Genomic DNA, 115,041 nt, shown 5'->3' with positions numbered 1-115,041 from the left:
GCCGGCATCGGTAAGCAGGTTCGTTGCACGGCAGAAGGAAGCGACCTGGGCCGCTGACAACAACGGGTTGTTGCAGTTGAGCGACGTCGTATTGCTGAAGTCGCCCGACGGTGCGATCTGCGCCACGGTGCGATCGTCCATGAACATGAATTCGGCATACGGCTTGAAAGCGCTGCTGACTTCGTAGTTCGCAAGGAAGCCGGCGGTGTACCGCTTGTCCGGACGCTGATAATAATTCAGCGGGTTGGCATTGTAGAGCGACGTCCCGGCGATCAGGTTGCCCGCGCTGTCCAGCGTCAGGTTGCGGGGCAGCCCGTCACGTGCACCGAGCGTAAAGTTGGCAGGGAATGCAGTTTGCGATCCGCCACAGACATACTCGTTGCCGGCAGCCGGCACGTTCAGTCCGCACGAGCTGTAATCGCGGTCGCCCTGGACGATCGCGCCGATCTTGCGATACCCCATATAGCCGACTACGTGGCCGCGGCCGTCGCTGGTAGCGGCGCCGATCTTGAGGTTGACGTCGAATTGGGTGCCGTCGAAGGCCTGCCCGCTCGGCGCCGGATACCCGCTCGCAGCCGACAGCGCCTGGAAGCGCTTGCTGCGGTTGTTGTGGTTGTAGATTCCGCCCGTCGTATCGAGGCTGACGCCTTCATACTGGTCGTCGAGGACGAAGTTGACCACGCCGCCGACTGCGTCCGAACCATAGACCGAGGAAGCACCACCCGTCAGTACGTCGACGCGCTTGATCAGCGACGCAGGGATCACGTTAAGATCTGCGGCCGAGCTGGTCGAGACGGGATCGCCCGGCATTAGGCGACGACCGTTCACCAGCACCAGCGTGCGCTGATCGCCGAGGTTGCGCAGGTTGGCGGTGGCGGTGCCGTTCGAACCGTTCGAAACAGACGAGCTCTGCGACGCGAAGGCCTGCGGCAGGCTGTTCAGCACATCCTCGATACGGCTGGAGCCGCGCAGCTTGATTTCTGCCGAGTTTACGACGGTGATCGGGCTCGCCGAGGTCAGGTTCGGGTTGGAGATACGCGAACCGGTAACGACGATGTCGGCACCGCCAGCCGTACCCGCAGCGGCCGGGTCCTGGCTCGGCGTGTTGGAGACGGCCGGGGTCGTCGCTGCAACGCTGTCGTCGCTGGTCGCGCCCTGCGGCGCGGGAGCCGGTGCCGGCGTGGTCTGCGCGAAAGCTGGCAGAGCGACGATCGCGCCTGCGATCATCGTCGACGCCATCAGGCAGTCGCGGAACATATGGTTGCGCATGGTTATCTTGATCCCTTTTGAATCGGCGAATGTTTCCGCCCGATACGATCCATTGTGCGACCGCGTGGTCGCCGCTGCGCGCGATGTCGCAAGACCGGACCCCGTTGTCCAAAAGAAAGTTACAAATGGGCCTAGATGCGTCGCATTGCGCGGCGGATGTCACCAAATAGCAACAACCCGCCCCGATGCTGCATTGCGTGCGACAGCGGGAGCGTCGGCGCGTCCTTGCCGCCCTCCCCGCGCCGGCCTATTCCGGGGCAGGCAAGGGGAACGAGTAGATATGCGGATCGCGGCGATTGTGGTGGCATCGGGACTGTTGGTCACGTCGGCTGGACCGGCAACGGCGGGAGCAAAGTCGCGCAAGACCGAGCGCGCGCCGCTGTTGGTGGCGGTAACGCAGTGTCGCGCTATTGCAGAATCCGCCGCGCGGCTGAAATGCTTCGACGCATCGGTCGCTGCGCTGGACGTTGCCGAGCGCAGCCAGACGGTCGTCGTGGTCGACCAGCAACAGGTCCGCGAGACGAAACGAAACCTGTTCGGGATCAGCCTTCCGAACCTCGGCCTGTTCGGCAGCGAAGACCTGCCGCAGATCGAAACGACGCTGACGAGCGCTGCGGTCGATGGCGCGGGGCATTGGACCTTCGTCATGGCGGATGGCGCGCGCTGGACGCAGACCGACGACAATATCATCGCCCGCCGCCCGCGCGCGAACGACAAGGTGATCATCAAGCGCGCCGCGCTTGGCAGCTTCCGGTTGAGCGTCGGCGGGCAGCCCGGCGTGAAGGCCAAGCGCCAGAACTAAGGGCGCATCGGACCTGTCGCCAGCATCGGCCCCGTTACCAGCATCGGGTCGAGCTTGGCGTCGTTCCAGCGTAGCGCCCAGTGGAGGTGCGGGCCGGTGGCGCGGCCGGTCATGCCGGAGGCGCCGATCGGTTGACCCTGCCGGACATGGTCGCCGGGCCTGACGTCGATCCGCGACAGATGCAGGAACGCGCTGTTGAGGCCCATGCCGTGGTCGAGCATCAGCAGATTGCCCTCCAGCGTGAACGGGTGATCGGCGGCGAGGATGACGACGCCGTCGGCGGGCGCGGTGACGATCGTGCCGGTCGGGATCGCGACGTCGGTGCCGGAATGATAGCTGCCGGGCTCGCCCTTGTAGACGCGTTGCGATCCGAACAGCCCGGAGATGCGGCCGGTCGCTGGCCAGATGAAGGACTGTCGCCAGCCTTGCGCATCGGTCGAGCGCGCGCGGGCGGCGACGATCTGGGCGAGTTCGGGCGGGCGGAGCTTGGCGAACACGGGGTCCGGTGCAGGGAATTTGGGGAGTGTATTCAGGCGCTCGATCCGCCACGCGCGCGGCGCGATCGTGAGACTTTGCGTAACGGTGCGACCATCGGCCAAGGTTGCCGTGAGTGACGCTTGTGGCCCCGCATCACGATCGAAGCCGACGACGAAGCGGCCGTCTGGGGCCAACGTGATCGGCTTGCCGTTCAGGGTGAGCGTGCGCGTACCGGGAGGGGCGGTGCCGAGGATGAGCCCGCCCTGGCTGAGCGTGCCGGTCCAGCGGAAGGCGGACTGGGACGCGGTATTCGAGGGCGGTGCTTGCTGGGCGGCGGCACCGGATGCAGCCAGCAGGACGAGCACCGCCGCACGGATCATCGTGGGGCCATCGCTTCGCTGGCGGCGGCGGCGGTGGCGTAGGCCTCCTGGCGCGCAACGCTCCAGTAGCGCAGGTCCTCGAGCGCGATGCGGTGGCCGGTGGCGGCGCAGGCGACGTGGTCGCCGGGGCTAAGCACGCGGAAACCGTTCGCCATATAGTGCAGCCGCGCGGCGCGATCGGAGTTGGACATCAGCATGGCGGGTCTTCTCTACAGCAGGGTCGGCTGGCGCGGCGCCGGATCGGGCGCGGGCTTGGCCTTGGGGGCAGCATAGGTTTTGGCGGCGGGGCGCTCAAGGCCGGTGTCCGTCACCGCGTCCACCACGCCATCGCGGAAATGGAGGGTGAGTGTGCCCGCGTCCCGCGCCGACATGGCCGAGGCGAGCGTTTCGCCGCCGGGGCGTGCGGTGACGCGGGCATAGCCGCGGTCGAGGATCGCGTCGGGGTTGAGCGACTGGACCAGCCGCCACGTCGCATCGAGCTGCGCGCGCTTGGCTTCGAGCTTGCGTTCGAGGGTGGCGGGACGGAGGGCCGCACCCGAGCGATCGAGACTGCCGCGCGCCAGGGTCAGACGGCGCTCAAGGCCGCGGTCCAGCCGCTGGCCAAAGTCGTCTGCGCGCTGGCGCTGCGGTCCGAGCAACTGGTCGCGCTTCGGCAGCAACCGCGCCAGCGCGTCTAGCCGCTCGCGACCACGCTCGACATGGCGCCGCGCGCACCGCTCGGTCCGGTTGCGGTGGCTGTCGATCGTCAGCCGCAGGTCGGCGAGCACCGGCACCGCGATCTCGGCCGCGGCAGTCGGCGTCGGCGCGCGCAGGTCGGCGGCGAAGTCGCACAAGGTGGTGTCGGTTTCGTGCCCGACTGCGGAGATGATCGGGATCGTGCAGGCGGCGACCGCGCGAACGACGACTTCCTCGTTGAACGACCACAGATCCTCGACCGAGCCACCGCCGCGCGCGACGATGACGAGGTCGGGGCGCGGCACCGGGCCACCTGGGGCGATCGCGTCGAACCCGCGGACGGCGGCGGCGATCTCGGCGGCGGAGCCCTCGCCCTGCACCTTCACCGGCCAGACGATGACGTGCGTCGGGCAGCGATCCTCCAGGCGGTGGAGGATGTCGCGGATCACCGCGCCGGTGCCCGAAGTGACGACGCCGATCACCTTCGGCATGAACGGCAGGCGCTTCTTCCGCGTGCCGTCGAACAGCCCCTCGCCCGCGAGCTTGGCCTTCAATTTCTCGAGCAGTGCCATCAGCGCGCCCGCGCCCGCCAGCTCCATCCGTTCGATGACGATCTGGTATTTCGAGCGGCCCGGATAGGTGGTGAGCTTGCCAGTCGCGATCACCTCGATGCCGTCCTGCGGGACGAAAGCAAGGCTCGACGCATTGCCCTTCCATATGACGCCGTCGATCACCGCCTGGTCGTCCTTGAGCGACATGTAGCAATGCCCGGAGGCGACGCGCTTCCAGCCCGAGATCTCGCCACGCAGGCGGACATGGCCGAATTCGCCCTCGACCATCCGCTTCAGCTTGAACGCGAGTTCGCCGACCGACATGGCGAGTGCGTTGTCGCCGGCGGCCGGCTCGGCTACCAGCCGGCCCATGTCATTTGACACGACGTCATCGGAAAAGGGATCGGGCATGAACGTCCTGCTGCTGGGCTCGGGAGGGCGCGAACATGCGCTCGCGTGGAAACTGGTGCAATCGAGAGGTCTCGATACGCTGTATGCCGCGCCGGGCAACCCCGGGATCGCGCGGCTTGCGACGCTCGTGCCGCTCGATGCGACGGATCACGCCGCGGTCGTCGCGTTCGTGCGCGAGCAGGGCGTCGGGCTGGTCGTGATCGGGCCGGAAGCGCCGCTGGTCGACGGGCTCGCGGACTCGTTACGCGCCGCGGACATTCCGGTGTTCGGACCTTCGAAGGCGGCCGCGCAACTGGAAGGGTCGAAGGGCTTCACCAAGGACTTGTGCCTTCGCGCCGGGATCCCGACCGCGGGCTATGTCCGTGTGCAGAGCCGCGAAGAGGCTGATATCGCGCTTGCCCGTACCTTCTCGCTGCCGGTGGTGATCAAGGCGGACGGCTTGGCCGCGGGCAAGGGCGTGGTGATCGCGTTCAGCACGGCGGAAGCCGAGGCCGCGCTCGACGCGCTGTTCGCCGACGGGGAAGCCGAGGCGGTGATCGAGGAATTCCTCGAAGGCGAGGAGGCGAGCCTTTTCGTGCTGACCGACGGGGTGTCGCTGATGCCGTTCGGCTCCGCGCAGGATCACAAGCGCGTCGGCGAGGGCGATACCGGCCCGAACACCGGCGGTATGGGCGCGTACAGCCCTGCCCTTGTCCTGACGCCCGCGCTGGAGAAGCGCGCGATCGACGAGATCGTCGCGCCGACCGTGGCGGCGATGGCGGCGGAGGGCATGCCGTTCAGCGGCGTCCTGTACGCCGGGCTGATGCTGACGCCGCAGGGGCCGAAGTTGATCGAGTACAACGCGCGGTTCGGGGATCCCGAGACGCAGGTGCTCATGATGCGCTTCCAGGGCGACCTGCTCGCGACGATGCTGGCGGTGGCGGAGGGGCGGCTCGGCGAGATGCAGCCGGCGCAGTTCAGCGACGAGACCGCCCTGACGGTGGTGATGGCGGCAGAGGGGTATCCGGGGACTCCCAAGGCCGGCGGATCGATCGTCGGGCTCGATTCCGCGCGGGCTGCGGGCGGCACGGTGTTCCACGCGGGCACCCGGCTGGAAGATGGCGGGCTGGTCGCATCGGGCGGGCGCGTACTGGCAGTGACAGCAACCGGCGACGACGTCGCAACCGCGCAGGGCAACGCCTACCGCGCGGTCGAGGCGATCGATTTCGCGGAAGGCTTCTACCGCCGCGACATCGGCTGGCGCGAGATCGCGCGCGGGGCCTGAGGGTAGAACGCTGATCAGCGAGACAGCGCTCCTACCCGTCATTCCCGCGCAGGCGGGAAGCCATACTGGCGAGCCTCACCCTAAGATCGCAAGATTCCGAGTATATGGATCCCCGCCTGCGCGGGAATGACGAAGAGTTGGGTGATCGAAGAAGAGAACCGGACAGGCTCGCTATCCGTCCGCCAATTAGGTCTCGCCGCCCTTCGCTCGCATCGCTACGGTATGGGAATGAACGAAACTTCCGCGACCTCCGCCTCGGGCCTGAGCCTGTTGCCCGATGGCATCGCCACGCTGACCGCGATCCACTTCACGATCATCGCCGTGGTGGCGATCCTCGTGGTGATCGGGCTGATCTGGGGCATCCGCGCCAAGCGCAGCCGCACCAAGGCGGCGCACGACGTGATCGCCAACGCCGAGGAGGCGGGCGTTCCCCCCGAACCCGTCTCGGCGCAACCTGCGGTCGAAGCGCGCGACGCCGAGCAATCGCAGAGGCAGGCGCAGACGCAGCCGATCGCGCCCGTTCGCGTTGCCCCGCCCCCCGCGCCGCCCGAACCGGCGGCGCCCGTACGTCGCGCCCCCGAGCCGCCCCCGGTCTCGCGCGCCGACGACCTGCCGAAGACGCCCGACCGTCCGGCCGCCGCCCCTATCCCCGCCTCGCCGCCGTTGGACGCGAGCCCGGCTGCGGAACCCGTGCCGGCGGCGGTGCTGCCGGTCGAAACGCGCGCATCGGCGTCAGCGCCCGTACAGTCCTATGGCGGCGATCCGGTGACGCAGCTGAAGGGCCTCGGCCCCAAGGTCGCGGCGCGGCTGGGCGAACTCGGCGTGTCCACGATCGACCAGATGGCGGCGTTGACCGAGAGCGAGGCGCAGTCGATCGACGCCCAGCTTGGCAACTTCACCGGCCGGATGCACCGCGATCGGTGGATCGAGCAGGCGCGCCTGCTCGCCGCGGGCGACAAGGCCGGGTTCGAGGCGAAGTTCGGCAAGCTCTGATCGCGCCGCCGCACCAGGCGCGCGCACCTCAGTCGAAGCGTAGGCGGTATCCGGGCGTCGACGGCGTGCGACGCCGATAGACCGCGACCCGCTTGCGCCCCAGCGGCACCTGCGCGGCCAATCGATAGTCGCGCGCTAGCCGGGCAACCGCGGCCGCGCGGATATCGGGTCGTTCGCCGTCATAAGTCGGCCCCATGACGACAATCTCGGGCGCGCGGGTGAAGATCCGGGCAAGTTCCGCTCCCTGGTCCACGCCGATCGCGCCGGTTTCGCGTATGCGCGTCAGGTGGCTGGGGAAGACGTAGCGCGAGACCGCGCATCGCCCCGTCGCGGGATACACCATGCTCGACGACGAATAGACATAGAGGCAGCCGGGTCCGCGACCGACTGCGCCGACGAGCGTGGCGAACTGGGCGGGCGTGCCGCGGCGCTGGCGATCGATCACCAAGGACGCCTGCCCCGCCACCGCGGCGATCAGGATGAGCACGATCCCGACGACGCGCCCGCGCAGGTGGGCGAGCAGCCCCGCCGCGATGACCGACGCGGGCAGCATCACGGGCAACGTATAATGATCGGTCCACGGCGGCAGCAGCGCGAACGCCAGCAGCGCGGCAAGCAGCCATCCGGTCAGGAAGATACGCGACCCGGCGATGCGCTCGACAGGCGCCGTCGGGGATTTCGCCGTCACAAGCCCTGCCGCCGCCATCGCCAGCAGCGGGAGCAGGATCGCGGCGGCTTTGGCGAGATTGCCTAGCTCAGCCGCGATCGGATCCGCCTTTCGGGCGAAGATCGATGCGAAGTTCGCGAAGGTGAAGGCGGCCCGCGCGCCAAGATGCGCATAGACAGCAACGGCGACGATCGTCGGCAACACCGCCAGACCTGCGAGCACTGCGCCGCGACCGAGAACGGCACCGATCTTTCGTACCCCAATCTTCGGCACGGGGGTCTCTCGCGTACGCCGCCAATCGTCGAGCATCAGCCAAAGCCCGAAATACAGCCCCTCGAGCGCCACGGTGTATTTGATCTGGATCGCCAGCCCGACGAGCAGCATGGCGACTGCCCCGCGCCAGAACGTCGCGCCGCGCCGATCGACGATCAGCCATGCTGCGAGCGCCATCGCCAGATTGTAGAAGACCGGCGTCTGCCCGCCCTGCCCCCCGGCGATCGTGATCCAGACGAGATAGGCGATCCCCGCGAGCGTCCCGCCGCGAGTCCAGCCCGCGATATCGGCGAGCCGCGCGACGATCACCGCGGTGGCGGCGGCGCAGGCGAGCGCCATCGCCTGGTACAGCCAGATCCCCGCGGCAAAAGGCAGAGCGCCCGGTACCGCGTAGAGCAGGAACACGCCGATCGGCTTGCGGTCCCAGATGTCGACGAACGGCAGCGCACCGTCGATCATCGCGCGGCCCGCGGCGAAGTAGAATTCCTCGTCGGTGTACAGGATCGGATTGCCGAGCGTGATCAGCCGAGTCGCGATCGCCACCGCGACGAGGATCGCGAGACGGTACCCCATCGCTGGCGCCCGCGTAGTTGCCGATAGCTCTGCCATGCCGGTACTCAAGGTTCGATCGCGCAGACGCCGCGGCCCGCCGACGGCGTTCGGGCGCGCCAACGGGTCAGGTCTGGCTCACCAACAACTTGTCGATGCGGCGGCCGTCGAGGTCGACGATCTCGAACTTCCAGCCCTGCTCGACGAAGCTCTCGCCCTCGCCCGGCAGGTGACGGAACACCGACAGCGCGAGCCCGGCGACGGTCGCATAGTCGCGGTCCTCGGGCAGGTCGATGCCGAGGCGGTCGGCAAGCGAATCCGCCGCCATCGTCCCCGCCACCAGCAACGAGCCGTCGTCGCGCACCACGACGGAGGGAGCATCGTCCGGATCCGAGTCCGACTTGAACTCGCCGGCGATCGCCGCAAGCAGATCGGCCGGCGTGACGATGCCTTCGAAATGGCCGTATTCGTCGTGGATCAGCGCCATCGGCACTTCGGCCTCGCGCAACGCCAACAGCGCGTCCATCGCGTCGATCTGGTCGATCACGACGGGCGCTTTCCGCATCAGCGCGCGCAGGTCGATCGGCTCGCCGCGGAACAGCGCCGCGGCAATGTCGCGCGCCTGGACGACGCCCTTGACCGCATCGATCGAGCCTTCGCCGACCGGCAGGCGGGTGTGCTGCGACGCGAGCAGCGTCTCGCGGATCTCGTCGGGCCCCCAGTCGCAGTCGAGCCAGTCGATCTCGGTGCGCGGCGTCATCACTTCGCGCACCGGGCGATCCGCGAGGCGGACGACGCCCGAGATGATCGAGCGCTCATGCTCCTCGATGATCCCCGACTTCGACGCCTCGGCGACGATCATGTGAAGCTCTTCGGCGGTGACGTGCTCCTCCGATTCGCGGTTCAGGCGCAGCGCGCGAAAGATCAGCGCACTGGTCGAATCGAGCACCAGCACGATCGGCGCGGTGCCGATCGCGAGCCAGCGCATTACGGGTGCCATGAACGACGCGATCGCCTCGGGCGCACGCAACGCGAACTGTTTCGGCACGAGTTCGCCGATGATCAGCGACGCGTAGGTGGTGAGGCCGATGACGATCGCGAAGCCTGCGGTCTCGGCGGTCGAGGCGGACAGGCCCCAGGCCTGCAACCGCGCGGCGGTCGGCATGCCGAGGCTAGAGCCCGAATACGCACCTGCGAGAATGCCGATCAGCGTGATGCCGATCTGTACGGTCGAGAGGAACTTGCCTGGGTCGGCGGCGAGCACGAGCGCGGCGCGCGCGCCCTTCTTGCCCGAGCGCGCCATTGCCTCGAGCCGCGCTTTCCGCGCGGAAACGATCGCGAGTTCGCTCATCGCGAACACGCCGTTCAACGCGACGAGCGCGAGGATGATCGCGACGTCGATCCAGGGGAAGGGGGGAAGCGGTGCCATTGGCTCACGCGCTCTTTGCAGGACAACGGTCCGTCGCACAACCGTCCTTGCGCATGCTCGACATTACGCGGCGAAGATGATCTGGCTCGGTTCGGTGCGCAGGCGGAACAATCGTCGCTACACCGGGTTATCGGGCGTACCGGGCACGAAGCCGTCATTCGTCATGTCTCAGGGAGATTATCTATGAAAACCAAGATGTTCGCAGGCGCTGCACTCGCGGCACTGATCGCCACCAGCGGCTGCACCACCGATCCGGAAACGGGTCGCCAGACGATCTCCAAGACCGCATTGGGCGGTATCGGCGGCGCGCTGGGCGGCTATCTGCTCGGCGACGTGGTCGGTGGACGGCATGACCGGACCGAGAAGCTGCTCGGCGCGGGTATCGGCGGTCTCGCGGGTGCGGGCATCGGCGCGTACATGGACAAGCAGGAGCGCGATCTGCGCGCGCGCACCGCGGGCACCGACGTGCAGGTGATCCGCCAGGGCGACGATCTGGTGCTCAACATCCCGTCGGGCATCACCTTCGCGTATGACAGCGCCAACGTGCAGCCGCAGTTCCAGCGGACGCTCGACCAGGTCGCCGATACGCTGGCGCAGTACAACCAGACCTATGTCGACGTGTACGGGCATACCGATTCGACGGGCAGCGATGCGTACAACCAGACGCTGTCGGAGCGTCGTGCGCGGTCGGTCGCGGATTATCTGTCGGGTCACGGCGTGCAGGCGGCACGTATCGGTACGCGTGGCTACGGCAAGACGCAGCCGATCGCGTCGAACGATACCGATGCGGGACGGGCAGCGAACCGTCGCGTCGAGGTGAAGATCGTGCCGATCTCGCAGAACGACATGCGCCAGTAAGGGCCTCGGTTGATCCTCCTCCGCCAGGGGGAGGTGTCGCCGAAGGCGACGGAGGGGGAGGACCCGGAACAGCCGTTTCGCGTTCCTCCCCCTCCGACTGGCAAGCGCCAGCCACCTCCCCCTGGCGGGGGAGGATTATTGTTTAGAACAGCCGGCCGCCGTTCGGGACCGGTCCGGTCGGCGAGATCAGCACGACCTTCCCATCCGCATCGGGGAAGCCGAGCGTCAGGACTTCGGACATCATCGGGCCGATCTGACGCGGCGGGAAGTTGACCACCGCGGCAACCTGGCGGCCAACCAGCGTCTCCGGCGTATAATGTTCGGTGATCTGCGCGGACGAGCGCTTCACGCCGATCTCGTCGCCGAAATCGATCCGCAGCTTGAGGGCGGGTTTGCGTGCCTCGGGAAAGGGTTCGGCCTCGACGATCGTGCCGACGCGGATGTCGACCTTCTCGAAGTCCGCGAACGTGGTCACCTCAGAAATCGACATTGTCGTAGTGCGCCGGGGGTGAGATCAGCTCCATCCGTTCGGACAGCAGCGGGCGGAAGCTCGGGCGGCTCTTGAAGCCGCGATACCAGCGTGCGGTCTGGTCGTGGCCCTTCCAGTCGATCCCGCCGAGATAATCGGTGACCGAGATCTGCGCGGCCGCCGCAAGATCGGCCAGGCTCATCGTCGCGCCGCCGAGCCAGTTCCGGTGATCGAGCAGGTAATCCATGTAATCGAGGTGCCCGACCGCGGCCTTCATCGCTTCCCGGAGCCCCTTGGCATCAGGTGCGGTACGGTGGGCGAGGCGCTTGACCATGCGTTCGTGGAGCAGCGGTCCGGTGACGTCGCGATAGAAATGCGTGTCGAACCACGTGACCAGCCGGCGGATCTCGGCGCGGTTGGTCGCGGTGCCGTTGATCATCGCCGCCTTCTCGACGGTTTCCTCGAAGAATTCGCAGATCGCCATCGAATCGATCAGTGGGGCCACACCGCGCGACGCGTCGACCATCACCGGGGTCTGACCGGCGGGGTTCATGTCCATGAACTCGTCGCGGCGGTCCCAGGGCGATTCGCGCACCAGTTCGTAGCCGACCCCCTTCTCGCCCAGCAGCAGACGCACCTTTCGCGAGAAGGGACACAGGGGGAATTGATAAAGCTGCCACATGCCATCCGTTTAGGCGGTGGGGGGCGGCTGTGTCACTAGCGCGGGTTGGCGCCGATAAGATTTGGTTCACGCGGAGGCGCGGAGACGCGGAGGTGTTGCGCTCGCCGCGAGCGGAGCTCCTTCATCACGGATCGTATTAGGAGAGATGCAGAGGGACTTTAGCTCCGCGTCTCCGCGCCTCCGCGTGAAACCCTCTAACTTGCACCACCCCGGCGGGCGCCAGGGTGGTGTCAGGGCTTGAGGTTATTCGGCCGCGACCAGTTCCGCGCTGTCGTCCAGTGGGTGCGACAGGCGCGTCAGCATTTCCTTCGGCACGATCTGCCAGAAATGCGGCGCCACCCGGTCCCAATCCTCAAGCAGGCCCTTCGACCATTTGCTGTCGGTGTGGTCGGCGTGATCGCGCACCAGGTCGAGCAGCACATCCGCCCAGTGGAGTGATTTCACGCGGTCCCAGGTGATGTTCTCCGGGTTGGCACGCTTCGCGAACACGCCGTCGGGATCGTAGACGAACGCCATCCCGCCGGTCATGCCCGCGCCGAAGTTCGCGCCGACCGCGCCGAGCACCACCGCGATGCCGTTGGTCATGTACTCGCACCCGTTCGCACCGCAGCCTTCGACGACCACGACCGCACCCGAGTTGCGGACCGCGAAGCGCTCGCCCGCCTGCCCCGCCGCGAACAGCCGGCCCGATGTCGCGCCGTAGAGCACGGTGTTGCCGATGATCGTGTTGTCCTGCGACGCCAGCGGCGAACTTACCGCCGGCCGCACGATAATCGTGCCGCCCGACAGCCCCTTGCCGACGTAATCGTTCGAATCGCCGAACACTTCCAAAGTGATGCCCTTGCACAGGAATGCGCCGAGCGACTGGCCCGCCGACCCACGCAGACGGATCGTGACGTGGTTGTCCGCCAGCGTGGACATCCCGAACTTCCGCGTGATCTCGCTCGACAGCCGGGTCCCCACCGCGCGGTGCGTGTTGCGCACCGAATAGGTCAGTTGCATCTTCTCGCCGCGCGAGAACACCGCGGACGCGTCCTTGATGATCTGCGCGTCGAGGCTGTCAGGGACTTCGTTGCGGAAGGTCGACAGGCTGAACCGGCGCTGCGAATCGTCGGCATCGACCTTCGCCAGGATCGGGTTCAGGTCGAGATCGTCGAGATGCTCCGCGCCGCGGCTGACCTGCCGCAACAGTTCAGTGCGGCCGATCACGTCGTCGAGGCTCTTCACGCCGAGCCGCGCGAGGATGTCGCGGACTTCCTCGGCGATGAAGGTCATCAGGTTGATCACCTTTTCGGGCGTGCCGACGAACTTCTGGCGAAGCGCGTCATTCTGCGTGCAAATGCCGACCGGGCACGTGTTCGAATGGCACTGGCGGACCATGATGCAGCCCATCGCGACCAGCGATAGCGTGCCGATCCCGAACTCTTCCGCGCCCAGAATCGCGGCGATGACGATGTCGCGACCGGTCTTCAGCCCGCCATCGGTGCGCAACCGCACGCGACCGCGCAAGCCGTTGAGCGTCAGCACCTGGTTGACCTCCGACAGGCCCATTTCCCACGGCGTGCCGGCATATTTGATCGACGTCTGGGGCGACGCGCCGGTGCCGCCGACATGGCCAGCGATCAGGATCACGTCGGCATGCGCCTTCGCCACGCCCGCGGCCACGGTGCCGATGCCGGCCGACGAGACGAGCTTCACGCACACCCGGGCGCGCGGGTTGATCTGCTTCAGGTCGTAGATGAGCTGGGCGAGATCCTCGATCGAGTAGATGTCGTGGTGCGGGGGTGGCGAGATCAGCGTCACGCCGGGCGTCGCATGGCGCAGCTTGGCGATGAACTCGGTAACCTTGAAGCCGGGCAGCTGGCCGCCCTCGCCGGGCTTGGCGCCCTGCGCGACCTTGACCTCGATCTCCTCGCACGCGTTCAGATATTCCGCCGTGACGCCGAAGCGGCCGGACGCGACCTGCTTGATCGACGAGTTGGCGTTGTCACCGTTCGCATACGGCACGAAGCGCGACTTGTCCTCGCCGCCCTCGCCCGAGACGGCCTTGGCGCCGATCCGGTTCATCGCGATCGCCAGCGTCTCGTGCGCCTCGGGCGACAACGCGCCGAGCGACATGCCGGGCGTCACGAAGCGCTTGCGGATTTCGGTGATCGCCTCGACCTGGTCGACCGGCACTCCCTCCGCGGGGAAGTTGAACTGGAGCAGATCGCGCAGATACACCGGCGGCAGATCGGACACGCCGCGCGAGAATTGCAGATAGCTCGTATAGCTGTCGGTCGCGACCGCGGTCTGGAGCAGGTGCATCAGCTGCGCGGAATAGGCGTGCGTTTCGCCGGTGTGGCGCTGGCGATAGAAGCCACCGATCGGCAGAGTCGCCACCGCCGGATCGAACGCCGCTTCGTGGCGGTCGGTCGCGTTGACGTGCAACGACGCATAACCCTCGCCGCTGATCTTGGCAGGCATGCCGGGGAACAGGTCGTTCACCAGGCTGCGCGAGAGCCCGACCGCCTCGAAATTATAGCCGCCGCGGTAGGACGAGATGACCGCGATGCCCATCTTCGACATGATCTTGAGCAGCCCCTCCTCGACCGCGACGCGGTGGCGGCGGAGACATTCGGCGAGGTCGAGATCGCCGAACAGCCCGCGCGACTGGCGATCGACGATCGCGGCCTCGGCAAGATACGCGTTCACGGTGGTCGCCCCGACACCGATCAGCACGGCGTAGTAATGCGTGTCGAGGCACTCGGCCGAGCGGACGTTGATCGACGCATAGGAGCGCAGGCCGCGGCGGACGAGGTGCGTGTGGACGGCCGCCACCGCGAGCACGCCGGCGATGCCGACGCGGTCCTCGGAGATGGCTTCGTCAGTGAGGAAGATCTCGCTCTTGCCCTGACGCACCGCCTGTTCGGCCTCGTTGCGGATCCGCTGGATCGCCGCACGCAGCTTCTCCGGCCCGCCGCCGACGTCGAACGTGCAGTCGATCTCGGCGACCGCGTTACCGAAATGCGCCTTCAGCCGCGACCAATGCTCGCCCGTCAGCACGGGGGAATCGAGTACCAACACACGTTCGCGCTGGTCACGCACGTCGAGGATGTTGGCGAGATTGCCGAACCGCGTCTTGAGCGACATCACGTGGCGCTCGCGCAACGGATCGATCGGCGGGTTGGTGACCTGCGAGAAGTTCTGGCGAAAGAACTGGCTGATCAACCGTGGCTTGTCCGAGATGACCGCGAGCGGCGTGTCGTCGCCCATCGAGCCGATCGCTTCCTTCGCGGATTCGACCATCGGCGACAGGATCAACTCCATGTCCTCCATCGTCTGGCCCGCCGCGACCTGGCGACGGGCTAGTTCGGCGCGGTCGTAGCGCACCACGGCGTCCTCGACCGAGGGCAGGTCGGCGAGCGTGTGGAACTCACCGATCATCGCGGCGTAATCCGCCTCACCCGAGATGCGATCCTTCACTTCGCGATCCTGGAGCAGGCGACCTTCGTCGAGGTCGACCGCGATCATCTCGCCCGGCCCAAGGCGGCCCTTTGCGACGATCGTCGATTCGGGAACGACGACCATGCCGCTCTCCGACCCGACGATCAGCAGGCCGTCCGAGGTCAGCGTATAGCGGAGCGGACGCAGCGCGTTGCGGTCCATGCCGGCGACCGCCCAGCGGCCATCGGTCATCGCCAGCGCGGCAGGGCCGTCCCACGGCTCCATGACGGACGCGAGATACTGATACATCGCGGTATGCTCGGGCGGCATGTCCGGGCTGGCGGCTTCGGGCACGAGCATCAGCTTGGCGGTCGGCGCATCGCGGCCCGAGCGACAGATCGCCTCGAACACCGCGTCCAATGCAGCGGTGTCGGATGCGCCGGCGGGGATCACCGGCTTGATGTCCTCCGAATTGTCGCCGAACGCGAGGCTCGCCATGCGGATCTCGTGGGAGAGCATCCAGTTCTTGTTGCCGCGGATCGTGTTGATCTCGCCGTTGTGCGCGAGGCAGCGGAACGGCTGCGCCAGCCACCATTGCGGGAAGGTGTTGGTCGAATAGCGCTGATGGAAGATCGCGACACGGCTCTCGAAGCGCTGGTCGCACAGGTCCGGATAGAAGACCGAGAGCGATTCGGCGAGGAACAGCCCCTTGTAGATGATCGAGCGGCACGACAGCGAACAGATGTAGAAGCCCTGGATCTGCGCCGCGATCACGCGCTTCTCGATCCGGCGACGGACGAGGTACAGCGTCTTCTCGAACTCGGTGGCGTCCTGCTCCTCGGGCAAGGGCCCGGCGATCATGATCTGCTCGATCTCGGGGCGCGTCGCCTGCGCCTTCTGGCCGATTACCGACACGTCGACGGGCACCTGCCGCCAGCCATAGATGGTGTAGCCCGCCTCGATGATCGCGCTCTCGACGATCGTCCGGCAATCCTCCTGCGCGCCGAGATCGGTGCGTGGCAGGAAGATCATGCCGACCGCGAGACGGTTCGGGCGCACCTTGTGGCCTGACGCGGCGACCGCGTCGTCGAAGAAGCGCAGCGGCAGGTCGATGTGCAGGCCTGCGCCGTCACCGGTCTTGCCGTCCGCATCGACCGCACCGCGGTGCCAAACGGCCTTCAAGGCATCGACCGCAGACTGCACGACACGCCGCGACGCGCGGCCGTCGGTGGCGGCGACGAGGCCCACGCCGCACGCGTCGCCCTCGAATTCCGGGCGGTACATGCCGTGCTCGGCGAGACGGGCGCGTTGATCGGTGATGAAATCGGTCATCGTCACTTCTTCTTCTCTTCGGGCGTGGCAGCCTGCTTGGCGAACTCGGCGACATCGGCCTGCATGTGCGCCATCGAGGATTGCATCATCGACCGCTGCCAGGCGGCGACGTCTGGGTCGGCCATGATCGTCAGCGATTGCTGCATGTACGCACGGCCGCTCGGCGTCGCGAAGAACGCCTTGATGTCGCGGCATTGAGCGACATCGAAGCGGCGCGCATAGGCGCGCGCCATCGCCTCGACCATGCTCGGCAATCCGTCGCGCATTAGCGTCATCGTGCGCGCCTGCTGCCGTTCCAGAAAGGTGGCAAACCGCGTCTGCATCTCCGGATGGTCCGCCATCGCACTGCTGAACATCGGGCTCTGCGCCATGCCCTGCTGCAGATTGCCGAGCATCGGGGCGATCATGCTTTCGATCATCCGTTCACGCGATTCGGGCGGCATCAGCACGTTAATCAGCTCGCGCGCCGCCGCGAGGCGGGCCGGATCGGGGGCCGTGACGGCGACAGGCGATGCCTGCGCATGCGACGCCGACGGCAACATTGCGCCCGCCAGCAACGCCGCGCTGAGAAACCCGTGGCTCATGCCGCGACCTTCGCGTTGGCCGCCTTCGTCTTCAGCCATTTGTGCATCGTCGCCGCGACATCACGACCGTCGCGGATCGCCCATACGACGAGGCTCGCGCCGCGGACGATGTCGCCGGCCGCGAACACGCCGTCGAGCGACGTCATCAGCGTCTTGCCGTCGACCAGCACGGTGCCCCAGCGGCTCACGCCGAGTTCCGGCGTTGCGAACAGCGTCGGCAGGTCCTCGGCGTCGAAGCCAAGCGCCTTGATGACGAGATCGGCGTTCACCGAATAGTCGCCGGCGGGATCGGGTTCGGGCGCACGGCGGCCGCTTGCATCGGGAGCGCCGAGACGCATCTTTCGGACCTTGACGCTCGACACCACGTCGCCGCCATCGAAGCTCTGCGGGCCGGAGAGCCAGACGAACTCGACGCCTTCTTCCTCGGCGTTGGCGACTTCGCGCTGCGAGCCGGGCATGTTGGCGCGGTCGCGGCGGTAGAGGCATTTCACCGACTTGGCGCCCTGGCGGATCGCGGTGCGGACGCAGTCCATCGCGGTGTCGCCGCCGCCGATCACGACGACGTCCTTGCCGTCGGCGTTGAGGCTGCCGTCGTCGAACGCCGGGACCGCGTCGCCGAAGCCCTTGCGGTTCGAGGCGACGAGGAAGTCGAGCGCGGCGACCACGCCGTTCGATCCGCCACCCGGCAGGTCCATCGCACGCGCCTTGTAGACGCCGGTCGCGATCAGGATCGCGTCGTGGCGCTGGCGGAGATCGTCGAGGCTCGCATCGTCGCCGACCGCGAAGCCTTCGTGGAAGACGATGCCGGCAGCCTTGAGGCGCTCGACGCGGCGCATGACGATCGGCTTTTCGAGCTTGAAGCCTGGGATGCCATAGGTGAGCAACCCGCCCGCCCGGTCGTAGCGATCATAGACGTGGACGTCGTAGCCGTGGCCGCGCAGATATTCCGCCGCGGTGAGCCCTGCCGGTCCCGCACCGATCACGCCGACCGACTGGCCGCGCGATTTGCCGGGGACCAGCGGTTCGACCCAGCCATTCTCCCAGGCGGTATCGGTGATGAACTTCTCGACCGAGCCGATCGTGACCGCGCCGTGCCCGGTGAATTCGATCACGCAATTGCCTTCGCACAGCCGGTCCTGCGGGCAGATCCGGCCGCAGATCTCGGGCATGGTCGAGGTCGCGTTGCTCAACTCGTACGCCTCGCGAAGCCGCCCCTCCGCGGTCAGCCGGAGCCAGTCAGGGATATGGTTGTGCAGCGGGCAGTGGACCGAACAATACGGCACGCCACACTGCGAACAGCGTCCGGCCTGCTCTTCAGCGGGCTCGACCGCATAGCGCTGCGCGATCTCGCGGAAATCGTCGGCCCGCTCGTCGGCGGTCCGCTTGTCGGGATAGGATTGCTCCCGGCCGACAAATTTGAGCATCGAATCGTTCGCCATGATAGCCTCCGACAGCCGCGTTATTGCGCGATTGGAGGCTTGTCACGACTAAATCGGCATATAAGGTAGCAATACTGCCGTATTAACGCGGACTTGAAGCTCCGTTTCGCGAGAGCCATTCTCAAGAAAGCTTATTAAGCCCGATTCGGTCTTACTTGCTGAGCAGCCAGATCAGCGCGGCCGACCCGGCGACGACGCGGTACAATGCGAACGGCACGAACCCGTGCTTGGTAACGATCCCGACGAACCACTTCACCACCAGCAACGCGACGACGAACGACACCGCCGCGCCGATCGCGATCGCGCCCAGCCCGACGCCCCCGCCGCTCGCGATCGCGTCACGATTCTTCAACAGTTCGAGCGCACTCGCGCCTAGCATCGTCGGGATCGCGAGGAAGAAGCTGAACTCCGCGGCGGTGCGCCGCTCGACGCCCAATGCCAGCGCGCCGAGGATGGTCGCGCCCGACCGGCTGACGCCCGGGATCATCGCCAAGCACTGGAGAAAGCCGATGCCGATCACCGTCTTCAGAGGGATATCCGCGACGCCGCTGATGTCGCTGCGCGGTGCGAACCGCTCCACCGCGAGGATCGCGAAGCCGCCGACGATGAGGGCGATCGCAACGACCTCTGCATTCCCGAGCAGCGCCTCGATATACTTATGCAGCGCGAGGCCGATCACCGCCGCCGGGATGAACGCGACCACCAGGTTGCGCAGGAACAGCCATGATTTCGGCTCGCGGCGGATCAGCCCCATGCCGACCGCCCAGAACGTCCGCCAGTACAGCACGACGATCGCGAGGATCGCGCCGAGCTGGATGACAACGTTGAACACCTCCCAGCGCCCCGCATCATAGCCGAGCAACCGCGTCGCGAGGATCAGGTGTCCGGTCGACGAGACGGGCAGGAATTCGGTGATCCCCTCGACGATGCCGAGCAGGATGACGGTGAGAAGTTCGGTCAAGCAGGCGCTCCGGCGTCGCGGGTTTCAGAAAGAGGCGCGGGTTTCAGGGCACGCTTAGCACGTGCAGCATTAGTCTGCGTGAACTTCCGCACGCGTTTCGGCGCGGCGACCGAACCGTCCAGCCTTGCGAAAGCGCACCAGCCAGCCCGGCGCGACCGTCGACAGTGGCGTCGCCTCGATCCCGAACGCGGCGAGGCCATCGGTGCCGGTGACGATATTGTCGCTCTGCAGCATCGTCCACTGGTCCTTGGTGATCGGCGCACCCGGCAGGAAGCCGCCCTTGGCGATCAGCGCGCCGGCAAAGTCCGGTAGCTCGACGATCGAGGGATTGCGGCCGATCGTCTTGGCGATCCAGCGGATCAAATTGCCCATCGTGATGATGTCGGGGCCGCCGAGTTCCAGCGTCTGGCCGCCGAACGTCTCGGGATCGGACGCCGCTGCCACCACCGCGTCGGCCACGTTGCCGACGAACACCGGCTGGAACTTCGCCCCGGCGCGTAGCACGGGAACGACCGGCGCCTTCGCGATCATCCCGGCGAAGCGGTTCACGAACTGGTCTTCCTGGCCGAACACGATCGACGGTCGCAGGATCGTCGCGGTCGGGAACGCCTCGAGCACGGCGGCCTCGCCCTGCCCCTTCGACTTGCCGTACGCCGACGCGGACTCCGGATCCGCGCCGATCGCCGAGACGTGCACGAGCGCGCCCACGCCGGCCTTCGCCGCAGCCTGTGCCACCGTCTGTGCGCCGAGAGCCTGGACGCGCTGGAAATCGCCCGCGAGCACGCCGACCAGGTTCACCACCACGTCCGAGCCGTGAACCGCATGCGCGATCGTCTCGGGCTTGGTGACGTCGGCACCGACGAACTGCGTCTGGCCGAGCCCGCCGAGCGGTTTCAGGAAGAACGCCTGCCGCGGATCGCGCTGTGCGATGCGGACGCGTGCGCCCGTCGCCAGCAGCGCCTGTGCGACATAGCGGCCGACGAAACCGCCGCCCCCGATCAACGTCACCAGTTTGTCGTTCATCGCGCGTCCGTCCACTTTGTTTTGCCTGCCAATCACGAATAACCCCTTGCCCCAGCAAGAGGCGTGTTGACAAGCATTGCGACCCTCCACTAGAGGCGCCCTCCTACCCCGTGCCCGGATGGCGGAATTGGTAGACGCACCAGCTTCAGGTGCTGGCGATCGCAAGGTCGTGGAGGTTCGAGTCCTCTTCCGGGCACCACACTACACAGGAAGCGCGTTCGGGCGAGGCGGATCTCAACATCCGCTCGCGACGCGCTTGACTTGTAGGATAATGTTGCTCAGATGTTCTCACCGCAATGACAAGCGGGGGATGGCATGGTCCAGACATCGGGCAGCGGCGAGCGGAACGCGTTTTCACGGTGGCTGCGAACGGGTAAGGTGCCATCGGCGCTGGGTCCTGACGGTCTCGAACTCAAATTCAATCCATGGCATGATCCGGCGGACGGCCGGTTTACCTTTGCAGGCGCGGGACGCCGTGAGGGATCGAGCGAGGCCCATACCACTAGCGCCAGGAACGATCGCGCTCCAAGCGTCGGGAATCGTGATACGTCGCGGACCTCGACACCGCCGAAAGCGGAAGTGCCGCGTGCCCCACCGTTCGCGGGCGACGACCGAAAGTCGGTAGAGCGCAGGTCGGCCAAGGCGCAATCCACGCGCATTCCGGGACTGCGGCCCGATGATCAGCCGAACCCCGTCGCCGAATTCGTCGGTGGCGTCGGCCAGGGACTGTACGACGTCGGGGAAGAAACGGCGGCGGGGGTCCGTGCTGCGCTGACGACAAATCCGGTCACCACCGTTCGGGACGCCGGCCGCGGGATAGCGGGGATGATCGATACGGCGATCGCTGCCGAGGATACGCCAGCTCGCGTACAGATTTCGCGTGCGGCAGACGCGGTCGCCAATGCCTCGGCGCGGGATATCGGTCGAGCAACGGGATCGGTCGCCGGGAACATAGCGCTGGCGGTCGCGCCTGGGGCGGCGCTCTCCAAGGTTTCGGCGCTGCGTAGCCTACGTATTGCGAGGCCACGCACAACTTATGATCCGCCGCAGATCGGCTGGGTGAAGGAAACTCTCAAACCCGACGAACCTTGGACAGCGTATAATGATTCGGCGACTGGCGCGCGCCCTGGGCAGGCGCCGACGCTAATGCGAACAATGCCGGACGGCTCGAAGCGACCGGTCAAGTTCGATGGCATACAAGGCGAATACGTTATCGATCGAAAGTGGGGCGTAAGGGATGCGCCGCATGCACGAGCCCAGCTATTACGACAATCGCAGGTGTTGGCGCAGCATCGGCTCATTGGAACATGGGAGGTTCCTACCCCTGTCCAGAAAGCCAAAGCAGTAAAGCTGCTGAAGAAGATGAAGGTCACCAACATCAAAGTCAGGGTGGTCAAGCCATGATCGCCATACCGGTCGCCCGCATCATCGCTCGCTTTGTAGTTTTTGCCGATTTGACAGGCGAAGACCTGCTGGATCCCGATGTCTCTGTCGAGATGATGGAAGTTCTGGGTGCCCAGCTTGAAGCTTTGGAAAAAGGGTTTCTTCGCGAACTGGTCGACGCCTTCGCGGTCATCGCTGCCGAATATAGTGGTGAAGCGCAGGAGGTGGTGCGCAATATCGCGCATAGCTTCTATCTCGAAGAAGCGCTTGCCGCCGACGATCCGGTGAGACTGGCCGAGTTGGAGGCGTTGCGCGACGCGAGAGATTGAAACCGGGCATGCCCGCGCACGAGCGACGTGAGGGTCACGAATCGCGGTATCGAAACCGTCCCGTCAGCGGATGATTTCTCCAACGGCCTGATTACCTAGCCATAGGCCTTTGTAGGGTACCATTGGAGGAACCCAGGGAAATGCCGAGTTTCCCGCGATCCTCCAGACGCCTTTTGCTGGCGTGGGATCCGCCGGTCGGTACTGCGATATCGACGGCCGCCGCGCCACGACCAGGCACCCGGTCGATACTTCGACAGCATGAACCGCCTGGGCACCGATCGGGGCAGTTCGGATTCGCCCATCGAGCGCGGCCCCAAACACCTACTCCAGACCGGAGCCGGCGCGGCGCCCTGTATTCGCGGCCAGTCGTGGCGTTTGCGCGTCGTCATTCTATCGACATGTGAGGTCGGTATCCGGCACGGTTCGAGCGTTTCACGCGTTCGCGATCGGAGAGCGATGTGCTGCCACCCTTACGAACAATGACCATCGCGACCAGCGGTGATGTGTCCGCCCGGCTCGACCGGCTGCCGGCCACGCGGACGGTATGGACGATCGTCGCGCTGCTCGGCCTGGCGTTCTTCTTCGAACTCTACGACATGCTGCTGTCGGGCTATATCGCACCCGGCCTGGTGAGCAGCGGCCTCTTCACTACGACGACCGCGGGTCTTTTCGGCACCCAGGGCATCGCGTCGTTCATCGCGGCGCTGTTCGCCGGACTGACGGTCGGTACGATGATCGCGGGCGCGTTCAACGATCGCTTCGGGCGACGTGCGGTCTTCACCTGGGCGTTGCTGGGCTATTCGGCCGCATCGGTGGCGATGGCGTTCCAGTCGAGCGCGATGGCGATCAACGCGCTGCGGTTCTGCGCAGGGATCGGGCTCGGCGTTGAGATGATCACGATCGACACCTTCATCTGCGAGCTCGTTCCCGGGCATGTCCGAGGCCGGGCGATCGCGCTCAGCCAGACGATCGGCTTCGTCGCGGTCCCGGTCGTCGCGCTGCTGTCCTGGATACTGGTCCCGCTGGCGCCGTTCGGACTGGAGGGCTGGCGCTGGGTCGTGCTGATCGGCGCGAGCAGCGCGGTCGCGGTGTGGTATATCCGCCGGCGCCTGCCCGAGAGCCCGCGCTGGCTGGTACAGCAAGGGCGGCTGGTCGAAGCCGAGGCGATCGTCGCCGCGCTCGAACGGCGCATCGAACAGGAGAGCGGCACATCGCTGCCTCCGCCCTCCGCCGAGCGCCCGGTGGTGCGGGACGGACGGTTCGGCGAGATGTTTCGTGCGCCCTATCGCCGCCGGACGATCATGATGATCGTCTTCAACGTCTTCCAGACGATCGGCTATTTCGGGTTCACCAACTGGGTTCCGACCTTGCTGATCGAGCACGGCATCCCGGTCACCAAGAGCATGGCGTATACCGCGATCATCGCGCTCGCCGCCCCGGTCGGGCCGATGCTCGGCCTCGCGATCGGCGATCGGTTCGAACGCAAGTGGATCATCGTTGCCGGCGCGGCGACGGTCGTCTCGGCGGGCGGGCTGTTCGCCGCCTCCGCCAGCCCGGCGCTGCTGATCCTGCTCGGTATCGTGCTGACTGTGGCCGGCAACACGATCTCGTTCGCGTATCACGCCTACCAGGCCGAGATCTTTCCGACGCGGATCCGCGCCAAGGCGATCGGCTTCGTCTATGCGTTCAGCCGGATCTCGGCGATGCTCAACGCGTTCCTGATCGCCTTCGTCCTGCGACAGGGCGGCGTCGCGGGTGTGTTCGGCTTCATCGCCGCCGCGTACATCGTCGTGATCGGGGCGATCGGCGTGTTCGGACCCGCCACGGCCAATCGCGCCCTGGAAGACATTGCCGCCTGAAAACGTCTCGGCTCGCCTTTCGCCGGCGCATCGTATTTTGTGGAGGATTGCATGATCGCCCCCGTATTCGCCCCAGTATTTGCCCCGACGCTCGCGTCGGTTGTTTCGACAGGCGGGAGTTCGTCAGGACAACCACGCTCGCACGTCTGGCCGGGCGACATCATCGGCCGGGCAGAAAGCCTCGCTGCGCTCCAGTCGCTTGAGATCCTGCTGCTCACGCGCGACAGTGCGACGCTGGTGCTTGACGACTGGTGTGCCGACCACCACCTCGCCGCACCGGGCAGCAAGATCGTCGCCGACCGCGACCCGACGATCACGAAGACGCCGACCGCAGAGCAACGCCGCCGCCTGGGCGTCAGCGACGACGAGCCGATCCGCTATCGGCGGGTGCGGCTGCGGTGTGGGGCGCATGTCCTGTCGGAAGCGGACAACTGGTACGTCCCGTCGCGACTGACCCCGCAGATGAATGCCGCGCTCGACGGCAGCGACACGCCGTTCGGTCGGGTGGTGCAACCGCTCCATTTCCGTCGCCAGACGGTGTCGGCGCGGCTGTTGTGGTCGCCGCTGCCGACCGGCTGGGATGCCGGTGTGCCGATCCCGCGCGAGGCGCCGGCGTTGGACATTCCCCCGCATGTCATCGAGAACCGCGCGCTACTGGTTACCGCCGCGGGAACGCCGATCAGCGAAGTGGTCGAAACCTACACGCGCGAGGTGCTCGCGTTCGCGCCGCCCGCCCGCCAGGATTGACCACCGAGACACGCTGACCTGAACGCGGTGCGCGCGATCACCCCACCGGCGCGCCCTGGATGCGCGCTCTGGCGGACATGAACGGTCCGACCGGCCGTCGCTCGGGCGCCTCCAGATCGCGCCAATATTGCCGGAAACGGAAGTGCATCGGGCTAAACATCATGCCCTCAAGCGCTACGATAGGCCAAGCGGCGCAACGCCAGGCTGATCTAAAGCAATCAAAATGGACTTATCTCGCCGTGCGACGACTTCCCATTTAGACTATCTTAGATTAAACGGCCCAATTACGTCCCATGTGGTTGAATACGTTGTCGAAGCTCGTTACGGGGGCAATAGACAATGGAGTGTAGCATGGCCGAAGATACCACCGACCTGAATGCTGTAGAGCTCGCGACCGAACTGACGATCGCGTGGCTGGGCAACCCGAACACGCGCAGCTCGGCCGAAGACGTTCCGGCTTTTCTGGGAAAGATGCACGAGACCGTCTCTACGCTGCTTGGTGGTACGACCGATACGACTCCGGTCGAAACCGCGACCGAATACACGCCGGCAGTAACCGCGCGCAAATCGCTCGCGTCGAAGGATCACATCATCTCGATGATCGACGGCAAGTCTTACAAGACGCTGCGTCGCCATCTTGCCACCCACGGCATGACGCCCGCCGAATATCGCGAGCGCTACGGCCTGAAGCCCGATTATCCGATGGTCGCCGAGAATTATTCGGAGAGCCGTCGCGCGATGGCGAAGAAGATCGGTCTCGGTCGCAAGCCCGGCGCCCGCAAGCCCGAAGCCGCGCCCGCCGCCCCGCGCAAGCGCAAATCGGAAACCGTCAGCGCCGAGTAACCGCGACGATCATCAGCGCTGGCATATAGCGTCGACCGACATGAAAAAGGCCCGGCATCACGCGATGCCGGGCCTTTTTCATGCCACGCCGCGCCTGTGCTTACTTGCCGAACACGCCGCGCCGGTAGAGCAACGTGATCGCAACGCGGCGGTTGCGCGGGTCGCTCGGATCCTTGACGATCAGCGGTTCGCGGTCGGCGACGCCTTCGATCCGCTCGAACCGCGCCTCGGGCGTACCGCCGATCAGCAGCCGGCGACGCGTCGCCTCGGCGCGGCCCGACGACAGCATCCAGTTGTTCATCGCGCGCGGGTCGCCATACGGCACGCTGTCGGTATGGCCGCGGATCATGATCGGGTTCTTCATCCCCTCGATCGTTTTCGCGATCATCCCGATCAGGTCGCCCGCCTGCGGATCGAGCGCGGTCGTGCCGAGCGCGAACATCGAATAATCCGCATCGTCGACCAGATCGATCCGCATGCCGTCCTGCGTCGGGACGAAGCGGACATGGCTCGCGAGCCGCGACAGCTTGGGCGAGGCGGCGATCTGGCTCAGTACCCGCTTGCGCATCGCTTCGAAGTTCTTGCGATCTTCGCTCGCGAGCGCCTGGCGGTTCTTGATCGTCCCCTGCTCACCGGTGCCGGTCGAGGCGCCGCCCTTGCCCGCATCGGGCACCGCGATCTGCGGCATGCTGGTCTGGCCCGCCTTGGGTCCGATCTTGTTCTTGTCGAGGATCGATTCGCCGCCGAACAGCGCGCCGCCGCCGATCCCGAGCGAGCGCGTATCGAGCAGCGTCGGCGCGAAGTAATCGGCAATGCCCTTGCGCTGCTTCTCGGTGGTCGCGCCGAGAATCCACAGCAGCAGGAAGAACGCCATCATCGCGGTCACGAAATCGGCATAGGCGACCTTCCAGGCGCCGCCGTGATGCCCGCCATGACCTTCGATATAGATCTTCTTGACGATAATTTTCGGCGGCTGGATGTTGCCGTGAGGGGCGCGGGCCATGTGTCTGTCGCCGCTCTACTTACCGCGAAGCCCGTCGAAGACTTCGGCGAAGCCCGGCTGGTTCTTGTGCGCGATCCCCGAGCGTGCGGCTTCGATCACCAGCGGCTGCGGATGGCCGTGGAGCGAGGCGATGATGATCTGCTTGACCACGCCGTAGATCGCGGCGTCGGCATCGAGCACCTGGCGCAACCGGTTGGCGAGCGGCGCGACCATGCCGTACGCCAGCAACACGCCCATGAACGTGCCGACCAGCGCCGAGCCGATCATCGAGCCGAGGATCGACGGCGGCTTGTCGATCGACCCCATCGTCTTCACCACGCCGAGCACCGCCGCGACGATGCCGAGCGCGGGCAGCGCGTCGGCAAGGCTGGTCAGAGTACCGTGAGCACTTTCCTCCTCGTGGTGATGCGTCTTGATCGACTGGTCCATCACCTCCTCGACCGCGTGGACGTCGAGCGTACCCGACGACACCACGACGAGGCGCAGCGTATCGGCGATCAGGTTGACGAGCGCGTGGTTCTTCAGGAGCTTGGGATATTCGGCGAACACGGCGGACGACTGCGGATCTTCGACATGCGGCTCGAGCGCGATCGGCCCGTCCATCCGCAGCATCTTCATCAGCTTGCTGACGAGGAAGATGACGTCGAGATAATCCTGCTTCTTGTATTTCGGGCCCTTGAAGACCTTGCCCAGCCCGGCGCCGAGCGCTTTGAGTTCCTTGCCGGAATTGCCGATGATCAGCGCGCCGGCCGCGGCGCCGCCGATGATCAGCATCTCGTGCGGGATCGCCTCCAGGACGGGTCCGAGCGCGCCGCCCGTAAAGGCGAATCCGCCAAACACCATGACGAGCAGGACGACGATGCCGATTACCGGAAACATGGTGCTGGAAATTCCCTCTGGGCCGACGATGGCAAGTGCGTAGCCAGGGAATTAACCGGATTTCGTAGCCATCCGGTTACCGAACGCAGCCGTCAGCGAAGATAATCGAACAATGACAATGCCGAGAGCTTCGTAAAGCTCGCCTGCGTCGCCGACAGGATCGTCATCGTCTTTTGCAGCTCGATGAACGTGGTCGTGGCATCGGTGTCCTCGAGACCAGAGCGGGTCTCCTCGCGGTCTGCGGCGACATCGGTCAGCCGCGAACTCTCCAGATCGACTCGCGCCGCGCGTGCGCCGAGCGAGGCCTGCACGGTCGACACCTGATCGGAGGCCGCGCTGATATCGGCCAGCGACGTATCGAGCGAACTCGTCTTGAAATCATCCGATTGCAGCGCGGTCGCGATCGCCGACAGCATCGCCAGCGTGTTGGTGCCCCCGCCGACGCTGCCATCCGCGTTGGTCTTTCCGCCAACCGTGAAGATCCGTGCGGCGGTTTCGTTGGCCTGCACGCTCTGGCCATCGCCGATCGGGATTCCGCTAACCGGCTTCGACGCCAGCGCGTAGCTGCCATCGGTCGCGACCGCCGCGGCCCCGTCCGACCCGCCGAACAGCGGCTGGCCGCGCGCGTCCTTCGCGTTGGCGATATTCGTCAGCGAGGCGACGATCCCGGCGATCTGCTCGCCGATCGCCTTGCGGTCCAGCGCACTCAGCGTGCCGTTCTTCGCCTGCGTCACCAGCACCGTCGCGTTCTGCAACTGATCGGACATCGCGCTGAGACTGGTATCGCCCTGCTTCAACACCGATTCGGCGGTGCCGAGGTTGGCGGCATAGGCCTTGTCGTTGGCGGTATCGCGCGCGAGCCCGGCCAGCCGCTGATACGCGACGCTGTCCTGCGACGGCGCGGTGAACCGCTTGCCGGTCGAGATCTGCGCATTGAGCGCATCCGCCTTGCTGGACAGCGACGTCATGGCCGCCGACGACCGGTCGTAGAAAAGGCTCGTCGGGATCTGCATGGGCGTTACCGGATCTCGAGGATGGACTGGAACGTGTCGCGCGCGGTCTGGATCACCCGGCTCGACGCCTGATAGGCCTGCTGGAAGCGCAGCAGATCGACCGCCTCGCTATCGAGATCGACCCCCGACGCCGACGCAAGTGCGCTGACCGCGCCGTCGCGGATCGCGCTCTGCGCATCGGCCACGGTCGTGCGCTGCTGGAGTGCGGCGGCATTGCCGGCAACCAGGTTGACGGTGCGCGTCTCGAACCCGCCGCTCGACCGGGCGGTCTGCAACGCGGCTAGGTTCGACGCATCGCGCATGCTGCCGTTCGCACTGGCGGCGGCGATCCCGCGCGGGTCGGTCAGTGCCACCGAGATGTCGGTCGGCGTATCGCCGGTCGCGAACAGCGCGGTACCGGCCTTGCCGTCGAGATCGCGCCCCTGTGCCTGGACCGCATTGACCTGCGTGGTGAAATCCTTGGCGATCGCGTTCAGCCCGTCGCGGGCCGCGACGAGCCGCTGCGCTCCGTCGGCGAACCCGGCGAGCGCGCCGCCCGACGGCGACAGCGTCGAGGTGGCGCCGCCTTGCGTGACCGTGAACTGCACCGCGCCTTCGTCGTTGCGCGCGTACGCCGCCTGGCCACTGTCGGAGCCGACGACGAACGCCGGTCCGGCCGCACCGCCGAGCCGCACCGTCGCGCGGCCGAGACCGTCGAACGACGTGCTCACGTCGGTCAGCGTGCTCATCTGATCGAGCACCTGGTCGCGCTGGTCGGCGAGCTGCGCCGCGCTTGACGAACCCGGCTGCGACCGGGCGATACCGTCGTTGATCTTGGCGAGCGCGGTGCCGAGCGAATTAAGCGAATCGACCGCCTGCGAGGTCGTCGCATCGAGTTCAGCGGTCGCGGTATCGAGCGCCTTGCCGGTGGTCGCGAAGGCGGCAGCAGCACTGCCTGCCGACTCGAGCATCGCCGCGCGTGCCGGAATCGAGGTCGGATCCGCCGACAACGTCTGCGCCGCGCCGAAGAAGCTGGTGAGCCGGTCGCCGAGCTTGTTGTCGCCCAGCGACGTCTCGATCCGGCTCATCCAGGCAATGCTGGTTTCGGTCTTGGCCAGATCGGTGCCGGCGCTGCGCACCGCCTGCGAGCGGTAGGCATTGGCGCTGCGACCGATGCCGACGACGACCACCCCGCTGCCGTTCGACGACGTCCGCGCGGCGATCCCGCCACCGATCGACGCGACTTCGCCAAGCGTCGTCGTCCGCCGGGTATAGCCCGCGGTGCCGGTGTTCGCGATGTTCTCCGACACCGTGGACAACGCGGTCTGGTACGCGCGGACGCCCGACGCGCCGATCGAAAGGAGATCGCTCATGGCGGTGAGTCTGTCGCCGCCGGGTTAATATCCGATTGAGATTTGCTGAGAAAATCGGTCATCGCCTTGCCGATGCCGAGCGGCGTGTGCTCGGCCATCGACTTCGCGATCAGCCCGTCCTGCATGTCGGTGAAGGTATCGATCGCCTTCGAATCGAAGATCGGATCGGCGAGTTTCGCCTGCCGCATGCTCTTCAGCATCATGCCGGTGAACACCGCCTCGAACTTCTGCCCGGCCTTGTCGAGATTGTCCTTCGACTTGAGACGGCTAGTGTCGGTCGAGATCCCGGTGGTCGCGGTCGTCGCGAGCGTGGGTGTGGTGATCGCGCTCACAGGACGATCAACTCGGCCTTGAGTGCGCCGGCTTCCTTCAGCGCCTCGAGGATCGCGACCAGATCGGCCGGCGATGCGCCGATCGCGTTGACCGCCTTGACGATGTCGGCGAGCTTGGGGCCGGGTGCGAGCAGGAACATCGGGCGACGCTCCTCCTCGACCGCGACGCGGCTGTTCGGGGTGATCGCGGTCTGGCCCTGGCTGAACGGGGCGGGCTGACTGACCTGCGGCTTCTCGTCGATCCGCACCGTCATCTTGCCGTGCGTGATCGCCGCCGGGCCGACCCGAACCGCCGAGTTGATCACGACGGTGCCGGTGCGCGCGTTGACGATCACCTTGGCCGAGGGTTCGGCGGACACGACGTCGAGATTCTCGATCGTCGACATCAGCGTGGCCCGGACGTCCGCGCCGATCGGTGCACGTACCGAAACAGAGACCGCGTCGATCGCCTGCGCGCTGCCGAAGCCGAGCTTCGAGTTGATCGCCCCCGCGACGTTCTGCGCGGTAGTGAAATCGGCACGCGCGAGGTTGAAGGTGAGCATCGGCGCGCTGTCGAACCCGGTCGCGACCGCACGTTCGACCGTCGCCCCCTCGGGAATACGCCCGGTCGAGGGCACGTTGACGACGATCTTCGACCCGTCAGCGCCTTCGGCCCCGAGGCCACCAACGGCGAGGTTGCCCTGCGCCATCGCGTAGATCTGGTTGTCCGCACCGAGCAGCGGCGTCATGATCAGGCTGCCGCCGCGCAAGGACTTCGCCTTGCCCATCGACGCGACGGTGATGTCGAGCCGCTGGCCGGGCTTGGCGAACGGCGGCAGTTCGGCGGTGATCATCACCACTGCCGCGTTCTTCATCCCCGGGTTGGCGGTCGGCGGCAGCTGCAGGCCGAAGCGCGATGCGACCGCCTTCAGCGACTGCACGGTGTATTCGAGATTGTCGTCGCCGGTGCCGGGCAGGCCGACGACGATGCCGTAGCCGGTCAGCTGGTTCGATCGGATCCCCTGGAACCCGCCCAGATCCTTGATCCGGTCGGCCGAGGCCGGGCCTGCGATCAGGAGCGATGCGAAAAGGGCGAGCAGGAAGCGCATGGTCACGGCCTTAGAACGGGCTGACGACGGAGAAGAAGCGGCCGAGCCACCCCTGGCGGCCGGCGCGGGCGACGTCGCCCTTGCCGGTGTACGAGATCTGCGCGTCGGCGACGCGGGTCGACAGCACGCGGTTGTTGGCGTCGACGTCGGCGGTCCGGACCAGACCCTTGATCTTGAGGAACTCGTCGCCGCGGTTGAGCGTCACGCGCTTCTGGCCCTGCACCAGCATCGTTCCGTTGGGATAGACCTGCGCGACCGTCACGCTGACTTCGCCCGACAGCGAGTTCGTCTGGTCGGCGGCGCCGGTGCCGTTGAAATTGCGCCCGCCGCTGATCGCCGCATCGCTCTTGTTGAACAGGTTGAGCGCGCCGGTGGTCGGCGGCGTGATGCTCGCGCCGCCATTGCTGTCGAGCTTCGAGCCCGACGTCTTCGACGCGGCGGTCCGCTCGACCAGCACGATCGTCAGCGGATCGCCGACTTTCCGCGCGCGCCAGCCTTCGTACAGCGCTGCGTAGCCATCCTGCGCCTGGAAGATCGAGCCCGTCGCGACGACCGGCACCGGCACGACCGGAAGAGGCCGCGCGACCGAGAAATCCTCGGGCGGCAGCTTTTTGCCGAAGATGCCGGCATCGGCTGCGGACGAAGCGAACCCGGCGAGCGCGATCGCGGTCATCAGGACGACGGAATGGGAAGCGGTGCGAGTCATGATCAGATGTTCTGGTTGACGTATTTGAGCATGTCGTCGGTCGCCGAGATCATCTTCGAATTCACCTCGTACGCGCGCTGTGTCTCGATCATGTCGACGAGTTCCTCGACGACGTTGACGTTCGACGCTTCGAGCATACCCTGCTTGATGTTGCCGCGACCGTCCTGGCCCGCGACGCCGACATTGGCCGCGCCGCTCGCCGCGGTCTCGACCAGGTAATTGTCGCCGGTCGCCTGGAGGCCGGCGCCGTTCGGAAAGTTCGCCACCTGGATCTGGCCAAGCTGCGTCGCTTCGGTCTGGCCGGGAACAGTTGCCGACACGGTGCCGTCCGACCCGATCGTGATCGCGGTCGTGCCCTGCGGCACGGTGATGCCGGGCTGCACCTGATAGCCTTCGCTGGTGACCAGCAAACCTTCGGCCGAGCGCGAGAAATTGCCCGAGCGCGTATAGCCGAGCGTACCGCCGGGCATCTGCACCTGGAAATAGCCGTCGCCGTCGAGCGCGAGATCGAGGCTGTTGCCGGTCGTCTGCATCGCGCCCTGCGTATCGATGCGCGCGGTGCCCTGGATCTTCACGCCGGTGCCGAGATTGAGACCGGTCGCGTATTTGGTCTCGGACGTGCTCTGCGCGCCCGGCGTCGTCACGACTTGGTAGGCGAGCGTCTCGAACGCGGCACGGTCCTTCTTGAAGCCCGTCGTGTTCACGTTGGCGAGATTGTTCGAGATGACGCGCATGCGCATATCCTGGGCGTCGAGCCCGGTACGCGCGATATGCATGGCTGCGGATGACATTCGTCGGTTCCTTCTAGCTCGGCAGGCGCATCACGGATGCGCCGCTTTCATCCATGTCCTTGGCGGACTTCAACATGTTGGCCTGGACTTCGTAACTGCGCTGGTTCTCGATCATGTCGACCAGCGCCTGCGTCATGTTGACGTTCGATCCCTCGATCGCCCCGCCCTGCACCTTCGCATCGAGATCCTCGGGCAGCGTCCCCCCGCCCTTGACGCGCAGCAGGTTGTCGAGCCCCTTGACCGTCTCCGACCCCTTGGTGTCGGCAAGCTTGAGCTTGTCGATGACCTGCGGGTTCTTCGCATCGCCACCCTGCGGCACGATCGAGATCGTCCCGTCGCCGGCGATCGACAGCGACTGGTAGGGCGGCAGCGTGATCGGCCCCCCCGAGCCGATCACCGGATGCCCGTCGCCGGTCTGGAGCACGCCCGACGGTGCGACCTCAAGGTCACCACGGCGGGTATACGCCTCGGAGCCGTCCGACGCCTGCACCGCCAGCCATGCGGTGGTGCCGGTGATCGCGACGTCGAGCGGCCGCCCGGTCTGCTGGATGGCACCCGGCGACCGATCCGCGTCGGTGACCTCTTCCGAGGTCGGCGCGCGCGCCTCCAGCGTGGTGCCGTCGCCCTTCAGGTTCATCCGGTCGAACACCACGCGATCGGCGCGGAATCCGGTCGTCGACGCGTTCGCCATGTTGTTGGCGATCGCCGCCTGCGCCGCCATGTGCGCACGCAGGCCCGACGCCGCGGTGTAGACCAGCTTGTCCATTCAGGGTCCCCTGCCCGCTTTTTCGGTCAGCTGCGGATGTTGAAGATGGTCTGCGAAATCTGGCTGGCGGTATCCAGCGCCTTCGAATTCGCCTGGAAATTGCGCTGTGCCGCGATCAAATTGACCAGTTCCTCGGTGATGTCGACGTTCGACCGCTCGATCGTCCCCGACATCAGGTTGCCGAGGCCGCGCTGACCGGCCGTGCCGGCGATCGGGCTGCCCGAGACGCCGGTCGATGCCCAGCCGCTGTCGCCGAGCTGGCGCAGACCCGACGGGTTCGAGAAGTTGACGAGCGCCACTTGGCCCAGCGCCTTGACGTCGCCGTTCGAGAAGCTCGCCTTGACGATCCCGGCATCGTCGACGGTCACGCCCTGCAACTGGCCGACCGCAAGGCCGTCCTGCGTCTGCGTGGCGACCTTGAACGACGCCGCGCTCTGCGTGCTCGCGGTCAGGTCGAGGCTGATCGCCTGCGCCGACCCGCTGGCCGGGGTGAACGCGTCGAACGTAGTCTTGGCCGCCGGAGCGGTCAGCTGCCCGCTGCTGCCGAACTGCAATTTCACGCTGTCGCTGCCGCCTGCCGTCATCGGCTTGTCGCCAACGAAGCTGTAGACCGACCAGGTCGACGACAGGTCGGCGGTGCCGCCCTGGGGCGTTGCGATCGGTGCCGTATCGCGGACGTAATAGCTCGTCATCGCCATCGGATTGCCCTGCGAGTCATAGACCGAGGTCGTCGTCGCCTGGTTGTACGACGACACGTCGAGGCGGTTGAACGTCGCGTTCGCCGGCTGCGCGGTGTTGGCATTCAGGTTGACGCCCAGCTTGACGTCCTGCGTCGCCTTCAGCGCGCCGCTGGTGGCGGGCAGCGTCAGGTTCTGCAGCGTGTTCATGCTCGCCTGGATGACGTTGCCCGAACCGTCGACCGGATAGACCTGGAGGAAGTTGCCGTTCGCGTCGGTCACGTTGTTGTTGGCGTCGACCAGGAACGAGCCGTTGCGCGTGTAGTTGACCGTTGCCGAGCTCGGATCGGGCTTGACCGCGAAGAAACCGTCGCCCGACACGGCGAGGTCGAGCGCGCTCGCCGACTGGAGCAGATTGCCCTGCCCGAACTGCTGGCGGTTGCCCTTGACCATGACGCCCGAGCCAACCTGCTGCGACGGCGCGACCGACACGCTCGAGGCGATCACGTCGGCGAAATCGGTGCGGCTCTTCTTGAAGCCGTTGGTCGAGACGTTCGCCAGATTGTGCGAGATCGTCGCCATTTCGGCCTGCGAAGCCTGGAGACCGGAAAGCGAGGTATAGAAAGACATGCGGTGAACTCCTTGAAATTAGGGGTGCGATCAGCCGATCTGGCGGATGGCGCTGGCCGGCACTTCGCCGATGCCGGGGAGGGTGAGGACGGCGGAACCGGTGGTGGTCGAGACCGACTGGACCGGCGCCCAGACCAAGTTGGTCGCGCCGACCGCGGCGCCGCCGCTCTGCGCCGCGACGCTGATCGTGAAGGGGCCATTGCCGGCATCGACCCCGGCCGCATTCTTGCCGTCCCAGTCGTAGCCGACCGTGCCCTTGGCCTGCGGCCCGAGCGCCATCGTCTTGAGCGCGGCGCCGCTCGCGTCGCTGATCGTCACGTTGACGCCCGACGCCGCGGCGGCCAACTCGACCGACCCGGCGATCCCGCCGCCGGTCCGGCCGTACGCGGTCGTACCGGCGGTCAGCACGGTCTTGCCGACATAGCCCATCGCTTCGCTGGTGCTGGTGACGCCAAGCTTGTCGGCGATCGCCTTCATCGTCGAATTCATCTCGGATATGCCCGAGGTGGTCGAGATCTGCGCCATCTGTGCGACCATCTGGGTGTTGTCGACCGGGTTGAACGGGTCCTGGTTCTGCATCTGCGCGGTCATCAGCTTCAGGAAATCGGACTGGCCGAGGTTCGACGAGCCCGATGGGGTCGCCGTCTTGGCCGCCGCCGTCGAGGTGCGCGCGATACCGAGACTGTTCAGCGTGGAATCGAAGGAGGTTGCCATGATCAGCGGCCTAGCTTGAGGGTATCGATGATGAGCGACTTGGCCGTGTTCATCACTTCGACGTTGTTCTGGTAGCTGCGGGCGGTCTCCATCATGTCGACCATCTCGCGGGTTTCATCGACCGACGCCTCGAAGATGTTGCCATCCTTGTCGGCCATCGGATTGTCTGGATCGTAGCGCTTGGTCGGCGCTTCGCCGGCGCTGACGACGCGTTCGACGTCGACCGTCGACATGCCGCTCGCCGCGTCGAAGCTGGTGCGGAACACCGGCCGCATCGACTTGTATGCGGTCTCGGCCGACCCGGTCGTACCGCCGGCGTTGGCGAGGTTCGACGCGGTCGTGTTCATCCGGACCAGCTGCGCGGACATCGCGCGGCCGGCCACCTGGAAGATCGTCATGGGCTGGTTGGACACGTCTTATTCCCCCTTCAGCGCGCGGGTGATCGTGCTGATCCGCCCATTCAGGAACGACAGCGTCGTCTGATACTGGACGGCGTTCTCGGCGAACGCGGTCTGCTCGTGGCTCAGCTCGACGGTGTTGCCATCGAGCGAGGTCTGCGTCGCGACGCGGTATTTGGTCGCGGCACTCGTGCTCCCGTCGTTCTCGACCGACGCAAGCGCCGCGTTGAAATCGATGTCGCGCGCCTTGAAGCCCGGCGTCGACGCGTTGGCGATGTTCGACGCGAGCACGCCCATGCGCTGCGAGCGCACCTCGAGTGCCGCCCCATGAACTCCGAAAAGCGTGTCGCCTGACACAGACCCGTCTCCTGGCGCACCAATTGCGCAACCGGACATAAGCAATGGCCGTGCCAGTTTTTGCGGTATGGGTGGAGGATGTGGCTTTGCCGGTCGACGGCAGGCGGGCGGCAAGCAAGCGGCAGGGCGAACGGCAACGGCTTGCCGGTGCGGCAGTGATTGGCGGCAACGCGGTTGCCGGTGCGCGGCTCACCCAGTTTGTGAAGGGGTTAGAGAACGTTTGCCGGGTACGGCAACCAGCCAAGCAGCCCACCCACCCCCAGCCCCTCCCTTCACGAGGGAGGGGAGAAGGCCTCGGCGAACATCCCGCTACACCCAATGTTTCCCAGCGGAGGCGGGGACCCACACTGGACTCCCGCCTTCGCGGGAGAACAAGGAGCAGCCACCCCGGCGAAGGCCGGGGCCCAATTGGCAAGGTCGGAGTAATGAAGCGCGTCCCTAGTTAGCGACGTTTCCCAATTGGGCCCCGGCCTTCGCCGGGGTGGTGGCTTAGGGGAAGAATCGCCCCCCCCCACAACCGACGCCTTACTTCCCCCCTCCCTCGTGAAGGGAGGGGCCGGGGGTGGGTAGGCCGCTTGGCGAACACCGCAGCTCGCAACAAACGCGTCCAGCGCCGCCCTTAACAAAGGAGCGCAGCCACCACACCCTCCCACAACGCCCCCCAACAAACTGGCCCACACCTTGCAGAGATCGCGCGTATGATCACCCCCGACCTCCTGTTCGATCCCGTCGCGCTCGCCATCGTCGGTGGCGGCACCGCGCTTGCCGTCGTCCTGCGCACGCCCGCCCGCGACCTCGGCCGCGCGCTCGCCGCGGTGACCATCCTCGGCCGCGCCCGGTTCGACGCCGATCCGTTGCTGCAACAGATCACCGCGCTGTCGCGGATCGCCAAGCGCCACGGCGTGATGGCGCTGGATCGCTCGGTTATCACCGACAATGACGTCGCCGCCGGGATTGCCGCGATCGTTGATGGCGGGACGGCCAACAGCGTCGCGACTCTCGTCCAGCATCGTCGTCGCGCACGGATCGAGCGCCACGTCGCCGCCGCCGATGTCTGGGCGGGCGCCGCCGAGGCCGCGCCGGCGATGGGCATGGTCGGCACGCTGATCGGCCTCGCGCAGATGTTCGCGACGATGAACAATCCCGACGCGATCGGCGGCGCGATGGCGGTCGCGCTGCTCGCGACGCTCTATGGCGCGCTGCTCGCCAACCTGGTGTTCATGCCGATCGCCAACCGACTTCGCGCGCAAGGCCGCACCGAAGCATTCGAACGCGCGCGGATCGAAGCGCCGCTGGTGGCGCTCGCCGAACGCGAGACGCCGCGCGGCTATGTCGCACCGACGCCGCTGCCAACCTTGGTCCCGGCGGTCTCGGCGGCATGACCACGAGCGACTATCCCGAGACGCCACCCGGCAAACCGCTGTGGCTGATGACGCTCGCCGATCTCGCGCTGCTGCTCGTCGGCTTTCTCGTGCTCGTCCAGGCAAGCCAGCACCTCGGCGCGCGCGATCTCGCCAAGGGCATCCGCAAGGGTTTCGGCGCGAGCGTCGCCGAACCGACGCCGATGCCGGTCGCCGCCGCGGGCATGCTCGATTTCGCCCCCGGTTCGGCGATCATGCCGACCAGCCCCGGCGCGCTCGTCGCCTGGGCGCGCGAGGCGGGGCGCGATCCGCGCATGATGCTGACCGTCACCGGCGCGACCGACGGCACCCCCGCCGACGTCGACCCCACCACCGGCAGCGCCGCGATCCTCGCCGCCGACCGCGCCCGCACCGTCGCCGCCGCGCTCTCCGCGGTCGCGCCGTCGCGCGTGACGATCGTCACCACCACCAAACCCGGCCGCCGTGCCGCCATCGTCTCGCTCGCCTTCGTCGGCGAGCTGCAGAAGACCGCTCCGATGAGGACCATGCCATGATTCTTCCCCTCCTGCTGGTCGCCGCGAGCTTCCAGGACACCACCACGCTAGACGCCTCGGTCGCGGCCTTCACTGGCCGCCCGACCGGCGCCGAGGGTGGTGCGCGCACGCCGGTCGACGCGCGATTGCGGCTCGCGACCTGCCCGACGGTGTCGCTGTCGTGGCGATCCGAACAGCATGACGCGGTCGTCGTCTCGTGCGGCGGACCGGCATGGCGGATCTTCGTGCCGGTGATCCGCCCGGCAAGCGCGCCTGCCGCGATCGCCGCGTCGTTCGTCCCCGTCGCCAAGCTCCCGCCGGTGATCAAGCGCGGCGATCCGATCGTGATCGAGGCCGGTACCGAAGGTTTCTCGATCAGCCGCGAGGGCGTCGCGATGGGCGATGCCGCGCCTGGCGGTCGGTTCATGGTCAAGGTCGACGACACCCGCACGCCGGTCCAGGCGATCGCGGTCGAGGCTGGCCACGCCACGCTGCCCGGCTGGTCGAACTGAGCCCGGTCGACCCGAATTTTCGAACGGTTTAATTTTGCTAAAGCTTTCGAGCGTGCGGTCGTATCTCCTGATGTCAGCGCAAACCAAAGGATGCGGACATGGTGGATTCGATCGGCGCGAAGCCGTCAGTAGCAGGAGATCGCTCCGTCGCGCGCGTCGCCGCCGCGACGCCGACGACGGCCGTTCAGACGCCGGTACAGCCGCAGGCATCGTCGCCGGCATCGGCCCAGCCCTCGGTCCTCTCGGACTCGTTGGCACTGGCCAAGACGATGGCCTCGTCGCCCCCGGTCAATGCGACGCGCGTCGCGGAGATCAAGAAGGCGATCGCCAGCGGCACCTTCCCCATCCTTCCCGCGACCATCGCCGATCGGCTGATGGCGCTCAGCCTCGCCTGGAATTCCAATGAAGCGGCGTGAAGCCCTGATCCGCGTGATCGACTCGCTGCATGCCGAGATCGCCGCGCTGAAGTCGAACGACGTGGCCAGCCTCGAGCGCGCGACCGCCGACAAGCTCGCCGGGATCGAACAGGTCGCGCTGCTGGGCACCGGGCCTGCGGGCACCGAGATCCGCGAGCTGGCCGACGAGGCGAACCGGCTCAACGAGACGTGCCGGATCTACACCAACCTGATGGCGGCAAATGTCCGCCGCCGCCTGCAAACCCTGACCGGCGACGGCGCCATTGCCGGCTACCGCCCAGGCCTGCGCGCCGCATACGCGTAAGTAGCGCGCCCACTCTTCCTAACCTCCGCCATCTCAGCTTCGTCATCCCCGCGCAGGCGGGGATCCATATCCTCCAGCGCATGCGATTCTACCGCACGGCTAGCCAGTATGGGTTCCCGCCTCCGCGGGAATGACGATTGGCGGTGGAACCGAATACCAAAACTGGCACGCCCCTTGCTGAGCATCCCCTGAACCAGGGGCACCGCACACGGGCATGACCGTCAATCCTATCACTACCGGCCGGATCCAGTCCGCGATCGCGCTTGCGAGCAGCAAGACGGGCGTGGATTTCGACTATCTGCTGGGCCAGGCGAAGCTCGAGAGCGGGCTCAACGCCAATGCCAAGGCCGGCACGTCGAGCGCATCCGGTCTCTATCAGTTCATCGAACAGAGCTGGCTGTCCGTCGTCAAGAAGCACGGCGCCGAGCACGGCATGGCGTGGGCCGCGAACAGCATCGGCCAGTCGTCGAGCGGCCGCCTCTCGGTCGGCGACGCCGGCACCAAGGCGGCGATCCTCGCGCTGCGCAACGATCCCAACGCCGCCTCGCTGATGGCCGCCGAATACGCGTCGGACAACAAGGCGTCGCTCGAAGGCACGCTGAACCGCCCGGCCTCGGGCACCGACCTTTATATGGCGCATTTCATGGGTCTCGGCGGCGCGACCAAGTTCCTGAAGACGATGCAGGCCAACCCGCAGGCGAGCGGCGCGGCGCTGTTCCCCGCCGCCGCACGCGCGAACCACAACGTCTTTTACGATTCGAACAACCAGCCGCGCACGCTGTCGGCGATCTACGACCGGTTCGCCGACAAGCTCGGCGGTGCCGCCGCAGGGGCAAGCGCGACCGCGACACCCGCCAACTACGCCGCGCAGGCGCTCGACATGAACGGCAGCACGGTCATCACCGGCAACAACGAAAGCGCCGACGACGCGCTCGCCTGGGCAACGACCGCAATGGGCAGGTTCACCGGCAAGACGACGCAGGCCGCGGTGAACGTCCTGCGCCCGACGCCCGACACCGCGCGCCTCGCCTACATGATGCTCGCACGGTTGGGCGGCTAAGCCATGAACCGCATCCTCTCCAACGCCAGGGCATCCGTCCTGCCGCTCGCGATCCTGCTGCTCGTGCTCGTCATGGTCGTGCCGATCCCGGCGTTCATGCTCGACATCTTCTTCGTGGCGAACATCGCGATCAGCCTCGCGGTGCTGATGGTCGCGCTCAACGCACAGAAGCCGCTCGATTTCTCCGCCTTCCCGACCGTCCTCCTGTTCGCGACCCTCTTCCGCCTCGGTCTCAACGTCGCCTCCACCCGCATCGTGCTGGTCCACGGCCACGAGGGCGAGAGCGCGGCGGGCCACGTGATCGAGGCGTTCGGCACGTTCCTGATCGGCGGCGATTACGTCGTCGGCATCTTCGTGTTCGCGATCCTGATGATCATCAACATGATCGTCGTGACCAAGGGCGCCGGCCGCGTGTCGGAAGTCAGCGCGCGCTTCACGCTCGACGCGCTTCCCGGCAAGCAGATGGCGATCGACGCCGACCTCAACGCCGGCCTCATCACCCCCGACGAAGCCAAGGCGCGCCGCGTCGAAGTCTCGACCGAAGCCGATTTCTACGGCTCGATGGATGGTTCGTCGAAGTTCGTGAAGGGCGATGCGGTCGCGGCGATGCTGATCCTCGCCGCCAACATCATCGGCGGCCTGATCCTCGGCCCGGTCAGCCACGGCATGACGATCGCGGATGCGGCACACAACTACATCCTGCTAGCGATCGGCGACGCGCTCGTCGCGCAACTCCCCAGCCTGATGCTGTCGATCGCCGCCGCGTCAATCGTGACGCGCGTCACCTCCGACAAGGATCTCGCCGGCCAGATCGGCGGCCAGTTCGGGTCGCCCCGCACCTGGACGCCGGTCGCCGTCATCCTCGCGCTGCTCGGCATCCTGCCCGGCATGCCGCACATGGTGATCCTGCCGGCCGCGGCCATCGCCGGGTTCGCCGCGTGGAAGCTGCGCCAGATCGAGCGCCGCCCTGCCCCCGTCGTGGTCGTCCCCGTCGAGACGGTCGACCAGTCGAAGATCGGCTGGGAGGAAGTCACCGACGGGATGCAGGTCAATCTCGACATCGGTTACGGCCTCGTGCCGCTCGCCGACGAGCGTCGCGGGTCGCCGCTGATGGGCCGCATCACCGGCGTGCGCCGCCAGCTGTCGAAGGAACTGGGCTTCGTCGTGCCGCAGGTCCGCGTCCGCGACGACATCAACCTCGCGCCCTACGTCTACCGCATCCTCGTCAACGGCGTCGTCGTCGGCGAGGACACCGTGTCGCCCGACGAGATGCTCGCGCTCGACACCGGGCAGGCGTTCGGCGACCTGTTCGGCAAGAAGGTCAAGGATCCGACCTTCGGGCTCGACGCGACCTGGGTCGATGCAGGCGATGCCGATGCCGCGACCGGCGCCGGCTATCTCGTGGTCGATCCAGGCACCGTGATGGCGACGCACCTGAACCACCTGCTCGGCCAGAACGCGTCCGAGCTGCTCGGCCAGGACGAAGTGCAGGCGCTGCTCGACGGCCTCAAGGAGCGCGCCGCGCAGCTGGTCGCAGCACTCGCGCCGCTGCCGATCACGACGCTGACGCAGGTCCTGAAAGGTCTGCTCGCGGAGAACGTCCCGCTCAAGGAATTCCGTCGCATCGCCGGCGCGATCGCGGTCGCGGCGCAGCGCACGCAGGACGCCGAGGAGATCATCGAGACGATCCGTCCCGAGCTCGGCGCGCTCATCATCCAGAAACTGTGCGGCGTGCGCGAACCGCTGCGCGTCATGACGTTGGAGGGTCAATTGGAAGGTCTGCTCGGCCAGGCGATGCGCGCCGATCAATCGCGCCGCCACGTCATCGAACCCGATCTCGGCCGCCGCATCGTCGAGGCGCTGCAGCGCGCCGCCGAACCGCTCATCGCCGAGGCGAAACCGTTCGCGCTGGTCGTCCAGCCGACCATCCGCATCGCGATCCGCAAGCTGGTGCGGACGTGCCTGCCCGATACGCCCGTCATGTCGTTCTTCGAAGTGCCCGAGGAGAAAGCCGTCGAAGTCGTCGCGGTCATCGGCGCCTCGCAACAGGCGCTCGCGGCATGAGCGCCCTCCCGATGCGCGGCGCGTTCGCCGATGCGCAGCCCTATACAGGCCAGCCGCTCACCTATCGCCCACACCAACGCCCCGGCGGCGACGCGGACCAGCTCGTCAAACAGCATCTTCCGCTGGTCCGCAGGATCGCGTGGCACGTGCATGGCAGCATGAGCAGCAGCGTCGAGGTCGAGGATCTGATCCAGGTCGGCCTGGTCGCGCTGGTCGAAGCCGCCGCGAATTTCGACGAGCGCGGCATGCCGTTCAAGACCTACCTGATCACCCGCCTGCGCGGCAGCATGATCGACGAACTCCGTCGCCAGGCCACGTCGACGCGCGGCGCAATGCGTCGCCGTCGCCAATATGCCGAGGCGATCTCGACGCTCACCGCCCGCACCGGGAAAGCCCCAGGAGAAGACATGATCGCAGAGCATATCGGCGTGACGATCGAGAAACTCCGCACCGACTACGTCACCGCCGACTCGATCCGCTTCGACTCGATCGACGAGATGTATGCGGACGACCTCCCCTGGTTCGCCGACGACACGCCGGATGCGTTCGAGCAGCTCGCGGACAGCGACATGCGCGAGGCCCTGATCAAGGCGATCACCGCGCTGCCCGAACGCGAGGCGCAGGTGATCCAGCTCTATTATGTCGAGGAACTCAACCTCGAGGAGATCGGCGAAGTCTTCGGCGTCGGCTCCGCGCGGGTATGCCAGATCAAGGCGTCCGCGCATGCGAAACTGAAGAAGGCACTCGCCCGCCAGATCGCCTGAGCTCTGTTTCTTCAGCGCGCGGAAGAGTAATCGGCGCGGATGACGTTGGACGAACTCGGACCGCGCATCTGCATCATGGGGCCGTCCAACAGCGGCAAATCCACGTTGGCGGACGCCCTATCGCAGGCGCGGGGGCTCACCGCGATCCACCTCGATCAGCTTCACCATCTGCCGCATACCGACTGGATCCCGCGGCCCGCAGACGAATTCGCAGTGTTGCACGATGGCGCGATCCTCGGTTCGCGCTGGGTGATGGACGGTAATTATTCGCGGCTTCTCGCGCGTCGGCTGGAGCGCGCCACCGGGGTCATCCTGCTCGATGTCCCCACCGCGGTCAGCCTCTACCGCTATCTGAAGCGCTGCTGGTTCGATGATGATCGCCGCGGCGCGCTCGAGGGCGGTCGCGACACGGTAAAATGGGCAATGATCCGCCACATCACCACCGCTACCAGAGCGAGCCGCGCCCGCTATGCTCGGATGTTCGAGGAAATTAGCCTGCCGAAAGTGGCGCTCAAGTCGACCGGCGCGCTTGCCGCCTTCTACCGGTCGAACGATTTGCGCCGCTGAGAGCCAATCCGGACCCCGTATCCTGCGGGGTCCGGACCAATGTCGGTCAGCTGTGCAGCGACCGGCGGAACGTCTCGGGCAGGAACACGAGACCCACCAGCGCGGTCACCGCGCAGGCGAGGATCGGGTACCAGAGCCCGTAATAGATATCCCCGGTCGCCGCGACCATCGCGAACGCCGCGGTCGGCAGGAACCCGCCGAACCAGCCATTGCCGATATGATAGGGCAGCGACATCGACGTGTAGCGGATCCGCGTCGGGAACAGCTCGACCAGCAGCGCGGCGATCGGGCCGTAGACCATCGTAACGTACAGCACGAGCAGGACGAGGATCGCGACGACCATCGGCTTGTTGATCTGCGCCGGGTCCGCCTTTTCGGGGTAGCCCACCGCGGTCAGGGCGGTCTTTACCTCGGTACCGAACGCCTTGATCGCCGCCGCCTTCTCAGGCCCCGTAACGACCGCCGGATTGACGACCGGGATGGTCGCGCCGCCGATATGGATCTGCGCGACGGTACCGGCGGGTGCGATCACGTTGGCATAGGAGATGCCGGCCTTGGCCAGATACGCCTTGGCGATATCGCACGAGCTGCTGTCGAACTTGTTCTTGCCGACCGGATCGAACTGCACCGAACACTCGTCGGGATTGGCCACTACCGTCACCGGCGAATTGGCCTGCGCCGCATACAGCGCCGGGTTGGCGGCCTTCGACAGCGCATGGAACAGCGGCATGTACGTGAGGGCCGCGAGCGCGCAGCCGGTCAGGATGATGTATTTGCGCCCGATCTTGTCCGACAGCCAGCCGAAGAAGATGAACGCCGGCGTCGCGATCAACAGCGCGATCGCGATCAGGATGTTGGTGGTCGGCCCGTCGACGCGCAGATTCTTCTCGAGGAAGAACAGCGCATAGAACTGGCTGGTGTAGAACACGACCCCCTGGCCGACGACCGCCCCGAACAGCGCGATCAGCACGACCTTCAAATTGCTCCACTGCCCGAACGCCTCGGTCAGCGGCGCCTTCGAGGTCTTGCCCTCGTCCTTCATCTTCTGGAACACCGGGCTCTCTTCGAGCTGCATGCGGATCCAGAGCGACACGGCGAGCAACGCGATCGAGACGATGAACGGGATGCGCCAGCCCCATGCCGCGAACGCCTCTTCGCCGACGAGCGTGCGGACACCGATCACGATCAACAGCGCCGCGAACAGCCCGAGCGATGCGGTGGTCTGGATGAAGCTGGTGAACAGCCCGCGCTTCTTGTCGGGTGCGTGCTCCGCGACATAGGTCGCAGCACCACCATATTCGCCGCCGAGCGCGAGGCCCTGCAACAGGCGCAACACGACAAGCGCGATCGGCGCGGCGACGCCGACCGACGCGTAGCTGGGCAGCAAGCCGACCAGGAAGGTCGACAGGCCCATGATCGCCATCGTCACGAGGAACGTGTTCTTGCGCCCGACGACGTCGCCGATCCGCCCGAACACCAACGCGCCGAACGGCCGCACCGCGAACCCCGCCGCAAACGCCGCGAGCGCGAAGATGAACCCGGTCGTCTCGTTGACGCCCGAGAAGAACTGAGCGGTGATGATCGTCGCGAGCAGGCCGTAGAGGTAGAAATCATACCATTCGAACACCGCGCCGAGCGACGACGCGATGATGATCAGCGGCTGGCTCTGCTTCACGTGCCCAAGGGGCGATGCGTCCCCTGTTGTCGTCGCCATGGCGGTATCCTCTCAGATGGGTTGGGTGGGGATTCTGCTGCGTTGGGCAGTCAGAACCCGTATTTGAATGCGAATTCGAGGCGGTCGAGCGCGCCGGTGTCACCCGAGACGAGTTCGCGGACGGCGTGGCGATACTCCACGCCGATGTCGAAGCCCTTGCCCGGCGACCAGAACAGGTTGCCTGCACCGCCATAGGACTTGGCATTTGCCAGCCCCGTGACGATCACGCCCGCCGGATAATTGGCCGACTGGTAGCTGCCCATGAGCGTCGAGTGGATCGCATCGGTCCAGCCGATCCGCAGCGCCGCGAAGCCCGCGAAATTGTCGATCCGCTCGAGCTGGGTCGCGGCGCCGCCGTAGATCGCGTCGGGGACGTATCCCAATCCCAGATAGCGGCCGATGCCTTGCCCGTAGGTCGCCATGAAGCGCAGGTCGTGACGCTTGCCGATCGGAATCTTGCCGGACCCGGAAACGCCCCAGCCGAAGGCGGTATCGCCGCTGCCCAGCGTATCGGTGCGCAACTCGCGCGCGAGGCCAGCGAGCGCGAAATCGCCGAATTTCGGCTTCCAGTTCACGCGTGCCACCACGTCGGGCAGGCGGTCGTCATCCGTGTCGACCAGCGCGGCGTTGGCCGGCAATGCCGTTTCCGTTTCGGGGTTCTCGGCCGCGATCTGCAACGTCAGCCCGGATCGCAACGGGATGGTGTAGCGGACCTGGGCCTGGCGGTTGAACACCGTGCCGTCCAGCGGTCCGACGAAATCCGTCGTCTCCGGCAGTACGGCGATGTTCTGGAAGGTCGACCATTCCTGACCGACCAGCAAATTGCCATATTCGATGAAGCCGCGACGGAAGGTGGGCGTGTAGGGATTGGTCGCGCGCTGCGCACCGACCGGCGCCGTCGCGAGCGCGAAATCGAACTCCACCAGCGTCTTGATGTCGGTGCCGTTCATCGGCGTCGACGTGCTGAACTGCAGGCGGGTCTGGCGCGCGGAGAGCAGCAGATCCTGTGTGGAGAACCCGCCGCCGACCGGAATCTGCTGCGGCAGGAAGAACTCCTTGCCCAGCCCACCGACCGCGGCTTCGCCATCGCTGTAGCGGCTGGCAATGACGTTGAGGCGAACGAAGCCGCCCAGCTTGACCGTCGTGTTGCCGACACGAAAACCGTCGGTCGGTGCCGAATTTGTCGCGACAGGCTTGGCCTGGGCCACGTTGGTCGCGCCGGGCGATCGGCCTGGCGACTCGGATGCCACGTTCATGGGGGGCGTGCTCGTGGAAGTCCCGCTCATGGTAGTCGGGGCGGTCGGCGCTGCGGCCGTTGCCCGCGCCGCGTTCAGCTCGCCGCGCAGATCCTGCACCGCGGCTTCGAGCGCCTTCAACCGTGTCTCGAGCTCGACTTCGCGCGCGGTCTGCGCCTGCGCCGCAGTCGGCACCAGGCCCGCCAACGCACTACTCACCAGCAGCGTCCTGAAAGCCAATCGCTTCATGCCCGTTTCCATCCCCACCCGTCTCCGTCCCAGTTCGTCTCTTCGACGTTCTACTATAGGATCGTTGCCACCATGACGGATTGCGACGACGCACACATCCCTTACTTTGGTTAGGGATGATCGTGCCGACACGACCGCGTACAGCGCGGCAAAAGGAGAGCCAGATGACCGAGGCAAGCTATCCCGTCCCCGCGGAATGGGCGAAGGACGCCCTGATCGACGCCGCCGCCTATGACCGGATGTATGCCGAGGCCGCGACCGATCCCGACGCGTTCTGGGCGAAGGAGGCCAAGCGCCTCGACTGGATCGTGGCGCCGACCAAGATCAAGGATACCTCGTTCGAGGAGAGCGACTTCCACATCCGCTGGTTCGAGGACGGACAGCTCAACGTCGCCGCGAACTGCGTCGATCGCCACGCCGATGCGCGACCGGACGCGACCGCGATCCTGTGGGAAGGCGACGATCCCGCCGACGACCGCAAGATCAGCTACGCCGAACTGCGCGACGAGGTGTCGAAGCTCGGCAACGCGCTGAAGGCGAAGGGCGTCAGGAAGGGCGACCGCGTCACGATCTACCTGCCGATGATCCCCGAGGCGGCGTTCGCGATGCTCGCCTGCGCGCGGATCGGCGCGATCCATTCGGTGGTGTTCGGCGGCTTCTCCCCCGAGAGCCTGTGTAACCGCATCCACGATTGCGACAGCCGCATTGTCATCACCGCCGACGAGGGCCTGCGTGGCGGCAAGACCGTGCCGTTGAAGGCCAATGTCGACGCCGCGCTCCACCACGGCGATCTCGCGGTCGAAACCGTCATCGTCGTCCGCCGCACCGGCGGCAAGGTCACCATGACCGAACGCCGCGACTGCTGGTATGCGGAGTGCGTCGAGGGCCAGTCGACCGACTGCGCGCCCGAGCCGATGAACGCCGAGGATCCGCTGTTCATCCTCTACACCAGCGGCTCGACCGGCCAGCCCAAGGGCGTGCTCCACTCGACCGGCGGCTATCTGGTCTGGGCGTCGATGACGCACGAATACGTCTTCAACTACCGCCCCGGCGAGATCTTCTGGTGCGCGGCGGACGTCGGCTGGGTCACCGGCCACACCTACTCGCTGTACGGCGCACTCGCCAACGGCGCGACCACGGTGATGTTCGAGGGCGTGCCCAACTACCCCGATCACAGCCGCTTCTGGCAGATCGTCGATAAGTACCAGGTCAACATCCTCTATACCGCACCGACCGCGCTGCGTTCGCTGATGCGCGAGGGCGACGACTGGGTGACGCGCACCAGCCGCAAGTCGCTCCGTCTGCTCGGCTCGGTCGGCGAGCCGATCAATCCGGAAGCTTGGAACTGGTACCATAATGTCGTCGGCGACGGCCGCTGCCCGATCGTCGACACCTGGTGGCAGACCGAGACGGGTGGCCACATGATCTCGCCACTGCCGGGCGCTACCGCACTCAAGCCCGGCAGCGCGACCAAGCCCCTGTTCGGCGTTATGCCCGAACTGGTCGATGCTGACGGCAAGGTGCTGGAGGGCGCGGTAGAGGGCAACCTCGTCATCGCCGACAGCTGGCCCGGCCAGATGCGGACCGTGTGGAACGATCACGACCGCTTCTTCCAGACCTATTTCTCGACCTATCCGGGCAAGTATTTCACCGGCGACGGCTGCCGCCGCGACGAAGACGGCTATTACTGGATCACCGGCCGCGTCGACGACGTCATCAACGTCAGCGGCCACCGCATGGGCACCGCCGAAGTCGAGAGCGCGCTCGTCGCCCACTCGAAGGTCGCCGAAGCCGCGGTCGTCGGCATGCCGCACGACGTGAAGGGCCAGGGCATCTACGCATATGTCACGCTCAACGCGAACGCCGAGCCGAGCGAGGAGCTGCGCAAGGAGCTCGTCCAGTGGGTCCGCCGCGAGATCGGCCCGATCGCAACCCCCGACATCCTCCAGTTCGCGCCCGCCTTGCCCAAGACGCGCTCGGGGAAGATCATGCGCCGCATCCTGCGGAAGATCGCGGAGAACCAGCTCGACCAGCTCGGCGACACCTCGACGCTCGCCGATCCCGCGGTGGTCGACGCGCTGATCGCCGGCCGCGAGGAGGCCATCCCCGTACCCGCATGAGGCATTGGGCATGACCCGCACGATCCTCATCGCCGACGACCACCCGCTGTTCCGCCAGGCGCTCAAACTGGCGGTCAGCCGCGCCGCGCCCGATGCGGTGGTGATCGAGGCGGGGCAGCTCTGCGAAGCGGTCGACGCGGTACGCGCGGCTGAGCGCCTCGACCTGATCCTGCTCGACCTGCGGATGCCGGGTTCGGAAGGATTCGCGGGCGTGGCACTGCTCCACGCCGAACGCCCCGACACGCCGATCATGGTGATTTCCTCGGCCGACGAGGCCGAGGCGGCACCGCGTGCGCGGGCTTATGGCGCAATCGGCTTCGTTTCCAAGACCGCCGACCTGACCACACTTGAAACCGCCGTAGCTCGAGCCCTAGCCGGCGAACGCGACGCGCCGATCGAAGGTGCCTCCGTCGATGACATGGCGACGCGTGTTGCGAGCCTCACCCCGACCGAACTGAAAGTCCTGCTCGGCGTGCTGGCCGGCCGCCTGAACAAGCAAGTCGCCTTCGACCTTGGCATTTCGGAAGGCACCGTGAAGGGTCATATGACCGCGATCCTGAGGAAACTCGGCGTCCAGAACCGCACGCAAGCCGTCCTCGCGGCACGCGCGATGGACATCCACTTCGCCGATTAGCCGCGCACCGTCCGCCCCTCCCCCAACGTCATCCTGACGAAAGTCAGGACCCAGGATACCACCCACCCCGATCGTGGCTCCGGATCCTGACTTTCGTCAGGATGACGGCGTGGCTTCGTGCTCAATCCTCCCCCGCAAGGGGGAGGTGGCGCCGGAGGCAACGGAGGGGGAAGAACACGCAACAGCAGTTTCCCCTTTCCTCCCCCTCCGTCAGGCAAACGCCCGCCACCCCCCCCCTGCGGGCGAGCCTCAACTTCCCAGCGCCGCCGCCGCAGACGCGTCCTCGATAAACCGCCACAAATCCGCCGGCACCACCGGCTTCGTCAGCACCACCAGCCCAACACACCGCGGATCCTCCGCAACCGCGCGATCCGCCGTCACCAGCGCAATCGCCGGCGCCGGCACCATCGCCCGCAGCCGCGCGACCACGTCCAGCCCGTCCTCCACCTCGTCCAGATGAAAGTCGACGAGCGCCACGTCCGGCTCCTCGTCCGCCGCCAGTTCCAACGCCTCGGCGATCGTCGCCGCCAGCAACGGCACGCACCGCCGCGCCCGCAACGCCGCATCGAGCGCCGCCAGGATCGTCGCATCATTGTCGAGACACAGCACCCGCAACCCCGGCACCAGCGCACGGCTGGCCAGAGGCGTCGGCAACGCCACATCCAACCCAGCCGGCGCCAGCGGCACGCGCACCGCAAACGTCGTCCCCCGCCCCAATTCCGACCGCAACTCCACCGCCGACCCGAGCAACCGCGCGATCCGCCGGACGATCGCGAGCCCCAGCCCGACGCCACCGCCCGCGCTCCCCTTGCTTTCCAGCCGCTCGAATTCCTCGAAGATCCGCTCGCGATCACCCGCAGCAATCCCCGGCCCGTTGTCGCGCACCTCGATCAGCACATCGTCGCCACGCCGCCGCGCCCCGATCCAGATCCGCCCATCCGCCGAATAGCGCACCGCATTCGACAGGAAATTCTGCAGGATCGACCGCAACAACGACCGATCCGTCGCCACGCTGAACGCGCCGGGATGCGCCGCCAGCACCAGCCCGCGCTCCCCCGCCAACGGCCGAAACTGCACCGCCAGCTCCTCGATCAACGCCCCCAGCGCAAACCGCTCGACCTTCGGCACCACGCCCCCTGCATCGAGCCGCGACACGTCGAGCAACGCGCGCAGCAACGTGTCCGCAGACCCGATCGCGCCATCGATCGCGCGCACCAGTTCCGCCTGATGCGGCGCCCTATCCTCGGCCAGCGCGGCGCAGAACAACCGCGCCGCGTGAAGGGGCTGCAACAGGTCATGGCTCGCCGCCGCCAGGAACCGCGTCTTGTCGCGCGTCGCGGTCTCGGCGATCGCGCGCGCCTCGCCGAGCATATGGTTTGACCGCGCCAGATCCTGCGTCCGCGCCGCCACTCGCGCCTCGAGATCGGCCTGCGCCTCCTTCTCCGCGGTGATGTCGGTGAAGCTCTGGACGTACCCGCCGCCCGGCATCGGTCGCCCGACCATCTTGATCCACCGTCCAGACGGCCGTTGCCGTTCGAAACTGTGCGGCGTGCCGCGCGCAAGGTGCGCCACCCGCCGCCCAACATGCGCCGCGATATCGCCCGCGATGCCCTCGCGCTCGGCATTGTAGCGGATCAGGTCGGCGATCGAGCGGCCGACCACGACATAGCCCTCGGGATAGTCGAACATCTCGACATAGCGCGGATTCCAAGCGACCAGCCGCAGGTCCGCATCGATCACGCTGACGCCCGGATCGATCGTCTCCAGCGTCGCCGACAACAGCGTGCGCGAGAACCGCAGCGAGCGCCCGCGCTGGTCGAGCAGGCGGACCACGTCGCTGACGTCGATCGCCGACCCGGCGATGCTCGATGCCACGATCTTGCGCGCCGACGGAGCGCCGATCACGCCCGCGATCAACCGCTCGGCGGTGCGCGCGGCGGGTCCGTCGATCGGCGCGCGCGGATCGGCGGATACCAGATCCAGCGCCAGCGCCTCGGTATCGCCGACGAACCTGGCCACCAGCGACTTCAGCTCGCCGAGCGTCGTGACGTGATCGAGCGCGCTGTTGCCACGCTGGCGTTCGCGGACGTGCAAGCCCGCCATCAGCGCGACGTTGACGCCGAGGCTCCACACCGTGCCGTTGACCAGCGGCGAACCGATCCGCCAGCCGAGCAGCGCATCGGGATCGAGCCACCCGCGCGTGAACTGCGCCAGCGCCGGCCCGACGCGCTCGCCGATCGACGGCAGCAACAGGCAGTAAATCCAGACGATCACGCCTCCAACAAGTCCCGCGCGCGCGGCCGTGTGGTTGGCGAAGTTCCACCCGACCGTCGCGATCAGCGCAGGCGCGAACTGTGCGACGCCGGCGAACGCGATCAACCCGATCGACGCCAGCGGCAGGTCCGCACCGAGGCTCCGCCCATACACCAGCGCGACCGCGACGATCGCCGCGATGATGACGCGCCGCACGCGCAGCATCCGTCGACCAAGCTCGCCTTCGCCCGCCTCGCCGTGCCGCCGGAGCAGCAGCGGCGCGAGCAGGTCGTTGGTCGCCATCGTCGACAGCGCGATCGTCTCGACCACCACCATCGCCGTCGCCGCCGAGAACCCGCCCAGGAATGCGAGCAACGCAACGACGTGCTGACCCTGCTGCAACGGCACCGCGAGCACGTAGAGATCGGGCTCGGCATCGCCCGGCAACAGCGTCATGCCCGCCAGCGCCAGCGGCAGCACGAGCAGCGAGATAAGCACCATGTACGCGATGAACGGTCCGCGCGCTCGCGCGACCGCGTCGTGCCCGCGCGCCTCGATCACCCCGACATAGAATTGCCGCGGCAGACACAGGATCGCCAACGCCGACAGCAAGGTCCGCACCCAGAAATCCGACGACAGCGCCCCCCAGGTGAAGCCCGCCCGGAGCCGCGCCAGTGACGGCGCCAGCGTCGCCGCCGGTACGTCGACGAGCAACGCCATCGTCACCACGCCGAGCACCACGAAACACAGCAGCTTGATCAGCGATTCCGCCGCGATAGCCGCGATCACGCCGGGATTGCGCCCCGCCACCTCATACCGCCGCGCGCCGAACACGATCGCGAACACCGCCAACAGCAGCGCGACGAACGTGCCGACCTCCGCCGAACTGCCGACCCCCGCGATCGCGCCGAAGCTCAGCGTCACCGACCGCAACTGGAGCGCGATATACGGCACCGATGCGAGCAAGGCCGTGCCCGCGACGATCGCCGCGGTGCTGCGACTGCGCCCGTACCGTGCCGAGATGAAGTCCGCGATCGAACTCGATCCCTCGTCGCGCGCGAGCTTCACCAGCCGCGCGAGAAACTTCGGCGCGAGCAGGAACACCAACGCCGGCCCGAGATAGATGGCGAGATAATCCCACCCGCGTGTCGCGGCGGTGCCGACCCCGCCGAAGAACGTCCAGCTGCTGCAATAGACCGCGAGCGACAGCGGATAGGCGATCCGCCCGAGCCGCTGCGACAGGCCTCGCCGATCGACTACCCAGGCGATGCCGAACAACACCGCGCAATAGGCGATGATGGCGAAGATCACATTCGGCCCGCTGATGGCCCCGCTCCCGGTCTGCTCGATATCGTCGTGGAAGAATCAGCCTACGCGTTCGCTCTGCTGTTGCAATGCAACGTGACGGCAGACGCACGCCGGCGGCAGTCTTACGGTCGCACGATCGTCGCCGTCGAATAGGCCGAGAGCGTCCGCCATCCCAGGCGTTCGTACAGCGCGCGCCCCGCTTCGGTCGCGACCAGCAGTTCGGGCGTACCGGGATAATGCCGCGTACCCTGAAGCGCCGCCATCACCGCGCGGCCCAATCCCTGCCGACGATGCGCGGGCGAGGTCACGATCCGGTCGTAAGCGAAGGCGTCGGGTGTCTCGCCCGCGTAGCCGCTCGCCGCCAGCGTGCCGTCCTTCGCCACTATCCGCACCGCGATCACCGCATTGTTGCGGACGACGTCGATCGCATAGCCCTCGACCGCCGCAGCCTCGAACCCCGCGCCGCTGCTTTGCATGAAGAAATTGCCGCCTTCGACCTGCCAGCCGCCGGGGAGGATCGATCGGAGTTCATCGACCTCTCCGCACAGCTTCAGCAAGTAGAGGGGATTCTGAAGACCGCGGGCAAGCGCCACCAATCCTGGCCCGATCGTCGGGAACACCCAGCGGCTGATCTCCGCCTCGGTGCCGGTGTCGACACGGAAACCACCCTGATCGGCAACCGGCTGCGGTACCCCGCGCGCCAGCGACCGACCGCAAAGCCACGCATATACACTGTCGGGATCGACGCCTTTGGTGTTCATCGTCACTCGCGTTGCGACAGCTGCACGCCGGTATCGAAGGCGGACGACCGTCTGACAAGACGTCACACTCTATACAGGCGCCTACTGCGAACGCCGCAAAACCCCGGCGGCCGAAGCCACCGGGGTTCTGTCCGTCCGCATCGGCGGACGGGTCCGATCGGCACCGACACCCTTTGGGGGGGGCGGTGCCGGTGCCGTTTCGGATTACTGAAGCAGCTTCAGCACGCTCTGCTGGCTCTGGTTGGCCTGGCTCAGCATCGCGGTCGATGCCTGGCTCAGGATCTGTGCCTTGGCGAGGGCGGTCGTCTCCGACGAGAAGTCGGTGTCTTCGATCCGGCTCTTGGCGTCCGACAGGTTGGTCGAGTTCGAGGTCAGGTTGTTGACCGCCGACTGCAGCTGGTTCTGCGCCGCACCGAGGTTCGCACGACGGTTCGAGACGTTCGAGATCGCCGTGTCGTAGTCGGAGAGCGTACCGGCCGAACCGGTTGCCGTCACGACGGTGCCGAGGCCCGTGCCCGCAGCCTTGAGGTCGCCGCCGAGAGCGAGATCGATCGCGTCGGTCGAGTTCGCGCCGGCCTGGATCTTCACCGTGCCGCCGGTCCCGGCCGAACCGTCGAACAGCGCCACGCCGTTGAACTTGGTGTTCGTCAGGACGTTGGTGATCTGGGTCGACAGTGCGTCCTGCTCGGCCTTGATGTTCAGGATGTCGCTGGCCGAATACGTGCCGTTGCCCTTCTGGACTTCGAGCTCGCGCATACGCTGCAGGTTGTTGGTGACCTCGTCGAGCGCGCCTTCAGCGGTCTGCGCCATCGAGATGCCGTCATTGGCGTTGCGGATGCCCTGGTTCATGCCCTTGATCTGCGACGTCATCGACGTCTTGATCGCCATGCCGGCTGCGTTGTCCTTGGCCGAGTTGATGCTCTTGCCGGTCGACAGGCGCTCCATCGAGGTCGACAGCGCCATGCTGGCTGCGTTCGAAGCGTTCGCGGCGCGCATGGCCGAGATGTTGGTACCGATGACAGTCATTGCGAAATCTCCGTAAATTTTCAGACGATCCGCGCCGCCCCCGTGGCGAAGTGCCGATCTATCGAAATGAGTAACGGCCGGGTCCGCGCGGGCTTTAGAAAAAAAATCGCGCCGGAAATTACAGCGGGATCGCATCGGCAAATCACGCCGTCCCGACCGTCATCCGCCAAAGTCTTCTACGCGGGCGCACGCGCGCGAACGCGATCGCACGTGTCCGCGCAGCCACGCCCGGAAATATTCTGCCGGCAGGCGGCAGCGTTTAACCAGTAGTTTACCAGCAATGCGGCATTCCCCGACTCGTCCAAGGGGAACACCATGCGATCGATTTTTCCATCAGCCGCAGTCACTTCGCGAAAATATGCGCTGGTCTCGTCGCTGCGCGCGCAGGGCTTCGGCGTGGGCTCGTTCGAAACCGGCCAGCCCGGCGCGAACGACCTGTTCCTGGTGGCGGATGGCGAGGGCATCACCGCCCCTGCCCGTACCGTGGTGATCGGCTGCGAGGGGCGCCAGGTGACCCCGTCGCGCGATGGCACGCCGGCCCGGATCAGCTTCACCGCCGAGGACGCCGCAGTCGGCAACGGCTTCGCGCGCGCCCTGATCGGTGGGCCCGAGATGCCGACCGCCGCCGACCCCGAATCGCTCGCGCTGCTCGCCTTGGCGGAGCGCGTCGCCGCCGCCGACATCACCGTACTGATCAACGGCCCGACCGGCACCGGCAAGGAAGTGCTCGCCCGCGCGATCCACAACGGCTCGGCGCGGAAAGACAAGCCGTTCATCGCGATCAACTGCGCCGCGCTCCCTGAATCGATGCTCGAAGCGCTGCTGTTCGGTCATCAGAAGGGCGCGTTCACCGGCGCGTCGAGCGGTGGCGACGGGTTCTTCCGCGCCGCCAATGGCGGCACGATCCTGTTGGACGAAATCGCCGAGATGCCGCTCCAGCTGCAGGCGAAGCTGCTCCGCGTGTTGCAGGAGCGCGAAGTCGTGCCGTTGGGCGCCTCGGTGCCGCAGCCGATCGACGTCCGCGTCATCGCCTGCGCCAACCGCGACCTCCACGCCGAAGTCGCCGCCGGCCGGTTCCGCGCCGATCTCTATTACCGTCTCGCGGTGTTCCCGCTCGCGACCAAGCCGCTCGCCGACCGTCCGCATGACATCCCGGCGCTCGCCGCCACGCTGATCCTGCGCCACGCGGGCAACCGCACGCTCATTCCCTGGCCGAGCCACGCCGCGATCGAACAGCTGATGCACCATGACTGGCCGGGCAACGTCCGCGAGCTCGAGAACGTGATCCAGCGCGCGCTGCTGTTCTGCGGCGGCGACACGATCGAGGCGAACCACATCGTGTTCGATCGTCCGGTGTCGCTGACCTTTCAGCGCAGCGTGCCGATGGCGTCGATCCTCCCCGCCGCGGTCGTCGCACCGACCGAGCCCGAAACCCGGGGCAGCCCCGACACCCTGGGCAACATCGTCCAGATGAGCGAGTTCGCCGCGATCCGCGAGACGCTCAAGGCGTGCAACGGCAGCCGGATCGAGACCGCCAAGCGCCTCGGCATCTCCGAACGCACGCTGCGCTACCGCCTCGCCAAGGCGCGCGAGCAGGGTGACGACATCGGCAGCGTCCATAATTGGGCGGCCTCGGCATGAGCGGCGTCTCGGGCATCGGTGGCGGCGCGATGAGCGTCGACCGCGTGATGGCGCTGCGCTCGCAGATCCTCGAACGCAACCAGGCGCTGTCGCGTGCCGGCGCCACCGGCAACGTCGCGCCGACCGAAGCGGCCAAGCCGGTCAGCTTCGTCGACACGATGGAATCGGCGCTAAAAAGCGTCAACGAAGGCCAGACCCAGGCCGCCAAGGTCAGCGAAAGCTATGAGCGCGGCGAGACGGTCGACATCGCGAAAGTGATGCTCGCCCGCCAGCAGGCATCGGTCGGTTTCGAGGCGACGTTGCAGGTCCGCAACAAGCTGCTGTCCGCCTACAAGGATATCATGAGCATGCCGGTCTGACATGAGCACCGCACTCATCCCCTCGCCTGGCGGCACCGAACGGTTCGCCAACCCTCTCCAGCAGATCAAGAGTGCGTTCGCGCAGCCGGCGGTGCGCCGTTCGCTGCCGATGGCGCTGATGGTCGGACTCATCGCGGCCGCCGCGCTCGCGTGGATGAGCCTGTCGACGCCGACGCAGAAGACGCTGTTCAGCGGCCTGCCCGATTCGGACAAGGCGGCGGTCACCTCCGCGCTGACCACCGCCAACATCAAGAGCCATATCGACGATGGTACCGGCGCGCTGACCGTGTCCGAGGAGGACTATAGCCGCGCGAAGATGCTGCTCGCCGGCCAGGGCCTGCCCAAGGCGGCGCCCGGCGGCTATGCGATCCTCGACCAGTTGCCGATGGGCGTGAGCCGCGCGGTCGAAGGCGAACGTCTCCGCCAGGCACGCGAGTCCGAGCTCGCCAAGTCGATCGAGGAAATCGATGCGGTCGCCGAGGCGCGCGTGCATCTCGCGATGCCCGAAGCGTCGGTGTTCGTCCGCGACAACGCCGCGCCGTCGGCGTCGGTGATCCTGAAATTGCAGGGCGGCCGCTCGCTGAGCGATGCGCAGGTCAGCTCGATCATCAACCTCGTCGCCTCGTCGGTGCCGGGGATGAAGCCCGAGGCGGTGACGATCGTCGACCAGATGGGCGCGTTGCTGACCAAGAGCGGTGGCGGCGATGGTGCCGGTGCCGCGAGCGACGCGCGGATCGATATCCAGCGCCGGATCGAGGACAAGTATCGCACCCAGCTGATCGCGCTGCTCACGCCGCTGGTCGGCGCGGGCAACTTCACCGCCGAGGTCCAGGCCGACGTCAATCTCGACGAGAGCCAGGCGACGCGCGAAAGCTACGAGAAGCAGGGCGTATTGCGCGCCGAGACGGGTAACTGGACGGGCAACCAGAAGGAAGGCGCCGCCGCCGGCCCCGGTGGTATTCCCGGCGCCCTCAGCAATACGCCGCCCTCGGCGAGCACCTTGTCGACTCCGCAGGCGCAGAACGGCAACCCCGGTCCCCCGGTCGCCGGCGGTCCGGCCCCCGATCCGATGAAGCAGTCCGACCAGTATCAGCGCGCCTACGACCTCGGCCGCGAAGTCTCGGTGACGCGCGCGACGCCGGGCGGGGTCAAGCGCCTGTCGGTCGCCGTCCTGCTCCGCGATCCCGACAAGACCCGCCGCACCGCGATGGAGATCACCCAGATCAGCGATCTCGTGAAGAGCGCGGTCGGATTCGATGCGGCGCGCAACGACAACGTCACGGTGATCAGCCGCAAGTTCGCCGGCGCCGATGCGTCCGCGACGAGCGGCCCCGCCTGGTACGACAACGCCTGGCTGCCGGTGCTCGCGCGCAACGGCACCGCGATCGTCATCGCGCTGCTGGTGCTGCTGCTCGGCGTCCGCCCGATCGCCAAGGCGCTGATGAAGAAGCGCGACGACGCCACGACGCGTCCCGCCTTCGGCCAGCCCATCGGCGAGGTCGATGGCGACGGCGCGCCTGCCGGGATCGGCGTGGCCGCCCCCGTCAGCCTCGACCAGCTCGAGAACACGCGTGGCTATGACGACCGGATCGGCGCAGTCCGCGGCTTCACCCGCGACAATCCGACGCGCGCCGCGCTGGCGGTACGCGACATGATCAAGGCGGACGCGAAGTGAGCGAGGTCGCCATCAGAACCTACACCGGCGTCGAGCGCGCCGCGGTGCTGATGATGCTGGTCGGTGAGGAAGAGGCTGCCGCCATCCTCCAGAAACTCGAGCCCGAGGAAGTGCGCCAGCTCGGCGCGGCGATGTTCAAGGTCGCCGACGTCTCCGAACAGGAAGTCGAGGACGTGCTCGACGATTTCGTCGGGCATGCCCGCGAACGCACCGCGATCGGCTTCGACCCGCGACCCAAGATCGAGGCGGTGATGAACCGCGCGCTCGGTCGCGAAAAGGCCGAGAGCGTGCTGGCGCGGATCACGCCGGCCGAGGCCGCGTGCGAACTCGAACTGCTCGACTGGCTCGACGCGCCCGAGATCGCCGCGATGATCGAGAAGGAGCATCCGCAGATCGCCGCGGTCCTGATCGCCAATCTCGATGCGTCGATCGGCGGCCAGGTGCTCGAACTGCTGCCCGACGCGGTCCAGCCCGACATCCTCCACCGTATCGCCCGGCTCGGGCCGATCACGCCAGAGGCGGTCGATACGTTGCGCACCTTGCTCGCCAACCGCACCAGCACGTCGTCGGCAGGCGCCGGCGTCACGCTCGGCGGCACGCGTGAAGCCGCCAAGATCCTGTCCGGCGCGCGCAAGGCGACCGAACAGCGCGTGATGCCGAAGCTGTTCAAGATCGACCGCGACGTCGCCAAGGCGATCGAGGAGGCGATGTTCATCTTCGACAATCTGCTCGACCTCGATGACAAGAACCTGGGCACGCTGATCCGCAACGTCGACAGCGAGATCCTGACCAAGTCGTTGAAGGGCGTCGACGAGACGATCCGCAACCGCTTCCTCGGCTGCATGTCGGCGCGCGCCGCCGACGGCATCCGCGACGAGATGGAGGCACGCGGGCCGATGAAGCTCGCCGAGGTGCTCGAAGCGCAAAAGGCGATGATCGCGATCGCGCGCGGGCTCGCCAAGGACGGCACGATCCAGATGGGCGGGGGCGAGGACGATTATGTCTAACGGCTTCACCGCGGGCTTCGCGTCGCGCCACACCACCGCTGCCAACGTCCTCGCCAGCGCGTTCGCGCCGCCGTCCGGTTTCGCCGCCGCGGATATCCGCGCGCGCGCGACGATTCGGCCTGCCAATGATTTCGGGCACGCGTTCACCGCCGAATCCGTCCGCGACACCGCAGGCGATGCCGGCACTCCGCGCCATTTCAGCCCGGCCGACAAGGACGCGAACCCGACCGCCGGCTGGGATCCGCTCGATCCGGTGAGCGAGTCGTCGTTCATCGATCCGCTCGCGGCCGCGCATGCCGCCGGCTACGAGGAAGGGCTCGCCGCCGCCGCGGCTGCCGCGCGCGATGCCGGCGAGCGTGACGCGACGTTGCTCGGCGATCTCGCCACCGCGCTGGGCGCCGATCGGATCGACCGCGAGCGGATCGCCGGACAGCTCCGCCAGACCGTCCTGTTCCTCGTGTCGAAGGTTGTCGGCGAAGTCGGGATCGCACCCGACGTGCTCGCCGGCCGCATCGAAAACGCCGCCGAACTGCTCGCCGACGGTGCCGAATCGGCGTTGCTCCGTGTCCATCCCGACGACGTCGCGCTACTCGAAGGCCGCCTGCCGAAGTCGATCTTCGCGGCAGGCGACCCCGGCGTCGCGCGCGGCAGCTTCGTCCTCGAAAGCGCCTCGACGATCGTCGAGGACGGTCCGGAATTGTGGCTCGATCAGCTGGCGCTGGCGATCGACCGCGTGCCGGTGCCCAAATGTTGAACCGCTTCACCGCCGATTATCTCGAAACCCTCTCCAACGCCGATTTCGTCGCCAAGCCCAAGGTTTCCGGCCGTCTCGCTTCGTTCGATGGCCTGCTCATGGAAGCGGTCGGGCTGACGCTGCCGGTCGGCACCGTCTGTCAGGTCGGCGAAGGGGCGGCGAGCGTCGAGGCCGAGGTCATCGGCTTTCGCAACGGCCGTACGTTGATGATGAACCTCGGCGGCGCCGCCGCATTGCTGCCACGCGCGCCGGTCAAGCCGATCGGTGCGCCCGGCGAGGCCGAAGTCGGTGCCGCGCTGCTAGGTCGCGTCGTCGACGGCGCCGGCAAGCCGATAGACGGACTAGGCCCGATCCGCGGCGCGGCGCGCTGGCCGCTCGCGGGGAAACTCCAGTCGCCGCTCGATCGTGGCCGCGTGCGCGAACCGCTCGACGTCGGCGTCCGCGCGATCAACGGCCTGCTGACGATCGGCCAAGGCCAGCGCGTCGGCATCATGGCCGGCTCGGGCGTCGGCAAGTCGGTGCTGCTCGGCATGATCGTCCGTGCCGCGCAGGCCGATGTGATCGTGATCGGCCTGATCGGCGAGCGCTCACGCGAAGTCGCCGACTTCCTCGAGACGAAGGTCGCCGGCGAAGCGCGCAAACGCTCGGTGGTCGTCGCGGTCCCCGCCAACCATTCGCCCGTCCTCCGCATCCGCGGTGCACTCCGCGCGCACGCGATCGCAGAGGCTTTCCGCGACGAGGGTAAGAAGGTCCTCCTGATCATGGATTCGCTGACCCGCGTCGCGCATGCCGGTCGCGAGATCGGCCTCGCGCTCGGCGAACCCGCATCCGCGCGCGGCTATCCGCCGTCCGCGATCGCCATGCTCCCGAACCTGATCGAGCGCGCGGGCGTCGACGTCCACACCGGCGGCTCGATCACCGCGATCTACACGGTGCTCGCCGACGGCGACGATGGCAACGATCCGGTGGTCGATTCGGCGCGCTCGATCCTCGACGGCCATATCGTCCTAAACCGCCAGCTCGCCGAGCGCGGCGTGTACCCGGCGATCGACATCGGTCCCTCGGTCAGCCGCGTGATGACCGACATCGTCGACGCCCCCCACGCCGCGGCCGCCCGCACGCTGCGCCGCCACCTCGCCACCTATGAGGAAAACCGCGATCTCGTGCTGATGGGCGCGTATCGCCACGGCGCCGATCCTGCGATCGACGCGGCGATCGCGTGCCACCCCGCGGTCATGGAATATATCCGCCAGGATGCCGACGAGAACGTCTCGCTCGCCGATGCTGTGGCCGAACTGACCGGCGTCTTCGGCGGCTGAGATGGCGGATGCTCGCGGCAAGACCCTGGCGCGCATCCACCGCGTCCGCACGCTCCAGCTCGGCTTGACCCGCGCCGACGAAGCGCGCGCGCACGACAAGTTCGCGAGCGAACAGCTGTTGTCCGGGCGTATCGCGCTGCTCGTCGACGCGGTCGCGCCGGTCCACGAGACACAGGTCGCCGTGTCGCTGGGCGCCGCCGCGCATTACCGCGAACGCCTGCAGAAATCCGCCGACGCCGCGGTCGAGCGGATGCAGGCCGCCGAACATCATGTCGGCCGCGCAGCCGAAGCGACCCGCGCCGCCAAGCGCGACCAGAGTGCGGTCGAAAAGCTGCTCGCGCGTGCCGATGCCGACGCGGTGCTGAAGGCGATCCGCGCGATGGAGGAATCGCCCGCGTTCCGAAAGGTTCGGCACGATCCTTGCTGAGCGCTAGCGGACCGGCGCCGTGCCGCCGCCCGAACGAGTATCCTGCATGATCCCGACCCCGACCCTATCTCCCACGCTGCCGACCCCGGCGCGGTCGACGACCGTGCAGAACGGGCGGGCGCCGGGCGATTTCGCGGGCTCCTTCGCGCAGGCGAACGACGACGCCGGCGCGGAGGGTGCGTCGACGCCACCGATGCCGATCGTCGCAATCCCGGCGCTGTCGCCCGGCACGATCATCCGGCAGGACGCCGCCGCGACCGGCAACACCTTGCCGACCCCGATCGTGACGGAGAGTGCACAGCCGATCGCCCCGGCAATCGTCACTCTCCTCGCCGAGCCGCTCGCGGCAGGCCCGCGCCCGACATCGCTAACGCTCGTACAACCAGCAATCCTGGCAGATCCGGAGCCCGCGACGCCCGACCTCGCCAAACGCACCACCGCCCCGCGTCCGAGCCCTAATGCAGCGCGTCCCGCGGCGTTCGCGATCGCGCCCCGCGGCGGCAAGTCCAAGAGCGACACCCCGACGACCCCGTCGGACGACACCGCCGACGCGACGCTCGTCGATCAACCGGCGCTGCCCGATCAGCCCGTGATCGCTCAGCCGATTCTCGCTCAGCCCTTTGCGCACGCCAACCCGAACATCCCGCTGGTCACGCCACTCACGCCCTCGCCGCCGCCCGAAGCCACCAAGATGATCGTGGCCGATTACACCGTCGCGCCCGCCGGATCGGCGATCGGTGCCGCAAAGCCCGTCGCTACAGGTGCGGCAGACGCAAAGCCTCTCATGGCCGCGGAACCGAACCTCACGACCTCGATCACCACGGCCCCACGGCAATCTCGCAGCGCGCCGAAGCTCGCACAGGCCGAACCGGCTGCGCCAACGGCGATCCCCGTCGCGCCATCCGCAATTCTGCAAATCCCGATCGCGCCACGCCCAGTCGCGCAGCTCAGCGCCCTACCCGTCGCCACAGCCTCGCCGCGAACTGCGGTGGGCGTGGTCGATCGTAGCCAGATCTCACCGCGGGAAGTCACGCCGGTCACCCTGACGCCCGTCACCCCGGTCACCACCACGCCCGCTGCGGCTCCGCCGTTGCAGATCGTGGCGTTTGCGGCGACCGTGCCCGTCGCGCCACAAATCTCAAGCGTGATTCCCCCACTCGGTCTTGCGACCGAACCCGGTTCGACCGCGCAATCGTCGGTGCCAGCGCCGGCCACCGACGCCGCGCCGGCCACGCCGCGCTGGACCGCGACCGAGGCGACCACCCCCGTCGCGCTCACGCTCGCGCAGCCCGTCGCGGTCCAGCCGCAACCCGGCACCGTCGCCTCGGCCAGCCAGGTGTTCGGCGCCGCGATCCAGGCCGCCAAGGCGCGCGACGAGCGCGACGCGACCGATCCGAGCGTGCCGTCGATCGCCGCCGGCGCGCCGGTATCGCCGCTGACGATCAAGACCGCCGAGGCGCAGCAAACCCCGCTCGACATGCGACAGGAGCGCTGGCCGCACGCGATGATCGAGCGCATCGAGATCCTGCGCAACGCCGCCGATGCGACCGATACGCGGATCCGCCTGGTCCCCGACGCGCTCGGCGCGATCGACGTCTCGATGCGCAAGGACGGCGATACCGTCCACGTTCATTTCACCGCCGACCAGGCCACGACGCGCACGCTGTTGCAGGACGCGCAGCCGCGGCTCGTCGAACTCGCCGAAGCACGCGGGCTGAAGCTCGGCCAGGGCATGCTCGGTGACAATGCCGCCAGCTCCAGCCAGCAGCGCACACCCACCGCGCCGCACTCTCCGAATCGCCCGACGACCGCGCCAGCCGCGGTGATCGACGACGCGCACGAAGACACCCGAATCGCTTGACCCGAAGGACCCTGACATGAGCGACAAGAAAGATATTGCCGACGCCGCCCCGAAGAAGAAGGGCAAGATGAAGACGATCCTGATCGGCGGCGTCGCGCTGATCGTGCTGGTCGGCGGCGGCGTCGGCGCGGGCGTGTATGCGTCGAACGCCGGCCTGCTCGGCGGCGGTCACGCTGCGGCGGCCGACGACGGCAAGCCCAAGCTCGTCCCCAAAAGCGAGCAGAAGCATCCCACCGAAGGCGGCGAAGGCGGCGGTCATGGCGGCGATGAGGCCGCGCCCGAAAACCACGGGATGAAGCCCCCCGCAGGAGAGGGCGGCGACAAATACGCGTCGACCTATTACCCGATGGAGAAGGAATTCACCTCGAATCTCCAGGACTCGTCGCACTTCGTCCAGGTCGGCATCGCGGTCGCCACGCCGTACGACGACACCGTCATCACCAATTTGAAAACCAACGACATCGCGGTCCGCTCGGCGATCCTGATGGCGCTCGGCGACACGACCGAGGAGCAGGTGATGAGCAGCGACGGCAAGCGCCAGCTGCAGGTCCGCCTGGCGAAAGCGATCAACGATACGCTCAAGCAGAAGGAAGGCTTCGGCGGCATCGGTAACGTTTACTTTACCAGTTTCGTTGTTCAGTGAGGCATGGTTAACGAGGCCTCAGCAAAGACACGCGAGCGACGCGACCGGGATCGCTCCGGCGCGCCCAAGGACGGCGTGCTGCATCAGGGCGTGCTCGGCGGGGCCAAGCTCAATCCGTTCGGCGACCTGCATTCGTTGCAGCATCTCTCGGCACGGTTCGCACGCGGTTTGCGCGGCGTGTTCGAGCCGTTGCTGCGCCAGGAGGTCCGCTGCTGGGCCGAGCCTTTGGTGGTCCAGCGCTTCACCGATTACCGCGCGGAGCGCAGCGATGCGCTGACCGCGTGGCTGCCGCTGATCATGACTCCGGGGATGGCGCAGGCGCTGTGCATCATGGACGGCAAGTTCGTGCTCGAGATGCTCGACATGTTCTTCGGCGGCACCGGTGCCGCGCCGCACACGCTGCCAACCGAGTTCTCGCCCGCCGCCGAAGCGATGGTCGCGCGGATCGGCCAGATGATCGCCGCGCCGTTAAAGACCGCGTGGGAGCCGATGGCGCGGTTCGACTTCCTGCCGACCCGCGTCGAGGTGAACCCGGCGATGATCGCCGATCTCGACGGCGAGGACGCGATGATCGTCACGCGCTTCGGCATCGCCGCCGGAGCTGCAAAGCCGGTGTTCCTCGACCTCGTCTACCCCGTCTCAGCACTGAAGCCGCATGCGCCGTCGCTGACCGCGAAGGTCGTCGGCAAGTCGGCCGAGCCCGATCCGGCCTGGCGCACCGAGCTGACGCGGGCCGCCATGAACGTGCGCTTCCCGATCCGCTCGGTGCTCGCCGAGCCGGTCGTCAAGCTGACCATGCTGATGGACCTGAAGCCCGGCGACGTGATTCCGATCACCATCTCGGGCGACGTGCCGGTGATGGTCGGCAACAACCGGCTCGGCTGCGGCACGGTCGGCACGTCCAATGGCTTCGCCGCCATCCAGCTCACCTCGATTACCAGTTTCGACGAAGGATTTGCAGCATGAACGACATGACCGGAGGCTTCCCAGTCGACGCCGCCGTCGCCGCCAATTTCCGGCTGCTCCAGGATGTCGACGTCAAGCTGACCGTCGAGATCGGCTCGACCAGCCTGACATTGCGCGAACTGCTCGCGCTGGGCGAATCCAGCGTGATCGAGCTTGATCGCCAGGCGAACGAACTCCTCGACGTGTTCGTCAACGGCACGCTGATCGGCCGCGGCGAAGTCGTCACGGTCGGCGAGCGCTTCGGCGTGCGGATGACCGAGCTCGTCAGCCCCGACAAGCGCGGCTGAGCCCGATGCTCTGGACCTATATCCTCAAGCTCGTCATCCTGCTGCCACTGGTGTGCGGGCTGATGTTCGGCTGCCTGTATCTGTGGCGCAAGTTCGAGAGCCGGATCCCGGGCAAGCCCTCGACGCGGCTGATCGGCGTCAAGGAAACGATGATGATCTCGCCGGGCCTGCGCCTCGCGGTGATCGATTTCGAGGGCCGCCGGCTGCTCGTCTCGGTCGGGCGTGGCGGCGTGCACCTGATCGACAAGGTCGACGCATGAGCGCGGTCGCTCGTCCGACGGTTACGCGGAAAGGCTCGGGCCCTGCCCTGTTTACCGCGCCGAAGCGCTCCCCGTTTTCCCGCGAACGCGGGAATCCAGGAGCCACGAACGGCGCGATCCGTAACCCTGGATCCCCGCGTTCGCGGGGAAACAGTTTAGTGTGGATAGGCCTCGCCGTCCTCCTCGCACTCTTCCTCGCGATGCCCGCCTTCGCGCAGGGCGTCCCCGCCCCGACCAACCCCGCCGTCGGCGACGCGGTCGATCGCGCGCTCGGCCAGCTCGGCGGCCAGGCCGCGGGCAATACCGGCCAGAGCGGCTCGCTGTCGCTGTCGCTGCAAGTCCTCATCATCATGGGGCTGCTGACGATCCTGCCGGGGATCCTGCTGATGATGACCAGCTTCACGCGGATCATCATCGTGCTCGCGATCCTGCGCCAGGCGCTCGGCCTCCAGCAGACGCCGCCGAACCAGGTGCTGCTCGGGCTTTCGCTGTTCCTGTCGTTCTTCATCATGGCGCCGACGATCAACCAGATCAACACGACCGCGATCCAGCCCTATGCTGCGGGGAAGCTCGCGGGCACGCAGATGATCACTACCGCAGGCGTGCCCTTGCACGCGTTCATGGTCAAGCAGACCCGCGTCAAGGACGTCACGATGTTCGCGCAGATGGCCAAGTCCGGCCCCTACGCGTCATCGCTCGACATCCCCTTCTCCGTGCTGCTCCCCGCGTTCGTCACGTCCGAACTGAAGACCGCGTTCCAGATCGGCTTCCTGATCTTCCTCCCCTTCATCGTCATCGATCTGGTCGTCGCGACCGTGCTGATGTCGCTCGGCATGGCGATGCTCTCGCCGACGATCATCTCGATGCCGTTCAAGTTGCTGCTGTTCGTGCTGGTCGACGGCTGGGCGCTGACGATGGGCAGCCTCGCCAACTCGTTCGCGACGTAGAGCCGATGAACCGTCCTGCACTCCTGTTCGCCCCACACCTACCGTTCGCCCTGAGCGAAGTCGAAGGGCCTGAGACTCCTGTGCTTCGACTTCGCTCAGCACGAACGGCAGTTTTGTAAGCCATGGACGCGCAATATTTCCTGACCGTCGCGAACCAGACGATGTGGGTGCTGGCGCTCGCCAGTGCACCGATCCTGATTCCGGCGCTGCTCGCGGGGCTGATCCTCGGCATGATCCAGGCGGCGACGTCGATCAACGAGCAGACGCTGTCGTTCGTGCCGAAACTGGTGGTGGTCGCGGTGTCGATCCTGATCTTCGGGAGCTTGATCCTGGGGTTGCTGAGCGATTTCACGATCGGGATCTTCGAGCGCATCCCGGATCTGGTTAAATGAGTGCACTTGCTGCTCCCCTCCCGCTTGCGGGAGGGGTCGGGGGAGGGGCGTGCCCCACCGACCGGACGCCAGTACGTACGTCGCGCCCTCCCCTGACCCCTCCCGCAAGCGGGAAGGGAACCAAGTAGTGTTGGGCTTCGGTCTCTCGATCGAGCCCCAGCTCTGGGCGCTCTTCTTCGTGATGATCCGGATCGGCGCGACGTTCATCGCCGCGCCTGTGTTCGGCAACGTCTCGGTGCCCGTCACCGTGCGCGTCACGCTGTCGGGCGCGATCGGGTTCCTCGTGCTCGCGGCGCACCCGATCGTGCCCCCGGAAAACATCTTCAGCGTTCCGACGATGCTGTCCGCCGCCGCCGAAGCGCTGGTCGGGCTCGCGCTCGGCTTCGTGCTCCAGATCGCCTTTGCCGCGCCGATGATCGCGGCCGAAGTCATCGGCGGCGCGATGGGGCTCGGCTTCGCCTCCTCGATCGACCCGCAGAACGGCAAGTCGAGCCCCGCGCTCGGCCAGTTCTTCTCGATCATGCTGACGCTGTTGTTCCTGTCGGTCGACGGCCATCTTATCCTGATCGACCTGATCGTCCGCAGCTACGACGTTCTCCCCCCGGGGGCCGCGTGGATCGGCGTCGAGCGGCTGAAGGCGATCGCGTTCTTCGGCGGCTATGCGTTTCTCGCCGGCCTGCTGCTTGCGCTCCCGGTCGGCTTCCTGCTGCTCTGCCTCAACATCGTCGTCGGCATGCTGAGCCGCGCCGCGCCCGCGCTCAACCTGTTCGCGGTCGGCCTCCCCGCCAGCCTCGCGGTCGGCGTCATCACGCTGGCGATCGCGTTCCCGACGATGGGCGACTACATGCTCGTCATCGTCCGCGAAGGGCTCGCCGCCACCGAAAACCTGGTGCTCGGCTGATGGCGGCGGCGGCCCATGTCTGAGGACAGCGGTGAAAAGACCGAATCCCCAACCGCCAAGCGCAAGAAGGATGCGGTCGAGAAGGGCGACATCCTCCGCTCGCGCGATTTCGCCACCGCGCTCAGCATGGTCGCGGGCGTCGGCTGGCTGATCTATGCCGGCCCGACGCTGATCACCGCCTGCAAGCAGGTGATGGCATCGAGCTTCCAGTTCACCCACGCCGATGTCGAGGATTTCTCGCCGTGGCGGCCGCTGATGGACGCCGGCGGCAAGCTCGCGCCATCGCTGATCAGCCTGTTCGTCGTCACCATCGCCGCCGCGATTCTGAGCCAGGCCGGGCTCGGCTCGCTCGGCTTCAACGGCAAGCTGATGGCGCCCAAATACAGCCGGGTCGATCCCGCCGCGGGTCTCAAGCGGATCTTCGGATCGAACGGCTGGATCGAGCTTGGCAAGTCGCTGCTGAAGGTGATCCTGCTCGGCACGATCGGCGGCTGGATGCTGTGGAAGGCCGCGCATACGACGATGGGGCTCGCCTCGTCCGCCGATCTCAACCAGGCGCTGTCGTCGCTCGGCGGCACGTTCAAGGCGATCCTGATCGCGATGGCGTTCGGGCTGTGCGCGATCGCGGGCATCGACCTGCCGATCCAGATCATCCGCCGCCTCGGCAAGATGCGGATGTCGAAGCAGGAGGTGAAGGACGAGCACAAGTCGACCGAGGGCAATGGCGAAGCGAAGGGCCAGATGCGGGCCAAGATGCGCGCGATGGCGAGCGGGGGCTTACGCAAGTCGGTCGCGGAGGCGCATGTCGTGCTGACCAACCCGACGCACTTCGCGGTGGCGCTGCGCTACGATCGCGGCAAGGATCAGGTGCCGGTGGTGGTCGCCAAGGGCCGCGGTGCGACTGCGCTGGCGATCCGCGAACTCGCCGCGGAGGGTCGCGTGCCGGTGCTCGAATATCCGATGCTGGCGCGTGCAATCTACTACACCAGCAAGGAAAACCAGGAGGTCCGCGACGACCTCTACATGGCGATCGCGACGGTGCTCGCGTTCGTGTTCGGGCTCAACGTCGCAGCCGGCGGTACCGGGGGCGGGGCAGCCGCGGCGGTCCAGCCGTTCGTCACCGTGCCGAAGGACGCGCGATTCGACGAAAACGGGATGAAACAGGCCTAAAGATCGCGCCGGCCCGGCCGTTACTGATCGTAAGCGTGCGCAGTGCAGGGATTTCGCCATGGTAACTTCGACCACCAGCACGACGGCCACGCCGACGCCCACTGCGACCCCCACGCCGAGCGCGACGAGCGTCATCCAGTCGGCGACCCAGGCGCTGCTGACGTCGCTCAACACCGGTTCCGGGATCGATACTTCCACGCTGGTCCCTGCGCTCGTCAACGCGCAATTCGCGACCAAGACCGCGACGTTGAAGGCGAAGGCCGACACGCTGACCGCGCAGATCTCGGGGATCGGCACGATCAAGAGCGCGATCACCGGCTTCTCCACCGCGCTCGCCAATCTGGTGAAGAGCGGCAGTCTCCAGACGCAGCCGAGCAGTTCCAACACCACCGTCCTGTCCGCGACCGCACTGCCCGGCGCCAAACTGTCGGCGCTGGCGGCCAGCGTCACCGTCACGCGCCTCGCCACCGCGCAGGTCGCGCGGACGACGACCGCGGTCGCGGATCGCACCGCCGACCTCGGCACCGGTGCGCTCACGCTGACGATCGGCGGCGGCACTCCGGTCTCGATCGCCGTCGGCAACGGCAGCATCGATTCGATCGCCTCGGCGATCAACGCCGCGAAGACCGGCGTCACCGCCTCGGTCGTCACCGATGCGAACGGCGGCGCCTATCTGTCGGTCAAGGGCGGCACGGGCGACGCGCAGGCCTTCACGCTGAAGGGCGCGACCGGCGATGCGGTCGATATCGGCGGCGGCGCGACGAAGACCAGTCTCGTCTCGACTGCGCAGAACGCGCAGCTGACCGTCGACGGCATCGCCGTGGAGCGGCCGAGCAACACCGTCAGCGATCTGGTCGACGGCGTGAAGCTGCAGCTCAACGCCGTCTCGACGGTCCCGGTCACGCTGGGCAGCACCCCGCCGACCGACGCGCTGACGCAGGCGGTCAGCGATGTCGTCGACACCTACAACCAGGTGCTGGCCGCGATCACCGCACAGACCGATCCGATCACCGGCAATCTCCGCTCCGATCCCGCCGCGACCAGCCTGCTGCGATCGTTCAAGGCGCTGTCGTCCAAGGCGCTCGTCGGCGGTGCGGTCTCGGGTATCCCGCGCACGCTGTCGGAGATCGGCGTCGCGACCAGCACCGACGGCACCTTGCGCGTCGATGCGGTGTTGCTCGCCAAACAGATCGCGGCGAACCCCGACACGATCGAATCGATGTTCGCGCCGTCGGGGACCAACGCGCTCGGCCTGTCCGCGACGCTGACCGCGCTGACGACCGGCGCGACCAGCACGCTGACCGGGCTCGGTGCGTCGGCGTTGCGCTACACCGCGGCGCAGTCCGTAGTCACCGATCAGCAGGACAAGGTCACCGATCAGTCGGCCCAGATGAACACCCGCCTGACCCAGCAATATGCCAGCATGAATTCGCGCGTGTCGGCGTACAAGTCGACGCAGACGTTCCTCGCCGGCCAGATCGCCCAGTGGAACAAGAGCGACTCGTGACCTACGCAACGACCCTGACCCGCGACCCGTTCGCGACCTATCGCCAGATCGATGCGGTCGGCCGCACCGCGACCGCGGACGGCCCCGCGCTCGTCCAGCTGCTCTACAAGGAGCTGGTCGCCGCGTTGCGCGCCGCCGCCTGGGCCGCCGAAAAGGGCAAGCTCGCGATCAAGAGCGAGCGGATCACGCGCGCCACCGCGATCCTGTTCGCGCTCGAATCCGGTCTCGATTTCGAAAATGGCGGCGCGGTCGCCGAAACGCTGGCGCGGCTGTATGGCGGCGCGCGGAAAACCATCATCAACGCCTCGATCGGCCTCGATCCCCGCCCGTTCCGCGATTCGGCGGACATGCTGGACGAGATCGCGCAGGCCTGGCGGACCGTCAGCGCGGCGTAAGACGCTACCGCCTGAACCAGTGGCGCGCGGAGAAATACCCCACGACGCCCACCGCGATCACCAGGCACGCCACCGCGATCGCATCGAACGCCCAAGGCTCCTCGGCATAGGGCAGGCCCTTGACGTTCATCCCGTACAGCCCGGTCAGGAAGGTCAGCGGCAGGAACACCATCGCCGCGATCGAGATGATCAGCGAGCGATTGTCGATCTGCTCGGCGCGCAGATCGGTCAGCGTCTCGTGGACCAGCGCCGAGCGCTCGCGGATCGATTCGAGCTCCTCCGCCATCCGCGCCGCGCGGTCCGCCGCCGCCGCCAGATGCAGCCGATCGTCGTCCGCCAGCCAGTCGCCGGGCAACGCCGCCAGCTTCTCCAGCGCCGCGCGCTGCGGATTGAGGAAGCGTTTGTAGCCGATCGCCGCGACGCGCACCTTGCTGACCGTGCGGCGCAGCTCGAACACGCGGTTGGCGTCGAGCTGTTCCTCGCAATCGTCGAGTTCGTCGCCGAGCGTCGCCACGTCGGGATCGAGATCGGTGGTGATCGCGGTCGCGAACGCGGCGATCAGGTCGCCTGGATCGCGGATCTCGCCGCGCTCGACCATCTTCTCGACCTCGGCGACCGCGATCAGCGGCTTCCGCGTGACCGAGTACACGCGGCCCTTCACCGCCCAGATCCGCACCGAGGCGAGCAGGTCGGAGGTGTCGAGCTCCTCCTTCGATCGCCCGCGCAGATTGACGAACGCGCCGTCGCCGACCGCTTCGCACCGCGGCCGCGTCTCGGTCGCGGTCAGCGCATCGACGACATAGTCGAGCAGCTTGGCCTCGTCGCGCAGCCACGCCTGCGCATGCTCGGCAGTGGTCGACAGATGCACCCAGACGAGATCCGCGGTGCAGTCGAGCGCTTCCTTGACATCGACGCGCGTCGCTTCGCCGTTGGTGATGCGAAATCCGAAGCCGCTCACAGGGCCATCTCGATCGCCACCGAAAGGCCGGTGCCCGGATCCGCCGGCATCGCCGCGCAGCGCCGCGCCGCATCGGCGCGTGCGCGATCGAGTATCGCCGCGGGCACGTCGGGGTTATGATAGACCCGGTCGGCGCTCGCCAGCGCCCGCGCCTGGCGCAGCGTCAGGTCGTCCGGATCGGTCGAGGTGAGGCGGATCGCGACCTGCTCCCCTCCCTGGAAGGGAGGGGTTGGGGGTGGGTAGGCCAGTTGGGAGTCGGCGCGTGCATCAGCAGCCAACCCACCCCCTGCCCCTCCCTTCCCGGGAGGGGAGTCTGGTACGGGTTGGGCCAGCCACGCATCGACGTCATGCGTCGGCGACAGCGGATCGAGCATCCCGCCCGCCCCCATTGCCGTCGCCAGCGCCCGGCGCCGCTCGCCCATGTCGGGCCAGCGCTTGCGCAACGCGCCACGCGCCGCCTGCAACGCCAGCGCGAGTTTGCCGAGATCGGCGGGAATCAGCGCTTCCAACCGTTGCCGCAGCGCCGCCGCCAGCCCCGCCGACACGCCGCTCGTCCCGATCGCGATCAACACCGGCGCGCGGTCGACGATCGCGGGCAGCGTAAAGTCGCACAGCGCAGAGCGGTCGACCGCGTTGACGAGGATGCCGCGCGCCTTCAGCCGCGCCACCGCCGCCAGCGCGTCGTCCTCGTCGTCGATCGCGACGATCGCGAGCGATGCCGCAGCATCCTCGCCGACCACATCGGCCCCCGCGCGATCGAGCAACCGCCGTTTCGCATCCGCCGCCTCGCCCTCGCCCAGCAGGATCACCGGGCGACCCGCCAGCCTGACGAACAGCGGCAGGCTCCGTAGCGGGACGGAAGCCGTCACCGCTTGAGCCATTCCGGCACGCGCTCGGCAGCGAGGATCGTCTCGGGGTGGATGCGGTCGGCGACCACCGCGAACCGGTCGCCATCGACCAGCACCTCGGGCACCAGCGCACGGCTGTTGTAGGTCGACGCCATCGTCGCACCGTATGCGCCGGCAGTGCGGAAGATGCCGAGATCGCCCGACTTCACCGCGTCGATATCGCGCCCCATCGCGAAGGTGTCGCCGGTCTCGCACACCGGCCCGGCGATGTTGGCGGTCATCCGCTCGCCGCTCGGCGCGACCGCGACGAAGTCGTGATACGCGTCGTACATCGCGACGCGCGCGAGGTCGTTCATCGCCGCATCGACGATCACGTACGGGTTCACGACGCCGGGCTTCACCCAGATCACCTCGGTGAGCAGCACGCCGGCATTGCCCGCGATCACGCGCCCCGGTTCGAACATCAGTTCGACGTCCCAGTCGGCGGTCGCGCGCGCGACCATCGCGCCGTACTCGGCAGGGCTCGGCAGCACGTCGCCGGGCTTGTACGGTACGCCGAGCCCGCCGCCGAGATCGACGCGGCTGATCGTGTGACCGGCAGCACGCAGCTCCGCGACCAGCTCGCCGATCCGCCCATAGGCGGCTTCGAGCGGCGCGAGATCAGCGAGCTGGCTGCCGATATGGATCGCCACGCCGCGCAAATCGAGACCGTCATGCTGCGACAACCGGTCGAACATCGCCACCGCCTGGTCGATCGCGACGCCGAACTTGTTCTCCTTGCGCCCGGTCGAGATTTTCGCGTGCGTGCCGGCATCCACATCGGGGTTCACGCGCAGCACCGCCGGCGCGCGTTCGCCGCGGGCGTGGGCGAGCGCGGCAAGAACCTCACCCTCCTCCTCCAGCTCCAGATTGAATTGGCCGATACCCGCATCGAGCGCCTGCGCCAGTTCGCGCCGCGTCTTGCCGACGCCCGAGAACACGATGTCCGACGCCGGAATCCCCGCCGCCAGCGCGCGCTGCATCTCGCCCGCGGAGACCACGTCGGCACCGTAGCCCTCGTCGGCCAGCACGCGCAGCACCGCAACGTTGGGGTTGGCCTTGATCGCATAAGCCAGATGCACGCGGCCCGCGCCCTTCAGCGCATCGCGAAACACCTGCGCGTGGCGGCGGAAGGTGGCGGTCGAATAGACGTAGACGGGCGTGCCGACGGCCTCGGCGATTGCCGGCAGGGCGACGTCCTCGGCGTGCATGACACCGTCACGATAGGCGAAATGGTCCATGGATCAGGTCTTCAATTGGGCGGCGGCAGGTCGAACTCGTCGCTACGCCGCTCGTCGGATTGGGTCAGCAGCTCGTCGCTGCGCTTGGGGCGTTGCTGCGTGGTGGGCGTCAGCAACTGCGCCGGCGTCGGCCGGGTCTTCGCACCGTAAGGCGCGACTGGCAGCATCTTGCCCTCGGCCGGTTTCAAGCCATCCGCCGCACCGCATCCGGACAGCGCCAACGCCAGTCCCGCCAATCCAAGAACCCGCTTCATGCCGTCTCTCCCCGAGCCGCTAGAATCGCCGCCCTCACATTGTCGGGCGCAGTGCCGCCGAAGCTGGTCCGGCTGGCGACCGACGCGTCGACCGAGAGCACGCCGTACACGCGTTCGTCGATCCGTGCATCGATTGCCTTCAGATCCTCGATCGGCAGCGCATCGAGCGCGACCTTCCGCTCCTCCGCCAGCTTCACCGCGCGCCCGGTGACATGATGCGCCTCGCGGAACGGGAGGCCCGCCTCCCTCACCAGCCAGTCGGCGAGATCGGTCGCGGTCGCAAAGCCGCTCTCGGCCAGTCCGCGCATCCGGTCGGTGCGGAACGTCGCGCTCTCGACCATCCCGGTCATCGCCGCGATCGACAGCGCGAGCAGGTCATGCGCCTCGAACACCGGCGGCTTGTCGTCCTGCATGTCCTTCGAATAGGCGAGCGGCAGGCCCTTCATCGTCACCATCAGCGCGGTCATGCAGCCGAGGATCCGCCCGGCATGCCCACGCACCAGCTCGGCGGCATCGGGATTGCGCTTCTGCGGCATGATCGAGCTGCCGGTCGACCATTGATCGCTGAGCGCGACGAACCCGAACGGCTGCGACGCCCACAGCACGAACTCCTCGGCAAGCCGCGAGAGGTGGAGCGAAGTCTGCGTCGCGGCGGTCAGATACTCGATCGCGAAGTCGCGGTCGCTGACGCCGTCGAGCGAGTTGGTCATCGGCCCGTCGAAGCCGAGCGCCTCGGCGGTCATCGCGCGGTCGATCGGGAAACCCGTGCCGGCCAGCGCAGCCGAGCCCAGCGGTGATCGGTTCATCCTTGCGCGGGCATCGGCGAACCGCCCGACGTCACGCGAGATCATCGCGTGATAGGCCATCAGGTGATGCCCCAGCGTCACCGGCTGCGCCGACTGCAAGTGCGTAAAGCCCGGCATCACGCTCGCCGCATGCTCTGCCGCGCGAGTCAGCAGTGCTTCCTGGAACCCCGCCAGCGCCGCCAGCGCCTGGTCGATCGCATCGCGCACCCAGAGCCGGAAGTCGGTCGCGACCTGATCGTTGCGCGAGCGTGCGGTATGCAGCCGCCCCGCGACCGGACCGATCGCGTCGGCCAGCCGCGCCTCGGTCTGCATGTGGATATCCTCGAGGACCAGATTCTCCTCGACGCCGTGCTCGGCGTAGTACGCCGCCACCGTGTCGAGGCCCGCCGAGATCGTCGCGGCGTCCTCCGTCGAAACGATGCCCTGCTTGCCGAGCATCGCGACATGCGCCTTCGAACCGGCAATATCCTGCTGCCAGAGCCGCTTGTCGAAGGGAATGGAGGCGTTTATCTCGCGCATGACCGCTGCCGGCCCTTCGGCGAACCGCCCGCCCCACATCGAATTGGAACCGTCCATGTTCTCGAATCCTGTGTTCAATTCGCTGTTAAAGTCTGGGCCGATCGCCGCCGTGATGGGGATGGGCCTGCTGGTCGCCGGCTGCGATAGGAAATCGCCCGCGCCGGAGCAAGCAAACGTCGTCGCGGCGAACACGGCGTCCGCCGACGAGGTCGCGTCCGGCCCTGCCCCCGACGAGGCGACCGGTGCGACCGCCCCCGCCGAAAAGCTCGACCGCAGCCACAAGGGCGAGACCGGGCCGGCCGTCGCCTTCACCGCGCCGGACGGCAAGTCGGTCACGCTCGCCGCGTTCAAGGGCAAGCCATTGCTCCTCAACATGTGGGCGACCTGGTGCGCGCCGTGCGTGGCGGAAATGCCAACGCTCGACGCCGCCGCCAAGTCGCTCGCCGGCAAGGTTCAGGTGATCGCGGTCAGCCAGGACATGCAGGGCGCGGAGAAGGTGACGCCATTCTTCGCCGCGAAGACATTCTCGACGCTGAAGCCGTATCTCGATCCGAAGCTCGGCCTCAGCCTCGCCTACCAGGCGAACCTGCCGACCACGATCCTCTACGATTCGGCGGGCAAGGAAGTGTGGCGGATGACCGGCGGCTACGAATGGAACACGCCCGCGGCCGCCAAGCTGATCGCCGAAGCGTCCTGATCGGGGCGCGACCGCGTCAGTCGTCGAGCGCGGACCGGTACACCCGGTCGACCGCATCGACCATTTTCTCCGCGGTATATTCGGCGATGAAGCGCGCATGGCCCCGCTCGCCCCATTCGGGCAACGTGGCGGGGTCGAGCGCTTCCAATGTCCGGCGTAGCGCGGCGGCATCGTTCGCCGGGAAGCTCACGCCGTAGCGTCCGCCGTCGAGGATGTCGTTCAGCCCGCCCGCGGTCGAGGCGATCACCGCGCGGCGGACGCGCATTGCCTCGATCGCGACCAGGCCGAAGCCCTCCCAGCGCGACGGCACGATGATCGCATCCGCCGCCATCATCTCGGCGACCACGCCGTTGCGGTCGCGCCATCCGACATACTCGACGAAATCGGGTGTCGGGCTGCCCGTGTCCGTCGACAGCACGGCCTGCCCGACGATTCGCAGCGCATAGCGATCACCCAGCCCGGCGATCGCCTCCAGGAGCAGATCGAGCCCCTTCTGCCGGTCCAGCCGACCGACGAACAAGAGCTTGATCCGGGAGTCGTCCCACCGCGCGGCCGCGACCGGCGGCGGGGCCGCGGCGATCGCATTGTTGATCGTTACCAGCTTGCGTTCGGGCAAGCCGGCCTCGACTGCGACGTCGCGTTCGTGCGGCGAGATCAGCAGGATCCGGTCCGCCGCCCTTGCCAGATAGCGCTCGACCGCAACGATGAAGCGCCGCACGTTCGGCGAGACCTGCATGCTGAACGCCCAGCCATGCGGGCAGAACAGCACGCGAGGGCGACGCCCGAACCGCAGGATCCGCGTGATCACGCCGGCGCCGAACGAATGCGCGTGGACGATGTCCGGCCGCGTCGCGCGCCGCACGCGCCGATACGCGAAGAACAGTTTCGCCATGCCCCGCAGCCGGTTCGGCCGATCGAAGAATTCGAACCGGATCCCGCTGTCGCGCAGCCGCGGCTCGATATGGTCGCGGTGCTGCTCGGGCATCAGCAACGTCAGCACGGCGGGGCCGTAAAGCTCCGCCTGCGGCGTCAGCAACTCGGCGAGAAAGCTCCCCGTCCCGCCGATGATGCTGTCGCACACATGCAGCACGCGGGGCGCGGTGCCATCCCCGCGCGGTCCGGTCGACACGGCCATGCGATCAGACGAGGACGGTGCCGGTGATCGGAATGCCGTGTTGGTCGAGCACTTCGATCAGCCCGCGCACGTCGCTGCGCTTGGTCCGGTGTTTGCGGACGACGATCACCGCCGCGTCGAAGCCGCTGATCGCGTCGGCAATGCTGGTCGCGCCGTTGGTCGAATGGATCGCCGCGACGGCCAGCATCTGGCCGCTCGAGGTCGCGACCGCATCATGCTGTTCGAGCAGCGACCGACGCTCGATCGGTTCGCCGCTGCCGCCATCCGATCCGGTCCCCTGCACCAGCAGGCCCGGGATCGCGGTGCCCTGGTGATCGGCATGATCGGCCAGCTGGAACAGGCTCGCAATCCGCGGATGCGCGCGATTGGTGTCGACGATCAGCGTGTGCGATCCGGCCTGCGCCATCACCACGCCGATATTGGCGGCCAGCACGGCGAGCGCCTCGTCGCAATCGACGCCGATCAGCGCACACGCGCGCGACCGGCGATCGGTCTCGCCATAGCTTTGCAGGATCGAGCTGCGGATCGCGCGCGCCGCCACCACATAGGGCGTGTCGGCCGCATAGGCCGCGACGACCAGCGGATCGACGCTGCCGGGGGCGACATGGGACGATCCGGTATCGTCGCCGTCGGAGCGAAACGATGCGGGACCAGTGGTCGAACGAAGCCTCACGCTATTGCCTCCTTGCGCGGGGCTCGCCAGCCCGTTGTCCCGCTTTCGATGTCGGTCATGTCGGCGATCACGTCGAGATCGAGCGCACGCGCGGTCCCCGACGGGGTCCGCAGCCGCGGCGTGAGCATTTCCTGCCCGATCGCCGAGGCGAGGCCAGCGCCTGCACCCAGCACGATCGCTGCTATCACCCACAGGATCAGGTTCGGCTTGGATGGCAGCGTCGGCGCCACCGCGCGATCGAGACGACTCGCATTGGCCTGCGACACCTCGGATTGCAGCGTCGCCTCGTTGTAGCGCTGACGCACCGTGTCGTAGGTCGCCCGCGCCGCATCGACGTCGCGCTGCAGCACGTTCAGTTGGTCCTGCACACCCGACAGCGCGAGCATGCGCGTCTGCTGGGCGGCCAGATCGGCACGGATCTGCGACTCGCGCCGGCCCGCTGCCGAGCTCGAGGCGGTCAACGCCTGCGCCTGGATCGATCGCGCCGATTCGAGCTGGCTGCGCAGCGCCGCCAGCTGCGCGTTGGCAGCCAGCATGTCGGGGTGATTCGGACCAAGCGTCTTCGACAGTTCGGCGACCTTGCCCGCCTGCATACCGCTTTCGCGCTGAAGGTCCTGGACGATCGTCGACTGCGCGACCTCGGGCTGCGCGGTCGATCCCGATTTGGACTGCGCGACCGCCGCGGCGGCCTGCGCGGAGACCAGCTCGGTCGACAGGTTGCGGACGCGGTCGGCCTCGACGTCCATCCGGTTCATGCCGACGATGCCGTGCTGCCGCTGGAAGTTGGACAAGCGCGACTGCGCCGCTTCCAGCCGGTCACGGACGTCGCGAGTCCGCGCGTCGTACCATTTGGCGTTACCCTGCGCGCTGCCGCTGCGCAGCGTCACCTGCTTGGTCAGGAACGTGTCGACGATCAGGTTCAGCGTCTTGGCCGCCTGCTCGGGCGTGTTCGCGGTCAGGCTGAGCCGGATCACGTTGCTGCCCTTCTCGTTGCTGATCGCGAGATCGCGACGCAGCATGACAAGGCCGTTCTGGGTGCGCTCCGCCGGCGTATCGCCGAGCTTCGCGCTCTGGAATTGCGGGCTGCGGCGAATGACCTCGCCGAGCACGGCATCGCTGCGGATGATGTCCTCCTGCGTGCCGATCACCGATTCGAGCACCGAACTATTGTCGGAACCCGTCACGCTGTTGGCGCTGACCGGATCGCGCTGGGTCAGATCGACCAGCACCGACGACGACGCGGTGTAGGCGCGGGGACGCGTGAAGCCGAGCACGGCAATGGCGAGAAACACCAGCCCGCCCACGATCAGGACAAGCCGGAGCCTATACCGGATCGCGCTTACCAAGTCAGTGAAACCGATCACAGATCACGCACTCCCCGTTCCAGAACAGTTCGCAGATCGTCGAGCCCGGGGGTCTTGATCCGGGTCGGATCGATCCTGCGATTATACACAAGCAAATAGAATTGCGGTGCCAGCGTATCGTCGAAATAATAGCTGCCTTCGATCGCGCTGGCATGCAGGATCGGGCTCAACGCGGCGAACGCCGCGGCGATCGTCGCATCGTCATGACCGTCTTCGTCGAGCACCAGGACCACCTCGGTGCGTTCGATCCGGGTCCGCATCGCCGCTGCAAGGCAGATGACCGCGGCTGCCGTCGCGATCTGCTTCGGCAGGCGCTGGATATCGGCGACCACCGCGGCGGCGCGCGGGCTCAGCGCACTCCACTCGGCATAGGCGTCGACCAGACCCTGCTGGACCACCGCGTCGTCGATATGGTCCTGGCCCGCGCGGCTTGCCGCGATCGCGCAATTCGATCCGAACAACCGCAGATGATAGGGCGACCCCACCGCGGACCGCGAGATCCTGGTGGCCGCGGCGTCGTCGATCGTCATGCCCGCGGTCTCGCAGCAGCGCAGCAACAGCGCCTTGAGCTGTTCGGTCTCGATCCCGCCGATCGGCACCGACACGATATGCCGGCGGAGCGACGGATGCCCTTCGATCAGGTCCTCGAGATTGGCGGCGATGCCGACCGCGACGATCCGCACCGGCGAGCGCATGTCGGACAGCAGCTTCATCAGCGTCGCCATCTCGGTCTTGGTCGCCAGGTTCTCGATCCGGTCGAACTCGTCGAGCACGAAGATCGTCGGTCGGCGAACCTTTTCCGCAAGGATGCTGGCGACCTGCCGCGCGTCGAACGGCGCATTGAGCAGCGGCTGGATATCGATCCGCCGCACGCCCTCGCCGGGGATCGACATCAGCTCGACGAGGTACGGACGGCACAGTTCGGAGAAATCGATGTCGCCACCGGCCAGATTGTACAGGACCGTCGCCCCGGCCTCGTCCGCCAGATCGCCGAACACGCGCGACAGCGACGTCTTGCCCGACCCGCGCGCACCGAACACGATGCCGTGCTTGCCATGCTCGAGGACCGCCTCGACCAGTCGGTCGAGCTCACGCGCGCGCCCGGCCAGACCGGCGCGGTGCTCGACCGGCATCCCGGCATCGAACGCAGCATGGATACGAGTCCGCTGCGAGCTGATTGCCATGACGCCCGCGTTCGCGCGCGCCGGTTGCGATACCGCACCCGGAACCGGCTGCGTCGCCGACCCCGGACGTGCGCCCGGACGCACCGTCGCAGAGGCGTCCTGCACGGGCGTACCGACCGCGATACGCAGGTCGGGCAGGCTCGACATCGGCGGCTCGGGATCGAGCAGACCGGACAGCCAGTCACGGAGGCGTGCGAAGAAGCTCACGCGTGGCTACCCCGCGCTTCGAACAGGATCGGGATCATCACGATCAGAACCACTTTTCCTTGATGACCAGCACGTCTTCGGGCTGGACCACCATGTCGAGATCGGGCTTGTCGATCTTCTGACCGCCGCGCCGCACTTCGATCCGCTTGACCGAACCGGCCAGCGTCGGCCCACCGGCGAGCGCCAGCGCCTGGCGGAAGGTCATGCCGGGCTGGATCGGATAGGCGCCGCCCTTGTTGACTTCGCCGTAGACATAGACCGATTCGGCGGTCGGCACGAACAGCGTGTCGCCCGGCTGGACCATGCGCGACGCGCCGCCTGCCAGATCGGCGAGCGAGATGCGGACCGGCTGGCCACCGACCGGGGTCAGGATCACGGCGTTGGCGCCGTCGATCCGCGGCCCGCCCGCGCGCGCGACCATCGCCGACACGGTATAGGGACGATCGATCGGATAGAGACCCGAATTGGGGACGGCACCCAGCACGGTCGCGGTCTTGCTGGCATAGGCGGTGATCTCGACGTTGATCGAGGGCTTGCTCAGATAGCCGCCGCGGACATACGCCTGCGACAATTCGGTGCCGAGTTGCGCGGTCGTCTTGCCCGCCGCCTGGACCACGCCGAGGAACGGTGCGGTGATCGTGCCGTCGGCGCGGATCCGCGTCTTCGACGACATCGAATCCTGCCCGAACACGGTGACCGAAATCTCGTCGTTGGGCCCGAGTACGTACGAGCTTGCCGGCGTGACGGGTCCCTGACCAACGGGTGCATTGGCGACCTGCGCCTGCGCCTGCGCCTGCGCGAGCGGCACCGCGGACAACGCCACTGCGCCAGCCAGGCGTACGAAGTGCCAGCTAACTGTCATGATGTCCCTCGTCATTGTGTCAGAACCTGTACGATACGCCGGCCGCGGCGCGGTTGGCATCATAATCGTTTAACCCCGTATTGGTACGCCGCGACGTGCGCTGGCCATCCAACGTCAGATTGAGGCGCTCGCCCATCGCACGGGTCAGCCCCAAAGTCAGGCTGGAAAAACGATCGCTGGAAAAAGGCGACGCGATCACAAGCGGATCGCCGCGAAACTGTCGCCGCCCAAGAATCGCGCCGCCACGCAGCGTCGTCCGCTCGGCAAAGCGCCATTCGGTGTTCAGCGCGTAATCGGACTGGACGGTGAACCCGGACGGCACCAGCGAATCGTTGACGATGCGACGACCCGCCTCACCCTTGAACATGATCCGCGGAATAGGCCGGAACACGAGGTCCACGTCCCAGCCGGGGCCATGATAGGGGCGCACGTTGGCCCCCTGGCTTCGCGCCTGGAGGTAATGCAGATCGACGTTCAGCTCGACCCGGCTCACGACCGCGCGATTGAACGTCACCCCCGCCTCGTCGATGCGATTGACGACGCCGATGGTCGGACGATCTGCGCGCGAATAGCGATAAAACAGTGCCACCTGTCCCAGGCTGGGACGCGCATAGCCGATTCCGCCTGCCGCGGAGACCAGCGTCTGATCCGCGAAATCGAATTGCGTCGTGTTGCGCGTCGTCCGCCGCGACACTTCGGCCAGCGGGAAGAACCCCACGGCGCGAGGGCAGCTGGCCTTGACCGCCAACGTCGAGAACGTCTGGAAATTGTCGACCGGGCCGTTGATGTCGCCGTAATCGGCCTGCTGCCGCGCGAATCGCAGATCGGGCTGGATCTGGCAGATGCCGGCGACACGGATCGTACCGGTCCCCTCTATATCCGCGCGCGCGCGGCTGCGATCGGTGTTCCGGGTATAGAAACTATAGGCGAAATCGCCGTCGACGCGCAGATCGTTGTGCCCGACCTGCCGCTGATAGGTCGCGCGCACGGCCGGCGTGACGATGATGTCGTCGACCGGCGCCGCGCGGTTTTCGCTGGTTCGGAAGATGTTGTCGTCATAGGCGACCTCTCCCGACGGCGTCACGCTCAACCCCGGCTGATCGATCGTCGTTACGCCGATCAGCGGGATCGGCAGCAACGGATTCCCCAGCTGCTCGGACTGCGCGACGGCGACCTGCGGAACGACGAAGGCAGCGGCCCCCATTGCCTGGGCAAGGACGCTGAAGACTCGCGCGCGATTCATGCTGCAATGCAACATCGAGCGGCGAACCGGTGAGGAATAACAACCGAACATAGAGTCTGCGTGCCTTCTCGTATCCACGGCGTCAAGACGCTCCTAACCGATGTAAAAGACGAACTCACCTTCGATCACGCTGCGCTGCCGCATAAGTGTTCCTATATGTCCCCTCCATTAACCGCATGTAAAACCCTGCGAATTAAGCATGAGTCCTCATCGAGGGTTCGACATGGTTCGCCGTTTTTTGCCACTATTCAGCATTTTGCTCGCATCTTGCGGCGGCGGCGACGGCAGTTCCGCCTCGACCGAGGCGGTCACGACCGTTCCTGCTGCAGTGCCGTCGCCGACGCCCTCGCCTGCCGTCACGCCGACCGCCGCCGACGCCAGCGCGCTGCCCACCGAAGCCGGCGCCACCGCGATCATATTCGCCGCATCGGACCTGCCGGTGCGCGCGTCGCCCTATATCGTCGGCGCGGCCACGCACTTCTCCTATGCGGCGCTCGCCGGTTACGATCCCGACAGCGTCGCGCAGCGGTTCACCGATAGCGGCATCCGGGCGTTCCGCGAGGATCTCTACTGGAACGCGCTGGCACCCGATTGGGACGTCACCGGCGCGCATTTGCCGCAGCCGCTCGTGACCTTCCTCGGCAAGACCACCGCACGCCCTTTGTATATCCTCAACAACGGCAACGCGTTCATTCCGGGCGCGTCGCCGCCGGTCGCCGATGCCGGACAGACCGCGTTCGCGGCCTATGCGCAGCGCGCGGTCGCCGCGACCACGGGCCGCGATGCGATCTACGAGATCTGGAACGAATGGAACCGCAACGTCGTCCGCGACAAGCCGGTGATGGTCGGTCCGGGCGACGCGTCGGACTATCGCGCGTCGCTCTACTACGCGCCGCTCGCCGCGCGCGCGACCAGCGCGATCAAGCAGGTCGCACCGAGTGCGAAGGTCTTGGTGGGCGCGGCGGGCGACGATCCCGACTGGCAATGGACGCTCGACGTCCTCGCCCGCGGGGCCGCGGCGCAGGCCGACGGCATCTCCGCGCACATCTACAATCACTGCGCCAGTACCGCCAATCGCACCGCCTCCGAGGCGCTGGGCCGGCTGACGCTGCTGCACTCGAAGATCGCCGGCGCCAATGGCGGGCGCGACCTGCCATTGTATGTAACCGAATGGGGCTGGCCGGCGGGTACCAACGTCTGCGCGGTAAGCGCGGCGAAGATCGCGACCAACGTGCCGCAGTTCCTGCTGCACACCGCCGCGCTGCCCTGGGTGGCGGGATCCTGGTATTACGAGACCAAGGATTCGGGCGTCGACCCGACCAATATCCAGCATAATTTCGGTCTGTACGACGCCAATTACGCGGCGAAGTCGGCGCAGTGCGCGTTCGCCGATGCCAGCGCGGTGATCGCCGATGCGAAGGCAATGGCGGTGCAGAGCGTCGACAACGGCCTGACGGTGATCCGCGTTACGACGTCGCGCGGCCTGGCGATCGTCGCCTGGAGCGCGGTGGCCGGCCGGCAGGGGCGGATCACGGTCGGCGGCACCGCCGCCTACACCACCCGCACCCTCTGCCAGGCCACCGCTGCCGCCGCCTCCGACCGCACCGTCACCATCGGCGAGATGCCGGTCGTGATCGACATGCCCAACGCCAGCCGACTTGGGGTCAACGCCCGCCTGCTCTAGGCTGCCGGACAAATCGCGAACCCCGCGCCGGTCAGCGGTTTCCGCTGCCGGCCGCGATCTGGTCGAACGCGTCGAGCATCTGTTTGGCGAGCACGTCATAGTCGTACCGGTCGGTCTGCTTGGCGGCCTGCTCGCGCAGGACCAGCAATTGCTCGGGATTCTCCAACACGTCGACGATCGCCGCGCGCCAGCGCTCTGTGTCGCCGGGCGGGACCAGCATGCCATTGACACCGGGCTCGATCAGTTCGGGCAGCCCGCCCTTGTCGCTGCCCATCACCGGCACCGCGTTGACCAGCGCCTGGAACACGACGCCCGGCGAATTTTCGGCCCATAGCGACGGAACGATCAGCATATCGCTTTCGGCCATCAGGTCGGAGACGTTCTGCTGCGGCACATGGCCCTGCATCGTCAGCCATGGGCGATCGCCATACGCCGCCCGCAACGCCTGATCCTCCGGCCCCTTGCCGAGCACGGTGAGATGGAACTTATACTGCGCGGCGAGCGGATCGAGCAGTTCGAGGAGGAAATTGATCCCCTTGGTCTTTTCCAGCCGTCCGACGAACACCAGTCGCACCGTATCCGACGGCACGTGCGTGGTGCGCGGGGTGGGATAGCGGTTGGGGTTGAGGATGTGGAACCGCGGATAGTCCGCGATCGGCAGGAACGACGACACCGTGTCGAGGTTGGACTGCGACGGCGAGATGAAGCCGAGCCGCGGGATCTCACGCAGGAACCCCATCTTGACCTTCGAACTCACGCGGCAACTGGTACACTGGCCGACGCACTCGTCGCTGCCGCGGAACATCGTCGTACGCAGGCAGGTATAGGCGAGGTCGTGCAACGTGATCGCGGTCGGTATGTCGTGACGGCCGATCGCCTTCAACCCGTTATAGCCCAGCCCCGATATCCAGTGGATATGGATGAAGTCCGGTTTGAAATCGGCGATGACCTGCTCGAACATAGCCTCGTTGCGCGGATCGTAATGATCCTGCGCATGCCAGATCGGCTTCTTCCAGCTCGGCGCCTGGCTGGTCTTGAACACCGGATAGATGTGCGGTGTACCGACCCGGTACAGCGTGTAGCCGTCCTGCGGCGTCGCCCAGCTCTCATGCTCGGCCATCGGCGCCGCGGTCAGCACCGCCGCCTCGTGGCCATTGGCCGCGAACCAGTAGGTCAGACTGTGCGCGCACAGTTCCGCGCCACCGATCACATAAGGCGGATAATAGGCGGAAATGCTCAGGATGCGCATCGCGTGCCGCTCCAATGGCTATAGGACGAGAGTTCGCGCGGCATCATGACGCGACGACGATCCGGGCCGGCACGCCAACCGCGACCGCGCCGTTCGGCACGTCACGCAACACTACGGCATTGGCGCCGATCATGGCTCCCTCCCCGATTGAGATCGCGCCTATAATTGCCGCCCCAGCCGACAGATAGGCATTTCGGCCGATCCGTGCATGACCAGGGCTGTGCGAATGGCGGGAGCCGATCGTCACGTTCTGCAGGATCGCGACGTTTTCGCCCAAGGTGCAGACCCCCACGACGATCCCGTATGGATGAGGAATGTACAGTCCCGGCGAAACCGTACAGCCGATCGCGATCTCCGACCCGAACGATCGGCACGTCCCCCACCACCAGATACGCCGCATCGGACGACCAATCACGGGAATCTGCGCCAACAGATCCTGGATCCGCCGCGCCAGCACGAACTGGAACCCTTGCGTCACCAGGATCATCCGCAAGGCGAAGCCCGCGGTTACGATGGTCGATTCGTGATGGGCGAACAACGCGAGATCACGCCGAACCGCCGCGCGGAAACCGGCGGCTTCGCCTGATTCCGTATTGGTCATGGGCGGACACTACCTCTGCTGGAGACTGCCATTCGGCATGGTGAAAATGGTATAAAGAAATTTTTTGTGCATTGCGGCAATTGTGACGTCACGCAAAGCCATAACGGTGAACTCGTATCGTTTTTTGTAAAAATATCGTCTGTCGAGGCCACGTGCCTGCCCTTGCCTTCACAAGTTCACGGTTGCGAAAGATGCTGAGGTCACGATATCGCAGACGCGAGATGAACGTTCGATGGCGTAGTATCCGCACTGGATTTGATCGCAACGACAGTAACGATCGACCAGAACGGGTGGATGTCGCCTAAGAATTACGCCGCCTTGAATTCCATGGTGCGCCTCCTCCGCGGTATTTGGGTCGCGGCTGATACGCAAAAGACGAATTGATAGGGTAGCATGCGCATTCTGATCGTGAACACGTTGTATCCCCCCTCCCTCGTCGGTGGCGCCGAGCGGTCGGTCGCGCTGCTCGGCCGGGCGGTCGGCGCGCGCGGTCACGACGTTCACGTCGCCTCGCTGCACGACGGCGATACGATCATCGAGGAACGCGACGGCCCGGTCACGGTACACCGCCTGCCACTGCGCAACATCTATTGGCCGTTCCGCCCCGGGCATCGTCCGTCCAAGCCCGTGCGCCTGATGTGGCACCTGCGCGACCGGAAAAATCGGCGGGCAACCCGCGACCTGATCGCGCTCGCCAAGCGGATCAAGCCCGACGTGCTGCACACCAACAATCTTCAGGGGTTCTCGACCGAAATCTGGCACTGGGCGCGCGCAAACGACATCCGGATCGTCCACACGCTGCGCGACTACAGCCTTATGTGCGCGCGTGCCGCGCTATACCGCGACCGCAAGGATTGCGTCGAGCGTTGCGCCGATTGCCGCCTGCTGACCGACCGCAAGAAGCGCAATACGCCGCTCGTCGATGCGGTCGCCTCGAACAGTCAGTACGTGATCGATACGCACGAGCGTCACGGCTTCTTCGACGATACGCCGAGCCGCGTGATCTTCAACATCGCCGATGTGAACGCGGTGGTGTCCAGCGCGGAACGACCGGGGCGCGAGGACGCCCCCGGCCTGGTGTTCGGCGTGATCGGCCGGGTCGAACCCGAAAAGGGCATCGAAGTGGTACTCGCGGCGATCACCAGCGTCGAAGGCGACTGGCGACTGCGCATCGCCGGTGGTGGCCAGACCGATTATATCGACGGGCTGAAAGCGCGCCATCCGGATCCGCGGATCGACTGGATGGGGTTCGTCGAGGCCGATGCGTTCTACGACAGCATCGACGTCCTGATCATCGGCTCGACCTGGCCCGAACCTCTGCCGCGTACCATGATCGAAAGCCTCGCGCGCGGCACGCCGACCTTGTATTCGGACGCTGGCGGCACGCCCGAGATCGGCCATATGGCGCCGCTATCGGCAATGTACGCCAAGGACGATCCCGAGGCACTCGCGTCGCGGCTGCGCCTTGCGCTCGACGACCCGGCGACGTGGCGCGCGCGCCGCACCGCCGATCCGGCATTGCTCGAGCAATTCTCCGAAGCCGCGGTCGCGGGCCGCTATATAGCGCTCTACGCCAGCGACGCCGACCGCCCGGTCTGATCGGCGTTTTTTCGCTCGCTATTCAGATCGCAGCGAGCGCGGCGATCAGATCGTCGGTGCTCGCCGACCAGCTATAGGCGTCGGGGCGCGCCGCGGTGCGTGCCGCCAGATCGTCGACCAGAATGTCGTCGCGCAGGATCCGCTCCAGCCCCGCAGCGATCGAGTCGATCGAGGTCGGATCGACGTACAGCGCCGCATCGCCGCACACTTCGCGCACCGGGGGGATATCGCCCGCCAGCACCGGACGGCCGAACTGCATCATCTCGAGCGGTGGGATGCCGAAGCCTTCGTACAGACTGGGAAACACCAGCGCGCGGGCGGCGCGGTACAGCCCCATCAACGCCTCGTCGCTGATCCGGCCCGGCAGGATCACGCCCGGCGGCACGTCGTCGATGCCGTTCTGCGCGAACGACTTGACCGCCGCGCCGACCAGCACGAGGCGGTCGTCGGGCCGCGCGACCCTAGCGAACGCCTCTAGCGCGCGCGGCAGGTTCTTGTTGGGCGCGAACGATCCGACGAACAGCAGGAATCGCCCCGGAATCAGGCCCAGTTGCGCGACGATGTCGATATCGGGGACGATCGCGTCGACATGGTCCGCCGCGTTCGGGATCACCGGGATCCTGCCGGGGTCGAGCTTGAGCACTGCGGCCAGACGATCGCGCGAAAAGCCCGACACGGTCGCGATCTGCGAGCGACGCGCGATGAGATGCCCGAGCGTCCGGTGCATCGTCCGATACGGTCGCGAGAAATTCTCCGGCAGATCGTAGACCAGCGCGTCGTGGATCACGGTCAGCGACCGGCGCGGCGCGATCGGGCCAGAGTTGCACAGGTTAAGAAGCGTCGACCCGTGCGCCGCCCGCGGCAGATGGATCTGCTCCCAGGCGTGACCACCGCCGCGACCGACGGTGCGTGCCGAAAACCGCGGCCATTCTGGCGGTGCAGCAACGCCGGGCGGCAGCAACAGCGTCCAGCGCGGCGGCTCGGCGCCCGCCACGATGCGGTCGTGAACCTGCCCCAGCAACATACGCGCGAACCGTTCGACACCGGTGACCGAACGTCCCAGAAAACGACCATTAACTGCGATCATTGTCTCTATTTTCCAATTCTATCCGGGGATAGGCACGGTGTGACGCCATATTGTTGCAAGGCTGCTATGCGCCGCCATGGGTGGCCATCTAAACTGATTCGAGTGTTTCGTTCAGGTTAGATCCTGCATCGTAAGGTTATATCGCCGTGATTGCTCCACGATGGCCCACCCGCTATCACTGTTGCAGCGCAGCGAAAACCGGTCGGGTGGCCAGGGGCCGATTTTCTAAGGATAAAGTCACGCGATGGAAGTAGCCATGGACCATCTCGGCGAAGTTTCGTTGGCCGGCGCCCTCCACCGACGGAACCTGCGCCTACGGCTATATTGCCTGTTGATCGCGACCGACCTGTTCGCGATCGCAATCGGATTCGCGATCGGCAGCTTCGTCCGCGGCGACAATTGGCTGTCGCTGAGCGGGATCGATCTCGCCTATCCGGTCCTGCCGATCTATTTCCTTATCGCCTTCAACAACAAGGCGTATTCCCGGCCCGCGATCACCAGCGGCACCGAATCGATGATGCGCGCGATCGTGCCGCTGGCGATCACCGGGTTCGCGCTGCTGACGCTGATCTTCTTCGTCCAGGCGGGTAACGACATCTCCCGCGTCGCGTTCGCGATCGGTTTCGGCGGCACCACGATCCTGATGGCGACGTTCCGGATGATCATCGTCATCGTCGTCCGGCGCACGGTTGCGCCGAAGCTGGTCGCCGAACTGCTGATCGTCGACGACGTGCCGCGCGCGCAATGGCACGAGCCGAAGCTCTGCGACACGATCTTCGCCGGCGAGGCCGGGATCGAGCCGGACATGGGCAATCCGCACATGCTCAATCGATTCGGCCAGATGGTCAGCAAGTACGAGCGCGTCGTGGTGCACTGCCCGGTGGATCGCCAGCTCGACTGGTCGCTGCTGCTGCGCGGCGCCAATGTCGACGGCGAGATCCTGTCGGCCGGTTTCGGCAAGCTCGGCGTGCTGGGCCTGCAGAACTTCAAGGGCCGCCAGACGCTGCTCGTTGCACGCGGGCCGCTGAGCTATACCGACATGGCCAAGAAGCGCGCGCTCGACATCATCGTGACGCTGATCGTGCTGTTCGCGATTTCTCCGGCGCTCGTGCTGATCGCGCTCGCGGTGAAGCTCGATTCGCCCGGTCCGGTGCTGTTCCGCCAGGAGCGGATCGGGCGCGGCAACCGCATCTTCAACATCCTCAAGTTCCGCTCGATGCGCGTCGAAAGCCTCGACGCCAAGGGCGCAACCTCGACGCAGCGCGACGACAAGCGCATCACCCGCGTCGGCGCGTTCATCCGCAAGACCAGCCTCGACGAGATCCCGCAGTTCCTGAACGTCCTGCTCGGCGACATGAGCCTAGTCGGGCCGCGCCCGCACGCGCTCGGCTCGCTCGCGGGCAACCAGCTGTTCTGGGAAGTCGACCGCGAATATTGGCATCGCCATGCGCTGAAGCCGGGAATCACCGGCCTTGCACAGGTTCGCGGGTTCCGCGGCGCGACCCACCGCGACGTCGATCTCAAGAACCGGCTGCAGGCCGATCTCGAATATCTCCATGACTGGAGCCTGATGCGCGACGTCAAGATCCTGTTCCGGACGATGACCGTTCTCGTCCACAGCAACGCCTATTGAGCCCGCGCCGCGGGGGCGGTAGGGCGCGATTCCGGGGGTTGAGGAGAAGCCAATGCCATCTATTCGATCCCCGAAATCCAGCCTGACGGCCGGGAAGATCGTGGCCCGTGCCGGGCTGGCGCTGACCGGCCTGGTCGGGGGTGCCGTCGCGCTCGCCTCGATGGCGCCGATGCCGTCGTCGTCGCCCGGCCCGTTGCGGCCGCTGCCCGATGGACCGCTGACGCCACGCGCCGCGCCGTTGATCATCGGCGTCGGCGTGCATTTCGGGATCGGTGGCGAATATGGCTATGACCCCGCCCGGACGGCGCAGGCGATCGACACGGTCGGTGCATCGTCGTTCCGCGACGACCTGACCTGGCCGGGCTTCAAGGGCGCGGGCATGAACGCGCCGGGCAGCATGCGGCCCCGCCTGGCGGCGTTCCTGGCCGCGACCAAGGCGCGGCCGCTGTTCATCCTGGATCATCCCAATCCGGCGATCGGCGGCGACGGCGTGCCGGTTACCGATGCGGGTCGTGCGGCGTTTGCGAACTTTGCCGGCGAGGCCGCACGCCAGACCGCAGGCCGACGCCCGATCTATGAGATCTGGAACGAGTGGAACCTCAACGCCGCGCCAGCGATGGGCAAGCTGATCGGACGCGCCGCGCCCGGCGATCCGCGCGGCGGCGACGCCTATGCCCGACTGGCGGCCAAGGCGACCGCCGCGATTCGCGCGAGCCAACCGAACGCCACCGTCCTGGCTGGTGCGGCGGGGACGGATGACGGCTGGCAGTGGGTGCACGCGGTGGCCGGCGGCGGCGGGCTGAAGGGCGCCGACGGCCTGTCGGTACATTATTATAACCACTGCGAACGCCCCGATAACCGGACTGCTGCCGAAGCGATCACGCGGATGCAGGCGCTCGCCACGAAGATGCGGATCCGCGGCGGTCGGGCGATGCCGATCTACGTCACCGAGATCGGTTGGCCGACCACGCAGGGCGGGCCATGCGATATCGCGCGCAACGATTCGGGCAATAACATCGCCCAGTTCCTGCTGTGGTCCGCGGCGACGCCGTGGATGCGCGGCGTCTGGATCTATCAGTTGAAGGACCAGGCCCAGGACCCCACCGACAACGAGGCTAATTTCGGGCTGTTCACGTACGATTACAAACCCAAGCCCGCCGCCTGCATGATGCGCGATGTCAGCCGCCTGATCGGCCGCGCGAAAAGCTGGCGGATCGATCGGCCGCAGCCCGGCCTGACCGTGGCAAGGATGAGCGACGGGCAGTCGCGCACGCTGATCGCGTGGACGGATCGTGCCGCGCAGAAGGCTGAGCTGCAAATCGGCGGCGCGCCGACGCCCTACCGGCCAATCTGTTCGCCCGCCGGCCCGCGCGACACGACGATCCCGGTCGGGTCGCGGCCGGTCGTGGTGTCGCTGTCGGGCAGCGGCGCGGGAATACGCTACCGCATGCTGTAGGCGCACAAAAAATGCTGGCCGCCCCCTCCTGCGCGTGGAGGGGGCGGCCAGTGCACGTCTCGGAAAGCTAGCGGACTATCAGCCCAGCAGACGCTCGACCACCAAGGTGATCGCGGTCCATCCTGCCAGGCTGATCACGCCGAGCAGCAACAACCGCCCGCGGGGCTGCCATTTGAACGTGGCGGGCGCACGGATCGCGCCGGTGATGGTATTCAAACCATAAACATTGTCGGTCATCGCCGCGGTGATGCTGCCGGCGGGGAGCGGCAGGTCGAACTGGCAACCATAATCGCGTGCGCCGGCCCACGTGATCTGCGCCTCGCGCTGGCCTACGCCAGGAATGCCGACCACGACATTCTGATCGAGCAGCAACGGCAGTACCGATTCGATCCGGCACCCGTCGCGGTTGAGATCGGCGATCCGGATCTCGCGCGACGTCGTCTCGTCATGCAGGCGCAGCGTACCGGTACGCGCCAACGCCACTCGCGTGTCGGCGCGACGTTCGGCTGGATCCGCGAAAAATGCTGCGTTGTGTACCGTTGCCACCATCTGTTCCCTAGTGCGGGCGAAACCCTGAACCCTCGCTCTATCTAGGTGGCATGCAATGAAAAATTGCTGTTATTCTATAGTTTCTTCGATCTTAACTAATATTTGTTTTGCTCCGAAGATTATTACAAAACGACCGTCGATCGGGACGGCGATCCGACGCCGAGCAGCTTGCCGAACGCGCGCTGGAACACACGCTTGCGACGCTCCGACACTTCGGCGATCAGCAGCGCGAGGATCACCGCGGCGACGATTGCCACTGGCCCACCAAACGCACTCGCGCGCAGCTTCGGGAAAACCGACGCCAGCATGAGGAAGAACGGCTGGTGGACCAGATACAGCGTGAAGCTTGCTCCGGCCAACCAGCGGATCGCGCGGGCGATGCCGGCGGGGAAGATCGTCCGCCCTTCGGTCGCGCGCCGGAACGCGATGATGTTGACGGTGATCAGCCCGCCGACGAGCGCGAAATACACGAAGCTCTTCGCCAACTGCGCCAGGTCGGCTTGGTCGTACATCGGCCACGCCCAATGCTCCAACGTCCGCTTCACCACGAAATAGGCGAGCAACGTCGCGACGAACGCGGCGAGCGCCAGCCGCTTCGGCATCGTCACGCGGCCGGCGCGAACATGGCGGTAGGCGAGCAGCCCGAACAGCCAGATCGGCATGTACGCGACCACCTTCGGTCCGAACGCAAGCATCAGCAGGACACCGACCACCGCACCCCGCACACGCCCGAGATAGAAGAACGCGGCGAAGATGACGTAATAGGCGGCTTCGAACCCGAGCGACCAATAGGGTTCGTTGCTACCGAACACGCGGTGGCTGAACCAGAGTTCGTTGGTGAAGGTCAGCGCGAACGGCAAGTTGGTGAGGTAGGCGGGATCGTAGAACGGGTGATCGGTGAGCGGTACCACGCCATATCGCTGCGTGATCATGTCGCAGACGAACCCCGCCAGCAGCGCGATCAGGCAGACCGAATAGAGCCGCGACAGACGCGCGGTCGCATAGGCGCGCAGGCTGTGTTCCTTCTCCTCCGCGACGAACGCGATGACGAACCCCGACAGCACGAAGAACACCGCGACCGCCTCACCGGTGTGGCCCGAGATGAACCCTGGCAGCCGGGGCATGACGAAATGCCGGGCATGGCCGAGCACCACCTCGAACGCCGCGACGAGGCGCAGCAGATCAAGATAGAGCGACAAATTGGGATCGAGCACCCTGACCTTCGTCCCGAAAGGACCGGTCGATTTTGCGTGCGTCTGCGGCTCGCTCACGATGCCCGCTCCTTGTCCGTCTTCGGGGCCATCATCCGGCACGTCCTGCGCGCGCTCCGATCAGCGTATCGACCAGGGCGCCCTCGCGCTGCCGGCTGTGCGCGGCCCAGCGCTCGCGGACACGCGTCCGTGCCGCCTCGACCGCTGCCGGGTCCTGCGCGAGCCCGAGGATATGCCGGGCGGCGGTCTCGGGCTGGTCGAGGTCGAGCAGTTCGGGCACGCCCATGAATTCGAAGCCCTGGAGCGACAGCGGCGTCGCCATCACCGGCGCGCCGGCGGCGAACGCCTCGAGCATCTTGATCTTCAGCCCGCTACCATGGACGACCGGGCTCAGCATGCACAGGCACGCGCCGAGCAACCGCTCCATCTCGTCGTCGGCGACGAAGCCCAGTGTTTCGACATTGGCGGCGGGTGTGCCGATATGCTCGCGCGTGCCCTTGCCGATGAACGTCACGATCGCGGGGGCGTCGAGCGCCAGCAACGCGGGCGCGAGCGACCGCGTGATCCAGTCGATCGCGGCGCGATTGGGGGGGAAGCCGGGGCTGCCGATGAACAGGACGCGGCGATGGTCGATGTCGTTGGATGGCGGCGCGATCGCCTTTACCGCCGAAACCGGCGCGCGCTCGATGACCGGGCACAGCGCGACGCCCTTCGCGCCGGTCAGCCCGCGATAGTGGCGCGCATCGCTGTCGGAGATGAACACGGTCCGCGCCGCACGCCGCAGCAGCAGCGCCTCGATCAGCCATGCCTGCACCGCCTCGACGCGGAGGAACGCCGCCGACGCGCGCGATTTCCGCAGCCGCGCACCATCGACCAGCGTGTCCGGGGTAACGTTGTGTGCGATGAAGACGAAGGGCGTGCGCCCCAGCACGAGCCGCCACAGCGACACGTTCGCGAGCGCCTGGATATGGTCGACCACGATCAGATCGGGTTGCGCCGCCAGTCCCGCGCGGATCGCGCGCCGCGCCGGAGTCGAAACGAAGCCGATGCTCATCAGCAGCTTACCCGACAACAGATGCGCGAGCTTGCGCGCCTTGGACGGAGTCTTCGTATCCGCGCGGTAGCCGGCGACGCCGCCGAACGCGGGCGCAGGGGTGTCGGCGGGCAACGTCGTGAAGACGCCGGTCAGGTCGATCGCGCGCGATGCGGCCAGCTCGGCGATGTGTGCGCGCGCGACGACGTCCATGCCCGAGCGCGGATCGACCGGATCGCCGGCACCGATATAGAAGACCTGCAGCGCTCGGCGACCGGACGCCGCAGTCTCCGTCATCGCGCGCCGCCGAGGATGCGCGCCGGCGATCCGGCGGCGACCGCGCCCGCGGGCACGTCCTTCAGCACCACCGAGTTCGCGCCGATCTTGGCCCCGCGACCGATCGTGATCGGGCCGAGGATGGTCGCGCCCGCGCCGATCTCGACATCGTCGCCGATGATCGGCCCGCGCGGCGCATCGTCGCCGCGCTTGCCGATCGTGACGCATTGCAGGACCGCGACGTTGCGGCCGAGCGTGCAGTCGCCGAGGACGATCGCATAGGGGTGCGGCATGTAGCAGCCGGGGCCGACAGTCGCGATCGCGGCGATCTCGGAGCCCGATCGCCGACACGTCCGCGCCCAATAGAGCCGCGCGACGACCCGTCCGACCACCGGCAGCGACGCGAGCAGGCGCTGGATCCGGTGCTGCAGGATGAAGCGGAAGCCCGGCAGGAACAGCCACGCATAGACCAGGAACGCACCGCCCGGCCGCTGCCCGCCGACCTTGGCGACGCGCACCAGATCGCCGCGAAGATGCTCGGCGAAAATCGCCCAGGCAGCGGTCTTGCGCGTGTCGGTCATGGGCGTATCGGTCATAGGCGGGGCATCTCCGTTGCCGAGCCGCCCCCCGTTTGCGAGAAAGGCTCGGGCTGCTTCATCTTGCGGAGCACATGCCGCAGATAGAGCAAACGGACGATGAACAGCGTGCTGGCGGTAGCCGCGGCCGACAGCCCCGCCCCGATCAGCCCGAAGAAATACATGAACCCGGTGCCGAACGCGATCGCGACGATCACGCCTGCGACATTGTTGACCGCGTACATCCGGTCGCGCCCCATGCTGGTGATCGACACGTTGAGCAGGTCCGAGCCCGAACGGATCGTCGCCGCGAGCAGCATGATCGCGAGCAGCACGCGAAATACCGGGAAGCGCCCCGCCGGCGCGAAGTAGAAGATCATCTCGGTCGCGAGGAAGATGCCGACGCTGAACACCGCGGCGAAGGTCATCGTCTTGATCATCTGGCGGCGCAGTTCGGCCTGCCACTCGACCGGGTCGCCGCCGCGGAACGCACGCACCATCCGCGGCAGCGCGAGCTGCACGACGGCGGTCGAGATCAAGGTCTGGAGCGCGTTGGTGATCGAGAAATAGAAGCTGTAGATACCCGTCGCGACCAGCCCGAGCAGCGCGTTCAGGATGAAGCGATCGGCATAGCCCAGCCCGACGATGCCGAGGTCGCTGAAATAGATGTACCAGGCGCGGCGGGCCCGCGTGACGAGCACGCTCAGCTTCTTTTCCTCGCGCAGGCTCGCCTTCATCGGCCAGCGGCGCAGATAGACGAACAGCATCGCGATCGCGAGCACGTGGCTCAGGATCCAGCCGATGAAGATCATGTCGAGCGTCTTCAGCGCCGGCAGCGCGAACCCGATCGCGACGACGATCGGGATCCACAAGGCGGAGCGGACGAACACGAGGACGTTGGCGAACAGCGCGAGTTCGAGCCCGATCATCGGCATGTAGATGTCGAGCGCGACCGTCTCGAGCCACAAGAGGATCAGGATCAGCACCTGCGTCTGCGTGATCCCGCCGGTCTGCCAGACCAGCACCGGCACCGCGATCAGCGTGCCCGCGAGCAACGACGCGAAGGTGATGATCAGCCGGTCGCGGATCAGCGGCGCGGCGGTCGCAGGGGTATGCCCGACCACTTCGCGCGACACGAAATAGTTCAGGCCCCAACCGACCGTCGCTGGCACGATGCCGATCGCACCGATCGCCAGGCCATAGACGCCCGCCGCCGCCAGACCAAGCTGGCTGACGATGTAAAAGGACAGCGCGAATCGAAGGAACAGCGTCGAACCACGCAGAACCATGTTCGGCGCGCCACCGCGGATCAATCGTGTCAGTAAGACAGACATGACGAGGGCGGTCTCTCCGCTAGGACATCGGCACAGAACCCGATCGCCGGCCGACTGCCGGGTCATACTGCACCACAGCATGCCACTAGGCGATTTCGGTCCCGCACGTCCACCCACGCCGATCCCACCCGACCCTACTCGCGACCGGCGGACCGCGAAAAACGATCGGTTCGGGCGGCCGACCTGCCTCGTTTCGGGGCGTGCTGCACCGCACCGTAATTTTCCGCAATTGACGTTGCAGAGTGCATTCAGCAGTGAGTAGATTCCCAACCTAAGGTTTTCCCGATGCGTCTAGGCCGGATAGACAGCCTCCAGATCCTGCGTTTCCTAGCGGCCTTTCTCGTACTCTGCGGGCATAGCCAGCACGCGCTGGTCGATCATCTCGGCGCACGCGCCGGATACTGGAGCTTCGTCCCGCTCGACTGGGGACTGGGGGTCGACGTCTTCTTCGTGATCTCGGGCTTCGTGATGTACTACATGATGCACGACCGGTTCGGGAAGGCAGGCGCCGCCGCAGACTTTCTGCGCCGTCGTCTGATCCGCGTCGCGCCGCTCTACTGGCTGTTCACCACGCTTGCGCTGGCCGTACTGGTCGCGACCGGCGCGCCGCGACCCGGCACGCTGAACATCGTGTTCTCGTACCTGTTCCTGCCGGGGCCGGTGTGCGGCGACTATTGTTTTCCGGTGTTCACGCTGGGCTGGACGCTGAACTACGAAATGATGTTCTACGCGGTGTTCGCGATCGCGCTGCCGTTCCGTCGCGCCACCGGCATCGCGATCATCGTCGCCGCGATCCTCGGGCTGATGGCCGTCGCGCATCTTGCCCCGGCCGACTGGCGGATGCTGCATTTCTGGGGCTATCCGCTGACCGGTGAGTTCCTCGCGGGGATCGGGCTCGCGCACCTGTTCCTGAAGGGCGTCCGTATTCCCCGCCCGATCGCGCTCGCGACGATCCCGTTCGCGCTGGTGCTCGCGGTGATCGGGTATCAGACCGACGCCTACGACACGATCGGCCGGATCGTCACCGGCGGTATCCCCGCCACGTTGATCATGGCAGCGGCCGTCCTCGGGCTGGAGCCGGTCGGCGGACGCCAGGTCGCCCCCACCGGCCTGACCCGTCTGCTGGTCGCGGGTGGCGACGCGTCCTACGCGCTGTACCTGTCGCATCCGATCGCGATCAAGCTGGCCCAGGTGATCGCGCAGAAGCTCGGCATCCTGGACCGCGCACCGGAACTGCTGCTGCCGCTCGTGTTCGTCGGCGCGGTGATCGGCGCGGTCATCGTCCACCGCTTCATCGAAAAGCCGATGCTCGCGTTTCTCAGCCGCCGCTGGAGTCGCTTCGGCAGCACTGGTATGGGCGACGGCCAGCCCGCGCCCGGCCGCGCCGGCGTCATCGTCACTGAAGAACCGGAAACTCGCTGATGGCTACCACGATCGATGCATTTCCCGCCCGGACGACGGTCCAGCGGAACTGGTCGACGAGCATGAACCAGGAACTGGCCAACAAGCTGCTGGCTGGTCTGTTCCTGATGTTCGCGTTTCGCGATACGCTGACCGCGGTGCTGCGCTGGGCGCTTGCGCTGACGCATCTGTCGCCGGTGTGGTTCATCCCCGACCTGCTCTCGATCGGCGCCTTCGGCTATTTCGCCTGGCATATCGCGTTTCGAAACCGCTCGCCCTTCGCCATTCTGCTGGTCCTCAACACGATCACTGCGGCGATGGTCGGCTATGTCTTCATGTCCGAATCGCCGTTTGCGCTGATCTCGTCGCTCAAGCTGTTCTTTCCGTTCTACGTCGGTCTGGCGCTCTGCGGCAGCGACATCACGCAGTACAAGTTCGTGCGGTATATGATGATCGGGCTGATGATCGCCTCGATCGTCGGCCTGATCGCCGCGCCCTATTTCGATTATCCCTGGACGGGCGCGGAGTTCGAGAATTTCGGCAACAGCAAGGAAGTCGGCCGGGTCTGGTGGATCGACGGCGTCGTGCGATACGGCGGGCTGGCCGGCGACAGCACGATGGCCGCGTACATGGTCGTCTTTCCGTATCTGATGCTGTTCCACCGGATTCCCAAGTGGCTCAATCTGGCATTGTGGCCGGTGATCTACTGGGCGATCCATATCAGCACCAGCCGGTCGGCGATGCTGGTCGCGGTCTGCTTCGCGCTCTATTATCTCGCCACCGAGATCCTGATGCCGTCGTTGAAGAAATACGACATCGAGCGCAATCTCGCCAAATGGTCGTTCCTGTGCGTGCCGATTCCGTTCGTGCTGATCGCGGTTCTCGGCGGCGTCGACCTGTCCGAGATGAGTTCGTCCCTGTTCAGTCTCCAGGACCGAATCAACAACAGCTGGCAGCTACCTTTCACCTACCTGTCGGATCTCTTTCCCGCCGGCCTGTTCGTCGGCTGCGGGCTCGGCTGCTTCTCCTATCCGATGGCCTATACGGATATGTCGGGATACACCGTACCGGTCGATAATTTCTATCTCAGCACGTACCTGATGATGGGGGTTCCGTGGCTGGTCTTCATGGTCGGCATGGCGATCGCGCCGTTCCGCACCAAGATCCGGTCGAAGCTGGTGATGATCTTCATCCTCAACATCTACACGATCACGGTGCAGTGCTACGGTCCGTCGTTCGCGACGATCTCGATCGGCTATGCGTTTTCGGACATGTTCCTGCGCGGCAAGCCCTGGCAGCGGCGCGCGCTCCGCTCGGCCGAAACCGATGCCGCAGTCTCTACCTGATTGGTGACGGGGCCGGCCGGTGCCGTTTGAACGGCGACTTGCCGGTCAGCGCGGCCCAGTCCGCCATGCCGAGCCGCTCGGCCAGCATGAAGACGGCGACCGGAACATACAGCCCGACGGCGGTGCCGAACGCCAGATCGAGCGGAACGCTACGCAGATGCAGCGTCGCGAGAAGCCGCGGCGCCGTCGGCAGGAAGATGACGTGCATCAGGTAGATCGGCAGAGATACCATCCCGAGCCAGGCCAGATGACGACCGGCGCGCCCGGCGGGTGCCAGCGCACAGGCCAGCGTCATCATCAGCGACAGACCCAGCATCGACACCGGGATTGTCCACAGGCTGACCGCCACGACATCGCCACGCCGCCATAAGGCCAGCGCAGCCGCGACGAACAGGATCGCGGCGAGGGCGATGCCGATCGGCGAACGGATCGGGTGCATCAGTTTGCGGCCATGCTGCGCCAGCCATAGACCCGCCACGAAATACGGCGCGTGAACGATCATCTGCGGCACGACGTCGGTCGGCGGCGCGTCGGACAGAAACGTGAAGGCCAGCAACGCGAGCGCGGCGGCACCGGCGGCAACCGTGGCGCGCCCGGCGAACAGCAAGGCCGCCAATTGCATGAGCAGCAGCGCGTACAGGAACCAGAAGATGCCGATCGGGTGCGTCGCGATATGCAGCAGCGCATCGAGAGGGAGGTCGCCGTTGACGTGGATGATCAGCCGCGCCGCCGTCATGCTCGCCCAGAACAGGGCGGACCACAGCACATAGGGATAGACGATCGCCCATCCCCGCGACCGGAGATAATGTCCGGCCGCGACCTTGCGGATCGAGAAGAACGCGTTGTAGCCCGCGACCAGGAAGAACACCGGCATGTGCGTCGTGTAGATCGCGAAATCGATCGCCTGGAGCACCTGCAGCATACCCGAGGCATCGGGATTCTTCATGACGCCACGCGCGTGATGGCCATAGACGACCAGCACGATCGCCAACCCGCGCAAGATATCGGCGGCGACATCGCGCTCTCGCCGAACTACCGTTCCGGGCTTATCCGTCATCTGCATTCGTTCCGATCCGCCTCGCCCGTCGCATCCGAAGTCGATCGAAACGGACTGTGGGAAACCCGCGTTCGGTCGATGGACCAAGAGGCCTGGCCCGCGATATCGCGCCGCGGGCCCTCTAGGTCATCTTGCAGCATGGGCGCAAGATGATGCGGCACATCCGGTGCGGATGCGCCCACCCCTACCGCTCTCGCGCTGCTTCGGAGACATCGCGCGATACCGGGTCGAGCATGTAGTCGAGCAGGCGGCGACGACCGGTGCGGATATCCGCGGTGACCGCGAGGCCGGGGGTCAGGACCATCTGACGCCCGTCAGCGGTGACCGTGCGCTGGTCCATCGCGATCCGCGCCATGTAATAGGACGGCCCCTTCTCGTCCTGCACCGCGTCGCGGCTGACCGAGACGATCCGGCCGGGCACGGTGCCGAACCGCGTGAACGGATACGCCTCGAGCTTGAGCGCGACCGGCTGGCCGGCGTGGACGAAGCCCGCGTCGCGGTTGAGCAGCTTGGCCTCGACGGTCAGCTTGCCGTCGGGCACCACCACCATTAGCGCGCGGACCGGCTCGACGACGCCGCCGACGGTGTGGATCGCCAATTGCTGGACGGTGCCGTCGACCGGCGCGACCAGCCGCTGCATCCGGCTCTGCTGGCTCGCCTTGGCGAGATCCTGGCGGCGCTGCATCGCATCCGACTGCGCCTTGGCGAGATCGCCGAGCGCGGTCTGGCGCGCCGTTTCACGCGAATGATTGAGTTCCTCGCCAAACCGCTGCGCTTCCGAGAGCCCGCGCGTGCGCTGTTGCGCGGCGACATCGCGGCTGCCCATCTCGCTGTGCCGCTGGCGCTGCATGTCGAGCACGCGCAGGCCACTGGCATAGCCGCGCGCCGCCAGCGTCTCGATCGCCTTGACCTGGCGCTCCATCAGCGGCCGGTTGGCGTCGAGCGCGCGCATCTGATCGCCCGCCCCTGCCGCATCGGCGAGCGCGGAGCGACGCGCGGCGGCGAGCCCGGCATCGGCCGCGCGCGCGCTGCCGAGTTGCGCCGCGACCAGCCGGCGCTGCGTGTCGAGCACGTCGGCGGGCGTGCCGGGCGGAGCGACGAACACGCCGCGCCCGCCGCTCAGCCCGTCGACGATCGCGGCGTTGCGCGCGACGTCGATCTCGGCGGTGAGCAGCGCTTGGCGCGCCTGCGCTTCGTCGGCCGACGACAGCGTTGGATCGAGATCGACCAGCGGCTGGCCGCGCTTGACGACGTCGCCGTCATGCACCCAGATCCGCCGAACCAGACCGCCGCTGACCGATTGGACCAGCTTGACGCTGTCGGCGGGAATCGTCCGCCCTTCCGCGGTCGCGACGATATCGACATGGCCGAGCGTCAGCCACAGCCCACTCGCCGCCATCCCGCCGAGCAGCAGCCACGCGGTGATCCGCGCGGTCGGCGACACCGGGCGTTCGATCACCTCGAGCGCCGCGGGCAGGAACGCGGTCTCGAGCGGAATGCGACGGTCGCGACGCGTCGCGCGATCCTCGATCCAGGCGCGACGGACGAGCGACAGGTGATGGGTGAGCGCGGTCATGAGGCGATTCCGTACAGGACGCCCATCTGGCGTCGGTAGAGGTCGGCGTAGCGGCCGCCGTGACTGAGCAGTTCGTCGTGCGAGCCCTGCTCGACCAGACGCCCCTTCTCGAGCGCGACGATGCGGTCGCACTGGCGGATCGCGGACAGGCGATGGGCGATGATGATGACGGTGCGGCCGACCGCCATCTGCTTGAGGTTGGTCTGGATGATCTCCTCGCTCTCGGCGTCGAGCGCGGAGGTCGCCTCGTCGAAGATCAGGATGCGCGGCTGGGTGACGAGCGCGCGGGCGATCGCGAGCCGCTGGCGCTGGCCACCCGACAGGTTGGCGCCGCGCTCCTCGATCATCGTGTCATAGCCCTGCGGCATCCGGCTGATGAACTCGTGTGCGCCCGCCATTTCGGCGGCGGCTATGACCTTGTCGATCGGCAGCGCGGGGTTGGCGAGCGCGATGTTCTCGCGCACCGTGCGGTTGAACAGCACGTTCTCCTGCAGCACCACGCCGATCTGGCGGCGCAACCACGCCGGATCGATCTGCGCGACGTCGACGCCGTCGACCAGCACGCGGCCGTTGGCGGGGACGTAGAGCCGCTGGAGCAGCTTGGTCAGCGTCGACTTGCCCGAGCCCGACGAGCCGACGATGCCGAGCGTCGAGCCGGCGGGGACGACCAGATCGATGTCGTCGAGCGTCCACGGCCCGTCGTCGGCATAGCGGAAGCGGACATTCTCGAACGTGACGCTGCCGCGGATCGCGGGCAGCGCGGTCTGGCTGCCGGCGCCCGGCTCGACGCGGTGGTTGAGCACGTCGCCGAGCCGCTCGACCGCGATCCGGACCTGCTGGAACTCCTGCCACAGCTGCGCCATGCGGATCACCGGGCCCGAGACGCGCTGCGCGAACATGTTGAACGCGACCAGCCCGCCAACGGTCAGGTCGTGCGCGATCACCGCCTGCGCGCCGAAATACAGGATCGCCGCCATGTTGAGCTTGGAGATCAGCTGGATCGCGTTGTTGCCGGTGTTGCCGAGATCGATGACGCGCTGGTTGGCCGCCGAATAGCCCGCGAGCCGGCGCTCCCACGCGTCCTGCCACTGCGGCTCGACCGCGGCGGCCTTGACCGTCTGGATCCCGGCGATGCTCTCGACCAGCAATGCGTTGTTGGCGGCACCCCGCTCGAACTTGTCGTCGAGGCGGCTGCGCAGCGGCCCCGTCACCAGCAGCGCGACGGCGAGATAGGCGGGGATCGCGAGCACCGCGACGAAGAACAGCTTGATCGAATACAGCGCCATCACCGCGAGGAAGACGACCGCGAACACCGGGTCGATCAGCACCGTCAGCGAGGCGTTGGTGAGGAATTCGCGGATCGTCTCGAGCTGGCGGACGCGCATCGCGGTATCGCCGACGCGGCGCGATTCGAAATAGCTCAGCGGCAGCCGCAGCAGGTGGCGGAACAGCCGCGCGCCAAGCTCGACGTCGATCTTCTGGCTCGTTTCCGAATACAGGCGCGTGCGCAGCCAGCCGAACGCGGTCTCCCAGAACGACACCGCGACGAAGCCGATCGTCAGCACCGACAGCGTCGACAGCGTGCCGTAGACCAGCACTTTGTCGACCACGCTCTGGAAAAACAAAGGCGCGGCAAGCCCGAGCAGGTTGAGCGCCAGCGTGATCAGCAGCACCTCGCCGATCAGTCGCCGATAGCGGACGATCTGCGGGATGAACCACGAGAAGTCGAACCCCTTGCTCGCCAGCGCCGCGCTCTCGCGCGTGGTGACAAGCACCAGCGTCCCCGACCACAGGGTCGCGAGCGTCGCGAGATCGATCTTTTCGACCGGCTGGTGCGCGCGCTGGATCAGCACCTCGTCGCCCTGCATCCGGCCGATCAGGAACCAGCCCTCGGGCCCGTCCGCCAGCGCGGGCAGCGGCAAGCGGGCGAGATCCTCGGGCTTGGCGATCCGCGTCTTGGCGCGGACACCGTCGATGCCGCCCGCCAGCCGGACGAGCGCATCGGCGTCGAGCGAATGGAAATGGCCGAGACCGTGCCGCAACTGATCGGAATCTACCGCAATGCGGTGGATCGCCAGCAGCGCGGTCAGCGCGACCAGCCCGCTATCGTCCTGGATCGCCTGATACTTCATGCGCCCGGCCGGCCCGCAGCAGGAACACGGCCGGCCGGCGCACGAGCGGCGGGAATACGGACTGGGGTCATAACATCTTCCACAAAACCGATTCGGTGTTGTTTATGGTTAAGCCCTAAATCCTAATCGGATGTTGCGGTGCGGCGCGCTTCACCGCTTAAACCGGTACGCGCGCCGCAAAGCGTCAGCCGAAGGCGTAAACGCCGCTGCTCGCCGAGGTCTGGACGAGCTTGTGCGCCGCGGCCCCGGTCAGCGTGATCGTCGCCCCCTGATCGTATTTCACGGTCAGGTCGCTACCCGAAATCTCCATCATCGGCTGATACCCCGATTTGGCAAAGGCCGAGAGATCGAGCAGGTCGTGACCGGCACCGAAGTCCGCGATCGTCGCCGAGGTGCCGAGGGTGACGAGGAAGCGATCGTTGCCACCGCCGCCCGCGACGGTCGCACCGCTGCGGTCGACGAGCAACAGTTCGTCCGCCACCGAGCCGGTCACGCCGCCGACGCCACCGACCAGGATCGCGTCATAGCCGCTCGCCGCGCTGCGGACATCGGCGATCGCGTGGCCCGCGGTCGCGAAGCTCTCGGTCGTCGCGACGCCCGCGGCGGTGGTCGTCGTGCGCCCGGTCATGACGCCCGCGGTATAGCTGCGGGCGATGCTGCCGCCGCCGGCCAGCTCGGTCTTGCTCGCGTAAAGCTGATCCTTCGCGGTATCGAAGTTCATCGTCGTACGCCCGCCGGCGTCGGTCACGACCTTGCCCTGCTCGCGGCCGGCGACGTCGAAATATTGCTGCGTCTGCCCGGTCGCGTCGCTCACCTCGGCATAGGCGCGGCTGCCGTCCGCGCGCGTGCGATCGACCGAGATCGTCTTGCCGGTCGCATCGGTCTTGATCACGCCGACCGCATAGTCGGAGCCTGCGGGCATGTAGACGGTGTTGACCGCCGAGCCGTCCGGCGCCGTCACATAGCGGCGCGTAACTGCCCCCGACTGATCGTACAGCAGAGTCGTCCACTGCCCCGTCGCGGTGACGGTGACGTCCTTGGTGAGCAGCCCGGCGGAGTCAAACCCGCGGCTGTGCGTGATCCCCCCGCCCTGTTCGGTGCGAGTCAGCAAATTGCCGGTCGCCGCGTCGTACTCGCTGGTCTGCGTCGTGTTCCCACTGACCGTCGCAGCCTGCGTCTTCCGCCCCTTCGCATCGTAATAGGTCAGCGTGCGGGTACCGTCGGGATCGCGCGTCTCGGTGTAGTCGAGCGTGCCGTCGCCGTGCGTGCGCACGACCGAAACGACCGCGCCCTTCGCATCGACCTGCTGCGTCTGCGTGACGTAGGATTTGCCCGTGAGGTTATACAGCGTGTTCTGGGCGGTGCCGTCGGCGCGTTCGACAAAGTTGCTCGTCTGCTTGCCCGCCGCGTCATACAGGGTCGTGCTCCAGGTGCCCGCCGCATCGACGATGACGGCCGTCGTGCGCAGTCCCGCAGCGGTATAGGTGTCCGCGGTGCGCGATCCGTCGGTGTTGTACGCCTCGACGATCCTGCCGCCCGCCGCAAGTTGCGTGCGACGGCTTGCGAGTTTCCCGTCGGTGTAGAGCGAGGTCGCGACGTCGCCATTGACCAGCTGACCGATATCGCGCGTGATCAGCCCGGTGGTCGCATCGAACTGTTGCGTATGCGTTTCGCCACCGACTGCGATCGTCACCGACTGAACGAGCTTGCCGGTCGCATCGTAGGTCTGGAGCAGACGCGATCCGTCGGCGGCATTCGCCTCCTGATACGCCGCGCTGCCGTCGGCGTGGCTGCGCACCACCAGCGTGACCTTGCCCTTGGCGTCGAACACGCTGCGCTGGGTGGTCCAGGCCTGGCCGGTGATACCGAACAGCTGCGTTTCGCCGCTGCCGTCGGCGTTCTGGATGTAGCGCCTCGACGCAGCCCCCGTGGCGTCGAGCACCGTCGTGGTCCAGGTCCCGGCGGCATCGACCGTCACTTCGTTGGTTTTCTTCCCGGCGGCGTCATAGGTCATCGTCGAACGGCTGCCGTCGGGCAGGACCGAGACGATCTGTGCGACGATCCCGGCCTTGAAGCTGGTCGTGACCGTCCCGCCGGCCGCCGACTGAAACACGCGAGACACCAATGTCGCGCTCGCCGGATCGTAGGTCAGTATCGTCCGCGTGCCGTCCTTGGTCACGTCGCCCGTCGCCGTCGTCTCGGTCTGGCGGCGTCCCTGCGAGTCGTAGGCGGTCGTCACCCGCGAGGTACCCTGGACGATATCGGTCGACACCAGCCGCCCACCGTCTGCGCTGCGGGTGAGCGACACCAGCTTGCCCGAAGCGTCGGCGACCTGGACTTCCGTGGTCCAGGCGAGCCCGGTCAGGCCGTAGGCGCGGGTTTCGCTGCTGCCGTCCGGATTGGCCAGATAGACCTTCGTGACCGCCCCCGTCGTCGCGTCGTACAGCGTCGTGGTCTTGGTACCGTCGGTGGCGGTCTGCACCTGCGAGAGCTTCGCGCCCGCGCTGTTATAGGTGTAGCTGACCTTGCCCTGATCGCTCGCGACCTCCTCGTTCGCCAGACCGCCGCCGCTGTAGGTCTGGTTGCTGATGATCGCGCCGTTGGCGGCCTGTTCGATGCGGCTCTTCAGTCCGCCGGTCGCCGTATCGTAGGTCGTGATCACCCGCGCGCCGCTGACCGCGGTGATGGTCTGGTTGAGCCTGTGCCCGGTGGCGTCATAGGCGATCGTCGTCCGGACGCCGTCGCTCGCGTACGAGTCGGTATAATCGGGCGTGCCGTCGGCATGGCTGCGCACGACCGACACGACCTTGCCCGCCTTGTCGGTGGTCTGCGTCTCGGTGACGTAGGATTTGCCGGTGACGTTGTAGCTGGTGACGATGCTGCGACCGTCGGCATATTGCACATAGGTGCGCTGCGGCTTGCCGGTCGTCGCATCGAAAACCTGCGTGGTGTAGGTCTTGGCGGTGTCGACATCGACCTGCCGCGTCTTCATCCCGGTCGTGTCGAAGGTTTCGGCCGTGCGGCTGGCATCGGCGCGGACCAGCGTGCGATCGGACATCACGCCTGCGACATAGTTGATCGTCGTCGTCGCGCCGGCCGACGTCTGCACGACGCTGGATGCCAGCTTGGCCGTGGTTGCGTCGTAGGTGAGCGAGGTCATCGTACCGTCCGCCGCATTCGTGACCTTGGTCAGCAACTGACCCTTGGGTCCGAAGCTGCTCGAGACCTTGCCGCCATCGGCCAAGACCTGTGCGGTGGTCACCAGCGTGCCGTCGGCGCGCGACCGTTCGACCAGCGTCACCACGCCCTTGGCGTTCATCACCTGATGCTCGGTTACGTAGGCGAGACCCGTCAGATTATAGCCATAGCTCTCGCTGCTGCCGTCCGGGCGCTGGACGAACTTGCGCGCGACCGCGCCGTTCGCGTCATATTGCAACGTCGTCCACACGTTGCCGGTGTCAACCTGCACTTCGCTGACCCGGGCGCCGTTGGCATCGAAGGTGTCGGTGATCCTGGCGCCGTCCGCTGCGATCGCCGTGTAGGTGGAGACGATCCCGTTCTTGTATACCGTCGCCGCGCTGCTGCCGTCGATGTTGGTGACGGTCATCGTCGTCGGCTTGCCGGTCGTGATGTCGTAGCTGGTGACGGTGCGACCGAGTTTCGGATCGTTGACGATCGTCGCCGACAGCTTGCCGGTGGTGAAGCTCTGATCGCTGACCACGCCACCCGCGAATTCGGTGTGGATGTTGGAGACGACACCGCCGACATAACCGTAGTCGGCGGTCGACACGAGGACGCCCTTCGCGTCGAACGACTGGTCTTCCTTCCAGCCGTCGCCGGTCTGCGTGACCAGGAACGAATAGCCGCCCGACACCTTCGCGAGCGTGGCACCGTAGTTCGCGATCATGTACCGCATCGTCGATACCGACGCGACGCTCAGCACCGCGCTGTCGCTCAACGCGATCGTCTGCAGCCCGGTCGACGCCGCCAGCTTGTCGATCTGCGCAACGAGGCCGTCGGCGGTCGTGCTCAACGCCGCCGGAACCGCCGTCGCCGTATCGGTATAGGCCGATTTCGACCCCACTTCGACGACCAGCGCATGATCGCCGACCGCCAGCGTGATCTGGCTGACGTTGGTATAGGTCGCGATCGGCGTGCTGCCCTTCAGCGGATCGTAGACATAGACCGTCTTCTGCAGGCCGCCGAGATCGACCGTCACGGTCTTCGCCGCCAGCGTCGTTTCGGACTGGGTCGCGGTGTTCCACAGATTGGCATCGCGCCACAGCAGGATGTCATAGGCGCCATTGGCCTTGGTCAGCGTCAGCGAATGGCCGTCCGTGGGCATGCCACCCAGCGAATAGGCGGTCGCGGCAGACGCCGCCGTGCCGGTGCCGGCATCGACATAGGACAGCAGACTGGTCAGGTTGTGGACCGCGGTCGCCGCCATCTTGGGCGTCCCGTCCGCGTTGAACAGACCGAAGTGGAATTCCTTTTCCGCGCCGCTCGGATCGAGGCTGCTGTCGAACAGTTCGTACAGGAACGTCTGGCTCGATCCGTTCTCGAACGCGGTGAGCAGCGCGTTGACCGTCAGCTTGGCCTGCGCGCTTTCGTTGACGCCGAGGCCGGGGTCGCTTGACAGCGTGGTATAACCGGTTTCGGTGATGACCACCTTGTCGCCCTTCGACGCCGCGCCCGCGCGTGCCATCGACGCTTCCATTACCTTATCGGAGGTGCTGCCCGACGCGGTATAGGCATGCGCGTTGGCATAATCGGAATACGCGCCGAGATCGCCGATCGCCGCATAGGCCGACGGGCTTTCCAGCGCGACCGACAGGTTGATGACCGACACGCCGGACAGGCCGGTGCTGCCCTTGACCGCGGTATACAGCGCCTTCTGGTAATCGACCGCCGCCGCCAGCGAACCGCTGCCGTTATAGCTGAACGGCTGCGTGTTGACCTCGTTCAATCCCTCGACCGCGACGATGCTGCCGGCATGCCGCGTCTGGAAATCCGCAAGCGTCGCGACATAGCTCGCCAACCCCGACGCGCCCGTCGCGGGCAGCGCCGACGACGTGACGAAGTCGAATTTGACGCCCGCCGCCGCCATCGCGTTGACGACGGCGTTACCGATCCCGGACCCGGGCAACGTGTCGCGCACGGTGCCGATACCGAGATAATTCAGGCTGTTGATCGTCAAGCTCGCATTGCCGTACGCGTTGTTGGCGTTCCCGGAATGAGCGTTGACGCCCAGCGTGGACAGGAAGGATGTAGCGGAAGCGGGTGTGGTGGGCACGGTTTGCATCTCCATGACGTCACTCGTGCAATCGCAGAAAGTCCTGCAACCAACCCTAAGCAAGGCCGTTAAATTCCGATTAACCGTATTATATTTACAAAAACGTTTCGCGCTGCAGCAACGCGTCGAACGGCACCATGCAGGCGACGGAACCCTGTGCGCCACTTGCCAAAATCGGCCAGACGCGGCACCAGCACTGTATAAACGCTGCCTTGCAGCATAGATTGCCCGTGCCTGCGCGGGCTTCGCAAGATGTGAGTAAACGACCATGCGGATCGCAGTAATCGGAACGGGATATGTCGGACTCGTGTCGGGGGCTTGCTTCGCCGACTTCGGTCATGACGTCATTTGCGTCGACAAGGACGAGAGCAAGATCGACGCATTGCACGCGGGTCGCATCCCGATCTTCGAGCCAGGCCTCCAGGCATTGGTCGAGACCAACGTCAAGGCGGGGCGTCTCGGTTTCACCACCGACCTGACCGAAGGCGTCAAGGGTGCCGAAGCGGTCTTCATCGCGGTCGGCACCCCGTCGCGCCGCGGCGATGGCCATGCCGATCTCGGTTATGTGTTTGCCGCTGCAGCCGAAGTCGCAAAGGCGGTCAGCGGCTTCACCGTTGTCATCACCAAGTCGACCGTGCCGGTCGGCACCGGCGACGAAGTCGAGCGGATCCTGCGCGAGAACAATCCGGCGGCGGAATTCGCGGTCGTCTCGAACCCCGAATTCCTCCGCGAGGGCGCCGCTATCGACGACTTCAAGCGTCCCGACCGCGTCGTTATCGGCGGCCATGACGAGCGTGCGATGTCCGTGATGCGCGAAATCTACCGTCCGCTGAGCCTCAACAGCTCGCCGGTGATCGAGATGTCGCGGCGCGGCGCCGAGCTGACCAAATATGCCGGCAACGCGTTCCTCGCGACCAAGATCACCTTCATCAACGAGATCGCCGATCTCTGCGAAAAGGTCGGCGCCGACGTCCAGGAGGTCGCGCGCGGCATCGGTCTGGACAAGCGGATCGGGTCGAAGTTCCTCAATGCGGGGCCGGGCTATGGCGGCTCGTGCTTCCCCAAGGACACGCTGGCGCTGCTCAAGACCAGCCAGGACTACGAAGCGCCGCAGCGGATCGTCGAGGCGGTGGTCGCGGTGAACGAGAACCGCAAGCGCGCGATGGGCCGCAAGGTCATCGCCGCGATGGGCGACGAAGTCCGCGGCAAGACCGTCGCGGTGCTCGGCCTGACCTTCAAGCCCAACACCGACGACATGCGCGACAGCCCCGCGATCGCGGTGATCCAGTTGCTCCAGGATGCCGGCGCGCGCGTCCAGGCGTTCGATCCCGAGGGCATGGAACAGGCCGCCAAGCTGCTCCAGAACGTCGATTTCAAGACCGACACCTATGCGACGATCGAAGGCGCCGATGCGCTCGTGATCGTGACCGAATGGGACGCGTTCCGCGCGCTCGACCTGAAGCGGGTCAAGGCATTGCTGTCGGAGCCGATCCTGATCGATCTCCGCAACATCTATCCGCGCGACGTCGTCGAGACCGCCGGCTTCAAATACATCGCGGTCGGTCGCTGATCGCTGCAGCGACCCGGCCACGCCCGTGGTCGGGTCGCGTTACCGTGAAGGGCCGCCGACGCCTGCCCTTCGTGGATTAGAGTGAAACCTGTCGGAGGCTTGGCGCAAACGCGCCTCGCGATATCGCCGCTCGCAATGTCTCGCCGGTATTGCGGGGCCTTTAGCCTGCCCCGCACCGCGAATTTCGAACCGGATACCGTGCCGGTTTGTCCGCCCACGAAACCGTCTTTTGCCCGTTCCGCGGGCATGCCGAACTCGGGTGCCGCCAAGGGGCGAGAACAATCGCGCGCCGTTACGGTTTTATGACTAAAAATATCTTGATGTTTGTCTCACAATAGAACATTTTTACCAAGACGGCGCTAATCGCCGCTGGAGAGAGATGATGCATTTGAGCTCGACCTGGGACGCGCGCAAGGCAAAGGGCGCCTTGGTACTATTGTCGATGTCGTCAGCCTGTTGGGCGATCGCGATCGGCTTCGTCGTCCTTCATTGATCGATCCACGGATCCACGCCGAGTCGTTTCGGACCCGTGACAAACCGAATATGATACACGGCCACCGGATCTAAGATTCGGGAGCGTTATTTCCGCGAGTGGTCGTTTGCAGATGCGCATTGCTCACGTGTCGAGCCTGAACGCGTAGCAGCGCTTGCCTCTGCTCGCGCGAAGGGTGGTTTGACGTAACCAGCGTCTAAGCGCGTCCGATAGATCCCCGCCGCGATCCGCCGGCCGACCCGACGTTATGCCACGCCTCGACGCGTAGCGGATAATTCAAGCACTCGATGCTTCGCATGCGCCCAGCATGACTGACCGATCGTCAGCGCTCGCTATCGGCGAAGGCGACATCACCCGCCCAAATATCGGCCACGGAGCCCCCGCCCCGATCAGGAGCGCAATGTCGTCGTGGACGGCGTGGAGCGGTTCGCCGGCCAGCCGCAAGCGGGATTCGCAACGGCGCAATCGACCGGCCCCCCTCCCCACTCGCGCAGCAGGCGACAATCGACCATCGCCACCGGTAGAACACGACGATTTAAGAGGGATCGCTGGATGCCCCGTGAGGATTCGAACCTCAATAGGCGGTATCAGAAACCGCAGTCTTACCATTAGACGACGGGGCATCAGCGAGGGCGCGATCTAGGCGGGGGAGGTCGGGCTGTCAACGCCAAGATCGTAGGGATTCGCCACATCGCTTGCGTAATCGCTGCACCCCGCTACATTCGATGCCAAGCACCGGGCGGGTATTTTCCTGCGGCGGCAGATATAGATAGCGAGTTTTGCGGCGATGGGGGATGTTTCCACCCGAATGCCGTTCCGGCAGGGGTCTCCTGCCCGTCCGGCGGCGACCCGGCCCGGTCGAGGGCGGTGGGCCGATGCGCAGGCGTTTGCCGCGCTGGATCTTGGCACCAACAATTGTCGATTGCTGATCGCGCGACCGCAGGCGGGCGGGTTCGCGGTGATCGATGCGTTTTCGCGAATCGTTCGGTTGGGCGAAGGTCTGGCGTCGACCGGCAAGCTGAGCGACGCGGCGATCGAGCGCACCATCTCGGCGTTGCGGGTATGCTCGGACAAGTTGCAGCGCCGCAACGTCACGCTGGCGCGGTCGGTCGCGACCGAGGCGTGTCGGCAGGCGTCTAACGGCCCCGACTTCATCGCCCGCGCGCTCGCCGAGACGGGAATCCATCTCGACATCATTTCCGCCGAGGAGGAGGCGCGGCTGGCCGTGCTCGGCTGCCATGCGCTGATCGAGCCTGGCGAGGATCCCGCGCTCGTGTTCGATATCGGCGGCGGGTCGACCGAACTCGTGCTGATCGATACCTCGACGCCGATCCCGACCGTGCTCGACTGGCATTCGGCGCCATGGGGCGTGGTGTCGCTGACCGAGCATGCCGGCGGCGGCGAAGGCGTGGAAGGTCGCCGTGCCGCCTATGCGCGGATGCGCGGCGTCGTCGCGGACAGTTTCGCGGGGTTCGCCAGCCGCCTGCCCCGGCAGGTCGCGCGCCCCCGGCTGCTCGGCACCAGCGGCACGGTGACGACGCTTGGCAGCGTGCATCTCGGGCTCAGCCATTACGACCGCTCGGTGGTCGACGGGCTGATCGTGCCCGCCTCGGCGATGCGCAAGATCAGCGCCGACCTTTCCCACATGTCGATCACGGAGCGCGCCAAGCTGCCGTGCATCGGCAACGAGCGCGCCGACCTGGTGGTCGCGGGCTGTGCCATTCTGGAGACGATCATGGATTTGTGGCCCGCCGAACGGCTCGGCATTGCCGACCGCGGCATTCGCGAGGGCATTCTCCGCCGCCTGATGGGCGCGCCCAAACCAGGCAAGTCAGGAGTGGCAGCATGAGCCGCGGCGGCTCCGGCGGACACGTCCGCGTTCTGACCGCGCGGAAACGCACCGCGCAGTCGACGCGCTGGCTTGAGCGTCAGTTGAACGATCCGTACGTGAAGCGCGCGAAGGCCGACGGCTATCGCAGCCGGGCCGCGTACAAGCTGATCGAGCTCGACGAGCGATTCGAGCTGATCCGCGGGTCGAAGCGCGTCGTCGATCTCGGCATCGCGCCGGGCGGCTGGGCGCAGG

At 66.7% G+C, this 115,041-nt stretch carries 102 protein-coding genes and 2 tRNA genes (2 of these 104 cut by a window edge); 49 read left to right on the top strand and 55 right to left on the bottom strand.

Annotated elements, in window-relative coordinates; genetic code table 11:
- Window positions 1-1,269, bottom strand: the 5' end (the start) of a protein-coding gene (locus tag ASF09_RS11180; RefSeq protein WP_060526245.1) for a TonB-dependent receptor domain-containing protein. It extends 1,866 nt beyond the left edge of the window; only the first 1,269 of its 3,135 coding nucleotides appear in the window; it begins with the start codon at window positions 1,267-1,269; its stop codon lies off the left edge, out of view.
- A gap of 280 nt (window positions 1,270-1,549) precedes the next feature.
- On the opposite strand from ASF09_RS11180, the gene ASF09_RS11175 reads away from it, so the two are divergent.
- Window positions 1,550-2,071 carry a hypothetical protein gene (locus tag ASF09_RS11175; RefSeq protein WP_060526244.1) on the top strand — a complete coding sequence of 174 codons (522 nt, stop codon included), beginning with the start codon at window positions 1,550-1,552 and terminating at the stop codon, window positions 2,069-2,071.
- Here the strand turns inward: ASF09_RS11175 and ASF09_RS11170 are convergent.
- The 3 genes from ASF09_RS11170 to xseA are packed head-to-tail and all read right to left on the bottom strand — an operon-like array spanning window position 2,068 to window position 4,565.
- Window positions 2,068-2,928, bottom strand: a complete 861-nt coding sequence (locus ASF09_RS11170; RefSeq protein WP_060526243.1) for a M23 family metallopeptidase — start codon at window positions 2,926-2,928, stop codon at window positions 2,068-2,070. The two genes, ASF09_RS11175 and ASF09_RS11170, sit on opposite strands and share 4 nt — an antisense overlap.
- Entirely contained in the window at window positions 2,925-3,125 is a 201-nt protein-coding gene (locus tag ASF09_RS11165; protein ID WP_055881745.1) for a DUF2093 domain-containing protein, read from the bottom strand. Before ASF09_RS11165 ends, ASF09_RS11170 begins: the two co-directional genes overlap by 4 nt.
- Before the next feature lie 12 nt (window positions 3,126-3,137).
- On the bottom strand, window positions 3,138-4,565 hold the full coding sequence (gene xseA, locus ASF09_RS11160) for an exodeoxyribonuclease VII large subunit (RefSeq protein WP_082444235.1): 1,428 nt from the start codon (window positions 4,563-4,565) through the stop codon (window positions 3,138-3,140).
- Between xseA and purD the strand changes: the two genes are divergently transcribed.
- The gene (gene purD, locus ASF09_RS11155) at window positions 4,564-5,829 is read left to right on the top strand and encodes a phosphoribosylamine--glycine ligase (RefSeq protein WP_060526241.1); all 1,266 of its coding nucleotides are present in this window, start codon (window positions 4,564-4,566) and stop codon (window positions 5,827-5,829) included. The two genes, xseA and purD, sit on opposite strands and share 2 nt — an antisense overlap.
- Window positions 5,830-6,057: 228 nt before the next feature.
- Window positions 6,058-6,822: a hypothetical protein gene (locus ASF09_RS11150; protein WP_060526240.1), complete on the top strand. Its 765-nt coding sequence runs from the start codon at window positions 6,058-6,060 to the stop codon at window positions 6,820-6,822.
- 28 nt (window positions 6,823-6,850) lie between these two features.
- On the opposite strand, the gene ASF09_RS11145 is transcribed toward ASF09_RS11150, so the two are convergent.
- Both ASF09_RS11145 and ASF09_RS11140 read right to left on the bottom strand, forming a co-directional pair.
- Window positions 6,851-8,335 carry a hypothetical protein gene (locus ASF09_RS11145; RefSeq protein ID WP_060526239.1) on the bottom strand — a complete coding sequence of 495 codons (1,485 nt, stop codon included), beginning with the start codon at window positions 8,333-8,335 and terminating at the stop codon, window positions 6,851-6,853.
- Between the two features lie 103 nt (window positions 8,336-8,438).
- Window positions 8,439-9,740 (bottom strand): hemolysin family protein, encoded by a 1,302-nt coding sequence (locus ASF09_RS11140; RefSeq protein ID WP_060526238.1) that lies wholly within the window; start codon window positions 9,738-9,740, stop codon window positions 8,439-8,441.
- A gap of 183 nt (window positions 9,741-9,923) precedes the next feature.
- On the opposite strand from ASF09_RS11140, the gene ASF09_RS11135 reads away from it, so the two are divergent.
- Entirely contained in the window at window positions 9,924-10,598 is a 675-nt protein-coding gene (locus ASF09_RS11135) for an OmpA family protein (RefSeq protein WP_060526237.1), read from the top strand.
- 142 nt (window positions 10,599-10,740) lie between these two features.
- Here the strand turns inward: ASF09_RS11135 and ASF09_RS11130 are convergent, their stop codons facing one another.
- The 7 genes from ASF09_RS11130 to ASF09_RS11100 form a co-directional block, all read right to left on the bottom strand.
- Window positions 10,741-11,088, bottom strand: coding sequence for a tRNA-binding protein (locus ASF09_RS11130; RefSeq protein ID WP_060526236.1), 348 nt, complete (start codon window positions 11,086-11,088; stop codon window positions 10,741-10,743).
- Window positions 11,075-11,749, bottom strand: coding sequence for a glutathione S-transferase family protein (locus ASF09_RS11125; protein WP_056054264.1), 675 nt, complete (start codon window positions 11,747-11,749; stop codon window positions 11,075-11,077). The genes ASF09_RS11130 and ASF09_RS11125 overlap by 14 nt, the downstream gene beginning before the upstream one ends.
- Window positions 11,750-11,992: 243 nt before the next feature.
- Complete coding sequence (gene gltB, locus ASF09_RS11120) at window positions 11,993-16,507, bottom strand: glutamate synthase large subunit (RefSeq protein ID WP_060526235.1); 4,515 nt, start codon at window positions 16,505-16,507, stop codon at window positions 11,993-11,995.
- A gap of 2 nt (window positions 16,508-16,509) precedes the next feature.
- Window positions 16,510-17,130, bottom strand: a complete 621-nt coding sequence (locus ASF09_RS11115) for a DUF2059 domain-containing protein (RefSeq protein ID WP_060526234.1) — start codon at window positions 17,128-17,130, stop codon at window positions 16,510-16,512.
- Window positions 17,088-18,530, bottom strand: coding sequence for an NAD(P)-dependent oxidoreductase (locus tag ASF09_RS11110; protein ID WP_060526233.1), 1,443 nt, complete (start codon window positions 18,528-18,530; stop codon window positions 17,088-17,090). The genes ASF09_RS11115 and ASF09_RS11110 overlap by 43 nt, the downstream gene beginning before the upstream one ends.
- A 151-nt stretch (window positions 18,531-18,681) precedes the next feature.
- The gene (locus ASF09_RS11105; protein WP_056054252.1) at window positions 18,682-19,491 is read right to left on the bottom strand and encodes an undecaprenyl-diphosphate phosphatase; all 810 of its coding nucleotides are present in this window, start codon (window positions 19,489-19,491) and stop codon (window positions 18,682-18,684) included.
- 69 nt (window positions 19,492-19,560) lie between these two features.
- On the bottom strand, window positions 19,561-20,514 hold the full coding sequence (locus ASF09_RS11100) for a complex I NDUFA9 subunit family protein (RefSeq protein ID WP_060526232.1): 954 nt from the start codon (window positions 20,512-20,514) through the stop codon (window positions 19,561-19,563).
- 112 nt (window positions 20,515-20,626) lie between these two features.
- On the opposite strand from ASF09_RS11100, the gene ASF09_RS11095 reads away from it, so the two are divergent.
- The 6 genes from ASF09_RS11095 to ASF09_RS11070 all read left to right on the top strand — a co-directional run bounded on the left by ASF09_RS11095 (window position 20,627) and on the right by ASF09_RS11070 (window position 25,675).
- Window positions 20,627-20,713, top strand: a tRNA-Leu gene (locus ASF09_RS11095).
- Window positions 20,714-20,829: 116 nt separating this feature from the next.
- Window positions 20,830-21,918 carry a hypothetical protein gene (locus ASF09_RS11090; protein WP_156359318.1) on the top strand — a complete coding sequence of 363 codons (1,089 nt, stop codon included), beginning with the start codon at window positions 20,830-20,832 and terminating at the stop codon, window positions 21,916-21,918.
- A complete protein-coding gene (locus ASF09_RS11085; RefSeq protein WP_060526230.1) occupies window positions 21,915-22,226 on the top strand; it encodes a hypothetical protein in 312 nt (103 codons plus the stop codon). Before ASF09_RS11090 ends, ASF09_RS11085 begins: the two co-directional genes overlap by 4 nt.
- Before the next feature lie 479 nt (window positions 22,227-22,705).
- Window positions 22,706-24,085 carry an MFS transporter gene (locus ASF09_RS11080; RefSeq protein ID WP_060526229.1) on the top strand — a complete coding sequence of 460 codons (1,380 nt, stop codon included), beginning with the start codon at window positions 22,706-22,708 and terminating at the stop codon, window positions 24,083-24,085.
- Window positions 24,086-24,136: 51 nt separating this feature from the next.
- Window positions 24,137-24,832 (top strand): hypothetical protein, encoded by a 696-nt coding sequence (locus ASF09_RS11075; RefSeq protein WP_060526228.1) that lies wholly within the window; start codon window positions 24,137-24,139, stop codon window positions 24,830-24,832.
- Window positions 24,833-25,183: 351 nt separating this feature from the next.
- On the top strand, window positions 25,184-25,675 hold the full coding sequence (locus ASF09_RS11070; RefSeq protein ID WP_060526227.1) for a MucR family transcriptional regulator: 492 nt from the start codon (window positions 25,184-25,186) through the stop codon (window positions 25,673-25,675).
- 100 nt (window positions 25,676-25,775) lie between these two features.
- Here ASF09_RS11070 and ASF09_RS11065 read toward each other — a convergent pair whose 3' ends face one another.
- From ASF09_RS11065 to ASF09_RS11005, 13 genes are all read right to left on the bottom strand, one after another.
- Complete coding sequence (locus ASF09_RS11065) at window positions 25,776-26,678, bottom strand: flagellar motor protein MotB (protein WP_056054233.1); 903 nt, start codon at window positions 26,676-26,678, stop codon at window positions 25,776-25,778.
- 15 nt (window positions 26,679-26,693) lie between these two features.
- The gene (motA, locus tag ASF09_RS11060) at window positions 26,694-27,557 is read right to left on the bottom strand and encodes a flagellar motor stator protein MotA (RefSeq protein ID WP_056054231.1); all 864 of its coding nucleotides are present in this window, start codon (window positions 27,555-27,557) and stop codon (window positions 26,694-26,696) included.
- 92 nt (window positions 27,558-27,649) lie between these two features.
- A complete protein-coding gene (locus ASF09_RS11055; protein WP_060526226.1) occupies window positions 27,650-28,570 on the bottom strand; it encodes a flagellin N-terminal helical domain-containing protein in 921 nt (306 codons plus the stop codon).
- Between the two features lie 5 nt (window positions 28,571-28,575).
- Entirely contained in the window at window positions 28,576-29,922 is a 1,347-nt protein-coding gene (gene flgK, locus ASF09_RS11050; RefSeq protein ID WP_060526225.1) for a flagellar hook-associated protein FlgK, read from the bottom strand.
- Window positions 29,919-30,254 carry a rod-binding protein gene (locus ASF09_RS11045; protein ID WP_235529792.1) on the bottom strand — a complete coding sequence of 112 codons (336 nt, stop codon included), beginning with the start codon at window positions 30,252-30,254 and terminating at the stop codon, window positions 29,919-29,921. Before ASF09_RS11045 ends, flgK begins: the two co-directional genes overlap by 4 nt.
- Complete coding sequence (locus ASF09_RS11040; protein WP_056054822.1) at window positions 30,251-31,342, bottom strand: flagellar basal body P-ring protein FlgI; 1,092 nt, start codon at window positions 31,340-31,342, stop codon at window positions 30,251-30,253. The genes ASF09_RS11045 and ASF09_RS11040 overlap by 4 nt, the downstream gene beginning before the upstream one ends.
- Before the next feature lie 10 nt (window positions 31,343-31,352).
- Complete coding sequence (locus ASF09_RS11035) at window positions 31,353-32,048, bottom strand: flagellar basal body L-ring protein FlgH (protein WP_060526224.1); 696 nt, start codon at window positions 32,046-32,048, stop codon at window positions 31,353-31,355.
- Window positions 32,049-32,050: 2 nt separating this feature from the next.
- Window positions 32,051-32,839: a flagellar basal-body rod protein FlgG gene (gene flgG, locus ASF09_RS11030; RefSeq protein WP_060526223.1), complete on the bottom strand. Its 789-nt coding sequence runs from the start codon at window positions 32,837-32,839 to the stop codon at window positions 32,051-32,053.
- A gap of 13 nt (window positions 32,840-32,852) precedes the next feature.
- Window positions 32,853-33,605, bottom strand: a complete 753-nt coding sequence (gene flgF, locus ASF09_RS11025; RefSeq protein ID WP_056054217.1) for a flagellar basal-body rod protein FlgF — start codon at window positions 33,603-33,605, stop codon at window positions 32,853-32,855.
- Between the two features lie 26 nt (window positions 33,606-33,631).
- The gene (locus ASF09_RS11020; RefSeq protein ID WP_060526222.1) at window positions 33,632-34,912 is read right to left on the bottom strand and encodes a flagellar hook protein FlgE; all 1,281 of its coding nucleotides are present in this window, start codon (window positions 34,910-34,912) and stop codon (window positions 33,632-33,634) included.
- A gap of 30 nt (window positions 34,913-34,942) precedes the next feature.
- Window positions 34,943-35,626 carry a flagellar hook assembly protein FlgD gene (locus ASF09_RS11015; protein WP_056054212.1) on the bottom strand — a complete coding sequence of 228 codons (684 nt, stop codon included), beginning with the start codon at window positions 35,624-35,626 and terminating at the stop codon, window positions 34,943-34,945.
- Window positions 35,627-35,628: 2 nt separating this feature from the next.
- A complete protein-coding gene (gene flgC, locus ASF09_RS11010) occupies window positions 35,629-36,024 on the bottom strand; it encodes a flagellar basal body rod protein FlgC (protein ID WP_056054208.1) in 396 nt (131 codons plus the stop codon).
- 18 nt (window positions 36,025-36,042) lie between these two features.
- Entirely contained in the window at window positions 36,043-36,321 is a 279-nt protein-coding gene (locus ASF09_RS11005) for a flagellar basal body rod protein FlgB (RefSeq protein WP_060526221.1), read from the bottom strand.
- Between the two features lie 758 nt (window positions 36,322-37,079).
- Here ASF09_RS11005 and ASF09_RS11000 point away from each other — a divergent pair.
- The 9 genes from ASF09_RS11000 (at window position 37,080) to ASF09_RS10960 (ending at window position 43,962) form a co-directional block, all read left to right on the top strand.
- Entirely contained in the window at window positions 37,080-37,763 is a 684-nt protein-coding gene (locus tag ASF09_RS11000) for a motility protein A (protein WP_060526220.1), read from the top strand.
- Complete coding sequence (locus tag ASF09_RS10995) at window positions 37,760-38,296, top strand: hypothetical protein (RefSeq protein ID WP_235529791.1); 537 nt, start codon at window positions 37,760-37,762, stop codon at window positions 38,294-38,296. The genes ASF09_RS11000 and ASF09_RS10995 overlap by 4 nt, the downstream gene beginning before the upstream one ends.
- Complete coding sequence (locus ASF09_RS10990; RefSeq protein WP_060526219.1) at window positions 38,293-38,787, top strand: flagella basal body P-ring formation protein FlgA; 495 nt, start codon at window positions 38,293-38,295, stop codon at window positions 38,785-38,787. The genes ASF09_RS10995 and ASF09_RS10990 overlap by 4 nt, the downstream gene beginning before the upstream one ends.
- A gap of 98 nt (window positions 38,788-38,885) precedes the next feature.
- Entirely contained in the window at window positions 38,886-39,203 is a 318-nt protein-coding gene (gene flgM, locus ASF09_RS10985) for a flagellar biosynthesis anti-sigma factor FlgM (RefSeq protein ID WP_060526218.1), read from the top strand.
- Entirely contained in the window at window positions 39,190-39,507 is a 318-nt protein-coding gene (locus tag ASF09_RS10980) for a hypothetical protein (protein ID WP_056054194.1), read from the top strand. The genes flgM and ASF09_RS10980 overlap by 14 nt, the downstream gene beginning before the upstream one ends.
- A gap of 214 nt (window positions 39,508-39,721) precedes the next feature.
- Window positions 39,722-40,567: a hypothetical protein gene (locus tag ASF09_RS10975; RefSeq protein ID WP_060526217.1), complete on the top strand. Its 846-nt coding sequence runs from the start codon at window positions 39,722-39,724 to the stop codon at window positions 40,565-40,567.
- 3 nt (window positions 40,568-40,570) lie between these two features.
- Window positions 40,571-42,631: a flagellar biosynthesis protein FlhA gene (flhA, locus tag ASF09_RS10970; RefSeq protein ID WP_060526216.1), complete on the top strand. Its 2,061-nt coding sequence runs from the start codon at window positions 40,571-40,573 to the stop codon at window positions 42,629-42,631.
- Window positions 42,628-43,395 carry a FliA/WhiG family RNA polymerase sigma factor gene (locus ASF09_RS10965; protein ID WP_060526215.1) on the top strand — a complete coding sequence of 256 codons (768 nt, stop codon included), beginning with the start codon at window positions 42,628-42,630 and terminating at the stop codon, window positions 43,393-43,395. The genes flhA and ASF09_RS10965 overlap by 4 nt, the downstream gene beginning before the upstream one ends.
- A 39-nt stretch (window positions 43,396-43,434) precedes the next feature.
- Window positions 43,435-43,962 carry an AAA family ATPase gene (locus tag ASF09_RS10960; RefSeq protein ID WP_060526214.1) on the top strand — a complete coding sequence of 176 codons (528 nt, stop codon included), beginning with the start codon at window positions 43,435-43,437 and terminating at the stop codon, window positions 43,960-43,962.
- A 46-nt stretch (window positions 43,963-44,008) separates the two neighbouring features.
- Here ASF09_RS10960 and ASF09_RS10955 read toward each other — a convergent pair whose 3' ends face one another.
- Window positions 44,009-45,676 (bottom strand): MFS transporter, encoded by a 1,668-nt coding sequence (locus ASF09_RS10955; protein WP_060526213.1) that lies wholly within the window; start codon window positions 45,674-45,676, stop codon window positions 44,009-44,011.
- Between the two features lie 50 nt (window positions 45,677-45,726).
- Entirely contained in the window at window positions 45,727-47,160 is a 1,434-nt protein-coding gene (locus ASF09_RS10950; RefSeq protein WP_060526333.1) for a DcaP family trimeric outer membrane transporter, read from the bottom strand.
- Between the two features lie 164 nt (window positions 47,161-47,324).
- Between ASF09_RS10950 and acs the strand changes: the two genes are divergently transcribed.
- Together acs and ASF09_RS10940 are read left to right on the top strand one after the other, a co-directional pair.
- Window positions 47,325-49,280 carry an acetate--CoA ligase gene (acs, locus tag ASF09_RS10945; protein ID WP_060526332.1) on the top strand — a complete coding sequence of 652 codons (1,956 nt, stop codon included), beginning with the start codon at window positions 47,325-47,327 and terminating at the stop codon, window positions 49,278-49,280.
- 10 nt (window positions 49,281-49,290) lie between these two features.
- Window positions 49,291-49,914, top strand: coding sequence for a response regulator transcription factor (locus tag ASF09_RS10940; protein WP_060526212.1), 624 nt, complete (start codon window positions 49,291-49,293; stop codon window positions 49,912-49,914).
- 249 nt (window positions 49,915-50,163) lie between these two features.
- On the opposite strand, the gene ASF09_RS10935 is transcribed toward ASF09_RS10940, so the two are convergent.
- From ASF09_RS10935 to ASF09_RS10925, 3 genes are all read right to left on the bottom strand, one after another.
- The gene (locus tag ASF09_RS10935; protein ID WP_235529790.1) at window positions 50,164-53,478 is read right to left on the bottom strand and encodes a hybrid sensor histidine kinase/response regulator; all 3,315 of its coding nucleotides are present in this window, start codon (window positions 53,476-53,478) and stop codon (window positions 50,164-50,166) included.
- Between the two features lie 119 nt (window positions 53,479-53,597).
- The gene (locus ASF09_RS10930) at window positions 53,598-54,236 is read right to left on the bottom strand and encodes a GNAT family N-acetyltransferase (protein WP_060526211.1); all 639 of its coding nucleotides are present in this window, start codon (window positions 54,234-54,236) and stop codon (window positions 53,598-53,600) included.
- A 204-nt stretch (window positions 54,237-54,440) separates the two neighbouring features.
- The gene (locus ASF09_RS10925; protein WP_056054167.1) at window positions 54,441-55,262 is read right to left on the bottom strand and encodes a flagellin N-terminal helical domain-containing protein; all 822 of its coding nucleotides are present in this window, start codon (window positions 55,260-55,262) and stop codon (window positions 54,441-54,443) included.
- 315 nt (window positions 55,263-55,577) lie between these two features.
- On the opposite strand from ASF09_RS10925, the gene ASF09_RS10920 reads away from it, so the two are divergent.
- From ASF09_RS10920 to ASF09_RS10835, 18 genes are all read left to right on the top strand, one after another.
- Window positions 55,578-56,903, top strand: a complete 1,326-nt coding sequence (locus tag ASF09_RS10920) for a sigma-54 interaction domain-containing protein (protein ID WP_060526210.1) — start codon at window positions 55,578-55,580, stop codon at window positions 56,901-56,903.
- On the top strand, window positions 56,900-57,262 hold the full coding sequence (gene fliE, locus ASF09_RS10915) for a flagellar hook-basal body complex protein FliE (RefSeq protein WP_060526330.1): 363 nt from the start codon (window positions 56,900-56,902) through the stop codon (window positions 57,260-57,262). The genes ASF09_RS10920 and fliE overlap by 4 nt, the downstream gene beginning before the upstream one ends.
- A gap of 1 nt (window position 57,263) precedes the next feature.
- A complete protein-coding gene (gene fliF / locus ASF09_RS10910; protein ID WP_060526209.1) occupies window positions 57,264-58,937 on the top strand; it encodes a flagellar basal-body MS-ring/collar protein FliF in 1,674 nt (557 codons plus the stop codon).
- Window positions 58,934-59,944 (top strand): flagellar motor switch protein FliG, encoded by a 1,011-nt coding sequence (fliG, locus tag ASF09_RS10905; protein ID WP_056054156.1) that lies wholly within the window; start codon window positions 58,934-58,936, stop codon window positions 59,942-59,944. Before fliF ends, fliG begins: the two co-directional genes overlap by 4 nt.
- Window positions 59,937-60,698, top strand: a complete 762-nt coding sequence (locus tag ASF09_RS10900) for a FliH/SctL family protein (RefSeq protein ID WP_060526208.1) — start codon at window positions 59,937-59,939, stop codon at window positions 60,696-60,698. Before fliG ends, ASF09_RS10900 begins: the two co-directional genes overlap by 8 nt.
- Window positions 60,692-62,017 carry a FliI/YscN family ATPase gene (locus tag ASF09_RS10895; protein ID WP_060526207.1) on the top strand — a complete coding sequence of 442 codons (1,326 nt, stop codon included), beginning with the start codon at window positions 60,692-60,694 and terminating at the stop codon, window positions 62,015-62,017. The genes ASF09_RS10900 and ASF09_RS10895 overlap by 7 nt, the downstream gene beginning before the upstream one ends.
- A gap of 1 nt (window position 62,018) precedes the next feature.
- Window positions 62,019-62,444, top strand: coding sequence for a hypothetical protein (locus ASF09_RS10890; protein ID WP_060526206.1), 426 nt, complete (start codon window positions 62,019-62,021; stop codon window positions 62,442-62,444).
- Window positions 62,445-62,490: 46 nt separating this feature from the next.
- Complete coding sequence (locus ASF09_RS10885; RefSeq protein WP_060526205.1) at window positions 62,491-64,305, top strand: flagellar hook-length control protein FliK; 1,815 nt, start codon at window positions 62,491-62,493, stop codon at window positions 64,303-64,305.
- 16 nt (window positions 64,306-64,321) lie between these two features.
- The gene (locus ASF09_RS10880; protein ID WP_060526204.1) at window positions 64,322-64,948 is read left to right on the top strand and encodes a flagellar basal body-associated FliL family protein; all 627 of its coding nucleotides are present in this window, start codon (window positions 64,322-64,324) and stop codon (window positions 64,946-64,948) included.
- A gap of 3 nt (window positions 64,949-64,951) precedes the next feature.
- Window positions 64,952-65,914, top strand: a complete 963-nt coding sequence (locus ASF09_RS10875; protein WP_060526203.1) for a flagellar motor switch protein FliM — start codon at window positions 64,952-64,954, stop codon at window positions 65,912-65,914.
- Window positions 65,911-66,201 (top strand): flagellar motor switch protein FliN, encoded by a 291-nt coding sequence (gene fliN, locus ASF09_RS10870; protein ID WP_056054132.1) that lies wholly within the window; start codon window positions 65,911-65,913, stop codon window positions 66,199-66,201. Before ASF09_RS10875 ends, fliN begins: the two co-directional genes overlap by 4 nt.
- 5 nt (window positions 66,202-66,206) lie before the next feature.
- Window positions 66,207-66,461, top strand: coding sequence for a flagellar biosynthetic protein FliO (locus ASF09_RS10865; protein ID WP_056054129.1), 255 nt, complete (start codon window positions 66,207-66,209; stop codon window positions 66,459-66,461).
- 200 nt (window positions 66,462-66,661) lie between these two features.
- A complete protein-coding gene (gene fliP, locus ASF09_RS10860; RefSeq protein WP_183128832.1) occupies window positions 66,662-67,408 on the top strand; it encodes a flagellar type III secretion system pore protein FliP in 747 nt (248 codons plus the stop codon).
- A gap of 122 nt (window positions 67,409-67,530) precedes the next feature.
- Window positions 67,531-67,800, top strand: coding sequence for a flagellar biosynthesis protein FliQ (fliQ, locus tag ASF09_RS10855; protein ID WP_055874447.1), 270 nt, complete (start codon window positions 67,531-67,533; stop codon window positions 67,798-67,800).
- Between the two features lie 127 nt (window positions 67,801-67,927).
- Window positions 67,928-68,701: a flagellar biosynthetic protein FliR gene (gene fliR, locus ASF09_RS10850; protein WP_082444231.1), complete on the top strand. Its 774-nt coding sequence runs from the start codon at window positions 67,928-67,930 to the stop codon at window positions 68,699-68,701.
- Between the two features lie 15 nt (window positions 68,702-68,716).
- Complete coding sequence (gene flhB / locus ASF09_RS10845) at window positions 68,717-69,871, top strand: flagellar type III secretion system protein FlhB (protein ID WP_060526202.1); 1,155 nt, start codon at window positions 68,717-68,719, stop codon at window positions 69,869-69,871.
- Between the two features lie 58 nt (window positions 69,872-69,929).
- Window positions 69,930-71,378: a flagellar filament capping protein FliD gene (gene fliD, locus ASF09_RS10840; protein WP_060526201.1), complete on the top strand. Its 1,449-nt coding sequence runs from the start codon at window positions 69,930-69,932 to the stop codon at window positions 71,376-71,378.
- Window positions 71,375-71,773 (top strand): flagellar export chaperone FliS, encoded by a 399-nt coding sequence (locus ASF09_RS10835; protein WP_060526200.1) that lies wholly within the window; start codon window positions 71,375-71,377, stop codon window positions 71,771-71,773. The genes fliD and ASF09_RS10835 overlap by 4 nt, the downstream gene beginning before the upstream one ends.
- A gap of 4 nt (window positions 71,774-71,777) precedes the next feature.
- On the opposite strand, the gene ASF09_RS10830 is transcribed toward ASF09_RS10835, so the two are convergent.
- From ASF09_RS10830 to argH, 5 genes are read right to left on the bottom strand one after another with little or no spacing between them, the layout of a single operon-like run.
- Entirely contained in the window at window positions 71,778-72,731 is a 954-nt protein-coding gene (locus ASF09_RS10830; RefSeq protein ID WP_060526199.1) for a zinc transporter ZntB, read from the bottom strand.
- Window positions 72,728-73,600 carry a precorrin-2 dehydrogenase/sirohydrochlorin ferrochelatase family protein gene (locus ASF09_RS10825; protein ID WP_235529789.1) on the bottom strand — a complete coding sequence of 291 codons (873 nt, stop codon included), beginning with the start codon at window positions 73,598-73,600 and terminating at the stop codon, window positions 72,728-72,730. The genes ASF09_RS10830 and ASF09_RS10825 overlap by 4 nt, the downstream gene beginning before the upstream one ends.
- A complete protein-coding gene (gene lysA, locus ASF09_RS10820) occupies window positions 73,597-74,859 on the bottom strand; it encodes a diaminopimelate decarboxylase (protein ID WP_060526197.1) in 1,263 nt (420 codons plus the stop codon). The genes ASF09_RS10825 and lysA overlap by 4 nt, the downstream gene beginning before the upstream one ends.
- Window positions 74,860-74,870: 11 nt before the next feature.
- Window positions 74,871-75,113, bottom strand: a complete 243-nt coding sequence (locus tag ASF09_RS10815) for a hypothetical protein (RefSeq protein ID WP_060526196.1) — start codon at window positions 75,111-75,113, stop codon at window positions 74,871-74,873.
- Complete coding sequence (gene argH / locus ASF09_RS10810; protein ID WP_060526195.1) at window positions 75,110-76,495, bottom strand: argininosuccinate lyase; 1,386 nt, start codon at window positions 76,493-76,495, stop codon at window positions 75,110-75,112. Before argH ends, ASF09_RS10815 begins: the two co-directional genes overlap by 4 nt.
- Between argH and ASF09_RS10805 the strand changes: the two genes are divergently transcribed.
- Window positions 76,494-77,135 (top strand): TlpA family protein disulfide reductase, encoded by a 642-nt coding sequence (locus ASF09_RS10805; RefSeq protein WP_060526194.1) that lies wholly within the window; start codon window positions 76,494-76,496, stop codon window positions 77,133-77,135. The two genes, argH and ASF09_RS10805, sit on opposite strands and share 2 nt — an antisense overlap.
- 16 nt (window positions 77,136-77,151) lie before the next feature.
- Here the strand turns inward: ASF09_RS10805 and ASF09_RS10800 are convergent, their stop codons facing one another.
- Genes ASF09_RS10800 through ASF09_RS10775 form a run of 6 tightly spaced genes read right to left on the bottom strand, consistent with a single transcriptional unit; the run spans window position 77,152 to window position 83,803 of the window.
- Window positions 77,152-78,264, bottom strand: a complete 1,113-nt coding sequence (locus ASF09_RS10800) for a glycosyltransferase (protein ID WP_162237252.1) — start codon at window positions 78,262-78,264, stop codon at window positions 77,152-77,154.
- A gap of 10 nt (window positions 78,265-78,274) precedes the next feature.
- The gene (locus tag ASF09_RS10795; RefSeq protein WP_056054098.1) at window positions 78,275-78,943 is read right to left on the bottom strand and encodes a hypothetical protein; all 669 of its coding nucleotides are present in this window, start codon (window positions 78,941-78,943) and stop codon (window positions 78,275-78,277) included.
- The gene (locus ASF09_RS10790; RefSeq protein ID WP_060526192.1) at window positions 78,940-80,307 is read right to left on the bottom strand and encodes a GNVR domain-containing protein; all 1,368 of its coding nucleotides are present in this window, start codon (window positions 80,305-80,307) and stop codon (window positions 78,940-78,942) included. Before ASF09_RS10790 ends, ASF09_RS10795 begins: the two co-directional genes overlap by 4 nt.
- Window positions 80,304-81,698, bottom strand: a complete 1,395-nt coding sequence (locus ASF09_RS10785; RefSeq protein WP_060526191.1) for an ATP-binding protein — start codon at window positions 81,696-81,698, stop codon at window positions 80,304-80,306. The genes ASF09_RS10790 and ASF09_RS10785 overlap by 4 nt, the downstream gene beginning before the upstream one ends.
- 43 nt (window positions 81,699-81,741) lie before the next feature.
- Window positions 81,742-82,560, bottom strand: coding sequence for a polysaccharide biosynthesis/export family protein (locus ASF09_RS10780; RefSeq protein WP_060526190.1), 819 nt, complete (start codon window positions 82,558-82,560; stop codon window positions 81,742-81,744).
- A 19-nt stretch (window positions 82,561-82,579) separates the two neighbouring features.
- A complete protein-coding gene (locus ASF09_RS10775; RefSeq protein ID WP_162237251.1) occupies window positions 82,580-83,803 on the bottom strand; it encodes an outer membrane beta-barrel protein in 1,224 nt (407 codons plus the stop codon).
- Between the two features lie 223 nt (window positions 83,804-84,026).
- Between ASF09_RS10775 and ASF09_RS10770 the strand changes: the two genes are divergently transcribed.
- Window positions 84,027-85,487, top strand: coding sequence for a hypothetical protein (locus tag ASF09_RS10770; RefSeq protein ID WP_156359316.1), 1,461 nt, complete (start codon window positions 84,027-84,029; stop codon window positions 85,485-85,487).
- A 31-nt stretch (window positions 85,488-85,518) separates the two neighbouring features.
- Here ASF09_RS10770 and ASF09_RS10765 read toward each other — a convergent pair whose 3' ends face one another.
- The gene (locus tag ASF09_RS10765) at window positions 85,519-86,736 is read right to left on the bottom strand and encodes a glycosyltransferase family 4 protein (protein ID WP_060526187.1); all 1,218 of its coding nucleotides are present in this window, start codon (window positions 86,734-86,736) and stop codon (window positions 85,519-85,521) included.
- Window positions 86,737-86,779: 43 nt separating this feature from the next.
- Window positions 86,780-87,337, bottom strand: a complete 558-nt coding sequence (locus ASF09_RS10760) for a serine acetyltransferase (protein WP_060526186.1) — start codon at window positions 87,335-87,337, stop codon at window positions 86,780-86,782.
- A 393-nt stretch (window positions 87,338-87,730) separates the two neighbouring features.
- Here ASF09_RS10760 and ASF09_RS10755 point away from each other — a divergent pair, with 393 nt between their 5' ends.
- On the top strand, window positions 87,731-88,936 hold the full coding sequence (locus ASF09_RS10755; RefSeq protein WP_060526185.1) for a glycosyltransferase family 4 protein: 1,206 nt from the start codon (window positions 87,731-87,733) through the stop codon (window positions 88,934-88,936).
- Between the two features lie 22 nt (window positions 88,937-88,958).
- Here the strand turns inward: ASF09_RS10755 and ASF09_RS10750 are convergent, their stop codons facing one another.
- Complete coding sequence (locus ASF09_RS10750; RefSeq protein WP_060526184.1) at window positions 88,959-90,023, bottom strand: glycosyltransferase family 4 protein; 1,065 nt, start codon at window positions 90,021-90,023, stop codon at window positions 88,959-88,961.
- 244 nt (window positions 90,024-90,267) lie between these two features.
- On the opposite strand from ASF09_RS10750, the gene ASF09_RS10745 reads away from it, so the two are divergent.
- Window positions 90,268-91,656: an exopolysaccharide biosynthesis polyprenyl glycosylphosphotransferase gene (locus tag ASF09_RS10745; RefSeq protein ID WP_060526183.1), complete on the top strand. Its 1,389-nt coding sequence runs from the start codon at window positions 90,268-90,270 to the stop codon at window positions 91,654-91,656.
- Between the two features lie 52 nt (window positions 91,657-91,708).
- Window positions 91,709-93,112: a cellulase family glycosylhydrolase gene (locus ASF09_RS10740; protein WP_156359315.1), complete on the top strand. Its 1,404-nt coding sequence runs from the start codon at window positions 91,709-91,711 to the stop codon at window positions 93,110-93,112.
- A gap of 78 nt (window positions 93,113-93,190) precedes the next feature.
- Here the strand turns inward: ASF09_RS10740 and ASF09_RS10735 are convergent, their stop codons facing one another.
- From ASF09_RS10735 to ASF09_RS10715, 5 genes are all read right to left on the bottom strand, one after another.
- On the bottom strand, window positions 93,191-93,661 hold the full coding sequence (locus ASF09_RS10735) for a PilZ domain-containing protein (protein WP_060526181.1): 471 nt from the start codon (window positions 93,659-93,661) through the stop codon (window positions 93,191-93,193).
- A gap of 122 nt (window positions 93,662-93,783) precedes the next feature.
- Complete coding sequence (locus ASF09_RS10730; protein WP_162237250.1) at window positions 93,784-94,932, bottom strand: acyltransferase family protein; 1,149 nt, start codon at window positions 94,930-94,932, stop codon at window positions 93,784-93,786.
- Between the two features lie 31 nt (window positions 94,933-94,963).
- Window positions 94,964-96,202, bottom strand: coding sequence for a glycosyltransferase (locus tag ASF09_RS10725; RefSeq protein WP_060526179.1), 1,239 nt, complete (start codon window positions 96,200-96,202; stop codon window positions 94,964-94,966).
- Entirely contained in the window at window positions 96,199-96,777 is a 579-nt protein-coding gene (locus ASF09_RS20710; RefSeq protein ID WP_060526178.1) for a serine O-acetyltransferase, read from the bottom strand. Before ASF09_RS20710 ends, ASF09_RS10725 begins: the two co-directional genes overlap by 4 nt.
- Window positions 96,774-98,090, bottom strand: coding sequence for a lipopolysaccharide biosynthesis protein (locus tag ASF09_RS10715; protein ID WP_156359314.1), 1,317 nt, complete (start codon window positions 98,088-98,090; stop codon window positions 96,774-96,776). Before ASF09_RS10715 ends, ASF09_RS20710 begins: the two co-directional genes overlap by 4 nt.
- A gap of 285 nt (window positions 98,091-98,375) precedes the next feature.
- Between ASF09_RS10715 and ASF09_RS10710 the strand changes: the two genes are divergently transcribed.
- Together ASF09_RS10710 and ASF09_RS10705 are read left to right on the top strand one after the other, a co-directional pair.
- Entirely contained in the window at window positions 98,376-99,512 is a 1,137-nt protein-coding gene (locus ASF09_RS10710; RefSeq protein WP_060526176.1) for an acyltransferase family protein, read from the top strand.
- Window positions 99,512-100,837: a hypothetical protein gene (locus ASF09_RS10705; protein WP_060526175.1), complete on the top strand. Its 1,326-nt coding sequence runs from the start codon at window positions 99,512-99,514 to the stop codon at window positions 100,835-100,837. Before ASF09_RS10710 ends, ASF09_RS10705 begins: the two co-directional genes overlap by 1 nt.
- Here ASF09_RS10705 and ASF09_RS10700 read toward each other — a convergent pair.
- From ASF09_RS10700 to ASF09_RS10685, 4 genes are all read right to left on the bottom strand, one after another.
- The gene (locus ASF09_RS10700; RefSeq protein WP_162237249.1) at window positions 100,830-101,894 is read right to left on the bottom strand and encodes an acyltransferase family protein; all 1,065 of its coding nucleotides are present in this window, start codon (window positions 101,892-101,894) and stop codon (window positions 100,830-100,832) included. The two genes, ASF09_RS10705 and ASF09_RS10700, sit on opposite strands and share 8 nt — an antisense overlap.
- A gap of 184 nt (window positions 101,895-102,078) precedes the next feature.
- Window positions 102,079-103,470, bottom strand: coding sequence for an HlyD family type I secretion periplasmic adaptor subunit (locus ASF09_RS10695; protein WP_060526173.1), 1,392 nt, complete (start codon window positions 103,468-103,470; stop codon window positions 102,079-102,081).
- Window positions 103,467-105,602, bottom strand: coding sequence for a type I secretion system permease/ATPase (locus ASF09_RS10690; RefSeq protein ID WP_060526172.1), 2,136 nt, complete (start codon window positions 105,600-105,602; stop codon window positions 103,467-103,469). The genes ASF09_RS10695 and ASF09_RS10690 overlap by 4 nt, the downstream gene beginning before the upstream one ends.
- A 184-nt stretch (window positions 105,603-105,786) precedes the next feature.
- Window positions 105,787-110,895 (bottom strand): hypothetical protein, encoded by a 5,109-nt coding sequence (locus ASF09_RS10685; RefSeq protein WP_156359313.1) that lies wholly within the window; start codon window positions 110,893-110,895, stop codon window positions 105,787-105,789.
- A gap of 268 nt (window positions 110,896-111,163) precedes the next feature.
- On the opposite strand from ASF09_RS10685, the gene ASF09_RS10680 reads away from it, so the two are divergent.
- Complete coding sequence (locus ASF09_RS10680; RefSeq protein WP_060526170.1) at window positions 111,164-112,465, top strand: UDP-glucose dehydrogenase family protein; 1,302 nt, start codon at window positions 111,164-111,166, stop codon at window positions 112,463-112,465.
- A 1,042-nt stretch (window positions 112,466-113,507) separates the two neighbouring features.
- Here the strand turns inward: ASF09_RS10680 and ASF09_RS10675 are convergent.
- Window positions 113,508-113,581, bottom strand: a tRNA-Gln gene (locus ASF09_RS10675).
- 185 nt (window positions 113,582-113,766) lie between these two features.
- Here ASF09_RS10675 and ASF09_RS10670 point away from each other — a divergent pair.
- Window positions 113,767-114,807: a Ppx/GppA phosphatase family protein gene (locus ASF09_RS10670; protein ID WP_060526169.1), complete on the top strand. Its 1,041-nt coding sequence runs from the start codon at window positions 113,767-113,769 to the stop codon at window positions 114,805-114,807.
- A protein-coding gene (locus ASF09_RS10665) for an RlmE family RNA methyltransferase (RefSeq protein ID WP_056053985.1) crosses the window boundary here: on the top strand, window positions 114,804-115,041 show its beginning. 434 nt of this gene lie beyond the right edge of the window; only the first 238 of its 672 coding nucleotides appear in the window; the start codon lies at window positions 114,804-114,806; its stop codon lies beyond the right edge, outside the window. Before ASF09_RS10670 ends, ASF09_RS10665 begins: the two co-directional genes overlap by 4 nt.

The sequence above is a fragment of the Sphingomonas sp. Leaf242 genome (assembly GCF_001422045.1).
GTDB lineage: Bacteria > Pseudomonadota > Alphaproteobacteria > Sphingomonadales > Sphingomonadaceae > Sphingomonas.
Note: the sequence above shows the minus strand (reverse complement) of the source record. Positions and strands in the feature narration are given on the sequence as shown.

What these genes read in the sequence shown, in the direction of transcription:
- ASF09_RS11175 (WP_060526244.1), top strand. Translation starts at nt 1,550, where the DNA reads ATGCGGATCGCGGCGATTGTGGTGGCATCGGGACTGTTGGTCACGTCG.
- ASF09_RS11170 (WP_060526243.1), bottom strand. Translation starts at nt 2,928, where the DNA reads ATGATCCGTGCGGCGGTGCTCGTCCTGCTGGCTGCATCCGGTGCCGCC.
- ASF09_RS11165 (WP_055881745.1), bottom strand. Translation starts at nt 3,125, where the DNA reads ATGCTGATGTCCAACTCCGATCGCGCCGCGCGGCTGCACTATATGGCG.
- purD (WP_060526241.1), top strand. Translation starts at nt 4,564, where the DNA reads ATGAACGTCCTGCTGCTGGGCTCGGGAGGGCGCGAACATGCGCTCGCG.
- xseA (WP_082444235.1), bottom strand. Translation starts at nt 4,565, where the DNA reads ATGCCCGATCCCTTTTCCGATGACGTCGTGTCAAATGACATGGGCCGG.
- ASF09_RS11150 (WP_060526240.1), top strand. Translation starts at nt 6,058, where the DNA reads ATGAACGAAACTTCCGCGACCTCCGCCTCGGGCCTGAGCCTGTTGCCC.
- ASF09_RS11145 (WP_060526239.1), bottom strand. Translation starts at nt 8,335, where the DNA reads ATGGGGTACCGTCTCGCGATCCTCGTCGCGGTGGCGATCGCGACTCGG.
- ASF09_RS11140 (WP_060526238.1), bottom strand. Translation starts at nt 9,740, where the DNA reads ATGGCACCGCTTCCCCCCTTCCCCTGGATCGACGTCGCGATCATCCTC.
- ASF09_RS11135 (WP_060526237.1), top strand. Translation starts at nt 9,924, where the DNA reads ATGAAAACCAAGATGTTCGCAGGCGCTGCACTCGCGGCACTGATCGCC.
- ASF09_RS11130 (WP_060526236.1), bottom strand. Translation starts at nt 11,088, where the DNA reads ATGTCGATTTCTGAGGTGACCACGTTCGCGGACTTCGAGAAGGTCGAC.
- ASF09_RS11125 (WP_056054264.1), bottom strand. Translation starts at nt 11,749, where the DNA reads ATGTGGCAGCTTTATCAATTCCCCCTGTGTCCCTTCTCGCGAAAGGTG.
- gltB (WP_060526235.1), bottom strand. Translation starts at nt 16,507, where the DNA reads ATGACCGATTTCATCACCGATCAACGCGCCCGTCTCGCCGAGCACGGC.
- ASF09_RS11115 (WP_060526234.1), bottom strand. Translation starts at nt 17,130, where the DNA reads ATGGCTGAAGACGAAGGCGGCCAACGCGAAGGTCGCGGCATGAGCCAC.
- ASF09_RS11110 (WP_060526233.1), bottom strand. Translation starts at nt 18,530, where the DNA reads ATGGCGAACGATTCGATGCTCAAATTTGTCGGCCGGGAGCAATCCTAT.
- ASF09_RS11100 (WP_060526232.1), bottom strand. Translation starts at nt 20,514, where the DNA reads ATGAACGACAAACTGGTGACGTTGATCGGGGGCGGCGGTTTCGTCGGC.
- ASF09_RS11090 (WP_156359318.1), top strand. Translation starts at nt 20,830, where the DNA reads ATGGTCCAGACATCGGGCAGCGGCGAGCGGAACGCGTTTTCACGGTGG.
- ASF09_RS11085 (WP_060526230.1), top strand. Translation starts at nt 21,915, where the DNA reads ATGATCGCCATACCGGTCGCCCGCATCATCGCTCGCTTTGTAGTTTTT.
- ASF09_RS11080 (WP_060526229.1), top strand. Translation starts at nt 22,706, where the DNA reads ATGACCATCGCGACCAGCGGTGATGTGTCCGCCCGGCTCGACCGGCTG.
- ASF09_RS11075 (WP_060526228.1), top strand. Translation starts at nt 24,137, where the DNA reads ATGATCGCCCCCGTATTCGCCCCAGTATTTGCCCCGACGCTCGCGTCG.
- ASF09_RS11070 (WP_060526227.1), top strand. Translation starts at nt 25,184, where the DNA reads ATGGCCGAAGATACCACCGACCTGAATGCTGTAGAGCTCGCGACCGAA.
- ASF09_RS11065 (WP_056054233.1), bottom strand. Translation starts at nt 26,678, where the DNA reads ATGGCCCGCGCCCCTCACGGCAACATCCAGCCGCCGAAAATTATCGTC.
- motA (WP_056054231.1), bottom strand. Translation starts at nt 27,557, where the DNA reads ATGTTTCCGGTAATCGGCATCGTCGTCCTGCTCGTCATGGTGTTTGGC.
- ASF09_RS11055 (WP_060526226.1), bottom strand. Translation starts at nt 28,570, where the DNA reads ATGCAGATCCCGACGAGCCTTTTCTACGACCGGTCGTCGGCGGCCATG.
- flgK (WP_060526225.1), bottom strand. Translation starts at nt 29,922, where the DNA reads ATGAGCGATCTCCTTTCGATCGGCGCGTCGGGCGTCCGCGCGTACCAG.
- ASF09_RS11040 (WP_056054822.1), bottom strand. Translation starts at nt 31,342, where the DNA reads ATGCGCTTCCTGCTCGCCCTTTTCGCATCGCTCCTGATCGCAGGCCCG.
- ASF09_RS11035 (WP_060526224.1), bottom strand. Translation starts at nt 32,048, where the DNA reads ATGACTCGCACCGCTTCCCATTCCGTCGTCCTGATGACCGCGATCGCG.
- flgG (WP_060526223.1), bottom strand. Translation starts at nt 32,839, where the DNA reads ATGTCATCCGCAGCCATGCATATCGCGCGTACCGGGCTCGACGCCCAG.
- flgF (WP_056054217.1), bottom strand. Translation starts at nt 33,605, where the DNA reads ATGGACAAGCTGGTCTACACCGCGGCGTCGGGCCTGCGTGCGCACATG.
- ASF09_RS11020 (WP_060526222.1), bottom strand. Translation starts at nt 34,912, where the DNA reads ATGTCTTTCTATACCTCGCTTTCCGGTCTCCAGGCTTCGCAGGCCGAA.
- ASF09_RS11015 (WP_056054212.1), bottom strand. Translation starts at nt 35,626, where the DNA reads ATGGCAACCTCCTTCGATTCCACGCTGAACAGTCTCGGTATCGCGCGC.
- flgC (WP_056054208.1), bottom strand. Translation starts at nt 36,024, where the DNA reads ATGACGATCTTCCAGGTGGCCGGCCGCGCGATGTCCGCGCAGCTGGTC.
- ASF09_RS11005 (WP_060526221.1), bottom strand. Translation starts at nt 36,321, where the DNA reads ATGGGCGTGCTCGCGTCGAACATCGCCAACGCGTCGACGCCGGGCTTC.
- ASF09_RS11000 (WP_060526220.1), top strand. Translation starts at nt 37,080, where the DNA reads ATGATCACCCCCGACCTCCTGTTCGATCCCGTCGCGCTCGCCATCGTC.
- ASF09_RS10995 (WP_235529791.1), top strand. Translation starts at nt 37,760, where the DNA reads ATGACCACGAGCGACTATCCCGAGACGCCACCCGGCAAACCGCTGTGG.
- ASF09_RS10990 (WP_060526219.1), top strand. Translation starts at nt 38,293, where the DNA reads ATGATTCTTCCCCTCCTGCTGGTCGCCGCGAGCTTCCAGGACACCACC.
- flgM (WP_060526218.1), top strand. Translation starts at nt 38,886, where the DNA reads ATGGTGGATTCGATCGGCGCGAAGCCGTCAGTAGCAGGAGATCGCTCC.
- ASF09_RS10980 (WP_056054194.1), top strand. Translation starts at nt 39,190, where the DNA reads ATGAAGCGGCGTGAAGCCCTGATCCGCGTGATCGACTCGCTGCATGCC.
- ASF09_RS10975 (WP_060526217.1), top strand. Translation starts at nt 39,722, where the DNA reads ATGACCGTCAATCCTATCACTACCGGCCGGATCCAGTCCGCGATCGCG.
- flhA (WP_060526216.1), top strand. Translation starts at nt 40,571, where the DNA reads ATGAACCGCATCCTCTCCAACGCCAGGGCATCCGTCCTGCCGCTCGCG.
- ASF09_RS10965 (WP_060526215.1), top strand. Translation starts at nt 42,628, where the DNA reads ATGAGCGCCCTCCCGATGCGCGGCGCGTTCGCCGATGCGCAGCCCTAT.
- ASF09_RS10960 (WP_060526214.1), top strand. Translation starts at nt 43,435, where the DNA reads ATGACGTTGGACGAACTCGGACCGCGCATCTGCATCATGGGGCCGTCC.
- ASF09_RS10955 (WP_060526213.1), bottom strand. Translation starts at nt 45,676, where the DNA reads ATGGCGACGACAACAGGGGACGCATCGCCCCTTGGGCACGTGAAGCAG.
- ASF09_RS10950 (WP_060526333.1), bottom strand. Translation starts at nt 47,160, where the DNA reads ATGAAGCGATTGGCTTTCAGGACGCTGCTGGTGAGTAGTGCGTTGGCG.
- acs (WP_060526332.1), top strand. Translation starts at nt 47,325, where the DNA reads ATGACCGAGGCAAGCTATCCCGTCCCCGCGGAATGGGCGAAGGACGCC.
- ASF09_RS10940 (WP_060526212.1), top strand. Translation starts at nt 49,291, where the DNA reads ATGACCCGCACGATCCTCATCGCCGACGACCACCCGCTGTTCCGCCAG.
- ASF09_RS10930 (WP_060526211.1), bottom strand. Translation starts at nt 54,236, where the DNA reads ATGAACACCAAAGGCGTCGATCCCGACAGTGTATATGCGTGGCTTTGC.
- ASF09_RS10925 (WP_056054167.1), bottom strand. Translation starts at nt 55,262, where the DNA reads ATGACTGTCATCGGTACCAACATCTCGGCCATGCGCGCCGCGAACGCT.
- ASF09_RS10920 (WP_060526210.1), top strand. Translation starts at nt 55,578, where the DNA reads ATGCGATCGATTTTTCCATCAGCCGCAGTCACTTCGCGAAAATATGCG.
- fliE (WP_060526330.1), top strand. Translation starts at nt 56,900, where the DNA reads ATGAGCGGCGTCTCGGGCATCGGTGGCGGCGCGATGAGCGTCGACCGC.
- fliF (WP_060526209.1), top strand. Translation starts at nt 57,264, where the DNA reads ATGAGCACCGCACTCATCCCCTCGCCTGGCGGCACCGAACGGTTCGCC.
- ASF09_RS10900 (WP_060526208.1), top strand. Translation starts at nt 59,937, where the DNA reads ATGTCTAACGGCTTCACCGCGGGCTTCGCGTCGCGCCACACCACCGCT.
- ASF09_RS10895 (WP_060526207.1), top strand. Translation starts at nt 60,692, where the DNA reads ATGTTGAACCGCTTCACCGCCGATTATCTCGAAACCCTCTCCAACGCC.
- ASF09_RS10890 (WP_060526206.1), top strand. Translation starts at nt 62,019, where the DNA reads ATGGCGGATGCTCGCGGCAAGACCCTGGCGCGCATCCACCGCGTCCGC.
- ASF09_RS10885 (WP_060526205.1), top strand. Translation starts at nt 62,491, where the DNA reads ATGATCCCGACCCCGACCCTATCTCCCACGCTGCCGACCCCGGCGCGG.
- ASF09_RS10880 (WP_060526204.1), top strand. Translation starts at nt 64,322, where the DNA reads ATGAGCGACAAGAAAGATATTGCCGACGCCGCCCCGAAGAAGAAGGGC.
- ASF09_RS10875 (WP_060526203.1), top strand. Translation starts at nt 64,952, where the DNA reads ATGGTTAACGAGGCCTCAGCAAAGACACGCGAGCGACGCGACCGGGAT.
- fliN (WP_056054132.1), top strand. Translation starts at nt 65,911, where the DNA reads ATGAACGACATGACCGGAGGCTTCCCAGTCGACGCCGCCGTCGCCGCC.
- ASF09_RS10865 (WP_056054129.1), top strand. Translation starts at nt 66,207, where the DNA reads ATGCTCTGGACCTATATCCTCAAGCTCGTCATCCTGCTGCCACTGGTG.
- fliP (WP_183128832.1), top strand. Translation starts at nt 66,662, where the DNA reads ATGCCCGCCTTCGCGCAGGGCGTCCCCGCCCCGACCAACCCCGCCGTC.
- fliQ (WP_055874447.1), top strand. Translation starts at nt 67,531, where the DNA reads ATGGACGCGCAATATTTCCTGACCGTCGCGAACCAGACGATGTGGGTG.
- flhB (WP_060526202.1), top strand. Translation starts at nt 68,717, where the DNA reads ATGTCTGAGGACAGCGGTGAAAAGACCGAATCCCCAACCGCCAAGCGC.
- fliD (WP_060526201.1), top strand. Translation starts at nt 69,930, where the DNA reads ATGGTAACTTCGACCACCAGCACGACGGCCACGCCGACGCCCACTGCG.
- lysA (WP_060526197.1), bottom strand. Translation starts at nt 74,859, where the DNA reads ATGGACCATTTCGCCTATCGTGACGGTGTCATGCACGCCGAGGACGTC.
- ASF09_RS10815 (WP_060526196.1), bottom strand. Translation starts at nt 75,113, where the DNA reads ATGAAGCGGGTTCTTGGATTGGCGGGACTGGCGTTGGCGCTGTCCGGA.
- ASF09_RS10805 (WP_060526194.1), top strand. Translation starts at nt 76,494, where the DNA reads ATGTTCTCGAATCCTGTGTTCAATTCGCTGTTAAAGTCTGGGCCGATC.
- argH (WP_060526195.1), bottom strand. Translation starts at nt 76,495, where the DNA reads ATGGACGGTTCCAATTCGATGTGGGGCGGGCGGTTCGCCGAAGGGCCG.
- ASF09_RS10780 (WP_060526190.1), bottom strand. Translation starts at nt 82,560, where the DNA reads ATGACAGTTAGCTGGCACTTCGTACGCCTGGCTGGCGCAGTGGCGTTG.
- ASF09_RS10775 (WP_162237251.1), bottom strand. Translation starts at nt 83,803, where the DNA reads ATGAATCGCGCGCGAGTCTTCAGCGTCCTTGCCCAGGCAATGGGGGCC.
- ASF09_RS10770 (WP_156359316.1), top strand. Translation starts at nt 84,027, where the DNA reads ATGGTTCGCCGTTTTTTGCCACTATTCAGCATTTTGCTCGCATCTTGC.
- ASF09_RS10765 (WP_060526187.1), bottom strand. Translation starts at nt 86,736, where the DNA reads ATGCGCATCCTGAGCATTTCCGCCTATTATCCGCCTTATGTGATCGGT.
- ASF09_RS10760 (WP_060526186.1), bottom strand. Translation starts at nt 87,337, where the DNA reads ATGACCAATACGGAATCAGGCGAAGCCGCCGGTTTCCGCGCGGCGGTT.
- ASF09_RS10755 (WP_060526185.1), top strand. Translation starts at nt 87,731, where the DNA reads ATGCGCATTCTGATCGTGAACACGTTGTATCCCCCCTCCCTCGTCGGT.
- ASF09_RS10750 (WP_060526184.1), bottom strand. Translation starts at nt 90,023, where the DNA reads ATGATCGCAGTTAATGGTCGTTTTCTGGGACGTTCGGTCACCGGTGTC.
- ASF09_RS10745 (WP_060526183.1), top strand. Translation starts at nt 90,268, where the DNA reads ATGGAAGTAGCCATGGACCATCTCGGCGAAGTTTCGTTGGCCGGCGCC.
- ASF09_RS10740 (WP_156359315.1), top strand. Translation starts at nt 91,709, where the DNA reads ATGCCATCTATTCGATCCCCGAAATCCAGCCTGACGGCCGGGAAGATC.
- ASF09_RS10735 (WP_060526181.1), bottom strand. Translation starts at nt 93,661, where the DNA reads ATGGTGGCAACGGTACACAACGCAGCATTTTTCGCGGATCCAGCCGAA.
- ASF09_RS10725 (WP_060526179.1), bottom strand. Translation starts at nt 96,202, where the DNA reads ATGACGGAGACTGCGGCGTCCGGTCGCCGAGCGCTGCAGGTCTTCTAT.
- ASF09_RS20710 (WP_060526178.1), bottom strand. Translation starts at nt 96,777, where the DNA reads ATGACCGATACGCCCATGACCGACACGCGCAAGACCGCTGCCTGGGCG.
- ASF09_RS10715 (WP_156359314.1), bottom strand. Translation starts at nt 98,090, where the DNA reads ATGTCTGTCTTACTGACACGATTGATCCGCGGTGGCGCGCCGAACATG.
- ASF09_RS10710 (WP_060526176.1), top strand. Translation starts at nt 98,376, where the DNA reads ATGCGTCTAGGCCGGATAGACAGCCTCCAGATCCTGCGTTTCCTAGCG.
- ASF09_RS10705 (WP_060526175.1), top strand. Translation starts at nt 99,512, where the DNA reads ATGGCTACCACGATCGATGCATTTCCCGCCCGGACGACGGTCCAGCGG.
- ASF09_RS10700 (WP_162237249.1), bottom strand. Translation starts at nt 101,894, where the DNA reads ATGACGGATAAGCCCGGAACGGTAGTTCGGCGAGAGCGCGATGTCGCC.
- ASF09_RS10695 (WP_060526173.1), bottom strand. Translation starts at nt 103,470, where the DNA reads ATGACCGCGCTCACCCATCACCTGTCGCTCGTCCGTCGCGCCTGGATC.
- ASF09_RS10690 (WP_060526172.1), bottom strand. Translation starts at nt 105,602, where the DNA reads ATGAAGTATCAGGCGATCCAGGACGATAGCGGGCTGGTCGCGCTGACC.
- ASF09_RS10680 (WP_060526170.1), top strand. Translation starts at nt 111,164, where the DNA reads ATGCGGATCGCAGTAATCGGAACGGGATATGTCGGACTCGTGTCGGGG.
- ASF09_RS10670 (WP_060526169.1), top strand. Translation starts at nt 113,767, where the DNA reads ATGCCGTTCCGGCAGGGGTCTCCTGCCCGTCCGGCGGCGACCCGGCCC.